This window comes from Mesorhizobium sp. M3A.F.Ca.ET.080.04.2.1 (genome assembly GCF_003952525.1).
In the GTDB taxonomy this organism is placed as follows: Bacteria; Pseudomonadota; Alphaproteobacteria; order Rhizobiales; family Rhizobiaceae; genus Mesorhizobium.
The window spans coordinates 1,796,753-1,909,285 of record NZ_CP034451.1 but is presented as its reverse complement, the minus strand read 5'-3'; the positions used below and the strand labels follow the sequence as shown (position 1 = coordinate 1,909,285).

At 64.5% G+C, this 112,533-nt stretch carries 111 protein-coding genes, 1 pseudogene and 1 riboswitch (2 of these 113 only partly in view); of the genes and pseudogenes, 76 read left to right on the top strand and 36 right to left on the bottom strand.

Annotated elements, in window-relative coordinates:
- Positions 1-1,112: the 5' portion of a fumarylacetoacetate hydrolase family protein gene (locus EJ074_RS09350; protein ID WP_129553115.1), read on the bottom strand. 46 nt of this gene lie to the left of the window's left edge; only the first 1,112 of its 1,158 coding nucleotides appear in the window; its start codon is at positions 1,110-1,112; the stop codon falls past the left edge of the window.
- Positions 1,113-1,309: 197 nt separating this feature from the next.
- Between EJ074_RS09350 and EJ074_RS09345 the strand changes: the two genes are divergently transcribed.
- The 7 genes from EJ074_RS09345 to ggt all read left to right on the top strand — a co-directional run bounded on the left by EJ074_RS09345 (position 1,310) and on the right by ggt (position 9,257).
- Positions 1,310-2,593 carry an FAD-dependent oxidoreductase gene (locus EJ074_RS09345; RefSeq protein WP_129553114.1) on the top strand — a complete coding sequence of 428 codons (1,284 nt, stop codon included), beginning with the start codon at positions 1,310-1,312 and terminating at the stop codon, positions 2,591-2,593.
- A 97-nt stretch (positions 2,594-2,690) separates the two neighbouring features.
- Positions 2,691-3,578: an ABC transporter permease gene (locus tag EJ074_RS09340; RefSeq protein WP_129553113.1), complete on the top strand. Its 888-nt coding sequence runs from the start codon at positions 2,691-2,693 to the stop codon at positions 3,576-3,578.
- A complete protein-coding gene (locus EJ074_RS09335; RefSeq protein WP_129553112.1) occupies positions 3,575-4,396 on the top strand; it encodes an ABC transporter permease in 822 nt (273 codons plus the stop codon). The genes EJ074_RS09340 and EJ074_RS09335 overlap by 4 nt, the downstream gene beginning before the upstream one ends.
- 28 nt (positions 4,397-4,424) lie before the next feature.
- Entirely contained in the window at positions 4,425-5,495 is a 1,071-nt protein-coding gene (locus EJ074_RS09330) for an ABC transporter substrate-binding protein (protein ID WP_129553111.1), read from the top strand.
- 265 nt (positions 5,496-5,760) lie between these two features.
- A complete protein-coding gene (locus EJ074_RS09325) occupies positions 5,761-6,369 on the top strand; it encodes a cupin domain-containing protein (protein WP_129553110.1) in 609 nt (202 codons plus the stop codon).
- 61 nt (positions 6,370-6,430) lie between these two features.
- Positions 6,431-7,501 (top strand): ABC transporter ATP-binding protein, encoded by a 1,071-nt coding sequence (locus tag EJ074_RS09320; protein WP_348627022.1) that lies wholly within the window; start codon positions 6,431-6,433, stop codon positions 7,499-7,501.
- 169 nt (positions 7,502-7,670) lie between these two features.
- On the top strand, positions 7,671-9,257 hold the full coding sequence (gene ggt, locus EJ074_RS09315) for a gamma-glutamyltransferase (protein ID WP_129553108.1): 1,587 nt from the start codon (positions 7,671-7,673) through the stop codon (positions 9,255-9,257).
- Positions 9,258-9,323: 66 nt separating this feature from the next.
- Here ggt and EJ074_RS09310 read toward each other — a convergent pair whose 3' ends face one another.
- Positions 9,324-10,016: an FCD domain-containing protein gene (locus EJ074_RS09310; protein WP_095805789.1), complete on the bottom strand. Its 693-nt coding sequence runs from the start codon at positions 10,014-10,016 to the stop codon at positions 9,324-9,326.
- Positions 10,017-10,202: 186 nt separating this feature from the next.
- Between EJ074_RS09310 and EJ074_RS09305 the strand changes: the two genes are divergently transcribed.
- The 8 genes from EJ074_RS09305 to EJ074_RS09270 all read left to right on the top strand — a co-directional run bounded on the left by EJ074_RS09305 (position 10,203) and on the right by EJ074_RS09270 (position 17,247).
- Positions 10,203-11,195: an ABC transporter substrate-binding protein gene (locus EJ074_RS09305; protein WP_129553107.1), complete on the top strand. Its 993-nt coding sequence runs from the start codon at positions 10,203-10,205 to the stop codon at positions 11,193-11,195.
- Positions 11,196-11,204: 9 nt separating this feature from the next.
- Positions 11,205-12,032: an ABC transporter permease gene (locus EJ074_RS09300; RefSeq protein WP_129553106.1), complete on the top strand. Its 828-nt coding sequence runs from the start codon at positions 11,205-11,207 to the stop codon at positions 12,030-12,032.
- A 37-nt stretch (positions 12,033-12,069) separates the two neighbouring features.
- Positions 12,070-12,837, top strand: a complete 768-nt coding sequence (locus EJ074_RS09295; protein ID WP_129553105.1) for an ABC transporter ATP-binding protein — start codon at positions 12,070-12,072, stop codon at positions 12,835-12,837.
- A gap of 9 nt (positions 12,838-12,846) precedes the next feature.
- A complete protein-coding gene (locus EJ074_RS09290) occupies positions 12,847-13,599 on the top strand; it encodes an ABC transporter permease subunit (RefSeq protein WP_129553104.1) in 753 nt (250 codons plus the stop codon).
- Positions 13,599-14,297, top strand: coding sequence for a fumarylacetoacetate hydrolase family protein (locus EJ074_RS09285; protein WP_095805503.1), 699 nt, complete (start codon positions 13,599-13,601; stop codon positions 14,295-14,297). Before EJ074_RS09290 ends, EJ074_RS09285 begins: the two co-directional genes overlap by 1 nt.
- Positions 14,298-14,307: 10 nt before the next feature.
- Positions 14,308-15,810 carry an acyl--CoA ligase gene (locus EJ074_RS09280; protein ID WP_165350063.1) on the top strand — a complete coding sequence of 501 codons (1,503 nt, stop codon included), beginning with the start codon at positions 14,308-14,310 and terminating at the stop codon, positions 15,808-15,810.
- Entirely contained in the window at positions 15,810-16,799 is a 990-nt protein-coding gene (locus EJ074_RS09275) for a 2-dehydropantoate 2-reductase (protein ID WP_129553102.1), read from the top strand. The genes EJ074_RS09280 and EJ074_RS09275 overlap by 1 nt, the downstream gene beginning before the upstream one ends.
- Before the next feature lie 112 nt (positions 16,800-16,911).
- Positions 16,912-17,247 carry an ArsC family reductase gene (locus EJ074_RS09270; protein ID WP_165350062.1) on the top strand — a complete coding sequence of 112 codons (336 nt, stop codon included), beginning with the start codon at positions 16,912-16,914 and terminating at the stop codon, positions 17,245-17,247.
- A gap of 230 nt (positions 17,248-17,477) precedes the next feature.
- Here the strand turns inward: EJ074_RS09270 and EJ074_RS09265 are convergent, their stop codons facing one another.
- The 3 genes from EJ074_RS09265 to EJ074_RS09255 form a co-directional block, all read right to left on the bottom strand.
- On the bottom strand, positions 17,478-17,831 hold the full coding sequence (locus EJ074_RS09265; RefSeq protein WP_095805506.1) for a DUF488 domain-containing protein: 354 nt from the start codon (positions 17,829-17,831) through the stop codon (positions 17,478-17,480).
- A 56-nt stretch (positions 17,832-17,887) separates the two neighbouring features.
- Positions 17,888-19,144 carry an aminopeptidase gene (locus EJ074_RS09260; protein ID WP_129553101.1) on the bottom strand — a complete coding sequence of 419 codons (1,257 nt, stop codon included), beginning with the start codon at positions 19,142-19,144 and terminating at the stop codon, positions 17,888-17,890.
- Between the two features lie 77 nt (positions 19,145-19,221).
- Positions 19,222-20,136 carry a LysR substrate-binding domain-containing protein gene (locus tag EJ074_RS09255; RefSeq protein WP_129553100.1) on the bottom strand — a complete coding sequence of 305 codons (915 nt, stop codon included), beginning with the start codon at positions 20,134-20,136 and terminating at the stop codon, positions 19,222-19,224.
- Positions 20,137-20,235: 99 nt separating this feature from the next.
- Between EJ074_RS09255 and EJ074_RS09250 the strand changes: the two genes are divergently transcribed.
- The 3 genes from EJ074_RS09250 to sbmA all read left to right on the top strand — a co-directional run bounded on the left by EJ074_RS09250 (position 20,236) and on the right by sbmA (position 23,064).
- A complete protein-coding gene (locus EJ074_RS09250) occupies positions 20,236-20,433 on the top strand; it encodes a hypothetical protein (protein WP_129553099.1) in 198 nt (65 codons plus the stop codon).
- An 88-nt stretch (positions 20,434-20,521) separates the two neighbouring features.
- On the top strand, positions 20,522-21,682 hold the full coding sequence (locus tag EJ074_RS09245; RefSeq protein ID WP_129553098.1) for a YbfB/YjiJ family MFS transporter: 1,161 nt from the start codon (positions 20,522-20,524) through the stop codon (positions 21,680-21,682).
- Positions 21,683-21,804: 122 nt separating this feature from the next.
- Positions 21,805-23,064 carry a peptide antibiotic transporter SbmA gene (sbmA, locus tag EJ074_RS09240; RefSeq protein ID WP_129553097.1) on the top strand — a complete coding sequence of 420 codons (1,260 nt, stop codon included), beginning with the start codon at positions 21,805-21,807 and terminating at the stop codon, positions 23,062-23,064.
- Positions 23,065-23,085: 21 nt separating this feature from the next.
- Here sbmA and EJ074_RS09235 read toward each other — a convergent pair whose 3' ends face one another.
- Positions 23,086-24,102 (bottom strand): polysaccharide deacetylase family protein, encoded by a 1,017-nt coding sequence (locus tag EJ074_RS09235; RefSeq protein ID WP_129553096.1) that lies wholly within the window; start codon positions 24,100-24,102, stop codon positions 23,086-23,088.
- Between EJ074_RS09235 and EJ074_RS09230 the strand changes: the two genes are divergently transcribed.
- From EJ074_RS09230 to EJ074_RS09190, 9 genes are all read left to right on the top strand, one after another.
- A complete protein-coding gene (locus EJ074_RS09230) occupies positions 24,101-24,316 on the top strand; it encodes a hypothetical protein (protein ID WP_129553095.1) in 216 nt (71 codons plus the stop codon). The genes EJ074_RS09235 and EJ074_RS09230 overlap by 2 nt on opposite strands.
- Complete coding sequence (locus EJ074_RS09225; protein WP_095805512.1) at positions 24,316-24,981, top strand: tetratricopeptide repeat protein; 666 nt, start codon at positions 24,316-24,318, stop codon at positions 24,979-24,981. Before EJ074_RS09230 ends, EJ074_RS09225 begins: the two co-directional genes overlap by 1 nt.
- A 67-nt stretch (positions 24,982-25,048) precedes the next feature.
- Positions 25,049-26,476, top strand: coding sequence for a ribosome biogenesis GTPase Der (gene der, locus EJ074_RS09220; RefSeq protein WP_129553094.1), 1,428 nt, complete (start codon positions 25,049-25,051; stop codon positions 26,474-26,476).
- 126 nt (positions 26,477-26,602) lie between these two features.
- Entirely contained in the window at positions 26,603-27,787 is a 1,185-nt protein-coding gene (locus EJ074_RS09215) for a cell wall hydrolase (RefSeq protein ID WP_129553093.1), read from the top strand.
- 265 nt (positions 27,788-28,052) lie between these two features.
- The gene (locus EJ074_RS09210; protein WP_095805515.1) at positions 28,053-28,445 is read left to right on the top strand and encodes an AtpZ/AtpI family protein; all 393 of its coding nucleotides are present in this window, start codon (positions 28,053-28,055) and stop codon (positions 28,443-28,445) included.
- A 65-nt stretch (positions 28,446-28,510) separates the two neighbouring features.
- The gene (locus tag EJ074_RS09205; RefSeq protein WP_095805516.1) at positions 28,511-29,269 is read left to right on the top strand and encodes a F0F1 ATP synthase subunit A; all 759 of its coding nucleotides are present in this window, start codon (positions 28,511-28,513) and stop codon (positions 29,267-29,269) included.
- A gap of 79 nt (positions 29,270-29,348) precedes the next feature.
- Positions 29,349-29,573 (top strand): F0F1 ATP synthase subunit C, encoded by a 225-nt coding sequence (locus EJ074_RS09200; RefSeq protein WP_040971820.1) that lies wholly within the window; start codon positions 29,349-29,351, stop codon positions 29,571-29,573.
- A 61-nt stretch (positions 29,574-29,634) separates the two neighbouring features.
- On the top strand, positions 29,635-30,216 hold the full coding sequence (locus EJ074_RS09195) for a F0F1 ATP synthase subunit B (RefSeq protein WP_129553092.1): 582 nt from the start codon (positions 29,635-29,637) through the stop codon (positions 30,214-30,216).
- Between the two features lie 10 nt (positions 30,217-30,226).
- On the top strand, positions 30,227-30,718 hold the full coding sequence (locus tag EJ074_RS09190; RefSeq protein WP_095805518.1) for a F0F1 ATP synthase subunit B: 492 nt from the start codon (positions 30,227-30,229) through the stop codon (positions 30,716-30,718).
- Positions 30,719-30,963: 245 nt separating this feature from the next.
- Here the strand turns inward: EJ074_RS09190 and EJ074_RS09185 are convergent, their stop codons facing one another.
- Both EJ074_RS09185 and EJ074_RS09180 read right to left on the bottom strand, forming a co-directional pair.
- The gene (locus tag EJ074_RS09185; RefSeq protein ID WP_095805519.1) at positions 30,964-31,662 is read right to left on the bottom strand and encodes a ribonuclease HII; all 699 of its coding nucleotides are present in this window, start codon (positions 31,660-31,662) and stop codon (positions 30,964-30,966) included.
- Between the two features lie 249 nt (positions 31,663-31,911).
- The gene (locus tag EJ074_RS09180) at positions 31,912-33,066 is read right to left on the bottom strand and encodes a PA0069 family radical SAM protein (RefSeq protein ID WP_129553091.1); all 1,155 of its coding nucleotides are present in this window, start codon (positions 33,064-33,066) and stop codon (positions 31,912-31,914) included.
- 149 nt (positions 33,067-33,215) lie between these two features.
- Here EJ074_RS09180 and EJ074_RS09175 point away from each other — a divergent pair, with 149 nt between their 5' ends.
- Together EJ074_RS09175 and EJ074_RS09170 are read left to right on the top strand one after the other, a co-directional pair.
- Positions 33,216-33,719, top strand: coding sequence for a glycosyltransferase (locus EJ074_RS09175; protein ID WP_129553090.1), 504 nt, complete (start codon positions 33,216-33,218; stop codon positions 33,717-33,719).
- A 169-nt stretch (positions 33,720-33,888) separates the two neighbouring features.
- On the top strand, positions 33,889-34,863 hold the full coding sequence (locus EJ074_RS09170) for a hypothetical protein (protein WP_129553089.1): 975 nt from the start codon (positions 33,889-33,891) through the stop codon (positions 34,861-34,863).
- Positions 34,864-34,876: 13 nt separating this feature from the next.
- Here EJ074_RS09170 and moaB read toward each other — a convergent pair whose 3' ends face one another.
- The 6 genes from moaB to EJ074_RS09140 form a co-directional block, all read right to left on the bottom strand.
- Complete coding sequence (moaB, locus tag EJ074_RS09165) at positions 34,877-35,431, bottom strand: molybdenum cofactor biosynthesis protein B (protein ID WP_129553088.1); 555 nt, start codon at positions 35,429-35,431, stop codon at positions 34,877-34,879.
- Entirely contained in the window at positions 35,431-36,312 is an 882-nt protein-coding gene (locus tag EJ074_RS09160; RefSeq protein WP_129553087.1) for a 4-(cytidine 5'-diphospho)-2-C-methyl-D-erythritol kinase, read from the bottom strand. The genes moaB and EJ074_RS09160 overlap by 1 nt, the downstream gene beginning before the upstream one ends.
- 26 nt (positions 36,313-36,338) lie before the next feature.
- Positions 36,339-36,524 (bottom strand): hypothetical protein, encoded by a 186-nt coding sequence (locus EJ074_RS09155; RefSeq protein WP_095805525.1) that lies wholly within the window; start codon positions 36,522-36,524, stop codon positions 36,339-36,341.
- Positions 36,525-36,607: 83 nt separating this feature from the next.
- Positions 36,608-37,465: a S49 family peptidase gene (locus EJ074_RS09150; RefSeq protein ID WP_129553086.1), complete on the bottom strand. Its 858-nt coding sequence runs from the start codon at positions 37,463-37,465 to the stop codon at positions 36,608-36,610.
- 108 nt (positions 37,466-37,573) lie between these two features.
- Positions 37,574-38,368, bottom strand: coding sequence for a methyltransferase (locus EJ074_RS09145; RefSeq protein WP_095805527.1), 795 nt, complete (start codon positions 38,366-38,368; stop codon positions 37,574-37,576).
- Positions 38,368-38,592 (bottom strand): DUF2007 domain-containing protein, encoded by a 225-nt coding sequence (locus tag EJ074_RS09140; RefSeq protein ID WP_095805792.1) that lies wholly within the window; start codon positions 38,590-38,592, stop codon positions 38,368-38,370. The genes EJ074_RS09145 and EJ074_RS09140 overlap by 1 nt, the downstream gene beginning before the upstream one ends.
- 259 nt (positions 38,593-38,851) lie before the next feature.
- Here EJ074_RS09140 and EJ074_RS09135 point away from each other — a divergent pair, with 259 nt between their 5' ends.
- Positions 38,852-39,865: a polyprenyl synthetase family protein gene (locus tag EJ074_RS09135; RefSeq protein ID WP_095805793.1), complete on the top strand. Its 1,014-nt coding sequence runs from the start codon at positions 38,852-38,854 to the stop codon at positions 39,863-39,865.
- A 143-nt stretch (positions 39,866-40,008) separates the two neighbouring features.
- Positions 40,009-41,784, top strand: coding sequence for a tetratricopeptide repeat protein (locus tag EJ074_RS09130; protein WP_129553085.1), 1,776 nt, complete (start codon positions 40,009-40,011; stop codon positions 41,782-41,784).
- Between the two features lie 63 nt (positions 41,785-41,847).
- On the opposite strand, the gene EJ074_RS09125 is transcribed toward EJ074_RS09130, so the two are convergent.
- Complete coding sequence (locus tag EJ074_RS09125; RefSeq protein ID WP_129553084.1) at positions 41,848-42,309, bottom strand: GNAT family N-acetyltransferase; 462 nt, start codon at positions 42,307-42,309, stop codon at positions 41,848-41,850.
- A gap of 169 nt (positions 42,310-42,478) precedes the next feature.
- Between EJ074_RS09125 and EJ074_RS09120 the strand changes: the two genes are divergently transcribed.
- The 3 genes from EJ074_RS09120 to glyS all read left to right on the top strand — a co-directional run bounded on the left by EJ074_RS09120 (position 42,479) and on the right by glyS (position 46,371).
- Positions 42,479-43,552 (top strand): glycine--tRNA ligase subunit alpha, encoded by a 1,074-nt coding sequence (locus EJ074_RS09120; protein WP_245454812.1) that lies wholly within the window; start codon positions 42,479-42,481, stop codon positions 43,550-43,552.
- A 59-nt stretch (positions 43,553-43,611) separates the two neighbouring features.
- Positions 43,612-43,884, top strand: a complete 273-nt coding sequence (locus EJ074_RS29655; RefSeq protein WP_165349898.1) for a hypothetical protein — start codon at positions 43,612-43,614, stop codon at positions 43,882-43,884.
- A 129-nt stretch (positions 43,885-44,013) separates the two neighbouring features.
- Positions 44,014-46,371, top strand: coding sequence for a glycine--tRNA ligase subunit beta (gene glyS / locus EJ074_RS09110; RefSeq protein ID WP_129553081.1), 2,358 nt, complete (start codon positions 44,014-44,016; stop codon positions 46,369-46,371).
- Positions 46,372-46,440: 69 nt separating this feature from the next.
- Here glyS and EJ074_RS09105 read toward each other — a convergent pair whose 3' ends face one another.
- Complete coding sequence (locus EJ074_RS09105) at positions 46,441-46,959, bottom strand: hypothetical protein (RefSeq protein ID WP_129553080.1); 519 nt, start codon at positions 46,957-46,959, stop codon at positions 46,441-46,443.
- Between the two features lie 185 nt (positions 46,960-47,144).
- On the opposite strand from EJ074_RS09105, the gene EJ074_RS09100 reads away from it, so the two are divergent.
- The 3 genes from EJ074_RS09100 (at position 47,145) to EJ074_RS09090 (ending at position 50,369) form a co-directional block, all read left to right on the top strand.
- Positions 47,145-48,107 (top strand): L-threonylcarbamoyladenylate synthase, encoded by a 963-nt coding sequence (locus EJ074_RS09100; protein WP_165349897.1) that lies wholly within the window; start codon positions 47,145-47,147, stop codon positions 48,105-48,107.
- A 79-nt stretch (positions 48,108-48,186) separates the two neighbouring features.
- Entirely contained in the window at positions 48,187-49,617 is a 1,431-nt protein-coding gene (locus EJ074_RS09095; RefSeq protein WP_129553078.1) for an FAD-binding oxidoreductase, read from the top strand.
- A 185-nt stretch (positions 49,618-49,802) separates the two neighbouring features.
- Complete coding sequence (locus EJ074_RS09090; protein WP_095805534.1) at positions 49,803-50,369, top strand: DUF6101 family protein; 567 nt, start codon at positions 49,803-49,805, stop codon at positions 50,367-50,369.
- Between the two features lie 164 nt (positions 50,370-50,533).
- Here the strand turns inward: EJ074_RS09090 and ubiA are convergent, their stop codons facing one another.
- Positions 50,534-51,517: a 4-hydroxybenzoate octaprenyltransferase gene (ubiA, locus tag EJ074_RS09085; protein WP_129553077.1), complete on the bottom strand. Its 984-nt coding sequence runs from the start codon at positions 51,515-51,517 to the stop codon at positions 50,534-50,536.
- 214 nt (positions 51,518-51,731) lie between these two features.
- Between ubiA and purD the strand changes: the two genes are divergently transcribed.
- A complete protein-coding gene (purD, locus tag EJ074_RS09080; RefSeq protein ID WP_129553076.1) occupies positions 51,732-53,012 on the top strand; it encodes a phosphoribosylamine--glycine ligase in 1,281 nt (426 codons plus the stop codon).
- A 19-nt stretch (positions 53,013-53,031) separates the two neighbouring features.
- Here the strand turns inward: purD and EJ074_RS09075 are convergent, their stop codons facing one another.
- Both EJ074_RS09075 and EJ074_RS09070 read right to left on the bottom strand, forming a co-directional pair.
- Positions 53,032-54,408, bottom strand: a complete 1,377-nt coding sequence (locus EJ074_RS09075) for an alpha-glucosidase/alpha-galactosidase (protein ID WP_129553075.1) — start codon at positions 54,406-54,408, stop codon at positions 53,032-53,034.
- 34 nt (positions 54,409-54,442) lie between these two features.
- Positions 54,443-55,552: a glycoside hydrolase family 25 protein gene (locus tag EJ074_RS09070; RefSeq protein ID WP_129554017.1), complete on the bottom strand. Its 1,110-nt coding sequence runs from the start codon at positions 55,550-55,552 to the stop codon at positions 54,443-54,445.
- A 528-nt stretch (positions 55,553-56,080) separates the two neighbouring features.
- Here EJ074_RS09070 and EJ074_RS09065 point away from each other — a divergent pair.
- Together EJ074_RS09065 and EJ074_RS09060 are read left to right on the top strand one after the other, a co-directional pair.
- The gene (locus tag EJ074_RS09065; protein ID WP_129553074.1) at positions 56,081-57,850 is read left to right on the top strand and encodes an acyl-CoA dehydrogenase family protein; all 1,770 of its coding nucleotides are present in this window, start codon (positions 56,081-56,083) and stop codon (positions 57,848-57,850) included.
- 27 nt (positions 57,851-57,877) lie between these two features.
- The gene (locus EJ074_RS09060; RefSeq protein WP_129553073.1) at positions 57,878-58,630 is read left to right on the top strand and encodes a crotonase/enoyl-CoA hydratase family protein; all 753 of its coding nucleotides are present in this window, start codon (positions 57,878-57,880) and stop codon (positions 58,628-58,630) included.
- Positions 58,631-58,650: 20 nt separating this feature from the next.
- Here EJ074_RS09060 and pdxH read toward each other — a convergent pair whose 3' ends face one another.
- Positions 58,651-59,268, bottom strand: coding sequence for a pyridoxamine 5'-phosphate oxidase (pdxH, locus tag EJ074_RS09055; protein ID WP_129553072.1), 618 nt, complete (start codon positions 59,266-59,268; stop codon positions 58,651-58,653).
- A 40-nt stretch (positions 59,269-59,308) separates the two neighbouring features.
- On the opposite strand from pdxH, the gene EJ074_RS09050 reads away from it, so the two are divergent.
- The 4 genes and pseudogenes from EJ074_RS09050 (at position 59,309) to EJ074_RS09035 (ending at position 62,362) form a co-directional block, all read left to right on the top strand.
- On the top strand, positions 59,309-59,773 hold the full coding sequence (locus EJ074_RS09050) for an RT0821/Lpp0805 family surface protein (RefSeq protein ID WP_129553071.1): 465 nt from the start codon (positions 59,309-59,311) through the stop codon (positions 59,771-59,773).
- A gap of 116 nt (positions 59,774-59,889) precedes the next feature.
- Positions 59,890-60,810, top strand: a complete 921-nt coding sequence (locus EJ074_RS09045) for a J domain-containing protein (protein WP_129553070.1) — start codon at positions 59,890-59,892, stop codon at positions 60,808-60,810.
- 108 nt (positions 60,811-60,918) lie between these two features.
- Entirely contained in the window at positions 60,919-61,737 is an 819-nt protein-coding gene (gene fabI, locus EJ074_RS09040) for an enoyl-ACP reductase FabI (RefSeq protein WP_129553069.1), read from the top strand.
- A 38-nt stretch (positions 61,738-61,775) separates the two neighbouring features.
- Positions 61,776-62,362, top strand: a pseudogene (locus EJ074_RS09035) (histidine phosphatase family protein).
- A 284-nt stretch (positions 62,363-62,646) separates the two neighbouring features.
- Here EJ074_RS09035 and EJ074_RS09030 read toward each other — a convergent pair.
- Together EJ074_RS09030 and EJ074_RS29650 are read right to left on the bottom strand one after the other, a co-directional pair.
- Entirely contained in the window at positions 62,647-62,907 is a 261-nt protein-coding gene (locus tag EJ074_RS09030; protein WP_129553068.1) for a DUF1344 domain-containing protein, read from the bottom strand.
- A 105-nt stretch (positions 62,908-63,012) separates the two neighbouring features.
- Complete coding sequence (locus tag EJ074_RS29650; RefSeq protein WP_165349896.1) at positions 63,013-63,162, bottom strand: hypothetical protein; 150 nt, start codon at positions 63,160-63,162, stop codon at positions 63,013-63,015.
- Here EJ074_RS29650 and aroC point away from each other — a divergent pair.
- The 3 genes from aroC (at position 63,161) to EJ074_RS09015 (ending at position 66,632) form a co-directional block, all read left to right on the top strand.
- Entirely contained in the window at positions 63,161-64,276 is a 1,116-nt protein-coding gene (aroC, locus tag EJ074_RS09025) for a chorismate synthase (RefSeq protein ID WP_129553067.1), read from the top strand. The two genes, EJ074_RS29650 and aroC, sit on opposite strands and share 2 nt — an antisense overlap.
- A gap of 76 nt (positions 64,277-64,352) precedes the next feature.
- Entirely contained in the window at positions 64,353-65,453 is a 1,101-nt protein-coding gene (ribB, locus tag EJ074_RS09020) for a 3,4-dihydroxy-2-butanone-4-phosphate synthase (RefSeq protein ID WP_129553066.1), read from the top strand.
- A 198-nt stretch (positions 65,454-65,651) separates the two neighbouring features.
- Positions 65,652-66,632, top strand: coding sequence for a hypothetical protein (locus EJ074_RS09015; protein WP_095805549.1), 981 nt, complete (start codon positions 65,652-65,654; stop codon positions 66,630-66,632).
- A gap of 14 nt (positions 66,633-66,646) precedes the next feature.
- On the opposite strand, the gene bluB is transcribed toward EJ074_RS09015, so the two are convergent.
- Complete coding sequence (gene bluB, locus EJ074_RS09010) at positions 66,647-67,384, bottom strand: 5,6-dimethylbenzimidazole synthase (RefSeq protein ID WP_129553065.1); 738 nt, start codon at positions 67,382-67,384, stop codon at positions 66,647-66,649.
- A gap of 41 nt (positions 67,385-67,425) precedes the next feature.
- Positions 67,426-67,606, bottom strand: a riboswitch (cobalamin riboswitch).
- A gap of 116 nt (positions 67,607-67,722) precedes the next feature.
- Between bluB and EJ074_RS09005 the strand changes: the two genes are divergently transcribed.
- From EJ074_RS09005 to EJ074_RS08970, 8 genes are all read left to right on the top strand, one after another.
- Positions 67,723-68,649, top strand: coding sequence for a histone deacetylase family protein (locus tag EJ074_RS09005; protein WP_129553064.1), 927 nt, complete (start codon positions 67,723-67,725; stop codon positions 68,647-68,649).
- A gap of 3 nt (positions 68,650-68,652) precedes the next feature.
- Complete coding sequence (locus EJ074_RS09000) at positions 68,653-68,904, top strand: exodeoxyribonuclease VII small subunit (protein WP_059186707.1); 252 nt, start codon at positions 68,653-68,655, stop codon at positions 68,902-68,904.
- A gap of 25 nt (positions 68,905-68,929) precedes the next feature.
- Complete coding sequence (locus EJ074_RS08995) at positions 68,930-69,196, top strand: DUF2277 domain-containing protein (protein WP_129553063.1); 267 nt, start codon at positions 68,930-68,932, stop codon at positions 69,194-69,196.
- 8 nt (positions 69,197-69,204) lie between these two features.
- Positions 69,205-70,125 carry a pirin family protein gene (locus EJ074_RS08990; RefSeq protein ID WP_129553062.1) on the top strand — a complete coding sequence of 307 codons (921 nt, stop codon included), beginning with the start codon at positions 69,205-69,207 and terminating at the stop codon, positions 70,123-70,125.
- 262 nt (positions 70,126-70,387) lie between these two features.
- Entirely contained in the window at positions 70,388-72,301 is a 1,914-nt protein-coding gene (dxs, locus tag EJ074_RS08985; RefSeq protein ID WP_129553061.1) for a 1-deoxy-D-xylulose-5-phosphate synthase, read from the top strand.
- A 199-nt stretch (positions 72,302-72,500) separates the two neighbouring features.
- Entirely contained in the window at positions 72,501-73,274 is a 774-nt protein-coding gene (locus tag EJ074_RS08980) for a TlyA family RNA methyltransferase (protein ID WP_095805555.1), read from the top strand.
- Entirely contained in the window at positions 73,271-74,512 is a 1,242-nt protein-coding gene (locus EJ074_RS08975; RefSeq protein WP_129553060.1) for a class I SAM-dependent RNA methyltransferase, read from the top strand. The genes EJ074_RS08980 and EJ074_RS08975 overlap by 4 nt, the downstream gene beginning before the upstream one ends.
- A gap of 237 nt (positions 74,513-74,749) precedes the next feature.
- Positions 74,750-77,233 carry a caspase domain-containing protein gene (locus EJ074_RS08970; RefSeq protein ID WP_129553059.1) on the top strand — a complete coding sequence of 828 codons (2,484 nt, stop codon included), beginning with the start codon at positions 74,750-74,752 and terminating at the stop codon, positions 77,231-77,233.
- Between the two features lie 177 nt (positions 77,234-77,410).
- Here the strand turns inward: EJ074_RS08970 and tldD are convergent, their stop codons facing one another.
- Together tldD and EJ074_RS08960 are read right to left on the bottom strand one after the other, a co-directional pair.
- Complete coding sequence (gene tldD / locus EJ074_RS08965) at positions 77,411-78,823, bottom strand: metalloprotease TldD (RefSeq protein ID WP_129553058.1); 1,413 nt, start codon at positions 78,821-78,823, stop codon at positions 77,411-77,413.
- 132 nt (positions 78,824-78,955) lie between these two features.
- Positions 78,956-79,501, bottom strand: coding sequence for an invasion associated locus B family protein (locus EJ074_RS08960; RefSeq protein ID WP_095805559.1), 546 nt, complete (start codon positions 79,499-79,501; stop codon positions 78,956-78,958).
- Positions 79,502-79,829: 328 nt separating this feature from the next.
- Between EJ074_RS08960 and coxB the strand changes: the two genes are divergently transcribed.
- From coxB to rnhA, 12 genes are all read left to right on the top strand, one after another.
- Positions 79,830-80,714 (top strand): cytochrome c oxidase subunit II, encoded by an 885-nt coding sequence (gene coxB / locus EJ074_RS08955; RefSeq protein ID WP_129553057.1) that lies wholly within the window; start codon positions 79,830-79,832, stop codon positions 80,712-80,714.
- A 38-nt stretch (positions 80,715-80,752) separates the two neighbouring features.
- Positions 80,753-82,402, top strand: coding sequence for a cytochrome c oxidase subunit I (gene ctaD, locus EJ074_RS08950; protein ID WP_129553056.1), 1,650 nt, complete (start codon positions 80,753-80,755; stop codon positions 82,400-82,402).
- A 76-nt stretch (positions 82,403-82,478) separates the two neighbouring features.
- Entirely contained in the window at positions 82,479-83,423 is a 945-nt protein-coding gene (locus EJ074_RS08945) for a heme o synthase (protein WP_129553055.1), read from the top strand.
- Positions 83,420-83,602, top strand: a complete 183-nt coding sequence (locus EJ074_RS08940; RefSeq protein WP_095805563.1) for a hypothetical protein — start codon at positions 83,420-83,422, stop codon at positions 83,600-83,602. Before EJ074_RS08945 ends, EJ074_RS08940 begins: the two co-directional genes overlap by 4 nt.
- A gap of 8 nt (positions 83,603-83,610) precedes the next feature.
- Complete coding sequence (locus EJ074_RS08935; protein ID WP_095805564.1) at positions 83,611-84,237, top strand: cytochrome c oxidase assembly protein; 627 nt, start codon at positions 83,611-83,613, stop codon at positions 84,235-84,237.
- Positions 84,170-85,120, top strand: coding sequence for a cytochrome c oxidase subunit 3 (locus tag EJ074_RS08930; protein ID WP_176478348.1), 951 nt, complete (start codon positions 84,170-84,172; stop codon positions 85,118-85,120). The genes EJ074_RS08935 and EJ074_RS08930 overlap by 68 nt, the downstream gene beginning before the upstream one ends.
- Positions 85,121-85,209: 89 nt before the next feature.
- Complete coding sequence (locus EJ074_RS08925; RefSeq protein WP_129554016.1) at positions 85,210-85,704, top strand: L,D-transpeptidase family protein; 495 nt, start codon at positions 85,210-85,212, stop codon at positions 85,702-85,704.
- Between the two features lie 14 nt (positions 85,705-85,718).
- Positions 85,719-86,105: a DUF983 domain-containing protein gene (locus EJ074_RS08920; RefSeq protein WP_095805567.1), complete on the top strand. Its 387-nt coding sequence runs from the start codon at positions 85,719-85,721 to the stop codon at positions 86,103-86,105.
- Positions 86,102-86,857, top strand: coding sequence for an SURF1 family protein (locus tag EJ074_RS08915; protein ID WP_165349893.1), 756 nt, complete (start codon positions 86,102-86,104; stop codon positions 86,855-86,857). The genes EJ074_RS08920 and EJ074_RS08915 overlap by 4 nt, the downstream gene beginning before the upstream one ends.
- A 77-nt stretch (positions 86,858-86,934) precedes the next feature.
- The gene (gene ispH, locus EJ074_RS08910) at positions 86,935-87,939 is read left to right on the top strand and encodes a 4-hydroxy-3-methylbut-2-enyl diphosphate reductase (RefSeq protein WP_129553054.1); all 1,005 of its coding nucleotides are present in this window, start codon (positions 86,935-86,937) and stop codon (positions 87,937-87,939) included.
- A 5-nt stretch (positions 87,940-87,944) separates the two neighbouring features.
- Positions 87,945-88,907 carry a homoserine kinase gene (locus EJ074_RS08905; RefSeq protein ID WP_129553053.1) on the top strand — a complete coding sequence of 321 codons (963 nt, stop codon included), beginning with the start codon at positions 87,945-87,947 and terminating at the stop codon, positions 88,905-88,907.
- Positions 88,904-89,437, top strand: a complete 534-nt coding sequence (rnhA, locus tag EJ074_RS08900) for a ribonuclease HI (RefSeq protein WP_129553052.1) — start codon at positions 88,904-88,906, stop codon at positions 89,435-89,437. The genes EJ074_RS08905 and rnhA overlap by 4 nt, the downstream gene beginning before the upstream one ends.
- A gap of 16 nt (positions 89,438-89,453) precedes the next feature.
- On the opposite strand, the gene EJ074_RS08895 is transcribed toward rnhA, so the two are convergent.
- The 3 genes from EJ074_RS08895 to EJ074_RS08885 all read right to left on the bottom strand — a co-directional run bounded on the left by EJ074_RS08895 (position 89,454) and on the right by EJ074_RS08885 (position 91,303).
- Complete coding sequence (locus EJ074_RS08895; RefSeq protein WP_129553051.1) at positions 89,454-89,930, bottom strand: DUF2938 domain-containing protein; 477 nt, start codon at positions 89,928-89,930, stop codon at positions 89,454-89,456.
- On the bottom strand, positions 89,930-90,412 hold the full coding sequence (locus EJ074_RS08890) for a peroxiredoxin (RefSeq protein ID WP_095805572.1): 483 nt from the start codon (positions 90,410-90,412) through the stop codon (positions 89,930-89,932). Before EJ074_RS08890 ends, EJ074_RS08895 begins: the two co-directional genes overlap by 1 nt.
- An 84-nt stretch (positions 90,413-90,496) precedes the next feature.
- Complete coding sequence (locus EJ074_RS08885; protein ID WP_129553050.1) at positions 90,497-91,303, bottom strand: protein-disulfide reductase DsbD domain-containing protein; 807 nt, start codon at positions 91,301-91,303, stop codon at positions 90,497-90,499.
- 126 nt (positions 91,304-91,429) lie between these two features.
- On the opposite strand from EJ074_RS08885, the gene EJ074_RS08880 reads away from it, so the two are divergent.
- Positions 91,430-92,038, top strand: coding sequence for a YqgE/AlgH family protein (locus EJ074_RS08880; RefSeq protein WP_095805798.1), 609 nt, complete (start codon positions 91,430-91,432; stop codon positions 92,036-92,038).
- Positions 92,039-92,119: 81 nt separating this feature from the next.
- Here EJ074_RS08880 and EJ074_RS08875 read toward each other — a convergent pair whose 3' ends face one another.
- From EJ074_RS08875 to thrC, 4 genes are read right to left on the bottom strand one after another with little or no spacing between them, the layout of a single operon-like run.
- Positions 92,120-95,008 carry an EAL domain-containing protein gene (locus EJ074_RS08875; RefSeq protein WP_095805574.1) on the bottom strand — a complete coding sequence of 963 codons (2,889 nt, stop codon included), beginning with the start codon at positions 95,006-95,008 and terminating at the stop codon, positions 92,120-92,122.
- Positions 95,009-95,011: 3 nt separating this feature from the next.
- Positions 95,012-95,608, bottom strand: a complete 597-nt coding sequence (locus EJ074_RS08870; RefSeq protein WP_095805575.1) for a GNAT family protein — start codon at positions 95,606-95,608, stop codon at positions 95,012-95,014.
- Positions 95,609-95,622: 14 nt separating this feature from the next.
- Positions 95,623-96,915 (bottom strand): pitrilysin family protein, encoded by a 1,293-nt coding sequence (locus EJ074_RS08865; protein WP_095805576.1) that lies wholly within the window; start codon positions 96,913-96,915, stop codon positions 95,623-95,625.
- A gap of 14 nt (positions 96,916-96,929) precedes the next feature.
- Positions 96,930-98,327, bottom strand: a complete 1,398-nt coding sequence (gene thrC / locus EJ074_RS08860) for a threonine synthase (protein ID WP_129553049.1) — start codon at positions 98,325-98,327, stop codon at positions 96,930-96,932.
- A 128-nt stretch (positions 98,328-98,455) separates the two neighbouring features.
- Between thrC and EJ074_RS08855 the strand changes: the two genes are divergently transcribed.
- Positions 98,456-99,187: a hypothetical protein gene (locus EJ074_RS08855; RefSeq protein ID WP_129553048.1), complete on the top strand. Its 732-nt coding sequence runs from the start codon at positions 98,456-98,458 to the stop codon at positions 99,185-99,187.
- A 98-nt stretch (positions 99,188-99,285) separates the two neighbouring features.
- On the opposite strand, the gene EJ074_RS08850 is transcribed toward EJ074_RS08855, so the two are convergent.
- The gene (locus tag EJ074_RS08850; RefSeq protein WP_129553047.1) at positions 99,286-99,975 is read right to left on the bottom strand and encodes an HAD family phosphatase; all 690 of its coding nucleotides are present in this window, start codon (positions 99,973-99,975) and stop codon (positions 99,286-99,288) included.
- 169 nt (positions 99,976-100,144) lie between these two features.
- Here EJ074_RS08850 and EJ074_RS08845 point away from each other — a divergent pair, with 169 nt between their 5' ends.
- On the top strand, positions 100,145-101,278 hold the full coding sequence (locus EJ074_RS08845; RefSeq protein WP_129553046.1) for a site-specific DNA-methyltransferase: 1,134 nt from the start codon (positions 100,145-100,147) through the stop codon (positions 101,276-101,278).
- A 151-nt stretch (positions 101,279-101,429) separates the two neighbouring features.
- Here EJ074_RS08845 and EJ074_RS08840 read toward each other — a convergent pair whose 3' ends face one another.
- Together EJ074_RS08840 and mutY are read right to left on the bottom strand one after the other, a co-directional pair.
- Entirely contained in the window at positions 101,430-102,041 is a 612-nt protein-coding gene (locus EJ074_RS08840; RefSeq protein WP_095805581.1) for an HAD family phosphatase, read from the bottom strand.
- Between the two features lie 10 nt (positions 102,042-102,051).
- A complete protein-coding gene (mutY, locus tag EJ074_RS08835) occupies positions 102,052-103,173 on the bottom strand; it encodes an A/G-specific adenine glycosylase (RefSeq protein WP_129553045.1) in 1,122 nt (373 codons plus the stop codon).
- A gap of 32 nt (positions 103,174-103,205) precedes the next feature.
- Here mutY and EJ074_RS08830 point away from each other — a divergent pair, with 32 nt between their 5' ends.
- The 3 genes from EJ074_RS08830 (at position 103,206) to smc (ending at position 108,224) form a co-directional block, all read left to right on the top strand.
- Entirely contained in the window at positions 103,206-103,706 is a 501-nt protein-coding gene (locus tag EJ074_RS08830; RefSeq protein ID WP_129553044.1) for a DUF721 domain-containing protein, read from the top strand.
- Between the two features lie 198 nt (positions 103,707-103,904).
- A complete protein-coding gene (locus EJ074_RS08825; RefSeq protein ID WP_129553043.1) occupies positions 103,905-104,648 on the top strand; it encodes a DsbA family protein in 744 nt (247 codons plus the stop codon).
- Between the two features lie 117 nt (positions 104,649-104,765).
- A complete protein-coding gene (gene smc, locus EJ074_RS08820; RefSeq protein WP_129553042.1) occupies positions 104,766-108,224 on the top strand; it encodes a chromosome segregation protein SMC in 3,459 nt (1,152 codons plus the stop codon).
- Between the two features lie 137 nt (positions 108,225-108,361).
- On the opposite strand, the gene EJ074_RS08815 is transcribed toward smc, so the two are convergent.
- Positions 108,362-108,664 (bottom strand): hypothetical protein, encoded by a 303-nt coding sequence (locus EJ074_RS08815; RefSeq protein ID WP_129553041.1) that lies wholly within the window; start codon positions 108,662-108,664, stop codon positions 108,362-108,364.
- A gap of 227 nt (positions 108,665-108,891) precedes the next feature.
- On the opposite strand from EJ074_RS08815, the gene EJ074_RS08810 reads away from it, so the two are divergent.
- From EJ074_RS08810 to EJ074_RS08800, 3 genes are all read left to right on the top strand, one after another.
- Entirely contained in the window at positions 108,892-110,034 is a 1,143-nt protein-coding gene (locus EJ074_RS08810) for a helix-turn-helix domain-containing protein (protein WP_129553040.1), read from the top strand.
- Positions 110,035-110,519: 485 nt separating this feature from the next.
- Positions 110,520-111,134 carry an RNA ligase family protein gene (locus tag EJ074_RS08805; RefSeq protein WP_129553039.1) on the top strand — a complete coding sequence of 205 codons (615 nt, stop codon included), beginning with the start codon at positions 110,520-110,522 and terminating at the stop codon, positions 111,132-111,134.
- 371 nt (positions 111,135-111,505) lie between these two features.
- Positions 111,506-112,533, top strand: the 5' portion of a protein-coding gene (locus EJ074_RS08800; RefSeq protein WP_245454811.1) for an EAL domain-containing protein. 622 nt of this gene lie beyond the right edge of the window; only the first 1,028 of its 1,650 coding nucleotides appear in the window; it begins with the start codon at positions 111,506-111,508; its stop codon lies beyond the right edge, outside the window.

Sequence of the window (112,533 nt, the reverse complement as noted above, 5' to 3'; positions counted from 1 at the left end):
CCGTAGGTCCAGTGCGGGCAGTCCGGCGACAGCCGCACACGATTGACCAGCGCGCCGAGCTTCTCGGACGAGATGGTGACGATGTCGCCGACCTTGTGGGTGAAACCCTTGCCGTTCTCGCCGCGATCCTTCGAGGGCACGAACATGGTGCCGAGATAGAGCGCCAGCCCGTCCGGATACTGGTGATGCGAGCCAATCGCGGCCTTGACCAGTTCTTCAGGCGAGCGGCTGATCTCGGCCATCGAGCTTTGGCCCTCTAGCGAGAACCCGTCCTCGCCCTCGACGCTGAGGCGCACCGTGGCACGCTCCACATCGGCAAGGGAGAATGTCTCGTCGAACAGCCGGATGAATGGCCCGAGCGCGGCCGAGGCATTGTTGTCCTTGGCCTTGCCGAGCAGCAGCGCCGAGCGCCCTTCGACGTCGCGCAGATTGACGTCGTTGCCGAGCGTGGCGCCGACAATGCGGCCGCTGCTATCGGCGATCATGGCGATCTCCGGTTCCGGATTGTTCCAGGTCGAGACGGGGTGCAGCCCGACATCGGCGCCGAAGCCGACCGAGGCCATCGGCTGGCACTTGGTGAAGATCTCCGCATCGGAGCCGATGCCCACTTCCAGATATTGCGACCAGGCGCCGCGCTCGATGAGCTTGGCCTTGATCTCCATCGCCTCGGGCGAACCAGGTTTCAACTTCGACAGATCGTGGCCGATCAGTCCGGCGATGTCGGCACGGATGGCATCGGCCTTTTCCGCCGAGCCGCGCGCCTGCTCCTCGATAACGCGCTCGAGCAGGCTGACGACGAAGGTAACGCCTGAAGCCTTTACCGCTTGCAGATCGATGGGCGACAGCAGGACTGGCTTCTTCGGGTCGCGTCTCGCCTCGAAGCTGTTCGCCGCGATCGCGCCGAGCGAGCCGATCGCCTTGCCCTCGGCTGAGCGCAGATGGCCCGCCGGATCCTTCATCTCGCAGACGTCCCGCACCGTGGGTGCCGCGCTCGACGTGATGTCGACGACCTCGCCATCCCGCACCGTGACGACCAGGGGATGGGGCGCTTCGGCACTCCTTGCCCGGCCCACGAACAGGCCGTCGGCGGGCAGGCGGGTCGGATCGGTCATGATTTTCTCGTCCTCTCGATTGTCGGCCGGCACTTTCCCCGGATTTTGCCCGAACGTCTATCCTGTTGCTCAGATGGTTTGTAGACCACGGCGCGCTGTTCCACAGCCGCGGGCAGGCTGGCCCATTCGAATTGCCCTTTCAAGATCGTGAAATCGACAATAGGATTTTCAGGAAGTTCCCAGCGCTTAGGTGATTTTTGCGCACCTCCTTTTCCGACCCGGTCTGGCAGAAACCCAAAGCGGCCCCGGCATTCCAATCCGCGCTTTCAGCCGCAGTCACGCTCGATGCGGTCATCGTCGGCGGCGGCATCATGGGCCTGTCGACCGCCCTGCATGCGGCCCGGGCAGGTCTCTCGGTGCAGGTGCTGGATGCCGGCGCGATCGGGCAGGGCGCCTCCGGCCTCAACGGCGGCCAGGTCATTCCGGGCCTCAAATACGATCCCGAATGGCTGATCGGACATTTCGGCAATCAGCGCGGAGCGGCGCTGGTCGATTTTGCTGCCTCGACGGCCGACGTGGTGTTCGATCTCATCCGCGACGAGAAGCTTGCCGTTCCTTTCATGCGTAGCGGGTGGATCCAGGCAGCGCATACTGAAACGGCCTTGAAGGCGGCGGCCAGCCGCGACCGGCAATGGCGGTCACGCGGCGCCGACGTCAAGCTGCTCGACCAGGCCGAGATCGCGGCGATGACCGGCGCCAGGGGCTATCTCGGCGGCTGGCTTGACCGCCGCGCTGGGGTCATCGATCCGCTTTCCTACACAATGGAATTGGCGCGGGTTGCCGCGGCTGCAGGAGCCAAGGTCGCCGAACGCCAGAAAGTGGTGAAACTCGGCAGGGAAGCCGGCCTATGGCGGGTTTCGACGCAAGGCGGATCCGAACTGCGCGCGAAATCGGTCGTGCTGGCGACCAACGCCTATACCGACAGCCTGTTGCCTGGCCTTGCCCGCACCATCGTGCCGCTGCATTCCTTCCAGATCGCCACTGCGCCGTTGCCGGCCGATCTTGCCGCCTCAATCCTGCCGGGCGGCCAGGCGGTGTCGGATTCGCGCCGCATTCTCATCTATTACCGCAAGAGCGCCGATGGCCGCCTGGTGCTCGGCGGGCGCGGCCGCATGGCGCTGCCGTCCAGCCCTGCCGACTGGGCGCATCTCGAGCGCGCGCTGGTTCGGATCTATCCGGCGCTTGCCGGCATTCCGATCGAAAAGCGCTGGTTCGGGCGTGTGGCGATGACGCCCGATCACTTGCCCCATCTCCATCAGCCGGAACAGGGCCTGCTCGCCGTGGTTGGCTGCCAGGGCAGGGGCGTCGGCCTGATGAGCGCGATGGGCAAGCGCATGGCCGGCTATCTGGCGGGTGGCGATGGCGAACAATTGCCATTCCCGCTTTCACCCATCAGGCCGATCCCGTTCCACGCCTTCCGCCAGGTCGGCGTTGCCGCGGCGATCACCTGGTACCGGATGCTCGACGCACTGGAGCGCTGATGCCGAACGCGCGCGGCGCACAAGCGGATTCAGCTTGACAGTTTCATGAATATGAAAAAAGCATTAGCCGATTTCAAGAATCCGATGGGCAAGCACAATGTCTACCATCGTTGCAGCGCGGCCCCTGCCGGAGTCCCGCCTCTCGCCGGGCTTCCGTTTCGCCATGCTGCTGCCGGGCGGGCTGGTCACCTTCTTCCTGATCTTGTTCGCGCTTGGCCTGGTGATCTTCCTCGCCTTCAGGAGCAATGACGGCTCGCTGCTCGGCGCCGGCCTGACCTTCGCGAATTTCGTCACCGTGGCCACCGACCCGCTCTACTGGACGGTGACGCTGCGCTCGCTGGTCATTGCCGGCCTGGTCACGCTGGCGACCGTCGTCACCGCCTATCCGGTCGCCTACTACCTCGCCTTCCATGCCGGGCGACGGCGCAACCTGCTGCTCTTCCTGGTCACGCTGCCCTTCTGGACCAGCTACCTTTTGCGCGTCTTCGCCTGGAAGATCGTGCTTGCCTATAACGGCGTGCTGAACTCGGCTTTCATCGAAAGCGGCCTGTGGTCGGAGCCGACACTCGCGTTGCTCAACACGCCGGCCGCGGTGGTGGTGACACTGGCGCATGCCTACGCGCCCTTCGCCATCCTGCCGATCTATGTGGCGCTGGATACGATCCCGAAGTCGCTGCTCGAGGCCGCCTCCGATCTCGGTGCGCGACCCTTCACCAGCTTCCGCCGCGTCGTGCTGCCGAATTCGATGCCGGGCGTCCTGGCAGCCGCTCTCGTGGTCTTCGTGCCGACCGTCGGCGACTATGTCACGCCGGCCATGGTCGGCGGTCCGGCCAGCACCATGATCGGCACGCTGATCCAGTCACAGTTCGGCAAAGCCAATGATTGGCCGTTTGGCGCGGCGCTCTCGGTCTGCGTCATGCTGGTCATCTTCTGCGTGGTGCTTGTCGCACGCGGCGCCGACCGCAGATTTGGCAGCCGCACGTGAGCGCCGCCCGCACGAACGCCGACGCAGGCAGCCGCTGGCTCGGCCTTTATGTGCTCGCCTATCTCGTCTTCCTCTATCTGCCGGTGCTGCTCATTCCGCTGTTTTCCTTCAACAACTCCATCCAGGCGGCGTTTCCGCTGCAGGGCTTCACGCTGGAATGGTATCGGACGCTCTACGGCAATCCGGCGCTCTCGGGCGCGCTTGCCAACAGCCTCCTCATCGGTGTGATCGCCGCGTCCGGCGCGACGCTCTGCGGCATCACCGTCTCCTATATGGACCTCTACGGCCGCTCGCCGCTCGCCGCCACGATCAGCGCCGTCGCCCGCCTGCCGATCCTGATCCCCGGCGTCATCGTCGGCATTTCGCTCCTCATCCTGATCAACCTCATCGGCCTCGGTCCGTCGCGTGTTTCTATCGTGCTCGGCCATATCCTGGTGGCACTGCCGACGACGGTGGTGGTTATGCGCAGCCGTTTCGCCGCGATTCCAAAAACCGTCCGCGAGGCCGCGCTCGACCTCGGCGCCTCGGATTGGACGACGTTCCGGCGCGTCATGCTGCCGCTGAGTGCGCCGGCTGTGCTGTCGGCCTTCATGCTCGCCTTTCTCACTTCCTTCGACGAGTTCATCGTCGTCTTCTTTCTGGCCGGCACCGAGCCGACGCTGCCGCTCTACATCTGGAGCCAGCTGCGCTTCCCGCGCTCGCTGCCGACCGTCATGGCGCTCGGGACGATGATCCTCTCCGTGTCCTTCGTCATCGCCGGCTTCGCCGAAATCCTGCGCCACCGCGGCCTTGGCGCGGCGCGCCGCAATCCAGCCTGAAACGACAACAACGAAGAGGAGAACGAAAATGACATTGCACCTGAAATCGATCACCGGACACAAGGCGCGGGCCGGTCTTGCCGCACTGGCATTGGCGCTGTCGTCGACGGTCGCTTTTGCCGCCGACAAGCTGCAATATTTCACCTGGTCGGGTTACGAACTGCCCGACTTCAACAAGAGCTTCCTGGCCGCGCATCCCGACGCCGTCGAGGCGACCATCTTCGGCGATGACGACGATGCTTTTACCAAGGTCAAGGCCGGATTCCGGCCGGACATCGCGCATCCCTGCTATGACAAGGTCGCGCGCTGGAACAAGGAAGGCCTGCTGCAGCCGATCGACACGAAGCGCATCAAGAACTGGGATTCGATCTTCCCGGTGTTCAAGAACCTGCCCGACCTGCAGGCCGGCGACGGCAAGGTCTGGATGGTGCCGTGGGACTGGGGCAACACCTCGATCCTCTACCGCACCGACCTGGTGAAGAACCCCGAGGCGAGCTGGAATCTTCTGTGGGACAAGCAATATGCCGGCCGCATGGCGACCATCGACGCCGTCCATGATACCCCGATCGTCGCGGCGCTTCTGGCCGGCGTAAATCCGTTCGATATGACGCCGGAGCAGATGGACAAGGTGGCGGAAAAGCTACGCGAGCAGCGGCCGCTGCTTTCCAGCTACACAACCGACATGACCTCGGTCGAGCAGGCGCTGGCGAGCGGCCAGCTGGTCGCCGCCATGACTTGGAATGCCTCCGCCACCTCGCTGAAGAAGCAGGGCGTTCCGGTCGAGTTCATGAAGCCGAAGGAGGGGATGCTCACCTGGGCCTGCGGCTTCGTCATGCTGAAGGACGCCAAGAACGTCGATCTCGCCTATGACTTCATCAACAGCCGGCTCGACGCCGACTCGGGCAAGTATCTGATCCAGTCCTACGGCTATGGCAGCTCGCTCTCGACCGCCTTCGCCGGCGTGTCGAAGGAGGAACTGGACAAGCTGCAGCTGCCTGCGGATCCCGACGTGATGCTGAAGACCACCATCTTCACCGGACCGATGAAGCAGAATGACGATGTCGCCAAGATGTTCGAGAAGGTGAAGGCCGGCGGCTGAGCGTCGGGTTGAAGCAAGAAGCTGGCGCTGCCCCTCATCGCCCTGCCGGGCACTTCTCCCCGTATAGTGACGGGGAGAAGGGGCTGGCCGAAATGCCGGCGCCAGTCCTGCGGCGCCGGCAATTGGCGAAACCGCCGCTGACAGCTTCCCTCTCCCCGTCACTATACGGGGAGAGGATGCTGGCAGGCAGGTGAGGAGCGGTGCCGACGCCAGTTAGTGAGCGCTGAAGGTAGCCGCTGGCCGAAGTACTGCAACGAGGATTACGATGGACATAGCGGAAGAAGCCGCCGAAAGGCCGAAGGACGATGCCGATGTGCGCGTTGGCCGCCGGGTGCGGGCGCTGAGGCTGGAGCGCCGGTTGTCGCTTGCAGAACTCGCCGCCAAAGCCGGCATTTCGATCGGCGCGCTCAGCCAGATCGAGCGCGGCATGTCCTCGCTGCGCGTCAAGGTGATCTGGCCACTGGCGGCAGCCCTCGACATCGAGGCTTCGGCGCTGATTGCCGACGGCAATGACGCGGTCAACGACCTCTATTGCGTGCGGGCGGAAAAGCGGCGCTCGATTCCGGTCAAATCGGAAGGCGTCGCCAAGGCGCTGCTCTCGCCGCCCGCAGCCGCGCTCACCGGTATGCTGGTGACGGTCGAGGCCGGCGGTGGCACCGCGGAAGCCTATGCCCATGCCGGCCACGAATTCGGCTTCGTGATGGCGGGCGAGGTCGAACTCGTGGTCGATGCGACCACTTATGTGCTCAAGGCCGGCGACAGTTTTGCCTTCAAGAGCACCTTGCTGCATGCCTTCCGCAACCTCGGTTCCGAGCGTTGCCAGATCCTTTGGGTCAACACCACCAAGCCGTCCGAGGTGCGCGATGGCGCCTGATGCCACCGAGCAATCCCCGGAAAAGGGTGAGAGGGTTTTCCGCCCGGAATTGCGGGACGCCTTGGTGCGTTTGGACGGAGTCTCGAAAGTCTTTCCAGGCGGCATCGTCGGTCTCGACGCCGTCGATCTCGAAATTGCTCAGGGTGAGTTCCTGACGCTGCTCGGCCCCTCCGGCTGTGGCAAGACCACCAGCCTGCGCGTCATCGCCGGCTTCGAGAGCCCGACCAGCGGCAATGTGCTGCTCGAAGGCCGCGACATCACCGGCCTGAGGCCTTTCGACCGGCCGGTCAACACCGTCTTCCAGGATTATGCGCTGTTTCCGCACATGGACGTCGCGGCCAATGTCGGCTTCGGCCTGTCGGTGCGCAAACTGTCCGGAACCGAGCAGGCCAAGCGCGTTGGCGAAGCGCTCGAAATGGTCGGGCTTGCCGACAAGCTTCGCGCCCGCGTCTCCGAACTCTCCGGCGGCCAGCGCCAGCGCGTCGCGCTCGCCCGTGCCATCGTGTGCGAGCCGCGCGTGCTGCTGCTCGACGAGCCGTTGTCGGCGCTCGATGCACATCTGCGCGAGCAGATGCAGGTGGAGTTGAAGCGACTGCAGTCGCGTCTCGGCACCACCTTCGTCATGGTCACCCACGACCAGACCGAGGCGCTGTCGATCTCCGATCGCATCGTGGTCATGAACAAGGGCCGCATCGAGCAGATCGCGCCGCCCGCGACCCTCTATGATCGTCCGGCGACGAGGTTCGTCGCTTCCTTCATCGGCACGATGAACCTTCTGCAGTCGCGCTTTGTCGCCCGCGACGGCGAGCGTTTGCGCTTCGCCGCCGGCGAGCTGCCGTTGGAGGCGGTCTCGGACAGTGGCGAAACCCCGGCGGCGGGTGACACCCGTATCATCGGCGTGCGCCCGGAGGATCTGCTCGCAGCCACCGAGGCGGCCGCCGGCACCGCGCCCGCGCGCGTGAGTGGCATTGTCTTTCACGGCCGCACCCTGCGCCTTCACGCCGAGCTTGGGCGGGGGACCTCCATCGTCATCGATGCTCCGCGCCGCGCCGACGGCTTTCAATTCGGCGTCGGCGACATCGCGCATGTCAGCCTGCGGCGGGGTGCCAATTGCCCCATGCTGGCGAGCTGATCTCCCCCGGGTTCAACGAGCATCTTCGGCCGCCGGCTTCATCAATCCCGGCGTGGCGGTCCATGGACCAGTGCTGGTCCATTGCCGTCGTGCTCGCTTCCGCTATCGTGCTCTGCCGCGCGGCCTCGCGCCGTGGCCATCGCAATCCATCGAGGTCAGCCAAAACAACATGCGTGATTTCCATTTCCCAGGCCGCTCGCCGGTCCGCGCCACCGAAGCAATGGCCGCGACTTCGCATCCGCTGGCCACACTTGCCGCCATCGACATGCTGCGCTCCGGCGGCAATGCCATGGATGCGGCCGTCTGCGCCGCCGCAGTGCAGGCGGTGGTCGAGCCGCAATCGACCGGCATTGGCGGCGACTGCTTCGTGCTCTACTGCCCGAAGGGCGAGGGCGATGTGATTGCCTTCAACGGTTCGGGACGCGCTCCGAACGCCGCGACGGTCGACTGGTATCTGGAGAAAGGTTTTGGCGAACTGCCGAAGCAGGGCCCGCACGCGGTCACCATTCCCGGTGCCGTGGACGCCTGGTGCCGGCTGCTCGAAGACCACGGCCGCAAGGGCATGGCCGAGGCGCTCGCTCCGGCCATCCACTATGCCGAAAACGGCTATGTCGTGCATGACCGAGTCGCCTTCGATTGGGAGGATCCCGAAACCGATCTGTCGGCCGACGAAGTGGCGGCGCGCATCTTCTTACCCCGCGGCAAGGCCCCAAAGGCGGGTGACGTGCATCGCCAGCCGGAGCTCGCCGAAACGCTGCGCATAATCGCAAGAAAGGGTCGCGCCGGCTTCTATGAAGGCGAAGTCGCGGAGGATCTGGTCGGACGGCTTCGCGCGCTCGGCGGCTTGCACACCTTGGACGACTTCGCAGTGACGCGGGGCGAGTACAAGACCGCGATCAGCATCTCCTATAATGGCTACGACATCCATCAGATGCCGCCGAACAACCAGGGCCTGACGGCGCTCTTGATGCTGAACGTGCTCTCGGGCTTCGACCTTGGCGCGCTCGATCCCAACGGCGCCGAACGGCTGCATCTGGAGATCGAGGCCGGTCGTTTGGCCTACCGCGATCGCGACGACTTGCTTGCCGATCACGATCATGTCGCGGTGCCCGTAAAGGCGCTTCTCTCCAGCGCCTATGCCGGCCGGCTGCGGGCCGCGATCGATCCCGAGCGCGCCATGACCGGTCTGCCGCGCCTTGAGCTCCCGGGCAGCGACACGGTCTACATCACCGTCGTCGATCGCGACTTGAATGCGGTGAGCTTCATCAACTCGACCTACTATTCCTTCGGCAGCGGCGTCGTCGGCCCGAAGACCGGCATCGTGCTGCAGAACCGCGGCACCAGTTTTCGGCTCGATCCCAGACATCCGAATGCGATAGCACCCGGCAAGCGGCCGATGCACACGATCATGCCCGGCATGATGACCAAGGATGGCCGCGCCGTGATGCCCTTCGGCGTCATGGGCGGCGGCTACCAGCCCTTCGGCCACGTGCATCTTTTGACCAACATGATCGACTTCGGCATGGACCCGCAGCAGGCGCTGGATACGCCGCGTGTCTTCTACAATCACGATATGGTGGAGGCCGAGCGCAGCGTGCGCGCCGATGCCGTCGAGGGCCTGCGGCGCAGAGGCCATCAGGTGGTGGAGGCCGACCATCCACTTGGCGGCGGGCAGGCCGTGCTGATCGACTGGGAAAAGGGCACGCTGACCGGCGCCTCCGATCCACGCAAGGACGGGTTGGCGCTCGGCTATTGAGGGGCACGCTCGCTCAGGCGGGAAGCTCCGCTAGTGCGTTGCAGGCCGGCAGCTGCATGCGTCGGGCTATTCAGCCGCCTCATGGGCTGGAATCAGACGTCGGCCGACCTGCAGCAGGTGCTGGCGCATGGCGGTTGCAGCGCCTGCAAGATCGCGCTCGGCGATGGCTTCCACGATCTTCTCGTGATCGGCAAAACTATGATGGTCGGCAGGGGGGCGCGCGCCATCGGCACGCAGGCGGCCCCACACCACGGTTCGCCGAACCGCGTTGAGCACGTCGAACAGGCCGAGCAGCACGTTGTTTCTGCTCGCCTGCGCAATCTGCCGGTGAAGTGCATTGTCGATGTTCTCATACTGCCGCCACGTCGCCGCCTCGCGCGTCTGGGCGAGCGATTTCCGCATCGCGGCTATGTCGTCAAGCGTCGCGTGCAGTGCTGCCTCGCGCGCGATTTCCGGCTCGATGATTAGGCGCGCGCGCATCACATCGGCGGGGTTGGTGCGCCCGGCGATTTCGGAAATGCCGATCGTCTCTTCGATCGGGCCGCTTCCGACGAAGGTGCCTTTGCCGACATGGCGCCAGATTCGGCCGTCCTTTTCGAGCACCGCCAGAGCCTTGCGCAAGTCGCCACGCGAAACACCCAGGCTTTCGCAAAGCTCTCGCTCGGCCGGCAGTCGCGTCTCGCCGGACAGGTCCATCTGCGCGAGATAGGCCTGAAGTTGCACCAGCGCAGCGTGGCCGCCGTCTCCGATAACATCCATTGGTTTAACCAATTCGCCGATTGATGATTCCGCTTGGTGATAAATCGGCAGCGCGAAGCCGTCAATATCCGAATTGCTGGCTGGAAATCCCGCCGACTCCAGCTGAAAGCGAATTATCGCTTGACCAATCTGAGCAAAAACCATAACCATTTGCAAAATTGGTTATAAAAAATGGGAGGATGCAACATGACCAACTTGTCCAGGCGAGCCGTCCTCGCAACGGCCCTCGCCGCGGCCATCGGCGCAATGTCGGTCGACGCTGCCAGCGCAGGCGATATGCGCATCGCGTTCGGGGATTTGCCGGGAATTGAATCCATCCAGACACTCACCGCCATCGAGCGCGCGAAGGAGCGCGGAGTAAACGTCGAACTGATCATTCTCAATGATGAAGACCTGGCGGCGCAAGCCATCGTCGGCAACCAGGCGGACGTGGGCGTCGGCGCGCCCTATACCCTGATCCAGAAAGCGGGCGTGCCTATTCGTCTGTTTGCGCAGATATCGACGCTGCGCTTCTTTCCGGTCGTCAACAGCGAATTCTACAAGGAGTGGAAGGATCTGGACGGCCAGGACGTCGCGGTGCAGGCGCGGGGCTCCGGCACGGAGGCCGTCATGCTGCTGATGGCCAAGACCCACGGCATCAAACTCGGCACCATCAGCTATGTCCCAGGTTCCGAGGTCCGGCGCAACGCGCTTATCCAGGGTACGCTGAAAGCCTCGATCGTCGACGCGGCCAATCGGCGCGCTCTCGAGGCGGAGGCGCCCGGCAAGTTCATCGTGCTGCCTGTCGATGATCTCAGCGCCACCGATGAAGGATTGTTCGCAACCGCCGACTACCTGAAGAACAATGCCGCCGATGTCGATATCCTGGTCGAGGAACTGATGAAGACGGCGCGCGAGATCACCGAGAACCCTGCCGTTGCGGTAGAGTTTCGCAACAAATACAAGCTGCTGCCCGACCTCGGCGGGGAGGCCGATGCGGAGATCGCGGACTATTACAAAGAAACGGCGGGCGCCGGCAGTCTGGTATTGAACGGCGGCGGGGCGGAGGCGGCAGCGGACGATTTTGCGTTCTTCAGTCTCGCCGGTCAGATCGAAGGCGATCCGGCCTCCCTCAAGGTCGAGGATTTCTGGGATGTCGCGGCTATCGACCGCGCCGTCGCCAAGCTCGGCAAGAAATAGGTCAGGCGAATGGCGACTGGCATCAAGACGGAGAGCGAGGCCGTCGGCCTTGCTAGCCCGTCGGCGCGCAGCGAGGTGGGCGGATGGCAGGACCAGCCAGTTCTCTTGAGGCTGGTTTCGATCGCCCTCTTTGCGGGCATATGGGAAATCACCGGCCGCATACCGGTTAGCTTTGCATTTCCGACTTTCTCTGCCACGTTCACCGCCTTCATCGGCCTGATCGCCGACGGCAGTCTGCCGATGGCCTACGTCTCGACGCTGCAACCCTTGCTGCTCGGAATCGTGCTGTCGGCTTTCCTTGGCGTCGGCCTCGGAACGCTGTGCGGGCTGTGGCGCACCGGTGAATGGTTTGTCATCCCGGTGTTCATCGTGTTGCAGGCCGCGCCCGTCGCGGCGTTCATCCCGATGGTGACTTTTGTCTACGGCATCGGCATCACCGCCAAGACGCTAGCCGTGATGATACTGGCTTTGCCGGTCATCGTGCTCAACACCTACAAGGCGGTGCGGAACGTCAACGAGTCGCTCATCGTCATGTGCCGCTCGTTCCTCGGAACTCGCTGGCAAGTGGTCACGCGGATTATTCTTCCTGACGCCAGCCCGGTCATTTTCGCGGGGCTGCGGCTGGGTGTGGCGGCAGGCTTCGTCGGCGTCGTGCTGGCCGAATTGCTGATCACGCCGACCGGGATCGGCGACTTGATCACCTTTCACCGTTCACGCGCTGACTATGCCGAGATGTATGCGACGATTGCCTCGATTATCGCGTTTTCGACCCTGACGCTGGTTGCCCTGCAATGGGTCGAGCTGCGCGTCTTCAGGCCCGAGGCAAGGAGAACCTGAGATGCGCGCTGCCATGCTGAGGAAGGAACCCTTTTCGATGTCCGCTCCAGTCGATCCGATCGTCGAGGTGAGGGGAATCTCCAAGAGCTACGGCAGCACCGAGGCACTGCGCGGCATAGATCTCGACTTTCCACGCGGCAAATTGACCAGCCTGCTCGGCCCGAGCGGGTGCGGAAAGACGACGCTTCTCAAGATCATCGCTGGGCTGATCAAGGCCAATGCCGGCACAATCGCGGTCGACGGCAAGGTGGTCAGCGGGCCAGGCCCCGAACGCGCGTTCGTGTTCCAGGATTTTGCGTTGATGCCGTGGGCAACAGCGATCCGCAACGTGGCTTTCGGGCTCGAACTGCGCGGCAAGCCAAAAGCCGAACGTGAGAACATCGCACGCCACTACATAGCCGAGGTTGGACTCGCCGGGTTCGAGAACAAATATCCGCATGAGCTTTCGGGCGGCATGCGCCAGCGCGTCGGTCTGGCGCGCGCCCTGGCGGTTGATGCCGACGTGCTGCTTCTCGACGAACCGTTCTCGGCCGTTGACGAGCAGAACCGGCGAAAATTTCAGGAGGACCTGATCAGGTTGCGCAGCAATCAGAGCAAGACCTTCATCTTCGTCACGCACTCGATCGAGGAGGCGGTCTATATATCGGACCGCATCGTGCTCCTGTCGCCCCGTCCAGGCAGGGTTTCGCAGATCATAGAGCCTGAGATCGACCGCTCCGGCGACCCGGACCTCATCCACCGCGACGAGCACTATCTCGATACCGTCCAGGAAATCTGGCAGGGGTTGAAGCAATATGCCGAATGAGGCCCTGAGATGATCCTGTTCGGCTACCGTGCACCGATGATGGCGTCGCTGCTTGTCTGGTGCGCAATGTGGGAGATCGTCGGCAGGCTCGGCCTGGTTTTCCTGCTGCCTCCACTCAGCGAGGTGCTGAGCGCAGCTGTCGGTCTGGTGCAGACGCCCTCCTGGCAGAGCGCGACGGTCACGACGTTGCGTGCCTTTTTCACCGGTACAGCGCTATCGGTCGTGATCGGCGTGCCGCTCGGCATTCTTATGGGCCGCGTCAAGATCGCAGACGATTTGCTCGGTATGTGGGTCAACATTTTTTCCAGTGCCCCGCTCTCGGCGCTGGTGCCCGTGCTGATGATCCTGTTCGGCTTCGGCGAAAGGACAATCGTCGCGGCGGTGTTCCTGTTTGCGATCTGGATCATCGTGCTCGATACCCGCGCCGGCGTCCGGCACATCTCGCCGTCGCTTATCGAGATGGCGCGCTGCTATGGCGCCACGCGGCGGGCGTTGTACCTGAAAATCATTCTCTGGGCGGCGCTGCCGGAAATCCTCGCCGGCATAAGGCTTGGCCTCATCCGCGGCGTCAAGGGCGTGGTGATCGGCCAACTGCTCGTCGCCATCGTCGGCTATGGGGCCCTCTTCGAGACGTTTTCGCGCAATTTCCGCATGGCCGATTTCTGGGCCCTCACCATCATCCTTTTCGCCTTCGCTCTCCTGGTCGCCGAACTGATCGAGCGGGCCGAAGCCAAAGTCGAATATTATGCAGGAGCAAGATAATGAACGTTCACGGCGCAGACTACGCAATCGAGCCGACCCCGATCCCGGCCATCCCGGTCGCTCGGTCCGACAAGCTGTTTCCGGTGCATCGGGTCTATTGTGTCGGCCGCAACTACGCCGCGCACGCCGTGGAGATGGGGCATGACCCGAACAAAGAGCCGCCATTTTTCTTCCAGAAGAACCCCGACAACGTCAACACATCCGGCGAGTTTCCCTATCCGCCGGCGTCCAGCGACGTCCACTATGAGATCGAATTGGTGGTGGCGTTGAAAAGCGGCGGCAAGGACATCCCGGTCGATAGAGCTCTCGACTGCGTCTTCGGCTACGGCGTCGGCCTCGACATGACACGGCGCGACCTGCAGGCCGTGGCCAAGGATCTCGGCCGGCCCTGGGAAGTCGGCAAGGCGTTCGAGGCGTCCGCGCCATGCACCCCTCTGATTCCCGCAAGCTTGATCGGCCATCCCGTTCAAGGCGCGATCTGGCTGGACCTGAACGGCCAGCGGAAGCAGACCGGCGATCTCAATCAGATGATCTGGAAGGTTCCCGAAATGATCAGCTATCTTTCGGGCCTGTTTACGCTCAGGCCCGGAGATCTTATCCTGTCGGGGACGCCGTCCGGCGTCGGCGCGGTTCAGCGCGGCGACATTCTCACCGGCCATATCGACAGCGTCGGCGACATTGAGGTCAAGGTTGTCTGAAACGAAATCGATGATCGCGCGGATCGTCGCAGCCGCAGATGGCGCGCCGGCGATTTCCGCACCCGGCCGGACAACCCTCTCGCATGGCGGATTGCGCCGGTTGATCCAGGAGACGACGACCCGGCTCAACGCGCTTGGCATCGGCCGCGGTGACCGGGTCGCGATCGTGATGCCCAACGGACCGGAGATGGCGACCGCCTTCATCGCGGTGGCTGCGGCTGCCTCGACGGCGCCGCTCAATCCGGCCTATCGGGCCGACGAGTTCGATTTCTATCTCAGCGATATCGGCGTCAAGGCGATCCTGGTCGATAGGGACGAGCAGGGGCCAGCGGTCGAGGTCGCCGCGCGCCTCGGCATCCCTGTGCTGCGTCTGCTCGTGCCGGAGGGTGCTCCGGCGGGCGTCTTCACGATCGATGGCGATCCGGTCGGGCCGGCGGTCGCATCCGGACTGGCCGAGGAGGGCGACACGGCGCTTCTTTTGCATACGTCAGGCACCACGTCGCGCCCCAAGCTGGTGCCGCTCAGCCATGCCAACCTTGCCGCTTCGGCCGCGCATATCGGCGCGACGCTCGGCCTGGCCCCGGACGACCGCTGCCTCAACATCATGCCGCTCTTCCACATCCACGGTTTGGTCGCGGCGGTGCTGTCCTCGCTGGCCGCCGGCGGCAGCGTCTTCTGCACCCCCGGCTTCAACGCGCTGCGCTTCTTCCAGTGGCTCTCCGAGGCCAAGCCGAGCTGGTACACGGCCGTGCCGACCATGCACCAGGCGATCCTGCCGCGCGCCGCGCGCAATCCCGAGCAATTGGCCGAGGCAAGCTTGCGTTTCATTCGCTCCTCGTCCGCCTCCCTGCCGGCCCAGGTGATGGCCGAGCTGGAGGCGACCTTCGGTTGCCCGGTAATCGAATCCTACGGCATGACCGAGGCCGCGCATCAGATGGCCTCCAACCGCCTGCCGCCCGGCCGGCGCAAGCCGGGCAGCGTCGGCGCAGCCGCCGGACCGGAAGTCGCCGTCATGGCGCCGGACGGTCGGCTGCTCAAAGCCGGCGAGATCGGCGAGATCGTCATCCGCGGCCCGAACGTCACCGCCGGCTACGAGAAAAATCCTGACGCCAATGCCAGTGCCTTTGCCCATGGCTGGTTCCACACCGGCGACCAGGGCGTGCTCGACGAGGACAATTACTTGCGCGTCACCGGCCGGCTGAAGGAAATCATCAACCGCGGCGGCGAGAAGATCTCGCCGCTCGAGGTCGACGGCGTGCTGATGGATCACCCGGCGGTGGCGCAGGTCGTCACCTTCGCCATGCCGCATGACAAACTCGGCGAGGAGGTCGCCGCGGCGGTCGTGCTGCGCGAGGGCCAGAGCGCCAGCGAGGCAGAGATTCGCGGCTTCGCCGCGACGCGGCTTGCCGATTTCAAGGTGCCGCGCAAGGTGGTGATCCTGGATGAGATCCCCAAGGGAGCGACCGGCAAGCTGCAGCGCATCGGCCTTGCCGCCAAGCTCGGCCTCGGCTGATGCGCGTCACTGTCTTCGGCGCCGGCGCGATCGGCGGCTACCTCGCCGCCAAGCTGGCGATTGCGGGCCGCGTCGATCTGTCGATCGTGGCCCGCGGTGCGCATCTCGAAGCAATCAAGGCAAATGGGCTTTGCCTGATCGAAGATGGCAAGGAAACTGTCGCGCGGGTAAAGGCGACTGCAAGGGCCGAGGAACTCGGCGCGCAGGACTATGTCGTGCTGGCGCTGAAGGCGCATTCGCTGGCGCCGGCGCTGGGCGAGATCGCGCCGCTGCTGGGCGAGGGAACGGCCGTCGTCACCATGCAGAACGGCGTGCCTTGGTGGTACTTCTACAAGGCCGGAGACGCGCTCGAAGGCACGCGCCTCGATGCGGTCGATCCCGGCGGAACGATCTGGGAGCGTATCGGGCCGCAGCGCGTCATCGGCTCCGTCGTCTATCCGGCTGTGGAAGTCGACGCGCCCGGCCTGATCCGCCATGTCGAGGGCACGCGCTTTTCGCTCGGCGAGCCCTCGGGCCGCAAGAGCGAGCGTGTCGCAGCGCTCGCGCGCGAAATGATCAAGGCCGGGCTGCAGGCGCCGGTCCGCGAGGACATCCGCTCGGAGATCTGGGTTAAGCTCTGGGGCAATCTCTCCTTCAACCCGATCTCGGCGCTGACCGGCAGCACGCTTGCGTCGATCGTCGCCGACGACAGCGTGCGCGCTGTCGCTCGCGCCATGATGCTGGAAGCGCAGGCGATCGGCGACAGCCTCGGCGTGCGCTTTCCCATTCCCGTCGATCGGCGCATCAAGGGCGCCGGCGATGTCGGTCAGCACAAGACGTCGATGCTGCAGGACCTCGAGCGTGGCCGCCCGATGGAGATCGATGCGCTGGTGAGCGCCGTGCAGGAACTCGGCCGCCTGACCGGCAGGCCGACGCCGACCATCGACACCGTGCTGGCGCTGGTGCGGCGCCTCGCCATCGAACGCGGGTGCTATCCGGCTTCGAAATAGACCTGCATCCACTGGAAGTCCAAAATTCATCCGAGCCGCTGGCAATGGGCAAAGGCCGGTCTTAGGGTGCCGGCGAATGCAATACGCCGAGGAGTTCCTGTTGACGATCACCATGTACGGCATCACCACCTGCGACACGATCAAGAAGGCGCGTGTCTGGCTGGAGAGCCACGACATCCCCTACCGCTTCCATGATTATCGCGCCGAAGGGATCGAAGCGGAGAGGCTGAACGGCTGGGTCGGCAAGGTCGGCTGGGAAAAGCTGCTCAACAAGGGCAGCACGACCTTTCGCGAGTTGCCGGAGGGGGACAAGGAATCGCTCGACGAGAACAAGGCCAAGGCACTGATGCTGGCCAAGCCGACCATGATCAAGCGCCCCGTGCTGGAGGTTGGTGAGCGGCTGCTGGTTGGGTTCAAAGCGGAGGTATATGGGGAGGCGGTGAAGTAGGGGCAGGACGGCGAAGCTGCCAATCTCCCCCCTTGCGGGGGAGATGGCCGGCAGGTCAGAGGGGGGTGTGAAGGAACGCGACGTTGGTTGAACGTGTTCCAGTTCGAATCGACAATGAACGCTTGAGAGGTCGGCGGGCCAGCACCCCCCTCTGCCCTGCCGGGCATCTCCCCCGCAAGGGGGGAGATCGGCCGTCGCGTCGGCCTTCGCCAGTCGCTAACGCTGTCAGCTCACGCACCTCGCAAATACTCAGCCAGCGCCACCGCATTATTATGCGCCTCGTCATGCGCGCCGTAGAGCAGCGTCACTTTGCCGTTCCGAAGCAGGCCGCGCAGCTCAGCCACCGCCTCCTCGTTGCGGTCAAGCTCCACGCGGTACCGCTTCTGAAACTCCGCCCAGCGCTCCGGATCATGCCCGAACCACTTGCGCAATGCGTCGCTCGGCGCGACCTCCTTCAGCCACAGCGCCAGCGCGGCGTCCTTCTTGGCAACGCCACGCGGCCAGATGCGGTCGACCAGCACCCGCTGGCCATCGGCTTTATCCGGCGCCTCGTAAATGCGCTTAACGGCAATGTCGAAGGCCACGACGCCTCCTTGTATAGCGGTTTTCTGTCCGGAATTGCGCAAGCACCGAGTCCGCTTTAGGCCCATTCGCCCTCGCGCATGACCGGCACGCGGCTGCCGTCCCTGGTGACGCCGTCAATGTCGATCTTGTCCGAGCCGATCATCCAGTCGATGTGGATGAAACTCTTGTTGCCGCCGCGCTCGGCGATCTCCTCCGGAGTAAGCGAGGCGCCGTTGACGAAGCACTTCGAATAGCACTGCCCGAGCGCGATGTGGCAGGCTGCGTTCTCGTCGAACAGCGTGTTGAAGAACAACAGCCCGCTCTTCGAGATCGGCGAGGAATGCGGCACCAGCGCCACCTCGCCGAGCCGGCGCGCGCCCTCGTCGGTGTCCAGGACCTTCTTCAAGACATCCTCGCCCTTGGCGGCCTTGGCCTCGACGATCCGCCCACCTTCGAAGCGCACCGATATCTCATCGATCAGCGTGCCCTGGTAGGAGAGCGGCTTGGTCGAGCAGACGTGGCCCTCGACCCGCCTTGCATGCGGTGTGGTGAAAACTTCCTCGGTCGGGATGTTCGGGTTGCAGGTGATGCCGTTCTTGGCGGTCGAGGCGCCGCCCATCCATTCATGGCCCTCCGCCAGCCCGACCGTCAGGTCGGTGCCCGGCCCGGTGAAATGCAGTGCGTGAAAATTGTGCTCGTTCAGCCATTTGGTGCGCTCGGCCAGCGCCGCGTTGTGGGCCCGCCAGTTGCCGATCGGATCTTCGACGTCCACACGCGAAGCCGAGAAGATGGCTTCGGCGAGCTTCGCCACGGCGACGTCGTCGGCCTCGCCCGGAAACACTTGGCGCGCCCAGGCAAGGTCGGGATAGGCGACGATGTTCCAGTTGATGTCGAAGCCGGTGATCTTCTCCAGCGCCGGCCGATAGGCCATCGAGTTCGCCTTGTTGGCGCGCGCCACTTTGGCCGGGTCCTGCGCTGACAGCAGCGACGGGTCCTCGCCGCGCACCGCGAGCCGCGCCGCGTTGTTGGCGAAGGCTTTCGCCATGCCTTCGTAGAGCCAGTCGGCGGCGCGATCGAAGCCGGCATCGGTACCGTGGCGGAAGCGGGCCAGCGTGATCTCGTCGTCGTTGAAGATCGGCGTCACCAGCCCGGCGCCGGCCTTGTAGGCATGCTCGACGATGCGCCGTGTCAGCGGCAGTGCCGCGATCGACGACGTCAGCACCAGATCCTGTCCCGGCTGCAGCTGCAGCCCGACCTTGACGGCGACCTCGGCCAGCCTGTCGAGCTTTACCGGGTCGATGGTTGCCGAGACGCCGCGCGAATGTGTGGTCATGATCCTGCCTGCCGTGATTGTGGGACTGATCCTTACATAGACCGGTGCGGCTGGCCTTTCCACCGCGATCGACTGGGTCAGACGGCGCTGTCCAACGCCCGGAACTGCGCCATCGTCGCTTCGATCTCTTCGCGGATCCAGACTTTGAAATCGCGCACCTTGCGGCTTTCGCTTTTTGTAGCCGAGGTTACCAGCCAGTAACCCAGCCCGCTCTCGGCACGCACGCCGAAGGGCGCGACCAGTCGCCCATCGGCAAGTGCATCGGCGGTCAGCAATTGCCAGGCAAGCATCACGCCATGGCCGGCGATGGCCGATTCCAGGCAAAGCATCGGGTCGGTGAAACGCGCGCCTTTCTGGAAGGTGACCGGCTTTGCGCCTGCCGCCTCGAACCAACTGTCCCAGCTGATCATCGAGCGCTCGTCGGTGATGGCGCAGGTCGTGGCGAGATCCTCGATCGATTTCAGCCTGGCTGCAATCGCGGGAGCGCAGACCGGGAAGATCTCTTGCGCAAGCAAAAGCTCCGCACGCACCTCCGGCCATTTGCCGTCGCCCATCCGGATCGCGACGTCGATGTCGGAACGGTCGAGATCGGCGATCCTCCCCGAGGCGTCGATGCGCAAGAGCACGCTGGGGTGGCGGGCGAAATGTCGCGACAGCCGGGGCAGCAGCCATTTCGAGGCGAAGGCCGGCGCCACCGATACCACCAGCGTACATTGGCTCGTCTCGTCGGCCAGCGCCACCGCTTGCGCGAGCTCGCGAAAGCCGGCGCTCAGCCGGGCCGTGAAGACGGTGCCGAACTCCGTCGGCACCAGCCCGCCCGGCGTTCGTTCGAACAGCGCCTGACCGAGCTGGTCTTCCGTGCGCTTGATCTGCTGGCTGACGGCGCTGACCGAGACGTTGAGCTCGGCCGCCGCGGCGGCAAGCGATCCAAGCCGAGCGGCGGTTTCGACGGCGCGCAGGCCGTTGAGATGGACACGGTTCAACATTGCCATTCAGTTTTTCTAAACCGCTTGGGGCGAAATCTCAATTGAAACGGGGCGAGGGGAGGCCGATTTTGTTGAGGTCTAGGGACCAACATTGGAGGTGTTCGGATGAAGATTTTATCTTTTCTGAAGACGCTCTCGGTGCCCGGACCGCGACGAGGCCGGCGTGATGAGAGCGAGATCGCTGGCTGGGTCGTCGATCCACTGTCGCATCCGGTACTCGACACGATGTCGGAACGCGAGCTTGGCGACATGCCGTTCCGGCTGACGGCCGGTCGCACGGCCTACGAGACGGCCTGCCGCTGACTGCGGCCTCGAGCGGGGCGAAGGGCGGCAGTACTGGCCCAACGCAAGCGCATTGTTTCGCCTGCGCACACACTTATTGTGCGCTGCAATGAACTTGGCCTCGCCCACTCCCTTGCGCCTCGCCCTTGCAGGCATGGTTGCGCTTGCCGTCGCCATGGGCATCGGCCGTTTCGTCTACACGCCGATCCTGCCCGGCATGATGGATGAGTTGCATCTGACGCCGGCCGACGCCGGCTGGATCGCCTCAGCCAACTATCTCGGCTATTTGATCGGCGCGCTCGCCGCGGCCGGCGGCTGGGCGCACGGGCGAGAGCGCACGCTGATGTTTGCGAGCCTCGCCGCCAGCGCCATTCTTGCGGGCCTCATGGGATTGACCGGGACGATGGTGGCCTTTCTCGTCATCCGTTTTCTCGCCGGCCTCGCCAGCGCCTTCGTCATGGTGTTCATGGCGTCGATCGTCTTCAGCCATCTTGCCGCTGCCGGCCGGAGCGATTTGCAGGCGCTGCACTTCGGCGGCGTCGGTCTGGGCATAGCCGCGTCCTCGGCGCTGCTGGCCGTCCTCGTCACCGAACATGCCGTCTGGTCCGCTGGCTGGCTGTGGTCGGGAGCAATCTCTGCCGTCGGCCTGCTCCTCGTCGCGCTGCTTGCAGGGTCCGCCACGCCGGCCAACGGCGTGGACGGGCCCGAGCCGGCGCTGCCCAAGGACAGGTCGCTGGGTAAGATGATCCTCGCCTACGGGTTGTTCGGTTTCGGCTATGTGGTGACCGCGACCTTCCTCGTCGCCATCGTACGCCAGGGCGGCGGCGGTCGCGTCTTCGAGGCCGCGGTCTGGATGGTCGCCGGCTTGGCCGGTTTTCCCTCTGTCTGGTTCTGGCAGAAGCTCGCCGGCAGGATCGGGCTCTACGCCGCTTACGTCGCGAGCTGCCTGGTCGAGGTGGTCGGCGTCGCCGCGAGTGTCGTCGTCAAAGGCTCCGCTGGACCGCTGATTGCCGGCGTCCTCGTCGGCGGCACCTTCATCGCCATCACCGCGCTCGGCCTGCAGGCGGCTAGGCAGCTCGCGCCTCAGGCGCCGCGCCGCATCTTTGCGGTCATGACCGCCGCCTTCGGCGTCGGCCAGATCATCGGCCCGATCGCCGCCGGCCTGCTTGCCCAAGCCGCTGGCGATTACGTGCTTGCCTCCTTGATGGCGGCGGTGGCTTTGCTGGTGTCCGGCGTCATCGCCTGGTCGGCTGCGCCAAAATCGCCATGATTTGCAGCCTTGCTCGGCGCCGGGCATGGGGCACGGGCATTTGCTTTCCCACTAATGTGTGACCTTATGCCCGCCGACAGCAACCTCGCTGATTTGCGATTCGACCCGAGGAACCCGCCACAGTGTTCGTATCCTTCTTCCCGCAGCCGAAGCTCTTCTTCACCTCGGCCGCCGCCTGGAGCCTCGCGGCGATCTTGTTCTGGTTCTTCGGCGGCGAGCAACTGGGCGCTATGATCGGGCTGCCTCCGGCAGCGGCAGGAGTTCCGCCGATCATCGGCATTGCGGTCCTGTGGTCAAAACCGTTTCTGTGGTTCTACATCTACTTTGCGGCCTGCGTAGCCATCTTCTACGCCTTCTGGGCCTGGTATGCCCCGCACCCGTGGCAGAACTGGTCGATCCTGATGACCGCTGTCGTCCTCTTCTTCATCTATTTCAACGTGCAGGTCAGCGTCGCGGTCAACAACTGGTACGGCCCCTTCTTCGACTACGTGCAGGGGCTTATGTCGGGAACGACCGCGTCGACCGACACGGAGTTCTACAAGGGGTTGGCCGACTTCTCCTGGCTGGCGCTGGTCGGCATGAATGTGCAGGTGGTCAATGCCTTCATCGTCAGCCATTGGATCTTCCGCTGGCGCACCGCGATGAACAACTATTTCATGGCGAACTGGACTCGGCTGCGTCACATCGAGGGCGCCTCGCAGCGCATCCAGGAAGACACAATGCGCTTCTCGCAGATCATGGAGGACCTGGGCTCGACATTCGTCCAATCAATCATGACCCTGATCGCCTTCCTGCCGGTGATGATCCAGCTTCAGGCGCACATCACCGAACTGCCGATCGTCGGTGCGGTACCGCAGCCTCTGGTCGTTGCGGCTCTGGCCTGGTGCGTCTTCGGCACGGCCTCGGTGATGCTCGCCGGCCTCAAGTTGCCGGGCCTGCAGTTCCGCAACCAGCGCGTCGAGGCAGCCTACCGCAAGGAACTCGTCTATGGCGAAGACCACCCCGACCGGGCTCAGCCGGCGACAACGACGGAGCTGTTCGCCAATGTCCGCCGCAACTACTTCAGGCTCTATTTCCACTACATCTATTTCAACGTCGTCAGGTACACCTACCTGCAGGCCGACAACATCTTCTCGCTGCTGATCCTCGGACCGTCGCTGGTGGCGCACAAGATCACCTTCGGTGCTCTCAACCAGATATCGAATGCCTTCGGCAAGGTGACGAACTCGCTGCAGTTCCTGCTGAATTCCTGGTCGACGATCGTCGAGCTGCAATCCGTTCACAAGCGCCTGCGTGCCTTCGAGGCGACCCTCCAGGGTGAGCCGCTGCCGGATATCGACCAGCGCTATCTGGCACGGCAGGGCGCCGAGGATCCGGCCTGAACTGGACCTGATGGTGGGCGCTCAGCCGCCCGCCGCGACCCTTTGCGCGGCGCCGCCGCGCTGCCGCGCGACATAGTCGCGGAAGCTGATGCACTCGACCTGCTGCATGACACAAACCTCACCGGCAAAACGCTCCAGCGCGTTCCAGTAGGCGCCGTCATTCATCTGGGTGAAGTGAAAGCCCAGTTCCAGCGGCATGCGCTTGCCATTGTACTGGGCGTCGAAGGCGGCGCGGAACGCGTCGTAGGCGCGGCCGGCGAACACGTTCGCCATGGACGGCCTGTCGAAGCCGCCCGAATGCCGGACATAGAGATTGTAGTCCATCGCGACCACCGGCCTCGCTTCCGGCCCTTCCGGAACCAGCGGCAGCGCGAATCGCGTGATGCCGTTCTTGCTCGGCGGCGAGGCGGGGGCTTTCGATACACCGCTCGCGTCGTACTGGAAGCCGGCTTCGGGCAAGGCTTCATAAAGCGCCTTGTCGGTCGACAGATACGGGGCGCGGAAACCGGTCACGGCATGGCGCGCGAAACCGCGCCAGTCGTCCGGTTCGGGTGAAATGCCGTTCATGGCGTAGGCATTCTCGAAGATGTGCCGAAATTCTGCGAACTCTGCCAGCCAGTCGGCTTTGCTCCAATCCTTGCCGTCGAAATGGCCGCACGCATGGCTGCCGATGTCGTGGCCCTCGGCGGCAGCGAGCCGGATCTGCTCCAGCCTGTCAGCCACTTCCTGCTTGGAGGCCGCGAAGCCGATGTTGGATTTGCCGGCGCCCTTGCCGGGCGCGGTGTATTCCTGTCGTGTTTGCGGCGAGAGCAGAAAGACGCACGACAGAAAGTAGGTGAAGTGCGCGCCGGTGCGCTTTGCCAATGCGCGGCTGCGCTCCCATTGCGAGATCTCGCGCGCGCTGTCGAAAGAAATGAGGACGACCTGCTTGGGTTTGGTCGGCGTCGGCGCCGGCGGTCTGGGCGGATCAGCAAGCGCCATGCCAGAGAAGGCTACCCATGCGAGACCGAAGACGAGGACGCGAAACGATTGTGGCATGGGCAGGCTTTCGGCGCTTTCAGCTTGTTCGAAAGCCGGCTATTGCCCAAATGTGGCATCGATGCGTTCCACATCGGCTCTCAGGCCGCGCTGGATTGTCCAGCCGATTTTCCGAGCGGACCCCTTCCATGGCGACAAAATTTCGCTAAAACGCGGGCTCAAGAAGCGCCCGGCAAAGGGCGATAGTCGCGGCCTGCAATGGTTTTTGATTTGATGTCGGACGACAGTTTTATCCGCGAGGTCAACGAAGAGATTCGTCGCGAGCAGGCACAGGCGCTGTGGGATCGTTTTGGTCCGGCCCTGCTCGGCCTCGCGATCCTGGTCGTGCTGGCGACGGCCGGCGTCGTTGGCTACCGCTATTGGGACGAGACCCGCGCCAACCGCTCGGGCGATGCCTTCTCCCAGGCCCTCAAGCTTGCCAATGACGGCAAGAACGACGAGGCGATCGCCGCGCTCGATCAGCTGGAAAAGGACGGCTACGGCGCCTATCCGCTGCTTGCCCGCATGCGCGCCGCTACCGTCAAGGCCGAAAAGGGCGACGTCGATGGAGCCGTCAAGGACTTCGACGAGGTTGCCGCCGACACCGCCATTCCCGCTGGCATCCGCGACATGGCGCGGCTGAGGGCCGCCCTGCTGCTCGTCGACCACGGCTCCTTCGCCGATGTTTCCAGCCGCGTCGAGGCGCTGACCGCCGACACCAACCCGCTGCGCAGTTCGGCGCGCGAGGCGCTCGGCCTCGCCGCCTGGAAGGAAGGCAAGTCGGCGGACGCGCTGAAACTGTTCGACCAGATCTCCTCGGATGACGGCGCCCCGCGCAATGTGCGCCAGCGGGCCCAGCTGATGGCCGAGTTGATCCGCGGGTCGGGCAGCGCTTCGTAGCGCATGTCGCCCAAAAGTGCGCAGCGGTTTTGGGGACAACGACATGCAGAACAAATGGTAAAGCCGGATGGGCTTCAAAGTCGCCATCATCGGTCGGCCTAACGTCGGCAAATCGACTCTTTTCAATCGGCTGGTCGGAAAGAAGCTGGCGCTTGTCGACGACACGCCGGGCGTGACGCGCGACCGCCGTGTCCATCCAGCGAAGCTCTACGATCTCCATTTCGACGTCATCGACACCGCCGGTTTCGAGGACGCCGCAGCCTCGACGCTGCCCGGCCGCATGCGCCAGCAGACCGAGATCGCGATCCGCGAGGCCGACCTGATCTTCTTCACCGTCGACGCCAAGTCCGGCCTGATGCCCGACGACCGCACTTTCGCCGACGTGGTGCGCAAGTCGGGCAAGCCGGTCGTGCTGGTCGCCAACAAGGCGGAAGCCCGCGGCGCGCAGGGCGGCATGCTGGAGGCCTGGGAACTCGGCCTCGGCGAGCCGATCCCGGTCTCGGCCGAGCATGGCCAGGGCATGCCCGACCTGCGCGATGCGGTGATTGCGGCGCTCGGCGAGGAACGCGCCTTCGGCGAGGACGAGGAGCCGAGCGACGAGATCGCCGTGAGCGAGGTGCTGATCGGCGAGGATATTGCCGATCCGGACGCCGAGCCCGCCTATGACGACACCAAGCCGCTGCGCATCGCCGTCGTCGGCCGCCCGAACGCCGGCAAGTCGACCCTGATCAACGCGCTGATTGGCGAGGAGCGGCTGCTGACAGGTCCTGAAGCCGGCATCACCCGCGATTCCATCTCGGTCGACTGGGACTGGCGCGGCCGCCGCATCAAACTGTTCGACACCGCCGGCATGCGGCGCAAGTCGAAGGTGCAGGAAAAGCTCGAGAAGCTTTCGGTGCAGGACGGATTGCGCGCCATCCGCTTCGCCGAGATCGTCATCATCGTGCTGGACGCCACCATCCCCTTCGAAAAGCAGGATCTGCAGATTGCCGACCTGATCATCCGCGAGGGCCGCGCCCCGGTGATCGCCTTCAACAAATGGGACCTGATCGACAATCCCCAAGAACTGCTGGCCGAGCTGCGCGAGAAGACCGAGCGGCTGCTGCCGCAAGTGCGCGGCATCCAGGCGGTGACGGTCTCGGCCGAGACCGGGCGTGGCCTCGACCGGCTGATGGACGCCGTCATCAAGACGCACAAGGTCTGGAACGGCCGGGTCTCGACCGGAAAACTCAACCGCTGGCTGGAAGGCATCCTTGCCCACCATCCGCCGCCCGCCGTCGCCGGCCGCCGGCTGAAGATCAAATATGTCACGCAGGCCAAGACCCGCCCGCCGGGCTTCGTCGTCTCCTGCTCGCGGCCGGACGCCATGCCGCAATCCTATATGCGCTATCTGTCGAACAGCCTGCGGGAGGCCTTCGACATGCCGGGCGTGCCGATCCGGATGGCGCTGCGCACCTCTGACAATCCTTTCGCGGGTCGCGCGAAGAAGCGGTGATCGTCAGCCGGCAACGCCCCTTTTTGCCCTTAACATAAAAACAACACGATCGATCTCGTTAACCCACCATCAAGGTTAATGCTTCATTTTGGCTCTCCAGGAGTCAGTGGCGTTCTGGAGAGTTCCGTGCATCGACGCGTTGTAAAGCGGCTTGTCGCCGCCGCCGGTGAGAGCAAGCGTTCCTTCCTGCCTCCTTTGCTTCTCGGGCTCGGCATCTGGGTCGGTTTCCCGTCCGTCGTTGCCTATCAGGACATGGCGAGCCTTGTTTCCGGGCTGGAGGCGCCAAGCGCCCGCTGGAACGCCTATGTCGAAAAATCCGCCGCCGGTTCGGTGCATGCCGCCGAGATGCCGTTCGTCGATTCCGTTTCCACCGGCTCGATCTCCGGCTCCGGCGTGCAGTTGCCGGGCGTGGGCACCGTTGCGTTTCGCGGCAAGGGCAATGTCGCCGGCACCACGCCCGATGAAGACCGCGTCGTGCGCGCCGACAAGAAGGGCCGCATCGTCCAGGTCTCGCCGGTCGCACCGCCGAAGAATTTCAGCGCCGGCTCGATCTTCCAGCGCACATCTTCACTGCTTCGTCCCAGCATGGACAGCGGCCTGAAGCTGACCTTCGCCAAGCCCGGCATCAAGGGCAAGGAGGTGCAGATTGCCCAGGCTTTCCACCTTCGCCTCGACAAGAAGCCGGATCCCGGTGTGCCCGCCGCGCTCGTCGCGCTCGTCAACAACGACAAGCCGGACATCCTTGCCACTGCCTACGCCCAGGCGGCGCCCGACTACGCCAAGGCCTCGCCATTCGAGGCGCTGCTGCAGGACGAGCAGCCCAATGATGGCCGCTTCATTCCGCCGATGGGCCAGGGCGACCATGCCTGGATGCAGAACCCGTTGCCGGCGAGCGTCTTTTCCCAGCCGGAGCAGGCCTGTCTGGCCAAAGGCATCTATTTCGAGGCACGCAGCGAACCCGTCCGCGGCCAAGCCGCGGTGGCGCAGGTGATCCTCAACCGCGTCCGCAATCCGGCCTATCCGAAGACCATCTGCGGCGTCGTTTACCAGAACGACAACTGGTTCAACCGCTGCCAGTTCTCCTTCGCCTGCGACGGCAGGAAGAAGCGCATCAACGATCCGGTCGCCTACAAGACCGCCCAGGACGTTGCCATGGCTGTTACGGCCGGCAAGATCTTCATTCCCGAGGTCGGCTCCTCGACGCATTACTATGCCAACTACGTCCATCCGGGCTGGGCGCGCGCCATGAAGCGGATGACCAAGATCGGCCTGCATATCTTCTATCGCACCTATGGCGGCGGCTGGAGCTGAGCCGTCCTACCGGGCCCCAGGCAGCACTCTTCGCGGCTGGACTGGCGTGTTGATTGGCGCGCCCTGCCGCCCGGATTCGCGCCGAGTCCTCGAGCGGGCGTGACGGGCACGATGTCGCACCTGAGTAAGCTATTGATTTTCAACGGGAAAATACATCGCACTGAAGTTCGGCCCGTGGCTTGACGGGCGCGGACCCTCTAACTATGTTGCCGGCGACTTTAGAAGCGGACGGACGGTGATAGTCTGCCCGGGCAGGGGGGTTGCGATGGCCGACAAAAACGGGCCAGACGGAACCGGAGAAACCGGCCGCGGCAAACAGCATGAAGCCGCTATCCGCGACGACGAACTTGAGCGCCGCCGGCGCGAGCTTGAAGCATCGCTTGCGACAAGACGCACGGACCGGCTCGAGGGGAAAGACGAAGCGAGCGCTGCGACCGGTTACGGTCAGGCACTGAAACTGTCCAGCGAGTTCATCGCCGGGGTGGTGGTTGGTGTCGGCTTGGGCTGGTTCATCGACCGTCTGGCGGGGATCGCGCCCTGGGGGCTGATCGTCGGGCTGTTGCTCGGCTTCGGCGCCGGCATACTGAACGTCCTGCGTTCGGCAGGGCTTGCACCGCAATTCGGCCAGGGCGACAAGCCGCGCGAGCCGAAAAAATGAATGAAGCGCCGCAAGGCGCAAATGTGAACTTTAGAAGCCGGTTGTGGCTTTGACGGGGATTAAAAGTGGCTGCTGACAAGGTCGATCCGATCCACCAGTTCCAGATCCATCCGATCATCCCGCTGCATATCGGCGGCTACGACGTTTCCTTCACCAACTCCGCTCTGTTCATGGTCGTGACGGTCCTCGTCGCTTCCGCTTTCCTCTACATGAGCACCGCCAGCCGCAGCCTCATTCCGGGCCGTCTTCAGTCGGTTTCGGAAATGGCCTACGAGTTCGTCGGCAACATGCTGCGCGACGCGGCCGGCAAGCAGGGCATGCAGTTCTTCCCGCTGGTGTTCTCGCTGTTCATGTTCGTGCTGGTCGCCAATCTCATCGGCCTGTTCCCCTACTTTTTCACCGTTACCAGCCATATCATCGTCACCTTCACTCTGGCCGCGCTGGTCATCGGCACCGTCATTGTCTACGGCTTCGCCAAGCACGGCCTGGGCTTCCTCAAGCTGTTCGTCCCGCATGGCGTGCCTGGCTACCTTCTGCCGCTGGTCGTGGCGATCGAGGTTATTTCCTTCGTCTCGCGCCCCGTCAGCCTCTCGGTTCGTCTCTTCGCCAACATGCTGGCAGGCCACATCACGCTCAAGGTGTTTTCGGGCTTCGTCGTCAGCCTCAGCGCGCTCGGCGCCGTCGGCATTGCCGGCTCGGTTCTGCCGCTCGCCATGGCGGTCGCGCTGACGGCGCTGGAACTGCTGGTCGCCTTCTTGCAGGCCTACGTCTTCGCGGTGCTGACCTGCATGTACCTGAACGACGCTCTGCACCCGAGCCACTGATCGATTTCTCCGGCGCCGCGGCGCCAGCATACCCAACGTACCAACCGCAACGACTACGAAAAACCACAGGAGTTTTGAAATGGACGCAACTGCAGCAGCTGCTATCGGCGCTGGTATCGCCTGCATCGGCATGGGCGGCGCGGGCATCGGCCTCGGCAACATCTTCGGCAATTATCTGTCGGGCGCCCTGCGTAACCCGTCGGCAGCTGACGGCCAGTTCGGCCGCCTGATCTTCGGCTTCGCCGTGACCGAAGCTCTGGGCATCTTCTCGCTCCTGATCGCTCTGCTGCTGGTCTTCAAGTAAGAGCCAGAGCTGACGCAAGGGGCCGCATGGTGCGGCCCCGCTCTATGGACAGGGGAATGAGATGTTCGTGACATCTGCCTTTGCGCAAGAATCCGCGCCGGCCGCGGCCGAAGGCGAGACGCATGCAGGCACTGGCGTGCCTGCCGAGGAGCATGGCACGTTCCCGCCGTTCAATGCCGCGACCTTCCCGTCGCAGATCTTCTGGCTCGTCATCACCTTCGCGCTCTTCTATCTGTTCCTGAAGCGGATTGTGATGCCGCGCGTCGGAGGTATAATCGACGTCCGCAACGACCGCATCACCCAGGATCTCGACCATGCCGCAAGGCTGAAGGGCGAGGCCGATGCCGCGGTTGCTGCCTATGAGCAGGAACTGGCCGAGGCCAAGTCTCGCGCCAACGCGATTGGGCAGCAGGCGAGCGAAGCCGCCAAGGCGGAAGCCGAAGGCACGCGCAAGAAGCTCGAAGCGGAACTTGAGAAGAAGCTTGGCGAGGCCGAGGCGAGCATCGCCTCGATCAAGGCCAAGGCCATGAAGGAAGTCGGCACGATCGCCGAGGACACCACCTCGGCCATCGTCGAGGCGCTTGTCGGCGGCAAAGCCGACAAGGCCGAGATCGCGGCCGCGGTCAAATCCGCGAGCCGGTGAGGAGCGCATCATGGACGCCACATCACTCGCCACGCTCTGGGCAACGATCGCCCTGGTCATCTTTCTCGGAGCCGTCATCTATTTGAAGGTGCCGGGCATGCTGGCCAAGTCGCTCGATGCCCGTGCGGCCAAGATCAGCAGCGAGCTCGAAGAAGCGCGCCGGCTCCGCGAGGAGGCTCAGCAGCTTCTTGGCCAGTACCAGAAGAAGCGCAAGGAAGCCGAGCAGGAGGCCGCCGACATCGTCGCCGCCGCCAAGCGCGAGGCCGATCTGCTTGCCTCCGAGGCGCACAAGAAGACCGAGGACTACGTCGCCCGGCGCACCGCACTCGCCGAGCAGAAGATCAGCCAGGCCGAGCGGGAGGCGATCGGCGAGGTCCGCGCCAGCGCTGTCGACATCGCCGTCGAAGCGGCCCGCGTGCTGCTTGCCGCCAAGGTCGATGCCAAGGCTGGAGCCGACCTCTTCAAGTCCGCATTGCAGGACGTGAAGGCCAAGCTGAACTGAGCTGTCGGCAGTTTCGGAATCGAAAGCCGCCTGGGCAACCCGGCGGCTTTTTTACTGGGGCGTGGACAGTCTCCCCCCTCGACGGGGACATGTCGCCAAGGGCGACAGAGGGGGTCGGTTCGACCGGGCGCGACGCTCTACTGATGCAAATGCCGTGCTGAAAGGAAAAAAGGACGTCGGCGCTTCACGCGCGACGACCCCTCCTGCCTGCCGGCCATCTTCCTCTCGATGGCCTATCGAGGGGATTATTCCAACCCTGCGAAGCTCTCTTCTTCCTCCGCCACCTCGACACCGCCCAACCGGAACGGCGCAAAGGATGCCCGGTGCAGTCTTGCCACCGGGCCATGCGCCTCGATGGCGGTGCGGTGGCGGACCGTCGCATAGCCCATATGGACTTCGAAGCCGTAGCGTTCGTGATGACCGCCGCAGCCGCACATCATGCGGTCGCGCATCACCTTGGCGACGATCGAGGCAGCGGCGATGGACTGGGAGCGCTGGTCGCCTTTGATCAGCGCGCGGCCTTCGCAGGGCAGCCCGGGAGGCACGTCGCGGCCGTCGGCCAAAGCCAGCTTCGGCTGCAGCGACAGGCCCGCCGCGGCACGTCGCATCGCCTCCAGGCTGGCCTTCAGGATGTTGCTGTTGTCGATGCCTTCCGCGCTGATCGACGCCATCGAGACGCTGAGCGCCGAGCCCAGGATTCTCAGGAATAACGCCTCGCGTTGCAGGTGGGTGAGACGCTTGGAATCATCGAGGCCTTCAGGGATGTTGGCGGGGTCGAGCACGACGGCTGCCGCGACTACCGGACCGGCGAGCGGGCCGCGGCCGGCCTCATCCATGCCCGCCACAGGCCAGAGGCCCTGGGCCATAGCTTTGGTCTCGACAGAGAAGTCGGGCTTCTCGACCATTTCGAAGAGAGGCGGAGAATCGGAACGCGCGCGAGCCATGGTGCGGCGAGGTTCGCATCGGCTCCGATCCTCCGCAAGTCCCTCCGGGTCGATGGGGCGTCGGACCCGGAGGGCACCGTCTCACGGCCGGGGACAGGGGCCGGACGGGATACTTGAGCAATTCCAGGAAAACTGCGCGGCGGTTCTCCGTCCGGAATTGCGGGAAAACAAATACTTAGCAGGTTGCAATCCAGCAAAACCGGGCCTTCCGAATTGCTTAACGCCGGCCTTGTGTGGCCGGCGCCTTCTTCAAAGCAGCATCAGCTGCTCGCCGGCACTGGAACCTGCGACGAAATGGTCCGTCCTGAGCGACCGCCGTTCGACATTCAGCCCGAGCCGCTTGGCGGCGATCTCGAAGCGCCGGCCGATCTGCCAGGCGTAAGGACCCGCGCCTTTCATGCGCTTGCCCCATTCCGAATCGTAGTCCTTGCCGTCGCGCATCGAGCGGATCAGCGACATCACATGCCGGTAGCGGTCGGGATAATGGCGCAGCAGCCAGTCCTTGAAGATCGGCGCCACTTCAAGCGGCAGCCGCAGCACGACATAACCCGCCTCACGGGCGCCTGCAGCGCGGGCCGAATCGAGGATGCGCTCCAGTTCCGGATCGGTCAGGCCAGGGATGATCGGTGCGACCATGACCGAGGCCGGGATGCCGGCGTCGGACAGCTGCCTTATCGCCTCCAGCCGCTTGGTCGGCGTCGAGGCGCGCGGTTCCATCGTGCGCGCCAGCATGCGGTCGAGCGTCGTTACCGACAGCGCCACCTTGGCCAGCCCGCGTTCGGCCATCCGCGACAGGATGTCGGTGTCGCGCGTCACCAGAGCCGACTTAGTGACGATGCCGACCGGATGGCCGCGTGCCTCCAGCACCTCCAGGATCTCGCGCATGATCCGGTAATTCTTCTCGATCGGCTGGTAGGGATCGGTGTTGGTGCCGATGGCGATGGTGCGTGGCTGGTAGCCCGGCTTCGACAATTCCTTGTCCAGCATGCGCGCCGCGTCCGGTTTGGCGAAGAGCTTGGATTCGAAATCCAGCCCAGGCGACAGGCCCATGAAGGCATGGGTCGGCCGGGCGAAGCAATAGACGCAGCCATGTTCGCAGCCGCGATAGGGATTTATCGAGCGATCGAAGGAAATGTCCGGCGATTCGTTGCGCGTGATGATGGTGCGCGGCTTCTCGACCTGAACCTCGGTCTTGAACGGCGGCAGTTCCTCCAGCGAGTTCCAGCCGTCGTCGAATACATGCCGGCTGACCGGCTCGAAACGGCCGGACGGGTTGATGCCGGCTGAACGCCCGCGATTGCGCTCGGGGCGCACGCGCATGCCGCTCTGTTCGATCATCGCATTCGCCATTTCGGCCCTGCCTGCTCCGAAGGCAGCAATGTCGGCACGCACGATCTGTTCCATTTTCGCCCTCTCCCAAGGACTGTCGGCAGGCTGTCGAATCGCTCTGTTCATGAAACTATTCCTATTTCGCCAACGAGAACAAAGCAAGAACTTTCTGCCGTGTAAGGCCGATCTGGCGCGGCCTGCGGCTTTCCGCTATTCGGCTAGGAATGCTCAGCGTTCTCATCGAAACCAGGAACGACGAAGAGGGACTGGCCCGCACGCTGGCCTCGCTGGTCGGCGGCGCGGTCGAAGGCATGGTGCGTGATGTCATCGTCTGCGATGCCGGTTCGACCGACCAGACCCATCGCGTCGCCGAACATGCCGGCTGTCACTATGTTGCCGGTGGCATTGCCGCCGGCATCGGCCATGCCAAGGGTGACTGGCTGCTGATCCTGGAGCCTGGTGCGCGGCTGGCCGAAGGCTGGATCGAGGAGGTCGCCCGCCACACGGCAAAGCAGACGATGCCGGCGCGTTTTTCGCGCGCACGCGGCAATCGGGCGCCGTTCCTGGCGCGCGTCTTTTCTACAAGGCGGGCGCTGGCCGAAGGCCTCGTCATCAGCAGGCGCCAGGCCGCAGCCCTCGCAAAGACCGCGCGCAGCGCCGAGGCGCTGGCACGCGGCCTCGCCACAAGGAGGCTGGACGCGGAGATCTGGGTGGCGCCGCCGAAATGAAGCCCAGAAAAGAAAGCAGGGCGGTAATTTCAGCCATCGCTTTATTGTGCGTTGCACAAATTAGAAGGTGAGGCTAGCATCTCCTTCATGCGGGACAATCGGGTTTGGGCAAATGCCGAAAAGGCAGGCGGCTGACGCCTCCGTCGGACGCCATCCATAAGAGGACCCGATGACACTTGCTACCCCAGACGATTCCGGCGCGGACAGCCTGGAGGCCATTGCCCGCAACGGCAGCTTGTTCAGGCGCATCGCTGTGCGCATCCCGACCTATCTGACTGATCTTCGCGAGAACCCGGCCTGGCTGCCGATGTTCGTGCTGGCCCGCACCATGCCGGGACGCCGCATGCACTGGCTGGGCGCCAAGCGGGCTCGTCCCCTGCAAACCGCAGGCGAGACGATGTTCACCGGCACCGAGCGCGAGGCCGTCGTCGAGGCGTTGCGGTCCGATGGCCTGTTTTCGGGTCTCATGCTGCCGCAGGCGATTCATCAGGAGATCGCCGCTTTCGCGCAGCGCACGCCTTGCTTCGGGAATTTTGACCGTCGTCTCGAATTCATGCCGGGCGAGCATGCCGAGGCGGAAAGGCGGTTTGGCCGCTCGCTGCTCAGCGGCCATTATTTCGAGCGCATTCTGGATTGTCCGGCGGCTTTGGCGATCCAGAAGGACGCGCTGCTTCTCGACGTCGCCCAGCATTACCTCGGCGCTCAGGCGAAATTGATCACCACGCGCGTCTGGTGGAGCTTCCCGACCGGCAAGGCTTCAGACGCCGACAAGAACCTCGCCTCGCTGGGCAAATACCATTTCGATCTCGACGACTGGCGGATGCTGAAATTCTTCTTTTATCTTAAGCCTGTCGATGACGGCACCGGGCCACATGTCTATGTCCGAGGCAGCCATAAGCGCCGGGCGATCAAGCATCAGCTGACGCTTCTGGTCGGCCATCCGGCGGAGGAGGTGCTGGACGTCTACGGGACGGACAGTCCGGTCACGCTGACCGGCGGGGCAGGGCTTGGGTTTGTCGAGGATCCGTTCGGCTTCCACATGGGCACGGTGCCGGCGCATACGCCTCGGCTGATGATGGAGATCGGCTTCGGCGTGTCGAGGCCGTCGCGCCGCCGCTTTCATGGCGAGCCTGTGATCCGCTGACGGCGGCAGCCGCCTATCCGGCCTTGCCGCCCCGCCGCAGATGCTCGTCCAGCCGCGGCATGATCTCGACGAAGTTGCAGGGCATGTGCCGGTAGTCGAACTGCGGCTTCAGGATGCCGTCCCAGGCGTCCTTGCAGGCGCCGGGAGAGCCCGGCAGCACGAACACGAAGGTGGCGTTGACGACGCCGCCTGTCGCCCGGCTCTGGATCGTCGAGGTGCCGATCTTGTCGTAGGAAATGCGATGGAAGACTTCCGAAAAACCATCCATGCGTTTTTCGAAGATCGGCTCCAGCGCTTCCGGCGTGACGTCACGGCCGGTGAAGCCTGTGCCACCGGTGGTGATGACGACATCCACCGCCTCGTCTTTCGACCAGGCGAGCACCTTTTCGCGGATTTTTTCGCGCTCGTCGGTGACGATGTCACGGGCCGCCAATATGTGGCCTGCCTCCGCGATGCGGTCGGCCAGCGTCTGGCCGGATTTGTCGTCGGCAAGGCTGCGCGTGTCGGACACCGTCAGCACCGCGATGCGCACCGGGATGAACGGCCGGCTTTCGTCGGTGCTGGCCATCAGTCAGCCTCCATGCTGCGTGTCGCGGCGACGAACCAGTCGGGGTGGCGGCCGCGGATCTCGATCGCCGCCCGTTTGGCCATGTTGCCGGTCTCGAAAAGACCGAAGCAAGTGGCGCCCGATCCGGACATGCGGGTGAAGGCCGCTCCGGCTTTGTCCAGCGCCTTGAGGGTCTCGCCGACGGCGGGTTGGATCGAGCGGGCGGCCGGGTCGAGATCGTTGCGGGTGACTTCCAGCCAATTGCGGATGGAGTGGAAATCAAGACGATGTGGCAGCGGCGGCAGCGCCTCATTGTCGCGCTTGGCGAGCGCTTTGAATATGTCGGGCGTAGAGACCGCGGCGCCAGGATTGACCAGCACCAGCGCCAACGCAGGAAACGTCGCGACCGGCGACAGCTCATCGCCAATCCCGCGCGCGATCAGGGGCCTGGCAGCCAGGCACATCGGCAGGTCGGCGCCGAGCGTCAGGCCGGTCCGCGCCAGCCCGGTATCGTCGATATCAAGGTTCCATAGCCGTGCAAGTCCGTTGAGAACGGCTGCCGCGTCACTGGAGCCGCCGCCGACGCCGGAAGCGATCGGCAGGTTCTTCTCCAGCCGGATGGCGACGGACGGCGTCCGCCGCGGACCGGCTTCCCGCCGCAACGCCTCGCGCGCCTTCAGCACCAGATTGTCGCCGTCGAGCGGCACGCCGGAGGCGTAGCGTCCGGATACCGAGAATTCATCGCGCTCCGCCGGCTCGATCTCCAGCCGGTCGCCGAAGCGGGTGAAGACGACCAGGCTGTCGAGCAGATGGTAGCCGTCGGCGCGCCGTCCGGTCACATGCAGCGCAAGATTGACCTTGGCGGGCGCAAGCCATGTCCTGGCCTGTGTCCCCGGCTCCAGAATGTCGGCTGCTGGCGAGATGGTGTTCAGTCCTTGGCCAGGCGGTATTCGCCGGTCTTCGGATCCTTGACCAGCGTCCCCATCGTGCCGTTCGCCGCCTGTTTCTCGGTGCGCCGGATCTTCGCCGTCACGCGCTCGGCCTCGCGGATGAAGGCGCGGTAGCCGAAATAGGCGGCGGCGCCGACAACGGCAAAGAAGATGATCTGCGGCATCTCGAAACTCCTCCCGCGATTGCGCGGCAAGGCCGGCCGGACGGGTCGGTCAAGCGGCCATGCTAGACGGTTTCACCGCCTTTTCAAAGCCCGAAGCGCGCCCACAGCGCGCGCTCTTCCGCCGCATCGATGATGCCGGTGGCCGCGGCCGCGGCGATGTCGGGCGCTGAAAAACGCGAGCCGAACAGGCCGAAACGGCCGAAAAGCCCGCGCGGCGCGGTGATCAGCTTGAGCTGGGTCTTGTCGCCGAAGCGGGTCTTCAGCACGCCACGCATATCGCCAAGCGCATCGACGAGGCCGAGCTCCAGGCCCCGCTTGGCGGTCCAGAACAGGCCGGTGAACAGCTCGGGGTCGTCCTTGAGTTTGATACCGCGCCGCTCTTTAACGAGGTCGATGAAGGTCTCGTGCACTTCGAGCTGCAGTGCCTTCAGCCGCTCGACGTCTTCCTTCTTCTCCGGCTTGAACGGATCGAGCACGGCCTTGTTCTGGCCGGCAGTGTGCACGCGCCGCTCGACGCCGATCTTTTTCATCAGTTCTGGGAAACCGAAGGATGCCGAAACGACGCCGATCGAGCCGACGATCGAGGACGGGTCGGCGAAGATCTCGTCGCCGGCGATCGCGATCATGTAACCGCCGGAGGCCGCCACGTCCTCGACGAAGACCAGCACCTTCTTGTTCTTCTCGGCTGCCAAGTCACGAATGCGCTTGAAGATCAGCCGCGACTGCACCGGCGAGCCGCCGGGTGAGTTGATCGAAATGGCGACCGCCGGGGCGTCGAAGGCGAAGGCCTTCTCGATGAGGCCGGCCGTCGAGGCGAGCGACAGGCTCGGCCGCAATTGGCTGCCGCCGGGCATGATGGTGCCGTGCAGCCGGATGACGGGAATGGTGACGACTGTCGAGCGCCAGGATTTCGGCAGCAGGCGGTTGAAGAGGCGTTTCACGAAAGCTTGTCTCCGGAAGAGGTGCAAAGAGCAAGGTGAGACCTCATCCTTGCTCCCGGCATGTAGGAATTCGCGGCTGAACGGCAATGCCGCAACGCCGGCCTCTGATCAATCGCCAAACAGCGATGCCAGTCCATTGTTGATCATCTCGGTCCGCTCGGTCGGCTCGTTGCCCGACATGCCGTGCAGGATCAACGGCGGTTGGATCGAGAGCTTGCCGCGCGCGCCGAGCACCGCTCTGATGACGATGCGGATCGCCGCCCCCTCGGGTCGCGGATGAACGCAAAGCATTTCGGCGTCGCCGAAGCGGCCTTCCATGGCATCGAGGATGGCGACGAGTTGCTCGGGCCGGGCGATCACGGCCAGTCCGCCGCGCGGCTTGACGACGGCTGCAGCGCTCCTGATCCAGCGCTCGAACAGCCCGTCCTCCATGACATGCGCCTCTTTGCGCATCGTATCGGGCGTGGCGCGATCCTCCGCGCCGTTGAAGGGCGGGTTCATGATGGCGAAGTCGAAGCTGTTGTCGGCAAGCCCGGCTTGCGCCCGCGCCCGGCCGGCGAGCGTGACGTCGGCTGTGAGCACCGAGGCGCGGTCGCCGAGATGCGCATTGCCGGGATGCGCAAGCGTGGCGGCGGCAAACGAAGCCATCTTGGCCGAGCGCTCGACCAGCACCGCACGCGCTTGCGGGCAGCGCGACAGGACGGCCAGCGCGGCAGCACCGGCGCCGGCGCCGAAATCGGCGAGCCGTCCGGAAAAGCCGGAAGGCACCGCCGCCGCCAGCATCATGGCGTCCATGCCGGCGCGATGGCCCTGCCTCGGCTGCACCAGCCAGAAGCGCCCGCGATGGAAGGCGTCGACGGTATGGGCCGGCGTGTCCGGGGAAAGGGCGCTCGATGCTGCCATTACTTCTGGCGGATTTCGTTCTCGATGCCGGCATCCTTCAGGATGCGCCGCGCTGCGTCGGCCCTCTCGGCGTCGACCATGATGCGCCGCGGCAGGATTCCGATCGAGCCGTCGAGCACGCTCATGTTCTGGTCGGCGACGAAGCAGGCGATGCCGGCGTCCCGCATCAGCGATTCGATGAAGGAGATGAGGACGGCATCGTTGGTGCGGACAAGTTCAATCATCGAATGAAAATCGCAGGTTGCGGCGTCCATGTAAACGTGCGGGCAGACCAGTGCCACAGCAATTCGAGGAAAAGCGGGCAACGATTCTCCGTCGGCAATTGTGCGAAATCAAACAGTTGGAGCAGTTCGCCTGTCTATCAACCGCTGCACTGCTCCGGCCAGCCGCGCCAATTCGCCTCTTGCCGTATCCGTGGCTGCCGCCCTAGAGTCACAATGGGACAAGTGGCGACGTGCGCGTGAATTGCCGGGAGTGATCGTGGTGGGTGTCGTTCTCAACATCGAAGGCAAGCGGGAACCCGCTTCCATCAAGGATCTCATCGATCTCACGGCAGCCGACATGGGGCGCGTCAACGAGCTGATCCTGTCGAAGGCCGGCTCCGACGTCGAGATGATCCCGGAAGTCGCCAACCACCTGATTTCTTCCGGAGGCAAGCGGCTGCGGCCGATGCTGACGCTCGCGGCTGCCCAGATGTTCGGTTATTCCGGCGAGGGCCACGTCAAGCTCGCCACCTCGGTCGAGTTCATGCACACCGCGACGCTGCTCCACGACGACGTCGTCGACGAGAGCGCGCTGCGTCGCGGCAAGAAGACGGCGCGCATGATCTGGGGCAACCAGGCGAGCGTGCTGGTCGGCGATTTCCTGCTCGGCCAGGCCTTCCGCATGATGGTCGAGGTCGGCTCGCTCGAAGCCCTCGACATTTTGTCGAGCGCGGCCTCCATCATCGCCGAAGGCGAGGTGATGCAGCTGGCCGCCGCCAAGAACCTGGAAACCACCGAGGACGAGCACTTCGCCGTCATCAAGGCCAAGACCGCCGCCCTGTTCTCGGCGGCTGCCGAGGTGGGCCCGGTGATCGCGCTGGCCTCCCGCAACGACCGCGCAGCGCTGCGCTCCTACGGGATGAATCTCGGCCTCGCCTTCCAGCTCATCGACGATGCGCTGGACTATGGCGGCTCCAGCAAGGAGCTCGGCAAGAATGTCGGCGACGACTTCCGCGAGGGCAAGGTGACGCTGCCGGTGATCCTTGCCTATCGGCGCGGCACCAAGGCCGAGCGCACCTTCTGGAAGCGCGCCATCGAGGACAATGTCACCGACGATGCCGGGCTCGAAAAGGCGATCGGCCTGATGACCCGACACGGCGCCATCGCCGACACGATCGGCCGCGCCCGCCACTTCGGCGAGATCGCCCGCGACGCGCTGGCGCCGCTGGAGGCAACGCCGCAGAAGGCGGCACTCATCGACGTTATCGATTTCTGCATCAGCCGGGTCAATTGAGCCTCCATTAAAGCGCTGAACCGACTGTGAAATTGCGCCGGCATTGAAGCCCGACCGCAAAAAGGCCATGCTTTGTCCGGAAAAACTCGAGTCTGTCGGCGGTCCGCCAAGGGGCAGGACTGCGTGTGGCTGAAAGGGATACGATGCGGCAAGGACGTGCGGGCTGGCTGACGAGGCTGGCATTTTTGACGGGTGTGGCGCTTTCGGTGGTGCCGGCCCAGGCCAAGCAGACCGCCCAGCCGGTCCAGATCACGTCTTTCTCAGGCGCGTATCTCGCCGCCCACATCGCCGAAAGCGACAACGATCTCGACAATGCCATCGCCTATTACAAGCAGGCGCTGGCTTTTGCTCCCAGTGACACGGAACTGCAGCAGAGCCTGATGCTGGCGCTGATCGCGCAAGGCCGCTTCGAGGAATCCCTGGTCTATGCCGACAAGCTCAAGGAGGTGCCCGATGTCGAGCGCTTCTCGCGCATGGCACTCGCGGTCGATTCCTTTCACAAGAAGGATTTTGCCAAGGCCCAATACTGGCTGAAGCTGGCGGTCGAATCCGACCTCGACCGGCTGCTCTCCGGCGTCATGGACGGCTGGGCCAAGCAAGGTGCGGGCGACGCCTCGGAGGCGATGGCATCCATCGACAAGCTCAAGGGGCCGGACTGGTTCGGCCTGTTCAAGTCCTTCCATCGCGCCCTGATCGCCGACATTTCGGGCCAATCCGCGAAGGCCGACGAGATCTATGCCGCGACCCTGGCCGACACCGCCGCCGGCGGTTCCGCGCCCGAAACCTGGATGCGCAATGCCCAGGCCTATGCCTCCTTCCTCGCCCGCAAGGGCGACAAGGCAAAGGCGCTTTCGGTGCTCGACCAGGCCGAAGCCTTTGCACCCGGCAAGCTTGAGATCACGGTGCTGCGCGACCGGATCAAGAAGGGCGACAAGATCGAGCCGCTGGTCGCCGGTCCGTCGGATGGCGCATCGGAGATCCTGCTTGACCTCGCAACCGCGCTGAACCGGGGCGGCGGCGAGCCTTTCGTGCGGCTCTACCTGCAATTCGCGCTGGCGCTCAAGCCCGACAGTGATGCCGCCCTGGTGCAGCTCGCCGCCGTCGCCGAGCAGCTGAAGGACGGCGAGAGTGCAATCGCGCTCTACAGCCGCATTCCCGCGTCCTCTCCGCTTAAGGAAGTGTCGGACCTGCAACTCGGCCTCAACCTCGCCGATCTCGACCGGCATGAAGAGGCGATCGCCCATCTCAAGGCGTTCCTCGACAAGCATCCGCAGGACATGCGCGCCTATCTGGCGCTCGGCGGCGTCTATGCCTCGAAGGAGGATTACCGCTCGGCCGCCAATCTCTATGACAAGGCCGCCGAGGCACTGAAGACGCCGACCGCCGCCAATTGGAACATCTTCTACCAGCGCGGCATCGCCTATGAGCGGCTGAAGGAATGGCCGAAGGCGGAGCCGAATTTCCGCAAAGCGCTGGAACTGCAGCCCGACCAGCCCCAGGTGCTGAACTATCTCGGCTATTCCTGGGTCGACATGAACATGAACCTCAAGGAAGGGCTGGCGATGATCCAGAAGGCCGCGGATCTGCGGCCGAGTGACGGCTACATCGTCGATTCGCTGGGTTGGGCTTATTTCCGCCTCGGCCGCTTCGACGATGCCGTGCGCGAGATGGAACGGGCCGTGTCGCTGAAGCCGGAAGATCCCGTCCTCAACGACCATCTCGGCGATGCCTACTGGCGTGTCGGCCGCAAGCTGGAGGCCACCTATCAGTGGGCCCAGGCGCGCGATCTCAAGCCCGATCCGGATGTGCTCGCGACTTTGCAGCAGAAGCTGCTCAACGGCCTGCCGCCGATCGAGTCCAACACCGCGCAGGAAACCCCGAAGGTCAAGCCGGTGCCGCCTCCGGCGCCGAAAGGCTGAGGCCTTTTCAATCATCAAGTTTTTGCGGGGCCTTCGGGCCCCGTAATTTCTTCAGCGGCTCCTTCAGAACAGCTTTCGGTAGACGATGAAGCCCGAGCGTTCCCCGATCCTGTCATAGAGTTGCATCGCGGTCTGGTTGGTTTCGTGCGTCTGCCAGTACACGCGGTTTGCGCCAGCGGCTCGGGCGCGCTGGTACACGCTTTCGATCAGTGCCCTGCCGACGCCTTGGCCCCGCGCCGTCTGCGATGTGAAAAGATCCTGCAGGTAGCAGCTCGGCGCGATCGCAGTGGTCGAGCGGTGGTAGAGATAGTGGACGAGGCCGAGAAGCACGCCATCGCACTCGGTCACCAGCGCGTGGACGGGCTCATAGGCATCGAAGAAGCGTGACCAGGTCATTTGCGTGATCTCGCCGGCAAGCGCCGTCTCGCCCGTGCGGCCGTAGAAGGCGTTGTAGCCATTCCATGGCGGCAGCCACTGTTCATAGTCCTGCCGGACAACGGGGCGGACGGTAAGTTGGCTGGACATGGCGAAACCTCTATCGTGCGGCTCGCGCGAGCAAACGGCCAGCGTGGGCGCCCGGCGATGGGCCAGCCGCCGGCAAAGCGTTCTCCGCGATGCGACGCAGGGCGCTGCCTTGACGCTCGCCGGCCCGGCAACTAGGGAAAGGCCCAATCCTGCGCTTTCCGAGGCCGCCGTGACCGTCGACATTCCAGCCCACATGCATCCCAGCCGCTCCTTCCAGGGGCTGATCCTGACCTTGCACAATTACTGGGCGGCCTATGGCTGCGTCATCCTGCAGCCTTACGACATGGAAGTCGGCGCCGGCACCTTCCACCCGGCTACCACCTTGCGCGCGCTCGGTCCGCGACGCTGGAACGCGGCCTATGTGCAGCCCTCGCGCCGGCCGAAGGACGGCCGCTATGGCGAGAACCCGAACCGCCTCCAGCACTATTATCAATATCAGGTTATCCTGAAACCGAATCCGCCCAACCTGCAGGAACTCTATCTCGGCTCGCTCGCGGCGATCGGCGTCGATCCGCTGCTGCACGACATCCGCTTCGTCGAGGACGACTGGGAGAGCCCCACGCTGGGTGCCTGGGGGCTTGGGTGGGAGTGCTGGTGCGACGGCATGGAAGTCTCGCAGTTCACCTATTTCCAGCAGGTCTGCGGCATCGAATGCGCGCCGGTCGCGGGGGAACTCACCTACGGGCTCGAGCGGCTCGCCATGTATGTGCAGGGCGTAGACAATGTCTACGACTTGAACTTCAACGGCCGCGAGGGCGATGAGAAGGTCACCTATGGCGATGTCTTCCTGCAGGCCGAACAGGAATATTCGCGCCACAATTTCGAATTCGCCAACACGGCGATGCTGCTTCGGCATTTCGAAGATGCCGAGGCCGAGTGCAAGGCGCTGCTTGCCGCCGGCGCGCCAATCTCCCCCTCAGAGGGGGAGATGTCGGCGAAGCCGACAGAGGGGGGCCTCGCAGAAGCCACTGCCGGCAGGGCGTCGAGCACGGCGCGGGTGACCCCTCCTGGCCAGACTTCGTCCGGCCATCCTCCCCTCAGGGGAGAAGGGCATCGGATGGTCTTTCCCGCCTACGACCAGTGCATCAAGGCAAGCCATGTCTTCAACCTGCTCGACGCGCGTGGCGTGATCTCCGTCACCGAGCGCCAGAGCTACATCCTGCGCGTTCGCAACCTGGCCAAGGCCTGCGGTGAGGCGTTCCTGAAGACGCAGGCTGGCGGCTTGACGGCTTGGAGCGGTTGAGCTTCTAACGGAATCGCTGATCCGACCTAAGTGTCGACACCGCTCTTGCGATTTCAACGGTGGTCGCGATTGCGCTTTGGCTGACCGCGCCGTCCATCGTCCGCATGGCTTGCCTGATCCCCGGCATCGTGATTGCGCCATGCATCTGCGCGGCAAAGCAGGCGCTGAGCGCCAGGATCTGCAGGGTTCTCGATGCCTTCGTCATCGTCGTTCAGCCAATAGGTCTCCGCCTGAGCGTTGGTCGCTTCAGCGCCGCGTTCGGTTCATGGGATTTCTGCTTCTTAGGACGGGTGGGTCGGCTCGGTCCCGACAAAGACCTGATAATTTCCTGAAATAGCTCCGACTTGCGATCGGCAGGCAGGGTGACAGCGGCCAGCCGAGTTGCTATTTCCCGCGCATTCACGATCCACCGGCGCCGCGCGCCGACCCTCCCCATCGAGGGGAGGGTAGGGAGCCAACCAATGCCCGACTTGCTTCTCGAACTTCGCTCCGAGGAAATACCCGCCCGCATGCAGCGCAAGGCGGCTGGCGATCTTCGCAAGCTGCTGACCGACGGGCTGGTCGAGGCCGGTCTGACCTATGAGGCGGCGCGCGAATACTGGACGCCACGGCGCCTGGCGCTCGACATCCGCGGACTGACCGCGCGCTCGAAAGACATCCGCGAGGAGATCAAGGGCCCCTCGACGACGGCGCCGGAGCAGGCGGTGCAAGGCTTCCTGCGCAAGGCCGGCCTTGCCTCGCTCGCCGAGGCGCACGTCCACTCCGATCCCAAGAAGGGCGATTTCTACGTCGCCCACATCTCGAAACCGGGCAGGGCGGCCGATGAAATCATCGCCGAGCTGGTGCCGGGCATCATCCGTGGCTTTCCCTGGCCGAAATCGATGCGCTGGGGACCGGCCTCGGCCAAGCCCGGCTCGCTGCGCTGGGTGCGGCCGCTGCAGTCGATCGTCTGCACCTTCGGCCCGGAGACCGAGGAGCCGGTGGTGGTCGATTTCGAGATCGACGGCATTCGCGCCGGCAACGTCACCTACGGCCACCGCTTCCATGCGCCCGGCGCCATCACCGTGCGCCGTTTCGACGACTATGTGATGAAGCTGGAGGCGGCCAAGGTCGTGCTCGATGCCGATCGCCGCAAGGAGATCATTCTGGCCGACGCCCGCAACATCGCCTTCGCCAATGGCCTCGACCTCGTCGAGGACGAAGGCCTGCTGGAGGAAGTCTCAGGCCTGGTCGAATGGCCGGTCGTGCTGATGGGCGAGTTCGAACAGGATTTTCTCACCATTCCGGCCGAGGTCATCCGCCTCACCATCCGCGCCAACCAGAAATGTTTCGTCACCCGACCGCAAGGCGCGGCCGAAGACCTTTCCAGCCGCTTCATCCTGACCGCCAACATCGAAGCGACGGATGGCGGCAGGGAGATCGCGCATGGCAACGGCAAGGTGGTGCGGGCGCGCCTCTCCGACGCGCTTTATTTCTGGAAGACCGACCAGGGCGACCTGCCGGATCTCGCTGGGCTCGAGCCTTCCGCGAAGAAGTTCGGTCTGGATTTGAACAAGCCGCTCGACCAGCGCATGGCGCGCCTCGATCATCTCAACGTGACCTTCCACGCCAAGCTTGGCACGCAAGGGGAGCGCGTTGAGCGGATCAAGCGGTTGGCGGAAGAACTGGCGCCGATCGTGGCGAAGTCGATCTCCCCCCTCGAGGGGGAGATGGCCGGCAGGCCAGAGGGGGTCGCTTCGGCTGGCGCGACCTATTCTGGCCCCTTGAAGGACGAGGACGTTGGCGCTTCACGCGAGGCGACCCCCTCTGTCGCCTTCGGCGACATCTCCCCCTCAAGGGGAGAGATTACGGCGCTCGTAGCCCGCGCCGCGGTGCTGGCCAAGGCCGACCTGCAGACCGAGGTGGTCGGCGAATTTCCGGAACTGCAGGGCGCCATGGGTCGCAAATATGCACTGCTGCAGGGGGAGCATCCGTCCGTCGCCGCAGCCGCCGAGGAGCACTACAAGCCGCAAGGCCCGTCCGACCGCGTGCCGACCGATCCAGTGTCGGTTGCCGTCGCGCTGGCCGACAAGCTCGACACGTTGACTGGCTTCTGGGCCATCGACGAGAAGCCGACCGGCAGCAAGGATCCGTTCGCCTTGCGCAGAGCGGCGCTTGGTGTGGTCAGGATTCTCATCGAGAACCGCATTCGCGTATCTCTGACTTCCATCTTCGGGAGGGCTTTCGCAAACTTCCCCGCCGGCGACGGGCAAGTTTCGGACCTGCTCGCCTTCTTCCATGACCGCCTGAAAGTCTATCTCCGCGACCAGGGTGCACGATATGATCTGATTGATGCGGTGTTGTCGGCGGGCTCGCGCCCAATCTCCCCCGTAGGAGGGGAGATTAGCCAATCGGCGAATGACGACCTCCTGCAGATCGTGCGCCGCGTCGAGGCGCTCGGCTCCTTTCTCGACACCGAGGACGGCAGGAACCTGCTCGCCGGCACCAAGCGCGCGGCCAACATCCTGGCCGCCGAGGAGAGGAAGAAAACGCTGGTCGCCGAGGCTGTTGAGCCGGCTCTGTTCCGGGAAGACGCCGAAAAATCCCTGTTTGCAGCGGTGAATCAAGCCGAGAAGGAAGCCGGCCAAGCGATTCAAAACGAAGATTTTTCCGCCGCCATGCTGGCGCTTAGCGCGCTGCGTGAGCCCGTTGATTCATTCTTTGAACGCGTTCTCGTGAATGATGAGGATCAGGCCGTGCGCGCCAACCGCCTGGCGCTGCTCGCCCGCATCCGCGCCGCCACCGACCAGGTCGCCGACTTCTCGAAAATCGTCGGCTGACGCTGCTCGCAGAGTAACAAGCGCCGGTTCGATCGACGTCTGGCCGTTGGCCCGGCGTCGCCGGACAGCCTACATCGCCTTGCCGTTGGCCGGCAGTTTCGGAGCTTTCTGCGGTGTCGCCTGCGGCTGCTGCTGCGCGCCGTCGCTCGCGGTCTTGTCGGCCGCCGTCGCCCTGCTGTCGCTGTTGGGTGCCGCGGCCGCAGTTCCGTTGGAAGGCGTTGCCGGCGTGCTGCCGTCGGCAGGTTCGGTTGCGGGCGCATCGGTTTTTGCCGACGTGGCGGGCGCGGGCGTGGCAAAGGCGCCGCCGACGACGCCGCCGCGAATGATCATCGGGGCCTGCGTGCCGTGCCTCGGCTTTGCGGGGATGGCCGCGACCTTCTCGTTGCTCACCGCCGGCGCGGCATCGCCGAGCGCCACGACGGACGGCGTCACCGCGGACGATAGCTTGCCCGGCTCGAGCGCCTCCAGCCGAATGATGGAGGGCGTCGAAGTCGAGGCTTCGAGCCGGATGATGGACGAGGCTTGCGCCCCGCCCATCATGGCCACCAGGCCGGCACCAACCACCCCCAGGATACGCGCTGACACCATGACCAACCCAGCCCGCAACGACGGAAACCCAATCCAACAACAGCAAACCAACTGTAACGCCGGTGCGTTGATGCCGGCTTGCACGGAAAGATAGCATTTTAGGAATTGATAATTCGCCAACGCCTGACCTTGCCCCATATTCCTCGCCGTATTACGGGACCGGCATGTTCACGATTGGTGGCGAATTGGCTGAGATAGTTGACGTTGGCCAGGCGATGGAGCAGGCGCTGGCGCTGCTGGAAGGCGGCGACGTCGTCGCCATCCCGACCGAGACCGTCTATGGGCTGGCGGGCGACGCTACCAGTGGCGTTGGCGTGGCGCGCATTTTCGAAGCCAAGGGCCGTCCGCGCTTCAATCCGCTGATCGCCCATGTCGCCGATCTCGCCATGGCAACCCGCATCGCGGTCCTCGACCCGCTGTCGACGAGGCTGGCTGAGGCATTCTGGCCCGGACCGCTGACGCTGGTGCTGCCGCAACGCTCGGAAAACGGCATCCATCCGCTAGCCACGGCTGGGCTGGACACGATTGCCCTGCGCATGCCGAGGGGCTTCGGCGGCGAGCTGATCGCGAGGCTCGGCCGGCCGCTCGCTGCCCCCAGCGCCAATTCCTCCGGCAGGATCAGCGCCACCACGGCGCAAGCCGTCGCTGCCGATCTGGGCGAGAAGATCAAGCTGGTGGTCGATGGCGGCGCCACGCCGGTGGGGCTGGAATCGACGATCGTCAAAGTGGAGGACGGCACGGTGCGGCTGTTGCGGCCCGGCGGCATTGCCGCCGAGGAGATCGAAGCCATTGCCGGCGCGAAACTGCTACGCGGCGCCGCCGGCATCGAGGCGCCGGGCATGCTCGCCTCGCACTACGCGCCGGGCGCATCGGTGCGGCTCAACGTGCGGCAGATCGCCGGCGGCGAAGCGCTGCTCGCCTTCGGCGCCACCCGCGCCGAAGGCTGGCAGCACGCCGTGGCGGTGCGCAATCTTTCCGAGACTGGCGACCTGCGCGAGGCGGCCACCAATCTGTTCGCCCATATGCAGGCGCTCGACCGCAGCGGCGCCGCGGCCATCGCCGTCGAGCCGATCCCGTTCGACGGCCTCGGTGAGGCGATCAACGACCGGTTGTCGCGCGCCGCCGCCCCGCGTGACAAGACAGGCTGAGCCTATCTCATTGATTTGACGCAATTCCGGACGGAAACTGCTTCACACTTTTCCTGGAATTGCTCTAGGTTCATGCCTCATGAACGATCAGTCTTCCGATCTCGACCCCAGCCTTGTCGCTCGCTTCGCCGCCATTGTCGGCGACCAATACGCGTTGCGCGACCAGGCCGACATCGCGCCCTTCATCACGGAACGCCGCGGTCTCTGGCATGGCAGGACGTCGCTGGTGCTGAGGCCCGGCAGCGTCGATGAAGTGAGCCGCATCATGCGCCTGGCGAGCGAGAGCGGAACGCCGGTCGTGCCGCAGAGCGGCAACACCGGGCTGGTGGGCGCCCAGGTGCCGGACAAGTCCGGCCGCGAGATCGTCCTGTCGCTGTCGAGGCTGAACCGTATCCGCGAGATCGATGTTCTGTCGAACACCATCACCGCCGAGGCCGGCGTCATCCTGCAGACGCTGCAGGAGGCGGCCGACGCCGCCGGGCGGCTGTTTCCGCTCTCGCTTGCCGCGCAGGGCTCCTGCCAGGTCGGCGGTAATCTTTCTTCCAATGCCGGCGGCACCGGCGTGCTTGCCTATGGCAATGCGCGCGAGCTCTGCCTCGGCGTCGAGGTGGTGCTGCCGACCGGCGAGGTGTTCGACGATCTGCGCAAGCTGAAGAAGGACAACACCGGCTATGATTTGAAGAACCTGTTCGTGGGCGCTGAAGGCACGCTCGGCGTCATCACCGCCGCGGTGCTGAAACTCTTCCCCAAGCCGAAGGGCAGGGAGGTGGCCTTTGCCGGTCTGTCGTCGGCCCGGGCGGCGCTCTCGCTCTTTACCCTGGCGTCGGATCGTGCGGGCGCCTCGCTCACCGCCTTCGAACTGATCGGCAAGCGGCCCTACGATTACACGCTGCGGCACGCGCCGGGCGTGACCCGTCTGCTGGCCGATGACTGGCCATGGTATGTGCTGATGCAGGTCTCTTCAGGCCGCTCGGAAGAGGATGGCAGGGCGCTGATCGAGGAGGTGCTGTCGGCTGGCCTGGAGCAGGGTATCGTCGGCGACGCGGTGATCGCGGCAAGCCTCGCCCAGGGCGATGCCTTGTGGAATTTCCGCGAGGTGCTGCCCGAGTGCCAGAAGCCGGAAGGCGCCTCGATCAAGCATGATATTTCGGTTCCGATCGCCTCGATTCCCGACTTCATCGAAAAGGCGGCGGGCGCCGTCGCCTCGGTCAGTCCCGATGCGCGCGTCGTCTGCTTCGGTCACATGGGGGACGGCAATCTTCATTATAACATCTCTCGTCCCGAGGGCGGCGATGATGAAGCCTTCCTCGGCCTCTACCACACCATGAACCAGGCGGTGCATGACGTGGTGCGCTCCTTGCACGGCTCGATCTCGGCCGAGCATGGCATCGGCCAGCTGAAGCGTGACGAACTGATCGCCACGGCCCCGGCGATGGCGATCGACCTGATGCGCCGGGTGAAGGCGGCCTTCGATCCGGCCGGCATCATGAATCCCGGTAAGGTTATCTGATCCTTCCAACAGCTGGTGGTTGGTCGCATTCCGATAACCATCCCTTAGATCAGCAAAATTTAACCGACTTTCTTAAGCGCGCCGGTAAGGAGCCAGCGCTAATGTTTCTTCTCAGAACGAAGGCCGGAAAAACCGGCCCGGAGAGAACCGGAAAACGGCCCTCAGGAGAGACAGGAAGGCATTCGATGAACACCGGGCTGAAGCCAGTCTGGGCCGGGCGCAACATGCGTCTCGACCCGTTTCGCCTGCCGCAGATGGTGAGCTATGCCACGCGCGACGACTATGGCGATGTTACCTTCACCATCGACCAGCGTGGCGCCATCATCCGCCGTACGCTGGAGATGAGCGGCGTGCCGGCGATCATCGCGCTGCCCGCCAAGGCGTTCCGCGGCGTCGCCGCCCGCGCCATGGAAGATCCGGACGGCAACGTCACCGTGACGCTGGAACTCCTACACAACGATCCGATGCTGTCGGTGCCGCTGCTGGTCGCCGACGATCTCGATGACGTCGCCGCCGACTGGCGCGCCTGGGCCGAGGCCTATCGTCTGCCGATGCTCCTGATCGAGGCCGACGGCATTGCCCGCACACTGGAAGAATCGCTTGGCGCCGCCATCAAGACGCTGCCCCCGCAGGAACGCCGCAAGGGCCGCATCTCCACCACGCGCCGCCCGCGTTTCCTGGCCCGCCGCAAGGCCGGCAGTCTCGGCCTGAGGCTTGTCGTCGATGGCCAGGAGATCATCGCGCGCCAGTAGTGCGATTCCTCTTTCTCCCCTTGTTTGTGGGAGAAGGTGTCGCCGAAAGCGACGGATGAGAGGTGATCAGCTTGGCAAGGACGGCGATCCGTCCAACACCTCTCAATCGTCTCCGCGCTGCGCGCCGATCCACCTTCTCCCACAAAGGGAGAAGGAAAGTCCCGCTACACCAGCGGCTTCAGCGCCACCCACAGCGCCCCGCCGATCAGGCCCAGAAAGATCAGCCAGCCGACCTGGTTGTTCGACTTGAACAGCCTGAGGCACTGATCCGGATTGTTGATGTCGAGCCGGATGATCTGGCGCGCCATATGCGCGCCGGCGGCGATCAGCCCGGCCAGTGCCGGCATCGGCACCTGCGCCGAAGCGAAGGCAATGGCGAAGCAGGCGAGCGCGCCGCCATAGAGCGCGACCAGCCAGGTCTTGGTGTTGTCGCCGAACAGGCGGGCCGTCGAGCGCACGCCGACGATGGCGTCGTCCTCCTTGTCCTGATGCGCGTAGATCGTGTCGTAGCCGATCACCCACAGGATCGACCCGATATAGAGCATGATGGCGGGGCCATCGAGATCGCCGAACTCGACCGCCCAGCCCATCAGCGCGCCCCACGAGAAGGCCAGCCCGAGCACGAATTGCGGCCAGTTGGTGATGCGCTTCATGAATGGATAGACGGCGACGATGGCGAGCGAGGCGATGCCGAGCGGGATGGCGAAGCTGTTGAACTGCAGCAGCACCACGAGCCCGACCAGCGCCTGGACGACCAGGAAGATCCACGCCTGGCGGCGCGTCACCTTGCCGGCCGGCAGCGGCCGCGAGCGGGTGCGCTCCACCTGGTTGTCGATGTCCTCGTCGGCCAGGTCGTTATAGGTGCAGCCGGCGCCGCGCATGGCGATCGCGCCGACCAGGAACAGCAGCAGGTACCAGGGCGCCGGCAGCAGCGTCAGCAGCGGATCGGACGGGCGCGGATAGGCGCTTGCCGCAAGCGCTGCCGACCACCAGCAGGGCCACAACAGCAGCTGCCAGCCGATCGGCCTGTCCCAGCGCGCGAGCTGCGCATAGGGCCAGAGCCGGCGCGGCAGCGCCCGGTACACCCAATGGCCGCTCGGAGCATCAGCAACGCGGCCCTGGGATGCTTTGGACTGGATGGTTTCCATCGTGCTGGAGTGGCAGCAGTGCCGAACGCCGTCAAGCAGGCGCGTTGTCGCTCGCGCGGTGAAAACATCGTGAGGCGGCGAAGCCTGCGCTGTCTGAACGCCAGCCGGCGCGCTATTGTTGTCGTGTGCAACCGCCGCCAAATTGCCAACACGCCTTGACCCGTCGCGCTTGGACCAATAGCGGGTTCAGCAAGACGATCAGCAAGAGGTGGCCATGAACGTTCTTCTTCTCGGCTCCGGCGGCCGCGAACACGCGCTTGCCTGGAAGATCGCCGCCTCGCCGCTCTTGACTAGGCTCTATGCCTCGCCGGGCAACCCCGGCATCGCCCGCCTTGCCGAACTCGTGAAGCTCGACGTCGCCGACCATTCCGCTGTCGCCGCCTTCTGCCGGGAGAAGCAGATCGACCTCGTCGTGGTCGGTCCGGAAGGCCCGCTGGTGGCCGGCATCGCCGATGACCTGCGCGCCTGGGGCATCCGCGTCTTCGGACCGTCCAAGGCCGCGGCGCGGCTCGAAGGCTCGAAGGGCTTCACCAAGGACCTTTGCGCGAAGTTCAACATTCCCACCGCCGCCTATGGTCGCTTCGGCGACCTGACCTCGGCCAAGGCCTATGTGGAGAATACGGGCGCACCGATCGTCATCAAGGCCGACGGCCTCGCCGCCGGCAAGGGCGTCACGGTGGCCATGACGCTGCCCGAAGCGATTGCTGCGCTCGAGGCCTGTTTCGACGGCTCGTTTGGCGCCGCCGGGGCCGAGGTCGTGGTCGAGGAATATCTGCGCGGCGAGGAGGCGAGCTTCTTCTGCCTGTGTGACGGCGCCACCGCGCTGCCCTTCGGCACCGCGCAGGATCACAAGCGCGTCGGCGACGGCGATGTCGGCCCGAACACCGGCGGCATGGGCGCCTATTCCCCGGCGCCGGTGATGACGCCCGAAATGACCGAGCGCACCATGCGCGAGATCATCGAGCCGACCATGCGCGGCATGGCCAATCTCGGCTCGCCTTTCGCCGGCATCCTGTTTGCCGGGCTGATGATCACCGACCGGGGGCCGAAGCTGATTGAATACAACACGCGCTTCGGCGATCCCGAATGCCAGGTGCTGATGATGCGGCTGAAGGACGACCTGCTGGTGCTGCTCAACGCCGCCGTCGACGGCCAGCTCTCGCATATGTCGGTCCGCTGGAGCGACGACGCGGCCCTGACCGTGGTGATGGCGGCGAGGGGCTATCCCGGCACGCCGGAAAAGGGCTCGGTCATCCGCGGTCTCGACGAGGCCGCCAGCGACGGCACCGAGATCTTCCATGCCGGCACCGCCATCAATGGCGGCGCGCTGGTCGCCAATGGCGGCCGCGTGCTCAACGTCACCGCGACCGGCGCGACGGTTGGCGAGGCGCAGGCCAAGGCGTACGCGGCGGTTGATCTTATCGACTGGCCGCAGGGCTTCTGCCGCCGCGACATCGGCTGGCGCGCCGTCGAGCGCGAACAGGCTGGCGCCTGATCCTGCCAACCCGTTCCGGTCAAGCGGCCCGGGTCTTGCGACTGTCGCCTTTGCGCACCCACTCCGGCAGCCAGTCGCCATGAGCGACGATGAGGTCGTCGATCAGTGACCAGATCTGGTCGAGGTCGAGCTCGGCCGCCGTGTGCGGATCCATCATCGCCGCGTGGTAGATGTGTTCGCGGTTCTCGCTCGTCAGCGCCCGCACCGTAAGCTCCTGCACGTTGATGTTGGTGCGGATCAGCGCGGTGAGCTGCGGCGGCAGGTCGCCGATATGGGTCGGCTGGATGCCCGAGGCATCGACCAGGCAGGGGACTTCCGCGGCGCAGTCGAAGGGCAGCGAGGTGATGCAGCCATTGTTGCGGACATTGCCGTAGATCACCGACGGCTCGCCGGTCCACACCGAGTTCATGATCGAGGAGGCATATTCCTTCGACTGCGTCACCGCGATCCGGTCGGCCGAACGATAGGCTTCCGCCTGGCCTTTCCAGCGCTCGATCTGCTCGACGCAGCGTTTCGGATATTCGTCGAGCGGGATGCCATATTTCTCGATCAGGTCGGGGCGCCCGTCCTTGATGAAATAGGGCGTATATTCGGCGAAATGCTCCGAACTCTCGGTGACGAAATAGCCGAGCCGGGTCAGCATCTCGTAGCGCACCTTGTTCGGGCAGCGCGGGTTCCAGCCGGGCTTCGGCGCGCGGCCTTCGCGATAGGCGCGGACCAGATCGGGATAGAGGTCGCGGTAGGAGCCATCGGGCTGGCGATGCTCGAACTCGAGATAGAAGGCCATGTGGTTGATGCCGGCCGAGCGATAGCGGATTTCCTCGTAGGGCAGGTCCAGGTCGTGCGCCAGTTCCATTGCAGTGCCCTGCACGGAATGGCAGAGGCCGACCTGCTTGATCTGCGGGTATTTCTCGGCGATCGCCCAGGTGTTGATCGCCATCGGGTTGACATATTGCAGCATGATCGCGCCGGGGCAGACGGCGGCCATGTCCTCGCAGATCTTCCACAGATGCGGCACTGTCCTTAAGCCGCGCATGATGCCGCCGACGCCGAGCGTGTCGGCGATCGTCTGCCGCAGTCCGTATTTCTTCGGCACCTCGAAGTCGGTCACGGTGCACGGCTCGTAGCCGCCGATCTGGAAGGCGACGACGACGAAGTCGGCGCCGGCCAGCGCCTTGCGCTGATCGCAATAGGTCTCGGCCTTCGCCTCCACCCCGAGCGTCGCGATCAGCTTGCTGACGACGGTGGCGCTCTCTTCCAGCCGCTGCGGATTGATGTCCATCAAAGCGATGGTCGCGCCTGACAGCGCTGGCCGCTGCAGCACGTCGCCGACGATGTTCTTCATGAACACCGTCGAGCCGGCGCCGATGAAAGTGATCCTGGGATTTCTTGCCACGCTAGCCTCCGGCACATGCCAATAGAGCTTGCCCTCAGCGCTTGGCGCTGTCGAGCGCCGTCGAAGCGGTGCTCACTGGATCGGCTGCGGCAAAGGCGGCATCGAGTTGTTCGGGGGAACGCTGCTCGGTTCGCTTCCAGGCGACATACTGAGGAATTCCGAAGTAGCTGCGCTGCGGCACGGTCTTGACCACCGGCATGCGGAAGCCGTCGCGGAATTTGTCCCATCGCGCGCCGAGCACCGCGACCATCTCTTCGAAGGTCGGCGGCGTCGCAACATCGGCATAGGTGATGGTGACCTTGCCGGCGAGCGCCGCCGCGCGCGAGATCGGCACCGGGATCGAGGCGAGGTAGTCGGACGGAACGTCGATCAGCCCGCCGAAGGCCCATTGCTGGCGCAGCTGCTCGGCGCTCATCGGCGCGACGTTGACGTCGATATCGTTGGGCGTGCCCGGCACGCGATAGGGGCAGTGGAGGCGGCCGCAATTGGCCTGGGCCGAGAACTGCCAGAGCGCATAGCCCTGCCAGTTGCCCATCGGGAAATGCACGTCGATATCCGGCTTGTAGCGCGCATACCAGAGCGGCAGTCGCGACAGCAGCCGATAGGTATAGCGATTGTCTGCGATATACCGCGCAGTCTTGCCGTTGGTGTAGAGCACCGGGAAACGTCCCACGCGCCTGTGCACCTGCCGCACGAATTCCTCCGCGTCCTCAAGCGACATCCACTGCGATGGATCGTTGCCTTCGAGGTCGAGGGCGATCAGGTCCTCCGGTGCGGGCTCGGCGAAGTCGACGAAGTTGTTGGCCTGCTCGACCGGGTTGCCGGGGCGGGCGAGATGATAGGCGCCCCATTTGAGGCCAAGCGCCTTGGCCACCACCTTGCGCGTCTGGAAGAGTTCGCGCGTCACCGCATGGCGCTTCCACAGCGCCTTGCAGAGCTTGAATTCAGTCTCATCGCCCGAACAGAAATACGGCGGAGGCAGCCCGTCGGAGGCCTTGTTGATGAAACCGACGATACGCTTGTCGGTGGCAAGCTGCGCCCAGTCGATGGAATTGTACTCGTAGGCGTCGATGACCAGCGCGCGCTCGTCATTCTTCCATGGCTCGGAGAAATCCGAGGCCCTTGCCGCCGTGCCCAGCACCATCGCAGCAGCGAAAAGCGCCAGGCGGCGAAGATGACGCGCCGGCTTTTTCAATCAGGGTTGTCCCCACTGACCAGAGGGTATCCTGAACCGCTATGGTTAAGGAAGTGCTTTTAGGATCCGAAGAGCTTCAGCGCCGGAGCCGCCTAGCAGCTACCGAGATTCAACGATAAGCCAGTTGTAGAATTTGGCGGCTTTGGCCGAGGCCTTCGCGTTCGTCATCCACGGGCGGAGCAAGGAGCGCAGCGACGCAGCGCAGACCGAGGATCCCTGCCGGAACTTCAAAGCGACTCTAGGGTTCAGGCTTCTGCTCCGCTGGAGCCCTCCGCGCGAGGTCACGGAATGGATGCTCGGGTCTACGCGTCCGCTTCGCTACCGCTCCGCCCGTGGATGACGAAGTCCGCTCCTGCAAAATCGCGTGACAAAGTTTGACGTTTACGTAAAAAGAAGGAGCGGACGACCCCACAGGCGGATGGTTTCGCTGCGGCTTAGGTTCTACGATCGCCGGCCGGACGAGGAGGAGCAGCAGACATGTATCGCGCGCCGGTCGAAGACATCGCCTTCACGCTGAAGCACGTGGCGGGGCTGAAGCCTGCATTGGAGGCCGGCACCTTCGGCGATCTCGGCGAGGACCTGGTCGACGCGATCCTGGCTGAGGCCGGGCGTTTCGCAAGCGAGGAGGTGGCGCCGCTCTACAAGATTGGCGACGAGCATGGCGCGGTGCTGAAGGATGCCGCCGTCACCATGCCGCCCGGCTGGAAGGAACTCTACCGGCGCTGGATCGACGGCGGCTGGAATGCACTGTCGGGTCCGGAGGAATTCGGCGGGCAGGGCCTGCCGACCATGCTTGGCGTCGCAGCACTGGAGATGTGGAACTCGGCCGCAATGGCTTTCGGCATCGGCCCGACGCTGACCATGGGCGCCGTCGAGGCGCTCGACAAGCACGCTTCCGAAGCGCTGAAGCAGAAATACCTCGCCAAGCTCGTCTCCGGCGAGTGGATGGGCACCATGAACCTGACCGAGCCGCAGGCCGGTTCAGATCTCGCCGCTCTGCGCAGCCGCGCCGAGCCGGCCGGCGACGGCACCTACCGCATTTTCGGCCAGAAGATCTTCATCACCTATGGCGAGCACGACTTCACCGACAACATCGTGCATATGGTGCTGGCGAGGCTGCCCGATGCACCGGCCGGCACGCGCGGCATCTCGCTGTTTTTGGTGCCGAAATTCCTGGTCAATGACGACGGCTCGCTCGGTGCCCGCAACGACGTCTTCTGTTCCGGCCTCGAACACAAGCTCGGCATCCATGCCTCGCCGACCTGCACCATGATTTATGGCGACGGCTTTCAGGGCATGACGCCCGGCGCCATCGGCTGGCTCGTCGGCGAGGAGAACAACGGTCTCGCCTGCATGTTCACGATGATGAACAACGCCCGCCTTGCGGTCGGCATGCAGGGCGTGGCGGTGGCCGAGACGGCGACCCAGAAGGCGATCGCCTATGCCAACGAGCGGCGCCAGGGCAAGGCATCGGACTATGCCGGTGCGGGCATGGCGCCGATCGTCCATCACCCGGACGTCCAGCGCAATCTTCTGACCATGCGGGCCCTGACCCAGATTGCGCGCGCCATCAGCTACTCCTGCGCGCACGCCATCGACCGCGCACGCGTCGGCGAGGGCGAGGCCGCCGCCAACTGGCGCGACCGCGCCAACCTGCTGACGCCCCTGGCCAAGGCTTTTTCGACCGATGTCGGCGTCGAGGTCGCCTCGCTAGGCGTCCAGGTGCATGGCGGCATGGGCTTCATCGAGGAGACGGGCGCGGCGGCGCTCTATCGGGACGCCCGCATCGCGCCGATCTATGAAGGCACCAACGGCATCCAGGCGATCGATCTGGTGTCGCGCAAGCTGCCGCTCGGCGGCGGCGAGCACGTGCACCGCTACATCGGCGAATTGAAAGCGGTAGCCGATGGCGTGCGCACGTCCAACATCGAGGGTTTTGGCCGCACCGCCGACAATCTCGACCGGGCGCTCGCCGATCTCGACGAGGCGACGCGCTTCCTGCAGAAGCTGTTGGCCGACGGCAACGCCGACGCCGCGATGGCTGGCGCCACGCCCTATCTGCGCCTGATTTCGCTGACCGCCGGCGGCGCCTATCTGGCGCAGGGCGGTCTCGCCGATCGCAGCCGCGTCGCGCTCTGCCGCTTCTTCGCCGAAAACCTGCTTGGCGAGACCCGGGCCCTGAGGGAGCGCGTCGTCGATGGTGCCGACAGCCTCGCCGCCGCCGGCATGGCGCTGATCTTGGCCTGAACGCCCCGAACTGCGAAGGAACCGACCGTGACCGATCATATCCTCATCGAGCGCCGGGGCGCCGTGCAGATCATCCGCATGAATCGGCCGGACAAGAAGAACGCCTTGACCCGCGCCATGTACGCGAAAATGTCGGCCGCCCTTCTCGAAGGCGACGCCGATCCGGCGGTGCGCGTCCATGTCTTCCTCGGCGTGCCCGGCGCCTTTTCTTCCGGCAACGACCTTGCCGACTTCCTGGTGATCGCCACCGGCGGCGAGGGCGGCACGGAAGTCTGGGACTTCCTGGTGGCGCTGGCCAGGGCGGAGAAGCCCATGGTGTCGGGTGTCGACGGCATCGCCGTCGGCATCGGCACCACGCTTAATTTGCATTGCGACCTGACCTTCGCCACGCCGCGCACGATCTTTCGCACGCCCTTCGTCGACCTCGGCCTGGTGCCGGAAGCCGGCTCCAGCCTGCTCGCGCCGCAAATCCTCGGTCGTCAGGGCGCCTTTGCGCTGCTCGGTCTCGGCGAGGGCTTTTCCGCCGAGCGCGCCAAGGCCGCCGGTCTGATCTATGAGGTGGTCGGGGAAGAGGCGCTGGAAAGCTCGGTGCTGGCGGCCGCGAACGAGATCGCGGCCAAGCCGCCGCAGGCGCTGAAGATCGCCCGCGACCTTATGCGTGGCTCCCGCGAGGAACTCCTCGCCCGCATCAAGGTGGAGAGCGAGCACTTCCGCCAACGGCTGAAATCCGACGAGGCGCGTGCCGCGCTCACCGCTTTCATGACGCGTAAGAAAGGTTGAACCCCCGCCTTGGGCCATCCTCAGGGATAGAGCCGCGTCTTGTCCCAGCCGCCAGCGGCGTTGCGTGAAAATACGAGCCGATCATGCAGCCGGAACGGACGGTCGTGCCAGAATTCGATCGTGGTCGGCACGATGCGGAAGCCTGACCAGTGCTTAGGCCGCGGGATGTCACCGATCGGATAGCGCGCCGTGTACTCCGCCACCGCCTTCTCTAATGCGAAGCGGCTTTCCAGCGGCCGCGACTGTTTCGACGCCCAGGCGCCGATGCGGCTGCCGCGCGGCCGTGTCGCGTAATAGGCGTCGGCCTCGGCGTCGGTGACGATCTCCACCGGTCCGCGCACGCGCACCTGGCGGCGCAGCGACTTCCAGTGGAAGCACATCGCCGCCTTCATCGTGTCAAGAATCTCGCGGCCCTTGGCACTCTTGAAATTCGTGTAGAAGACGAATCCGCTTTCGTCGAACCCCTTGAGCAGCACCATCCGCACATCCGGCATACCATCGGCATCGACAGTGGCCAGCGCCACGCCATTGGGGTCGTTGATCTCGCTTTTTGTGGCGTCGTCGAGCCATTCGGCGAAGAGCCGAAACGGCTCTGCGGCCTCGGTGAAGTCACTGCTTGTTAACTCAGTTTCGTTCATAGTTTTCCGAATTTTTTACTGTTGCGGAGGAGTGGGCCGATTGTCGCGTATCGCGCAAGCTTTTGACAACTGGCAATGGAGCGCTATCGCTTCGGCCAGCGCCAAGGCTGCGTTGCTGACGCTGGCGTTTCCGCTTGCCGCTTGCGGCGCCGGCGGCTTCAGCCTGGAAAAGGCCGAGGTCGACCGCTCGATCATCACCTCCAGCGCGTCTCCCTCGCCTGCCGCGCCGGCTACCGGCGATAACGACTCCGACCAGACCACCATCGGCAACGCGGTCTCCTCGGCCGACATCCGCGAGCTCGGCGGCCAGGCGGTGCCATGGGCCAATGCCGGCACCGGCTCGCGCGGCTCCATCACCGAATTGGTGGAGCTGAAGGATGGCGGGCTGACCTGCCGCAGCTTCGCCGCCACGCGGGAGAGCTTCGACGGCGTCGTCATGTACAAAGGCCAGTTGTGCATGGCCGGCACTGGCGGCTGGCGCATGCAGCAATTCAAAGCGCTCTGACTTCGGGGCGCCCGGATTTTCGCTTGTCGGTTTCCTCTTGCGCCACTGGAATTTCTTCCTATCCAAGCGCATATAGGGGGCGACTGTGACTCAATTCTCTCTTGCAGGCAGGAAACATGCGCGACCCCTATGAGGTGCTGGGCGTTGCCAAAAACGCATCGGCCAAGGACATAAAATCGGCCTACCGCAAGCTCGCCAAGAAGCATCATCCGGACCAGAATCCGAATGATCCCAAGGCGAAGGACCGTTTTGCCGCCGCCAATCAGGCCTACGAGATCGTCGGTGACGAGAAGACCCGCGCCGCCTACGACCGCGGCGAGATCGACGCCGACGGCAAGCCGAAATTCCAGGGCTTCGAGGGCGCGGCCGGTGGCGATCCGTTCGCCGGGTTCCGTCGCCAGCAAGGTCCTGGCGGCGCGCATTTCGAATTTCGCACCGGACGCCCGGGCGGCGACCCGTTCGACGGCAACAGCGACATTTTCAGCCAGATCTTCGGCGATGCCTTCTCCCGCGGTGCAGGCCGGGGCGAGCGCCGCCAGTCTGTGCAGGCCGCTGATTTGAACGTCACGCTGGACATCAGCGTCGAAGAGGCGGCCACCGCCGAGAAAGTCACCGCGATGTTCCCGGATGGCCGCAAGATGGCGGTCAAGCTGCCGGCCTATGTCGAGGAGGGCCAGACCATTCGGCTCAAGGGACAGGGCGAGCAGGGGCCTGGCCAGCCCGGCGACGCGCTGGTCAAGATCCATATCCGCCGCCATCCGCGCTACCGCATCGAGGGCCGCGACCTGCATGTCGACCTGCCCGTCGACCTGGCAGACGCGGTGCTCGGCGCCAAGGTGGCGGTCGAGACGCCCACCGGCAAGCTCGCCGTCAATGTTCCGGCATGGTCGAGTTCGGACAAGGTTCTGCGCCTCAAGGGCAGGGGACTGCCGGAAAAAGCTGGCGGTCATGGCGATCTTTACGCACATGTGCGGCTGATGCTGCCGGAAGGCGGCGATGCCGAGCTCGAAGCCCTGATGCGCCGCGCAAAAGGGTGACCGGCGCAGTTCTGTCGCCTCCACAGCCGGTTTTCGGCGCTTGAAGGGGCCTTGTGCCTGTGCGATAGGGCTCTCCACGAAGCAGATATTCTTGCGGAGAGCTTTCACATGGCGGGTGCAAAAGGCCTGATGGCCGGTAAGCGGGGCCTGATCCTCGGCGTCGCGAACAATCGGTCGATCGCTTTCGGCATCGCCAAGGCCTGCGCCGATCACGGCGCCGAAATCGCGCTCACCTATCAGGGCGAAGCCTTCAAGAAGCGCGTCGAGCCGCTGGCGGCGGAGCTCAACGCGCATGTCGCCGGCCATTGCGACGTGACCGATCCGGCAAGCCTCGACGCGGTGTTCGACGATATCGCCAGGCACTGGGGCAAGCTCGACTTCCTCGTCCACGCCATCGCCTTTTCCGACAAGGACGAGCTGACTGGCCGCTATGTCGAGACGACGCGCGACAATTTCCTGCGCACCATGGACATTTCGGTATTTTCCTTCACCACCATCGCCAAGCGCGCCGAGCCGTTGATGGCCGAAGGCGGCTCGCTGCTGACGCTGACCTATTACGGCGCCGAAAAGGTCATGCCGCATTACAACGTCATGGGCGTCGCCAAGGCGGCGCTCGAAGCCAGCGTGCGTTATCTCGCGGTCGACCTCGGTGCCAAGAAGATCCGCGTCAACGCCATCTCGGCCGGCCCGATCAAGACGCTTGCCGCCTCCGGCATCGGCGATTTCCGCTATATTTTGAAGTGGAACGAATACAACGCGCCGCTGAAGCAGACGGTGACGCAGGAAGAGGTTGGCGATTCCGGCGTCTATTTCCTGTCGGATCTGTCGCGCGGTGTGACCGGCGAGGTCCATCACGTCGATTCCGGCTATCACGTCGTCGGCATGAAGGCGGTCGACGCGCCGGACATCTCGACCATCAAGGACTGATCCTCCGTCCCGGCCCTGGTCCGAGCTCCGGAAGACTGATGTATCCGCTCGTCTACATCGCGCGCCACGGCCAGACTGAGTGGAATGTCGAGGGTCGGCTGCAGGGACAGGCGGATACAGACATCAACGCGCTCGGCCGCGCGCAGGCGACCCGCAACGGTCGCCGCCTGGCCGAGTTCGTCGACAAGCCCACCGATTTCGACTTCGTCGCCAGCCCGATGCGCCGCACGCGCGAGACGATGGAGCTGATGCGCGCGGCGATGGGACTCGATCCGCTCGCCTACCGCACCGATCCGCGCCTTGTGGAGTTGAGTTTCGGCGATTGGCAGGGTTTCACCTTTGGCGAGCTCGAGGCCAGGCTTCCGGGTTCGACCGCCGGGCGCCGGCACGCCAAATGGGATTTCCAGCCGCCAGGCGAGGGCGCCGAAAGCTACGAGATGCTGCTCGAGCGCATCAAGCCGTGGTTGGATACACTCGACCGGCAGACGGTCTGCGTCACCCACGGGGGGTCATGCGCTGCTTGTTCCGCCTTGTCGACGGAATGTCGAAGAAGCAAGCGGCCAACCTCGATATCCCGCAGGATCGCCTGCTGCGGCTGCAGGGCCGCAGCCTGGAGTGGCTGTGAGGCAGACGCCTCAACCTCGTCATCCTAGGGCGAAGCAGGAGCGAAGCTCCGTCGCGGAGACCCTAGGATCCATGTCGTGACCTAGCCGAATGGCAAAAGCGGCGCAGAATAGAAAACGTTCTGCACTGCTGCAAAGCTCCGACGCAACGGCATGGATTCTAGGTCTGCGCGCGTCGCTCCGCTCCTTGCTTCGCCCTAGAATGACGAAGCTTTCGGCGTCCGGCTAATTTCGAAAGTGGTCCTCTACCGGCGCACCGCGTTGGCCAAGACCTCGCAGCGAGGAACTAATTCTGGTCGCTGTCCGGCAGCTGCATATCGGTAACGACGTTCTCGCCATTGGTCACGTCGAAAGCGATGACGATGTCCATGCCGGGTTTCAGTGCGTCCAGATCGGTCTCGGCGTTGAGCTTGTAGGATTTGCCGTCGTCCAGCGTCAGCATCAGCGTGTCCTTGTCGACCTTCTTGATCAGTCCTTCGGTCTGGCCGGCGAAGGCGGCGGTGGAAATCAAGAGCATGGCGCCAACAGCGCCAATCAGGGTACGCATCGTCGTCCTCTTTGGTCATTGCGCCGGCTGGTCAGCGGCGGATCCTCAACGGCGGATGGAAGAGAGCAGAAACCAACCGAATGTGTCAAAACTAAATCCGCCCGATCACAGATTGATGCGCCGGAACACCGTTTGACCGCTGTGGAAAACGCCAATAGAAGGCAGCGTGCAGCGCTGCGCGTCCTTCTGGATGCGTGAGGAACGCTGAACCACTTTTAAGTTTGCCGGCTCCGCCGCCGGGCAGGGCGCTTCCATGTCTCACAACACCTTCGGCCATCTTTTCCGCGTCACCACCTGGGGTGAAAGCCATGGCGCTGCGCTCGGCTGCGTTGTGGACGGCTGCCCGCCCGGCATCCGCTTCAAGCGGGAGGATATCCAGGCCGAACTGGACAGGCGCCGCCCAGGCCAGTCGCGCTTCGTCACCCAGCGCCGCGAGCCGGATGAGGTGAAAATCCTCTCGGGCTTCATCCTCGACGAGGACGGCGAGACGATGATCACCACCGGCACGCCGGTGTCGATGCTGATCGAGAATGTCGACCAGCGCTCCAAGGACTATGGCGAGATCGCCCGCCAGTATCGGCCCGGCCATGCCGATTACACCTATGAGGTCAAATACGGCCTGCGGGATCATCGCGGCGGCGGCCGCTCCTCGGCGCGCGAAACCGCGGCGCGGGTGGCTGCCGGCGCGTTGGCGCGCAAGGTGGTGCCGGGCATGATCGTGCGCGGCGCGCTGGTTTCGATGGGCGAGAAACGAATAGATCGCGCCAACTGGAACTGGAATTTCGTCGGCGATGCCGAAAACCCGTTCTTCACTCCCGATCCAGCCTCCGTTCCGGTCTTCGCTGCCTATCTCGACGGCATCCGCAAGGCGGGCTCATCGGTCGGCGCGGTGATCGAGATCGTGGCCGAAGGCGTGCCGGCGGGCCTCGGCGCGCCGATCTATGCCAAGCTCGACCAGGACATCGCCTCCGGCCTGATGTCGATCAACGCCGTCAAGGGCGTCGAGATCGGCAACGGCTTCGAGGCCGCCCGCATCACCGGCGAAGAGAACGCCGACGAGATGCGCATCGGCAATGACGGCAAGCCGGTGTTCCTGTCCAATCACGCCGGCGGCATCCTGGGCGGTATCTCGACCGGGCAGGCGATCGTCGCCCGTTTCGCCGTCAAGCCGACCTCCTCGATCCTGACGCCGCGGAAGTCGATCGACAAGGACGGCAAGGACGTCGATGTCATGACCAAGGGACGCCACGATCCATGCGTCGGCATCCGCGCCGTGCCGATCGGCGAAGCCATGGTTGCCTGCGCGATCGCGGATCATTATCTGCGGCACAGAGGACAGACAGGTAAGGGAATAGGCAGTAGGGAATAGGCAGTAGGCCGCCCGAACAGCCTTTTTCTTTCCCTACTGCCTACTGCCTATTTCCTGCGAGCGAAGCGAGCACCTTATGCCCTACGACCAGAAGAAGATCGTCGAAGCGATCCGCGCCTTCGAGCGCGGCGAGATCGTCGTCGTCATGGACGATGACGGGCGCGAGAACGAGGGCGACCTGATCGTTGCCGCCGTCCACTGCACGCCGGAAAAGATGGCCTTCATTGTCCGCAACACCTCCGGCATCGTCTGCACGCCGATGCCGCGCGAAGAGGCGCGGCGGCTGAACCTGGCGCCGATGGTGGCCGACAATGATTCCGCCCACACAACCGCCTTCACCGTCAGCGTCGATTTCAAGCACGGCACGACCACCGGCATCTCCGCCGACGACCGCACCCTCACGGTGCGCAACCTTGCCAACGGCAATGTCGGCGCCTCCGATTTCGTCCGTCCCGGTCACATCTTCCCGCTGATCGCGCGCGAGGGCGGTGTCTTGATGCGTTCGGGCCATACCGAAGCGGCGGTCGATCTGTGCAAGCTCGCCGGCCTGCCGCCGATCGGGGTCATCTCCGAACTGGTCAATGACGACGGCACCGTCAAGCGCGGCCCCGAGGTGCAGGCTTTCGCCGAGGAGCACGGCCTGAAGCAGATCTCGGTCGCCGATCTCATCGCCTATCGCCAGCGCAAGGAAACGCTGGTCGAGCGCGTCGCCTGTTCCGACATCGACACGCCCGGCGGCAAGGCGCAGGTCTTCACCTACACGCTTCCCTGGGATTCCATGCACCACGTCGCGGTTGTCTTCGGCGACATCCGCGATGGCGAGGACGTTCCGGTGCGCCTGCATTCGGAAGATGTCGTCACCGATGTCTTCGGCACCAGCCACCGGCTGGACGGCATCATGAAGGCGATGGGCGAGCGCAAGCGCGGCGTCATCGTCTATCTGCGCGAAGGCTCGGTCGGCGTCGCTCACCAGGAGCGCAAGCGGCCGGCGAGCGGCGAACGCGAGGACCACGAGGAGGCGCGCCGCCGCGAGAACGAGTGGCGCGAGATCGGCCTCGGTGCGCAGATCCTCAAGGATCTCGGCATTTCGTCGATCAACCTGATCGCCTCGCGCGAGCGCCACTATGTCGGTCTCGAGGGCTTTGGGATTCACATCGCCAAGACCGAAATCCTGTAGGTGCGATTCAGGGTGACGCTTGCGGCTCCCGAGCGGTAGCTCGAAGCCTGCTCAAGCGGGCCCTGGTCACACCACTGGCTAACCATACCGTCGAGTTTGTGCACCGGTTTTGGCAGCCGCGAGCCGCAGCCACAATTGACAAACGTGCGGGTGAGAGCATCCTCCTCGGCCATTCTCTGAGGCGGGAGAGTCGGGGTCATGTGGGACTTCAGCGTCGGCAGGTCGGTGTCCATCATGATGAGGACCTGGCCGTTCATTGCCTTTCGAATGATCGTCTATTTCGGCATCACGGTGGCCTACATCATGGCGACCGGAACCGGCGCCAGCGTCGGCTACGGGGTCGGCCACATCTCCACCGATCCCGACGGACCGATGTCGTTTGCCCTATGGGGCGGGGTTGTCGGCTTCGGCGTCGTTTCGATCGCGGTCTACTGGATCCGCGAATACATCCTCTACGTCCTCAAGGCCGGCCACATCGCCGTGATCGTCCACCTGATCGACGGCCACGACGTGCCCGACGGCCAAGGCCAGATCGCCTATGCGCGTGAGGTGGTGACCAAGCGCTTTGCCGAAGCCAACATCCTTTTCGTCGTCGACCAACTGGTGAAAGGCGCGATCCGCGCCATTTCCGGCCTGGTCGGCGGCATCGCCGCCTTCCTGCCCATTCCGGGACTCAGTGGCGTGGTCAGCTTCATCAACACCGTCATCCGCCTGTCGCTGACCTATGTCGACGAGATCATCCTCGGCTACAATATCCGCATCAATTCGAACACGCCTTTCGAGACCGCCAGGCAAGGGGTCGTGCTCTACGCGCAGAACGGCAAGCACATGGTCAAGAACGCCGTCTGGCTGGCGGTGATCATGTGGGGCGTGTCCTTCGTCATCTTCCTTTTGATGCTGGCGCCGGCCGGTGCCATCCTGTGGGTCATGCCCGGTCAGCTTGCCGGTTGGGCCTTCGTGCTGGCCATCGTCTTTGCTTGGGCTTTCAAGGCGGCCTTCATCGAGCCCTTCGCCATCGCCTCGCTGATGCAGGTCTATTTCGCCGCCATCGAGGGCCAGGCTCCCAATCCCGAATGGGACCGGCGCCTGGCCGACACCTCGTCGAAATTCAGGGAGCTTCGCGACAAGGCGCTCAATTCCTTCGGCGGCTCGCGCTGGGATGCGCCCCGGGCGGCTTGATAGCAGCCGCCTGATCAGGGCTTCGGCCGGTCGCCGACACCGAGGCTGGCGATCGCCGATTTGAGCGGTGCCTCGCCGGCGCCGCAAAACGTCTCGCTCATCACCAGTTCGGGCAAGGGCAGGCGCTTGCCCCAGCCATGTGCTTCCAGATCCGGCTTCGGCGCGAATGCCGAGACGCGGCCGACGCACAGATAGGCGATCGGCGTGACATGGTCGGGGATCGACAGCAGCCGCTTCAGCGCTTCGGTCTCGATAATGCTGACCCAGCCGACGCCGACGCCTTCGGCGCGCGCCGCCAGCCAGAAGTTCTGCACCGCGCAGACGGTGCTGTAGAGATCCATCTCCGGATTGTGCCAGCGCCCGAGCGGCGAGTTCTGCGAGCGCTGCCGGTCGCAGGTGATGCAGAGATTGAGCGCGCTTTCGCAGATGCCTTCGAGCTTCAGCTTGCGGTAGAGCGCCTGCCGCTCCGCCTCGATGGCCGGCAATTCCTGCTCGCGCGCCGCCAAAAACAGGTCGCGCACCTGGCGGCGCCGTTCGGCATCGCGGATGACGATGAAGTTCCACGGCTGCATGTAGCCGACCGACGGCGCGTGATGGGCGGCCGTCAGCAGCCGCGCCAGCACGCTGTCGTCGAGATCGTCGGCGACGAAATGGCTTCGCACGTCGCGCCGGGTGAACATCGCCCGGTAGACCGCCTCGCGCGCCAATTGGTCAAAGTCATCGCCGCCGCCGGCGGCCGCTCCTGCCTGCATCGCTTTTCCCCTTGCGACAGCAGTCCTGCGCCTGACCAAGCGCAAGACCATGTCTGCCAGGCCGGTCTTCTGGCTCGGGATCGTCCCGCGTCCGGCGCCTTCCCGTCATCGACAGTGGCTTTTGCCGGCGCGGTCCCCCTCACAGCGTTGGGCACGCCACGGAGTTCAACCGTGTTCCCGATTCTCCCGCGCGTTGCGGGCACCAGGCAGCGGCACGACCTTACCGTGAGGCGGGCGCCGCGCCAATGCCGTCAGCGACACTATCGGGCGCGAATTTTCCCCAGCCATTCGGCGCTGAAACATGGTCATCCGGGCTGCGGGTGCCTAGATTAGGCGCCATGACAACCCGTCTCTACACCCATCCGGTATTTCTGGAACACCTTACGCCACCCGGTCACCCCGAGCGGCCCGACCGTTTGCGCGCCATCGAGCGTGTGCTGGATGATGAGTCATTTTCGGCTCTGGATCGCGTCAAGGCGCCGGAAGCCGATGAGGCGACCCTTCTCTATGCCCACCCGGAGGATTTCGTTGCCCGCGTCCGCGCCGCCATTCCCGAGAGCGGCATCGTCTCGATCGACGCCGACACCAGCGCCAGCCCGAAGAGCTGGCAGGCCGCGGTGACGGCGATCGGCGCCGCCAATGCGGCCGTCGACGACGTCTTCGACGGCCGCGCCAGCAATGTCTTCGTTGCTGCGCGGCCGCCCGGCCATCATGCCGAGAAGACCACCGCGATGGGCTTTTGCCTGTTCAACACCGCGGCGATCGCGGCCCGCTACGCGCAGAAGAAGCACCAGGCCGAGCGCGTCGCCATCGTCGACTGGGACGTGCACCATGGCAACGGCACGCAGGACATTTTCTGGGACGATCCGTCGGTGCTCTATTGTTCGACCCACCAGATGCCGCTTTATCCGGGCACTGGCGCAAAGAGCGAGACCGGCGCCGGCAACATCGTCAATGCGCCGCTGGCGCCCCGCACCGGCAGCGAACTGTTCCGCGACGCCTTCCTGTCGCGCGTGCTGCCGTCGATCGACGCCTTCGCGCCCGACCTGATCATCATTTCCGCCGGTTTCGATGCGCACCATCGCGATCCGCTGGCCGAGATCAACCTGACCGAGGATGATTTCGACTGGGCGACCGGGCAACTGATGGAGCGCGCCGGGCGCCACAGCGGCAATCGGCTCGTCAGCCTGCTGGAGGGCGGCTACGATCTTCAGGGATTGGCATTTTCGGTCGCCGCCCATGTCGGGCGGCTGATGAAGGGATAGGATATGGCTGGCGAAGGCAATGAGGACGTCAAGGCGATGAGCTTCGAACAGGCGCTCGACGCACTGGAGAAGATCGTCGATGATCTGGAGCGCGGCGACGTCCCGCTCGACCAGTCGATCCGCATCTACGAGCGCGGCGAGGCGTTGAAGGCGCATTGCGATCGTCTGCTGAAGGCGGCCGAGGACAAGGTCGAGAAGATCAGGCTGTCACGCGACGGCAAGCCAGTCGGAACGGAGCCGCTGGACGCCGAGTAGGTAAAAACGGGCAAGGAGTTCACGCATGTGCCGCAACATCAAGACCCTGTTCAACTTCGAGCCGCCGGCGACCGACGACGAAGTCCATGACGCGGCGTTGCAGTTCGTGCGCAAGCTGAGCGGTTCGACCAAACCGTCAAAGCGAAACGAGCATGCCTTCAACCATGCCGTCGAAGCGATTGCCGCAGCGGCGCGTGAATTGCTCGATTCCATGGAGACCACCCAGCATCCGCGCAATCGCGAGGAAGAGGCTGCCAAGGCGAAGGCCAGGTCAGCACTCCGCTTCGCCTGAGCCATCGCATGAGCTTCTTCCCGGCCAACGATCCTGAACCCGGCGATGCCTTCGCCTGCGATCGTATCGAGTTGATGGTCGTCCCCAACGCCAAGGACATCGGCGGCTTCGAGGTTCGCCGCGCCCTGCCGACGGCAAAGCGCCGGCTGGTCGGGCCGTTCATCTTCTTCGACCGCATGGGACCGGCAATCCTGAGGGCAGGGCAGGCGCTCGACGTGCGCCCGCACCCGCATATCGGGCTGTCAACCGTCACCTATCTGTTCGATGGCAGGATCAGGCATCGCGACTCGCTCGGCACTGAAATGGTGATCGCGCCCGGCGACGTGAACCTGATGACCGCCGGGCGCGGCATCGTCCATTCCGAGCGCACCCCGGAGGAACTGCGCGGCGCGCCGATGTCGATCTCCGGCCTGCAGACCTGGCTGGCGCTTCCCGATGGCAAGGAGGAGGTCGCTCCGATCTTCGAGAACACGGCGGTGATCCGCCTGCCGAAGATCGATGCCGAAGGGATCAGCGGCCGTGTCGTCATCGGCGAATTGTCCGGGCTGCGATCGCCCGTCACGACCGCCTCCGACACGCTCTATGCCGATCTGCGGCTGGCGCCGGGCGCCAGCGTGAAAATTCCCCCCGACGCCGAGGAACGTGCCATCTACACGCTGGAAGGCGAGGTCGCGATTTCCCGCGACCGCTTCCCCGCGGAACGGCTGCTGGTCTTCAAACCGGGCGACGAGATCGTCGTTTCGTCCGAGCGGGGGGCGCATTTCATGCTGTTCGGCGGAGCCTCGCTCGGCTCCAGGCGTTATATCTGGTGGAACTTCGTTTCGTCTTCGAAAGAACGCATCGAGCAGGCAAAAGAAGAATGGAAGACAGGCCGCTTCGATATCGTTCCCGGCGATGAGGAAGAGTTCATTCCGCTGCCGGAAAGCTGAACCGCGTCACTGACACGCATTTACATTCGTCTGCCGGCGGCATATTTCGCGCATGATCAAGGCGCATATTTGTGAAGGTTGAGCAATTCCAGGAAAAGTGCGAAACGGTTTTCCGTCCGGAATTGCGTGGAAGAAAGAGCAATTCCAGGAAAAGTGTGAAACGGTTTTGCGTCCGGAATTGCGTGGAACAAAGACACAGAGCGGTCCCGTGAAACGGTTAACCTCTCTGACGCAAGGTTAAGATCTTACAGGCCGCTCCGCAGTGAACCAGAAACCCGAAACCCCGCTTCTCGACCAAGTCCGCATCCCGGCGGATTTGCGGGCGCTTGACGAAAGCGCGCTGCCGCAGCTGGCGACGGAACTGCGCGCCGAGCTGATTGATGCCGTTTCGCATACCGGCGGCCATCTTGGCGCCGGCCTCGGCGTGGTCGAGCTGACGGTCGCCCTGCATTATGTCTTCAACACGCCGCAAGACCGGCTGATCTGGGACGTCGGCCACCAGGCTTATCCGCACAAGATCCTGACCGGCCGCCGCGACCGCATCCGCACGCTGCGCCAGGAGGGCGGGCTCTCCGGCTTCACCCGGCGAGCAGAGAGCGAATACGACCCGTTTGGTGCCGCGCATTCCTCGACCTCGATTTCTGCCGGTCTCGGCATGGCGATGGGCCGCGATTTGTCGGGCGGCCGTAACAATGTCATCGCCGTCATCGGCGACGGCGCGATGTCGGCCGGCATGGCCTATGAGGCTCTGAACAATGCCGGCGCGCTCGACGCCCGCCTGATCGTCATCCTCAACGACAACGACATGTCGATCGCCCCGCCGACCGGTGCGATGAGCGCTTATCTGGCCAGGCTCGCCTCGGGCAAGGCCTATCTCGGCCTGCGCGATTTCGGCAAGAAATTGTCGTCCTATCTCGGTAAGCGCGCAGATCGCGCCATCACGCGCGCCGTCGAGCATGCGCGCGGCTACGTCACCGGCGGCACGCTGTTCGAGGAGATGGGCTTCTACCACATCGGTCCGATCGACGGGCACAATCTCGAGCACCTGATCCCGGTGCTGAAGAACGTGCGCGACAATGCCGATGGTCCGGTGCTGATCCATGTCGTGACGCAGAAGGGCAAGGGCTACGCGCCGGCCGAAGCCGCCGCCGACAAGTACCACGGCGTCAACAAGTTCGACGTCATCACCGGCGCGCAGGCCAAGGCGCCGGCCAACGCGCCAAGCTACACCAAGGTGTTCGCCGAGAGCCTGATCCAGGAGGCGCGCGAGGACGACCGCATCGTGGCGATTACCGCCGCCATGCCGAGCGGCACCGGCCTCGACCTCTTTGGCGAGGTGTTCCCGGCCAGGACCTTCGATGTCGGCATCGCCGAGCAGCATGCGGTGACCTTCGCCGCCGGTCTCGCCACCGAGGGCTACAAGCCCTTCGCCGCCATCTATTCGACCTTCCTGCAGCGCGCCTACGACCAGGTCGTGCATGACGTGGCGATCCAGAAATTGCCGGTGCGCTTCCCGATCGACCGCGCCGGCTTCGTCGGCGCCGACGGCGCCACCCATTGCGGCGCCTTCGACACGACCTTCCTGGCCTCGCTGCCCGGCTTCGTCGTCATGGCCGCCGCCGACGAGGCGGAATTGCGCCACATGGTGCGCACCGCCGCTTCCTACGACGAAGGCCCGATCGCCTTCCGCTATCCGCGCGGCAATGGCGTCGGCGTCGACATGCCGGAGCGCGGCTCGGTGCTCGAGATCGGCAAGGGGCGCATCCTGAAGGAGGGCACCAAGGTGGCGCTTCTCTCCTTCGGCACGCGGCTGCAGGATTGTATGCTCGCCGCCGAGGAACTCGGCGCGGCGGGTCTTTCGACCACGGTCGCCGATGCCCGTTTCGCCAAGCCTCTGGACGAGGATCTCATCCGCCGTCTCGCGCGCTCGCATGAGGTTCTGGTGACGGTGGAGGAGGGTGCGATCGGCGGCTTCGCCAGCCAGGTGCTGCATTTCCTCGCCCATGAAGGGCTGCTGGAAAACGGCCTCAAGGTGCGCCCGCTGATCTTGCCGGACGAGTTCACGGACCACGCCAAGCCCGAGAAGATGTATGCCGACGCGGGCCTCGATGCGGCCGGCATCGTGCGCACGGTTTTCGCCGCGCTGGGCCACGGCGTGCAGGCGCAGCGCGCCTGAATCGAAGCTTCAACTTTCTGAATCGGTTTGCCGGCTTAAAGCTGTAACTTGTTGTTAGCGCTGCCGTATCGTCGCCGGCGAGATGACGTGACATACGAGCAGGTTCCTCAGCTGCTGACGCCGGCGTCGAGCGTCGTGTGTCGCGGACGGTCTGCTGATGCCCATTGCCTTCGCGGCCGGGTTTCGCCAATGAAGGCCGATGAATTCTCCCTTGCCAGCCAGCACGCGCCTGAGGCTCGACGAACTGCTCGTCGAGCGCGGCCTGTTCGGCAGCCGCTCGCGCGCCCGCGACGCGGTCGATCGCGGCACGGTCAGCGTTGACGGCGCGGTCGCCCGCAAGCCTGGCCAGTTCGTCACGCCGGACTGCCTCGTTGCCGTAGACGACCCGGCACAGGCCTATGTCTCGCGCGCGGCGTTGAAGCTCATTGCCGGCCTCGACCTTTTCGGGCTCGATCCCGCAGGCAGCGAAGCGCTCGATATCGGCGCCTCGACCGGCGGCTTCACCCAGGTGCTGCTCGAACGAGGCGCCGCCCACGTCACGGCGATCGATGTCGGTCATGGCCAGATGCATCCTGGGATCGCCGGCAATTCGAAGGTGAGGGCCATCGAGGGGCTGAACGCCCGCGACCTATCCGCCGCCGATCTGGACGGCAGCATTCCCAATTTCTTGGTTTGCGACGTCAGCTTCATTTCGCTGAAGCTCGCCTTGCCTCCGGCGCTTGCCTTGGCCGCCGAAGGCGCCAGGGCGCTGCTTCTCGTCAAGCCGCAATTCGAGGCCGGCCGCGAAGCGATCGGCAAGGGCGGGCTGCTCAAGGACCCGACCGACGCCGAACGCATCGCCGCCGGTTTGCGCGACTGGCTTGCCGGCATTGCCGGATGGCGCGTGCTGGGACTCCATCCGTCGCCGATCGAAGGCGGCGACGGCAATCGCGAATTCCTGCTCGCTGCGGTCAAGGACGCGGTTTCGCGATGAGCGCGCGCTTTACCATCGCCAGGCTTGGCGGGCAGGGCGACGGCATCGCCAGCGCCGATGGCGACGAAGTCTTCATCCCATTCACGCTGCCGGGCGAGATCGTCACCGCGGTCCGCCAGAAAGACCGCGCCGCGTTGATGTCGGTGCTTGAGACCTCGCCGCGCAGGATCGATCCTGCCTGCCGCCATTTCACCGAATGTGGCGGCTGTGCCTTGCAGCATTTCGAGGCCAAGGCCTATCAGCAGTGGAAGCGCGAAAAGGTCGTGCAGGCATTGAAGGCCAAGGGCATCGTTTGCGAGGTCGATGCGCTGGTGCCTTGCGCGCCTCACACGCGCCGCCGTGTGGTCTTCAGCGCCCGCCGTACCGACGCCGGCATGCTGCTCGGCTTCGTGCGCGCGCTTTCTTCCGAGATCATCCCGATCGAGGAGTGCCCGATTTCGCTGCCGGCGATCGTATCGGCGCTGGATCGGCTACGTGCCCTGGCCGGACTGGTCTGCGCCACGCCGAAGGCCTTCCACATGACCGTGACCGTGACGGCTTCGGGCCTCGACGTCGCCGTCCAGGACGCCGGCAGGCTTGGCGAGAACCAGCGGCGGGTCGCATCCAACTTCGTCATGGCCGAAGGCTTGGCGAGGCTTTCCGTCGATGGCGAGGTGATCATCGAGCCGAAGAAGCCGGTGGTGCAATTCGGGTCGATCGCCGTCGCCATGCCGCCGGGCGCGTTCCTGCAGGCGACCGAGGCCGCCGAGCAGACGATGGCGAGCCTCGTCGGCCGGCATCTTTCGCGCGCCAAGAAGGTGACCGACCTCTTCGCCGGCTGCGGCAGCTTCGCGCTCAGGCTCGCATCGAAGTCGGAGGTGCATGCGGTGGAGGGTGACGCGCCGGCGCTTGCGGCGCTCGACCGGGCCTTCCGCTTCGCCAGCGGCCTGAAGCGGGTGACCAACGAGCGCCGCGATCTCTTCCGGCGACCGCTGACGTTCAAGGAGCTGAACGGCTTCGACGGCCTCGTCTTCGACCCGCCGCGTGCCGGCGCCGAAGACCAGTCGAAGCAGATCGCGCGCTCCGACGTGCCGCTGGTCGCGGCCGTGTCCTGCAACCCGGTGACGCTGGCGAGGGACCTGCGTATCCTCATCGATGGCGGCTACGCGCTGAAGAACGTGACCCCGATCGACCAGTTCCTGTGGTCGCCGCATGTCGAAGCTGTCGCGCTGCTGGAGAAGCCGAGACGGCGCCGATAATGTGTGCGGCGGTTCTGCGGCAAGGACAACGCAATCGCCTCGCCTGAATCCGATAGCGGGGCGCGCTGTAGTCCGCAGCCGATGGTTCAGAAGAAATTGTGAAGCCTCTGTTCCCTCGGCGAAATTGTGCCCTAAAGCTGCCTTGTTGCAGGGTCTTAATTGCGTTGTCTGGGAAATATTCCGGCCGCTTCCGCGTTACTGATCTGAACGGACGGCGGATAACGGACGGCGGTTGCAATGCGGACGCTTCAGAAGTTCATCGGCCTCGTCGTAGCTCTCATCGTGCTAGCCGTCGCGCCGGCGACGACCGCGCTCGGGCAGGAGCAAAAACGCCTCGCTTTCGTCATCGGCAACGCGGCCTACTCTCCAGGCGAACTGGTGACGCCGGCGAATGACGCCGGGTTGATCGCACAGACCTTGCAGGCGGCCGGCTTCGATGTGGTCGGCGCGCGCGACGTGGACCAGGAATCCCTGCGCGGCGCCTTCCGCGATTTCCTGACCAAGGTTTCGGAAGCCGGTCCCGACGCAGTCGTCTTCATCTTCCTTGCCGGCCGCGGCGTGCAGTTCGAGGGCGAGAACTATTTCCTGCCGGTCGACGCCAAGATCGCGAATCCGGCCGATGTGCCGATCCAGGCGGTGCGGATCTCCGATCTCACGCGGCCGCTCGCGGCGCTGCCGACCAAGGTCAACATCGTGGTGCTCGACGCCGCGCGGCCCAACGCCCTCCCGCGGACCAACCAGCCGCTGGCCGGCGGCCTCGCGCTTGTCGATCCCGACCCGAACATGCTGATCGCCTTCAATGCCGCTCCGGGAACGGTCGCGCCGGAGGGCAAGGGGCCGTATGGCGCCTATGCCCAGGCTCTGGCTGAGATGATGCGCGAAGGCGGTCTGCCGCTCGACGAGTTGTTCGATCGCGTGCGCCTGCGCGTCAACGAAGTCACCCAGGGCGCGCAAGTGCCGTGGAATGCCTCGAAGATCAGCGCACCCTTCGTCTTCTTCGACCGCGCGCCCGATGCTCCCGCGCCGAAGGTTTCGGAGGCCGAAGACCAGGCGAACCGGACGAGAGAGATCCGCGACTTCGATGCCGACGACGCCTATGTGGCGGCTCTCGATCGCGACACGCTGAGCGGCTACGAGGAGTTCCTCGTCGCCTATCCGCACGATCCGATGGCCAAGCGCGTGCGGGCAATCTGCGCGGCACGGCGCGAGGCGATCACTTGGCGCCAGACTTGGATGCGAGACACGCCGGAGGCCTACTGGTCCTACCTGGACCGTTATCCGCATGGCCCGCACGCGTGGGACGCGCGTCGCCGGCTGGAGCATTTCGACGCCGAGCTTGAGCCACCCCCGAGCTTCACAGTCATCATCTATGACGTGCCGCCGCCGCCGGAGGAGGAATTCATCTATGTCGACCGGCCGGTGCTCTATTTCGACGATCCTGATTTCGATTTCGAGCCGCCGCCCCCCGTTGCGATAATCTTCCTGCCGCCGCCGCCGCCAGATTTCATCGTGCTGCGGCCGCCGCGGCGGCCGGTCGACGTCTTCGTGCTGCCTGTCCCGGTCTTCGTGCCCGTGCCCGTGTGGGTCAGGCCGCCGCGCTATATCGTGCCGCCGCCCAACGACATCATCTTCAACAACATCCACAACACGACCGTTATCAACACCATCAACAACACGACGATCACCAACGAGGCCAGCGAGGCCAGGCAGCCAGACGGCACTGAAGAGGGCGGCCTCACCGCCGGCCGGAAGGTGACCGCCGGCGGCACCGCCGCGATGGCGGCCAGGGTCGCGTTGCCGCCGCTGTTGAAGAAGCGAGCCGCGATCCAGCAACGCAAGCAGCCCGGCGTCGTCATGCCGCTGTCCAAGAATGAATCCGCGGGCAAGCTTGGAACCGATCACACCCTGCCGGGAGGCCGCGGCAAGACGCTGCCGCTCGTCAATGGCAGGCCGGTGCCCAACGGCCTGAATTTGCCCGGCAACGCGTCCAGGAAGCTGCTCGGCAAGCAAGGCACCGTGGACGCCGACCGCGAGGCGACCGGAAACGCAGCTGCTGCCGGCAAGAAGGGGCCGGTCAGCATCCAGGGCAACGACCGCAAGTTCCGCAAGCTGCCGACCGTCAATGGCAGGCCGGCCGAGCAAGGTTTGAGCGTCCGGGAAAAGACCAGGAAGTACAATCCGAATGTATTGTCCGATCGGAACGACGGCAAACCGAGGAAGCTGAGGCGCAAGGATTTGTCCGCCGGCCAGTCGTTCGTCGAACCGAATGATCGGGCTCCGGCCAAGGATAGGGGCAGAAACTTCCGCAAGCTGCCGACGGTCAACGGTGCGCCGGCCGACAGCCGCTCGAGCGTGCAGAAGAGACTGAGAAAGAACAATCCGAATGTGTTCTCCGACCAGGTTCAAGGCCCGGCTGGCGGCGGCAGGAAATTCCGCAGGCTGCAGAACGATCAAGAGGGTTCAGCCGGCGCGGAGATCAACGTCCAACGCAATTTCAAGGTCAACCGGCCGAACGAGAATGCGCAGCGCCAATTCAAGCTGCAGCAAAACCGCAACGTCGAGGTGTTCTCCAAGCCGCAGAGGCCGGAGTTCCGGGCGCAGCCGAGACCTCAGGGTCAGCCGCAGGAGCGTCGTCTGCAGCAGCAGCCCCAGCGACAACCGCAGCAGGGAAACAAGAGACCTGTCTGCGGGCATCCGGGCGAGCCGCCCTGCAGGCAGTAGGTCGGCCGGCAACTCGGCGGCTCCGGTCCGTGAAGTTACAAGACGGGGGATGTCTTTGTTCCGCGCAAAGAAGCAGGAAACCGCTCCGGTCCCGGCAGGCCGTTCGGCCGTCGCGCTTGGCTATGTTCGTGAAGGCTGCCGCCCAGGTTGACTAATTGATGGCACAGGCCCGGGGCTTCAAACCCTGGTGCCGCCCACCGTCATCTGGTTCATTCTCAGATGTGGCTGGCCGACGCCGACAGGCACGCCCTGGCCGGCCTTGCCGCACATGCCGATGCCGTTGTCGAGCTTCATGTCGTTGCCGACCATGGTGACGCGGTGCATGGCGTCGGGCCCGTTGCCGATAAGCATCGCGCCCTTGATCGGCTGCGTCACCTTGCCGTTCTCGATCATGTAGGCCTCGGTGCAGCCGAACACGAACTTGCCCGAGGTGATGTCGACCTGGCCGCCGCCGAAGGAGACGGCATAGATGCCGTTCTTGACCGAGGCGATGATCTCCTCCGGCGGCATGTCGCCCGAGGTCATGTAGGTGTTGGTCATGCGCGGCATCGGCTGGTGCGCATAGCCCTCCCGCCGTCCGTTGCCGGTGGCCTTCATGCCCATCAGCCGGGCGTTCTGGCGATCCTGCATGTAGCCGACCAGTCTTCCGTCCTCGATCAGCACGTTGCGCGCCGAGGGCGTGCCTTCATCGTCGACGGTGATCGAGCCGCGCCGCTCGGCGATCGTGCCGTCATCGACCACGGTGACGCCCTTCGCCGCCACTTGGCTGCCCATCAGCCCGGCGAAGGCGGACGTCTTCTTGCGGTTGAAGTCGCCCTCCAGTCCGTGGCCGACCGCCTCATGCAGCATCACGCCCGGCCAGCCGCTGGACAGCACGATGTCGAACGTGCCCGCCGGCGCTGGAACCGCCTCGAGATTGACCAGCGCCTGCCTGAGTGCCTCGCCGGCTGCGAATTTCCAGCTCTCTTCGGTGAGGAAGTCGCCAAAGCTCTTGCGGCCGCCCATGCCGTAGGAGCCGCTTTCCTGCCGGTCGCCGTCGCCGACCACCACGGCGACATTGATCCTGACCAGCGGCCGGATGTCGCGCACCACTTGGCCGTCGCCGCGCACGATCTCGACATGCTGCCAGGAGGCCGCGAGCGAGGCCGTCACTTGCCGCACTCGCGGATCGGCAGCACGCAGCCAGGTGTCGATCTCCTGCAGAAGCTTGGCCTTGGCCTCGAAGCTGGGCGAGGGGATGGGGTTCTCGTCGCCGTAGAGGTGGCGGTTGGTGCGGGCGGGCGCGGCGGCGAGCGTGCCGGTATAGCCGCCCTTGACCGCCGATACGGCATCGGCGGCCCGCAGCAGCGAAGCTTCCGAAAGATCGCTGGAGTGGGCATAGCCGCTGGCCTCGCCGGCCACGGCACGCAGCCCGAAACCCTGGTCGGTGTTGAAATTGGCCGTCTTCAGCCGGCCATTGTCGAACATCAGCGCTTCGCTCTCGCTGTATTCGAGGAACAGCTCGCCGTCGTCGGCGCCCTTGATGGTGTCGGCGACGATCTCTTTGATGCGATCGTCGGAAATGTCGAATTGGCCGATCAGGCTGTTCATGGCAGGGCTGTCCGCTGGCGGTTTCGTCTTACCCCCGATGTAGGGGCCAAGACCGGCCAAGGCAATCGGCGACGTGCACACGGGGTTGTCAGCGCCGCAAACGACCCGTCGGCCTCATTGCCGCCGCTGCGCTCAGGGCAGGGCGGCGAAGCCTTCTGCGAATCCCTTGAGGTCGACGGGAATGCCGATGCCTTCCTCGGGCGTCTGGAAAACGATGAAGGTGGCGGAGGTGCCGCTCTTCAGCGTGTCGAGCAGCGGTTTTTCGAGGATCACTTCGGCATAGCAGCCGTCCTGGAAGCAGCGCACGAAGTAGGCGCGGCCAATGTCCTTGCCGTCGACGTTGAGGCCAAGCCCGTTGGGCAGCAGCACGCCGAGTGGCGCGAGCACGCGCAGGATTTCGGCCTTGTTGTCGGCGGTGCGCAGGACCACTACCGAAAGTCCCATCTCGGGACGGTCCTCGGCCACGACGTTCTGCATCATCACGCATTGCTCGGAGGTCGCGCCGGCAGGCGTGTCGCAGATGATCGACCATGCCCCGTGCGTCGACTTGACCGTGCCGCTGGGCGGCGCGGCGGTCTGAGGCGGCGCGGCGCTGGCTCCGCCGGCCAAGCTGGCGCCAAGCAGTGCGGCGAGGAAAAGAACCACCTTCGCCGAGGGTCTCGAAAGCCAGGAAGTCATGACGGCTCCATTGCGAATCACGGCACTTTAAGCCGCGCCAAGGCCAAGTAAAGGACGAGACCGTCGCCGGCCCGCCCGGATCCCGGCAATTACGCGCTTTTCCAGAGCAATTTCGCCCGAATTGCGACCGCCCGGCGCGCAGCGTCGCGACGGTCGAGGACCTCCTCTGGGTTGCGCGCAAAAATGCCGCACGGTTTCCTCCGCTCCTTCCTTGCGGAGGGCAGTAGAGTATGGTTTGAACCAGCCTAGGGAAAGACCGGGATTCCCAATCCCGGCACTGTCCGTTATTGGTGCGATCCGATCGCAGGAAGTGGGAGACGTGAGGGCGATGAGAAAATTCCTGGCAAGCGCCAAGTATCTGGCAGGTGCTGCAGCCGCGGGCGCGCTCCTCTCCAGTGCATCCGCTTATGCGGATCAGCCGCGGGCTTGGGAGACCGGATTCCAGGCGCCTGCGACCGACATGATGCGGCAGATCGAGTGGTTCGGAAACTACACCTTCGTCTTCATCGTGGTGATCACGCTTCTGGTGCTGATCCTGCTCGCCTATTGCATCCTCAGGTTCCGCGCGAGCGCCAACCCGGTGCCTTCCAGGACCAGCCACAACACTTTGATCGAGGTCATCTGGACAGTGGGCCCGGTCGTCGTGCTGCTGCTCATCGCCATCCCCTCCTTCCAGCTGCTCACCGCTCAGTATACGCCGCCGGAAGAAGCCAAGCTCACCGTCAAGGCGACCGGCAACCAGTGGAACTGGGACTATGAATATCAGGTCGACAAGACCTTCTCCTTCAACTCGGCGATCCTGCAGGACGCCGATCGTGCCAAGGCCGGCAAGGAAGACCGCAATCTTTATCCGCGCCTGCTCGCCGTCGACAACGAGCTGGTGGTGCCGGTCAACACCATGACCCGCGTGCTGATCACGGCCACCGACGTCATCCATTCCTTCGCCGTGCCGTCCTTCGGCATCAAGATGGACGCCGTACCCGGGCGCACCAACGAGACCTGGTTCAAGGCGGACAAGGAAGGCCTCTACTATGGCCAGTGCTCGCAGCTCTGCGGCAAGGATCATGCCTTCATGCCGATCGCGGTTCGGGTCGTGTCCGACGCGCAGTACAAGACCTGGCTGGAGACGGCCAAGACCGACGTGCCGGCCGCCAACAAGGCGCTGATGGCCGAGATCGACGGCACCAACAAGGTAGCGGCCGCCGGCAATTGATGCCGCGGGCAAGCAGGAATTAGGGAACGGAGCGGAACATGGCAGAGGCTGCAGCTCACGAGCACCACGACCACCGGCCGCATGGCTGGGTCCGCTGGGTGTACTCCACCAACCATAAGGACATCGGCACGCTCTACCTGATCTTCGCGATCATGGCAGGCATCGTCGGTGCCGCGCTTTCGGTGGCCATCCGCATGGAGTTGCAGGAGCCCGGCATCCAGATCTTCAGCGGTCTGGCGCAGATGGTCTACGGCATGCAAGGCGACGCCGCCATCGACGGCGGCAAGAGCATGTACAATGCCTTCGGCGCCGCGCACGGCCTGATCATGATCTTCTTCATGGTGATGCCGGCGCTCATCGGCGGCTTCGCCAACTGGATGGTGCCGATCATGATCGGCGCGCCGGACATGGCCTTCCCGCGCATGAACAACATCTCCTTCTGGCTGCTGCCGCCGGCTTTCATCCTGCTGCTCAGCTCGATGTTCGTGCCGAGCGCTCCGGGCGCCTTCGGCGTCGGCGGCGGCTGGACGATCTATCCGCCGCTGTCGACCTCCGGTCAGCCCGGCCCCGCGATGGACCTCGCGATTCTTTCGATCCACATCGCCGGCGCTTCGTCGATTCTCGGTGCGATCAACTTCATCACCACTATCTTCAACATGCGCGCTCCCGGCATGACGCTGCACAAGATGCCGCTGTTTGCCTGGGCCGTGCTGATCACGGCCTTCCTGCTGCTGCTCTCGCTGCCGGTTCTGGCGGGCGCCATCACCATGCTGCTCACCGACCGCAACTTCGGCACAGCCTTCTTCGTGCCGGATCAGGGCGGCGACCCGCTGCTCTTCCAGCATCTGTTCTGGTTCTTCGGCCATCCCGAGGTGTACATCCTGATCCTGCCGGGCTTCGGCATCATCAGCCATATCGTCTCGACCTTCTCGAAGAAGCCGGTCTTCGGCTATCTCGGCATGGCCTACGCCATGGTCGCGATCGGCGCCGTCGGCTTCATCGTCTGGGCGCACCACATGTACACCACCGGCCTGTCGCTCGACACGCAGCGCTATTTCGTGTTCGCCACCATGGTCATCGCGGTGCCGACCGGCGTGAAGATCTTCTCCTGGATCGCCACCATGTGGGGCGGCTCGATCTCCTTCAAGGCGCCGATGCTGTGGGCGCTGGGCTTCATCTTCCTGTTCACGATCGGTGGCGTCACCGGCGTTCAGTTGGCCAATGCCGGCCTCGACCGCTCGCTGCACGACACCTATTTCGTGATCGCCCACTTCCACTATGTGCTGTCGCTGGGCGCCGTGTTCGCCATCTTTGCCGGCTGGTACTACTGGTTCCCGAAGATGACCGGCTACATGTACTCGCCGGTGATCGCCAACACCCACTTCTGGGTCACCTTCGTCGGCGTCAACCTGATCTTCTTCCCGCAGCACTTCCTCGGCCTTGCCGGCATGCCGCGCCGCACCGTCGACTATCCGGATGCGTTCGCAGGATGGAACATGGTCTCATCCTACGGCTCCTACATCGCCGCCGTCGGTGTCGCGATCTTCCTTTACGGCGTCTTCGAGGCTTTCCAGAAGAAGCGGGTCGCCGGCGCCAATCCGTGGGGCGAGGGTGCCACCACGCTCGAATGGCAGCTGCCTTCGCCGCCGCCGTTCCACCAGTGGGAACAGCTGCCCAAGATCAAGTAAGGCAGCTTCCCCACGCATGCGAGGCCGCCAGCAAGCCGGCGGTCTTGGCCAACGGAATGATGGACTTTAAGTACGCATGGCCCTTGCCGACGACAGATTGATGGAGGAAGCGGGCTTTCGCATGTCGGAAGCGACCGCGGGCGATTTCTTCGCCCTCCTGAAGCCGCGCGTTATGTCGCTGGTCGTCTTCACGGCTTTTGTCGGCCTGGTCTCCGCACCGGTCGCCATCAATCCGCTGCTGGCGGTGATCGCCATCCTGGCGATCGCGATCGGTGCCGGTGCGTCCGGCGCGCTGAACATGTGGTACGACGCCGATATCGACGCTGTGATGACCAGGACGGCCGGCCGTCCCGTGCCGGCCGGCCGTGTCACGCCTGGCGAGGCGCTGAGCTTCGGCCTCGTGCTCTCGGTGCTGTCGGTGATGACGCTGGGCGTGCTGGTCAACTGGCTGTCGGCGGCGCTGCTCGCCTTCACCATCTTCTTCTATGCCGTCATCTACACGATGTGGCTGAAGCGCTGGACGCCGCAGAACATCGTCATCGGCGGGGCCGCGGGTGCATTTCCGCCGGTGATCGGCTGGGCGGCGGTGACCGGCTCGGTCAGCCTCGAAAGCCTGATCCTGTTCCTGATCATCTTCCTCTGGACGCCGCCGCATTTCTGGGCGCTGGCGCTGTTCAAGTCGGATGACTATGCCCGTGCGGGCATCCCGATGATGCCGAACGTCGCTGGACAGGCTTCGACCCGCCGCCAGATCTTTGCCTACGCGCTGATCCTGGCGCCGGTCGGCGTGCTGCCTTGGATGCTGGGCTTTACCAGCGCCGGCTACGGCGTCGTCTCGGTCGCGCTCGGAGTGGGCTTCGTCTGGTATGCCTGGAAGGTGTTCGGCATGAGCGACGGCGACCGCGCCATGAAGCCGGCCAAGGCGCTGTTCGGCTATTCGCTGCTCTATCTTTTCGCCATCTTCGCTGCCTATCTCGTCGACAGCGTGGTCGGGCGCGCCCTCGTCATGGGGGGAGCATGATCGTGGCCGACAAGAACCTCGAACTGGTCACCTTGACCGAACGCCAGCGCAAGGCGCGGCGCAACCGTTCCATCGCCATCGGTGTGGCGCTCGCCGCGCTTGTCATCATCTTCTACGTCGCCACCATCGTGCGCTTTGGCCATCACGGCGCAGGCCTTACATCTTCGGGTTTGATGTGAGGCGTTCCATGAGTGGCGAGATCAGCAGACCTCTCGGCAAGAACGGCAACCGCATCGTCGTCGCGGTCTGCCTTGCCTTCTTCACCGGCATGGTCGGCATGGCCTACGCTGCGGTGCCCCTCTACAAGATGTTCTGCCAGGTCACGGGATATGGCGGCACGACGCAGCGCGCAGAAAAGCAATATGCCGGCCGCGTGCTCGACCGTGACATCACAATTCGATTCGATGCCAACACCAACGGCATTCCGTGGCAGTTCGAGCCCGCCACCCGCTCGGTGACGATCAAGATCGGCGAGACCACGCAGGCCCATTACAGCGCGACCAACAGGTTCAGCCGCCCCATCACCGGCCGCGCCTCGTTCAACGTGCAGCCGGAAATGGCAGGCGCCTATTTCAACAAGGTGGAGTGCTTCTGCTTCACCGACACGACGCTCAAGCCCGGTGAGACGCTGGACATGCCGGTCGTGTTCTACGTCGATCCGGACATCGTCAACGTGCCGGAACTGAAGGACTTGAAGACCATCACCCTGTCCTACACCATGTTCCCGGTCGAAAAGAACAAGCCCGTTGCGTCATCGGCTCCAGCCGCCGGCAGCAACAAAGTTTCCAATTCCGAAGCAAGCCTCGGGGGTTGATATGGCAGACGCGCACGCAAAACCGAACCACGACTACCATCTCGTTAACCCCAGCCCATGGCCGTTCCTGGGGTCGATCGGCTCGCTGGTCACGGCTATCGGCGGCGTCTGCCTGATGCAGTATCTCAAGGCCGGCAACTTCCCGATCTTCGGGCACAACATCGCCAACCCGTGGCTGTTCTTCATCGGCCTGATCATCGTGCTGTACACGATGTTCGCCTGGTGGTCGGACACCATCAAGGAAGCGCATGAAGGCCACCACACGCGCGTCGTGTCGCTGCACCTGCGCTACGGCATGATCATGTTCATCGCCTCCGAGGTGATGTTCTTCGTCGCCTGGTTCTGGGCTTTCTTCGACGCCAGCCTGTTTCCGGGCGAGGCCGCGCAATATGCCCGCACCACCTTCACCGGCGGTGTCTGGCCGCCGAAAGGCCTGGAGGTTCTCGACCCCTTCCACCTGCCGCTTTACAACACCATCATCCTGCTCCTGTCGGGCACGACGGTGACCTGGGCCCACCACGCACTGCTGCATGGCGACCGCAAGGGCCTGATCAACGGCCTGGTGCTGACGGTCGGCCTCGGCATGCTCTTCACCATGGTGCAGGCCTACGAGTACATGCACGCTCCGTTCGGCTTCAAGGATTCCATCTACGGCGCCACCTTCTTCATGGCGACCGGCTTCCACGGCTTCCACGTCATCATCGGCACGATCTTCCTGCTGGTCTGCCTGGTGCGCGCCATGCGCGGCGACTTCACGCCCAAGCAGCATTTCGGTTTCGAGGCCGCCGCCTGGTATTGGCATTTCGTCGACGTGGTCTGGCTGTTTCTGTTCAGCTGCGTTTATGTCTGGGCCTCGAGCGGCGCGGTGATCGAAGCCCACTGACCCGGGCGATCTTGGGATTTTTTGAGCAGGCGGCCGTGGCGAGCGGCCGCCTTCTTCTTTTCGACGCAAAGTCGCGGATCGATGGCCCGATGAGGGCTGGAATTCATTTTGCCATCTGCGCAAGTCTGATCGCGGCATCTCCCGCGCTCGCCGGCGAGAAAGTGGATCTCGTCTTGGTGGAGAAATCCAAGCGGCAACTGAGGCTGATGGGCGATGGAGGACAAGCCCTGCGCAGCTACCGCATCGCGCTGGGCGGCGACCCCATTGGCCACAAGCAGCAGGAAGGCGACGAGCGGACACCGGAGGGGCGTTATGTCCTCGACTGGCGCAACGCAAACAGCGCGGCCTATAAGTCGATCCATATCTCCTATCCGAACGCGAACGACGAGGCGGCGGCAAGGGCGCGCGCTGTCGATCCCGGCGGCTCGATCATGATCCACGGCCAGCCGAACGGTTTGAGTTGGCTCGGCTGGCTGCTTCAATTGGTCGACTGGACTGACGGCTGCATCGCGGTTACCGACTCCGACATGGACGAAATCTGGGCAATGGTGGCCAACGGCACACCGATCGAGATCAGGCGATGAGCGAAGATCATTAGATGAGTGAAGATAAGGCGATCTGGCCACCCATCGATCCGGTTTCGGCGGGCCTGCACGGCCACTGTCCGCGCTGCGGCGAGGGCAAGCTGTTTTCCGGTTTCCTGACTGTCGGCAAGCGCTGCTACAATTGCGGTCTCGACTATTCCTTCGCCGATGCCGGCGACGGCCCGGCTGTGTTCGTCATTTTGATCATCGGCTTCATCGTCGTCGGGCTGGCGCTGTGGATGGAAGTGACGCTGAGCCCGCCGCTCTGGCTGCACTTCATCCTGTGGATACCGCTGGCGCTGGTGCTGAGCCTGACGGCGCTGCGCCTGATCAAGGGGGTGTTGATTACCCTGCAGTACAGCAAGAAGGCTGCGGAAGGCAGGCTGGACAGCGGCCAATGAGCGAAGCGACCGGTTCGACCGCTGGCTCTTCGCGGCCGCGCTCGGCATTGCTGCTTGGCCTCGGCCTCGTGATGTTCGCCATTCTTCTGGGACTCGGCACCTGGCAGGTTCAGCGCCTGTCATGGAAGGAGGGTCTGCTCGCGACCATCGACCGGCGCACCCACGCGCAGCCCCTGCCGCTGGCCGATGTCGAGAAGCAATTCGCCGCCACCCATGACGTCGATTACACGCCGGTAAGGGTGACGGGCACTTTCCGGCACCAGGGCGAGCGGCATTTCTTCTCCACCTGGGAAGGCGATACCGGCTTCAACGTCTATACGCCGCTGCAACTCGATGACGGCCGCTTCGTGCTGGTCAACCGCGGCTTCGTTCCTTACGACCTCAAGGACCCGGCCAAGCGGCAGCAGGGTGAGATCGCCGGCAAGATGACGGTGACTGGACTTGCCCGCAATCCGCTGCCGGGCAAGCCGTCGATGATGCTTCCCGACAACGATGTCGCGAAAAACATCTTCTACTGGAAGGATCGCGACGCGATGGCATCGACCGCCGGCCTCCCCGCCGGCGCCGTGCTGGTGCCGTTCTTCGTCGATGCCGACAAGACGCCGAATCCCGGCGGCCTGCCGGTCGGTGGCGTCACCATCATCGACCTGCCCAACAATCACCTGCAATATGCCGTCACTTGGTACGGCCTGGCCGCAGCCCTGGCGGCGGTGCTGATCCTCAGGCTTCGCCGCCCGGCGAAGGACGCTTGAGCGCTGCCGCTCTTGACAGGGAAGGGGTGCGCACCTCATTTCGCCTGCAGCCCTCCGATTGAACCGGCCAGTATTCGATGATTCAGACCAAGCCACCGCTGACGATCAGGCTCTGCCAGCCGCGCGGCTTCTGCGCCGGCGTCGACCGCGCCATTCAGATCGTCGTGCTGGCGTTGAAGAAATACGGGGCGCCGGTCTATGTGCGCCACGAAATCGTGCACAATCGCTATGTCGTCGAGGGGCTGCAGAGCCTGGGCGCCGTGTTCATCGAGGAACTGTCAGAGATTCCGCCAGAGCACCGGAAATCGCCGGTCGTCTTTTCCGCCCACGGGGTGCCGAAATCGGTGCCGGCCGACGCCGAGGCGCGCAATCTCTTTTATCTCGATGCCACTTGTCCGCTGGTGTCGAAGGTGCACAAGCAGGCGATGCGCCACCAGCGGCTCGGCCGCCATGTGCTGCTCATCGGTCACGCCGGCCACCCGGAGGTGATCGGCACGATGGGTCAGCTGCCGGACGGCGCGGTGACACTGATCGAGACCGAAGCCGACGCGGGCCGCTTCGTTCCCGCCGACCCCGCAGCACTTGGCTTCGTTACTCAGACGACGCTTTCGGTCGAGGACACGGCCGGCATCATCCGCGCGCTTCAGGAGCGGTTCCCTGAACTGCACGCGCCGGCCGCCGAATCGATCTGCTATGCCACCACCAATCGCCAGGAAGCGGTGAAGGAAACGGCCGTTGGCGCCGATCTTTTCCTCGTCGTCGGCGCGCCCAACTCCTCGAATTCCCGGCGCCTTGTCGAAGTGGCGGAGCGCGCCGGTGCCGCGATGTCGCTTCTCGTGCAGCGCGCCTCCGAAATTCCGTGGGATGAGATCGCCGATATTTCGACGCTCGGCCTGTCGGCCGGCGCCTCGGCGCCGGAAATCATCGTCGACGAGATCATCGACGCGTTCCGGCAGCGCTTCGACGTCACTATCGATCTGGCCATTACGGCGACCGAGACGGAGGACTTTCCGGTGATGCGGGTGTTGCGCGATGTCGAGCTGACGGCGGCCGACATGGCCTTCGTCAATGGAGCCGCGTAAGTCGGATGGCCGTCTATACCGACGTCAACGAGGGCGAGCTCGGCGCATTCCTGAAGGCCTATCCGGTCGGCGAGCTCCTTTCCTACAAAGGTATCGCCGAAGGCACCGAGAATTCGAATTTTCTCGTCCATGCCTCCACCGGCTCCTATATCCTGACGCTCTACGAGAAGCGCGTCGACAAGGACGATCTGCCCTTCTTCCTCGGCCTCATGAGCCATCTCGCCAGGAAGGGCATTTCCTGCCCGCTTCCCGTCACCGCGCATGACGGCACCGTCATCGGCACGCTTGCGGGCCGACCCGCCGTCATCATCACCTTCCTCGAAGGTCTCTCGCTCAGGCGCCCGACGGCAGCGCATTGCGGGGAGGTCGGCAAGGCCCTGGCCGGGCTGCACCTTGCCGGCCAGGACTTCTCGATGACGAGAAAGAACGCGCTCGGCATCGACGGCTGGCGCAAGCTGTGGGCGGCGTCACGGAATCGCGCCGACGAGGTCGAGCCCGGTCTGGCGGCCGAGGTCGACGCCGACTTCGCGGAGTTCGAGCGTGCCTGGCCGGCCGGCCTGCCGCAGGGCATCATTCATGCCGACCTGTTCCCCGACAATGTCTTCTTTCTTGGCGAGAAGCTGTCGGGGCTGATCGACTTCTATTTCGCCTGCGACGACCTCTACGCCTATGACGTCGCCACCTGTCTCAACGCCTGGTGCTTCGAGAAGGATTTTTCCTTCAACCTCACCAAGGGCGCGGCGCTGCTTGCCGGCTACCAGGCGGTGCGGCCGCTCGGTGCCGACGAGAAGGCGGCGCTGCCGATGCTGGCGCGCGGCTCGGCGCTGCGCTTCATGCTGACCAGGCTTTATGATTGGCTGACCATTCCCGATGGCGGGCTGGTGATGAAACGCGATCCGATGGAATATATTCGCCGCATGCGCTTTCACCGCGCGATCAAGTCTCCATCCGAATACGGACTGACATGAACAAGCGGGTCGAGATCTTCACCGACGGCGCCTGCTCGGGCAATCCCGGTCCGGGCGGCTGGGGCGCCGTGCTGCGCTACAACGGCGTCACCAAGGAACTTTCGGGCGGCGAGGCCGAGACCACCAACAACCGCATGGAGCTGCTTGCCGCCATCACGGCGCTGAACGCCCTGAAGCAGCCCTGCGCGGTCGACCTCTACACCGACAGCAAATATGTCATGGACGGCATCTCCAAATGGATCCATGGCTGGAAGAAGAACGGCTGGAAGACCGGCGAGAAGAAGCCGGTCAAGAACGGCGAACTCTGGCAGGCGCTCGACGAAGCCAACCGCCGTCACAAGGTGACGTGGTTCTGGGTGAAAGGCCATGCCGGCCATCCTGAGAACGAGCGCGCGGACGAACTGGCGAGGCAGGGTATGGCGCCGTTCAAGCCGAAGACGGCGCGACCGGCAGCGGTTGCAGCTGTGTCGAAGCCGGAAGGCGCTTCGCCCAAGAGACCCGCACCCCGGCGCTCGACGCAGAGCTACTGACCACGTCGACTTTTCGTCAGCGGATCGCCAGCGCCGTGGAGAACAGGCCGAGCGCGAACACAGTGTGCGACACGAGATTGAGTGCTCGCACCAGCATCGGATTGGGCCGTTTGGAAGCCGCCCAGCCGGCGCCCATACCGGGCGCCAACAGGAACCAGCCGGCGCCTACGGTCACGATGCCGAGGATGAACGCCGGCAGGAAGGTCGGCTCGCCAAGCCACCCTGCTCCCGCGAGCACGACCAGGATGACGCCGTAGGCGATGCCGACGAGATAATGGAAAGCCCAGCCCAGCGCCTTCTCATGCGCATAGGGCGTGGCCTTGCCGATGTCGTCGTGAAAGACGGTTTCGGGCAGGTGGCGGACCCAGCGACCCACCAGTCCCCAATCCGGTCTGGGCAGACTGAACATTCTGTCGAGGACGATCGCCCAGACATCCATGAAGATGGTGGCGCCGATACCGATCGCGACGGCGCGCCAGGCGATGTCGAACATCAGAGCTGCTCGAGGACTTTGGCGGCACCGCTTTCGGCAACACCCGGCTTGGTCTCGATATTGAGCGCCTTGACGGTGCCGTCGTCGACGATCATCGAAAAGCGTTTCGAGCGCAGCCCCATGCCGTTTGCGGAAAGATCATTGTCAAGACCGACTGTCTTGGCGAAGTCGCCGCTGCCGTCCGCGAGGTAGAGGATCTTGCCTTCGCCGCCGGTGAAGCGCGCCCAGGCGCCCATCACATGGACGTCGTTGACCGAGATGACAGCGATGGTGTCGACGCCGCGCGCGAGAATGGCGTCGTGGTTTTCGAGGTAGCCCGGCAGGTGGTTGTTGCTGCAGGTCGGCGTGAAGGCGCCGGGCACGCCGAACAGCACCACCTTCTTGCCGGAGAAGATTTCGGCCGAGGTGATCGGCTTGGGGCCATCCGCGGTCATTGTCTTGAAGGTCGCGTCGGGCAGTTTCTCGCCAACCGAAATCGTCATGGAATTCCTCGTTCGAAAATTTGGGAAGATTTTGTCTGCGATAGCGAAGTCGGGCGTCTCCCGCAACCGGCAGGCCAGCCTGGCTCAAGGGAAAGGCAACAAGCCGTCCACCGCGCCCTCGGCGCTGACCAGCGTGTAGTAGAGCCCGCCATCTGTGGGCGTCGCCGACGGCCGATCGAGGATCGGGACGGTGAATACCAGCTTGCCCTCCTTTTCGCTGCGCACCGGTGCGCCGAACATGTAGTCGCGCTCGCCTGCGATGAAGAAATCGACAGCATCCGGATCTCCCGGCGATTGCGCTTCGACGACGAGGGTCTCGTGGTCACCGGGCAGCACCCGGACCCCGAAATCGGGCCGCGCCGGGGAGGGCAGCGTTGCAAGTGCCGTCTTCACCAAGGCCGCGTCCGTCGCGTTGTCCGGATCGGAGGCGGGATCGACGCTAAGCCGCGTCTGCACCGGGATGCAGATGGTCTCGCATATGCCGAGGAAGACGTGGGCATCGATGGTCGCCGGCTGGTCGGGTGCCGATAACGTGAAGGTAACGGGCAGCGACACGGGGCGATCATAGCCGGCCCATTTGCCGTAGCCGTCGTCATGCCTGCGTGGTGGGGGGAACGACAGCTGCGCATCGGCAATGTTGGTGCTGCCCGAGATGTCGATCTGCGGCGGCACGCCGGAATCGCCGGGATCTCGCCAATAGGTTTTCCAGCCGGGCTTCAGCGCAATGTCGAGCACGCCATGGATCTTGCCTGACTCGTCGGGCCCGCCGCTGGTCACCAGCCGGACCTTGCCGCCCTCGCTGCTGTACCAGACCGAGGACGAAGCTCCCGCCGGAAGACCCGTTCCCAATGCGATGACGGCGGCAAGCACGAGTATGTTCAGGCTACGCATGGCGGTGATTTGATCGTCCGTTGATGGCCGTGCAATGATTTCGTGATCTTGCCGGTATCATATTTGCGTGACATCCGGCACCCGCAGCATCTTTTCGGCGCGCCGGAAACGGGTTACCTTCACGTCATGGACTTGTTGCGCCACAAAAAGAGAGCCACCGGCAGCGGCTTTCTCGACGATCAGTTCCTGATTGCCATGCCTGGCATGAAGGACGACCGTTTCACGCGCTCGGTCATCTATATCTGCGCCCACAGCGACGAGGGTGCGATGGGCCTGATCATCAACCAGACGCAGCAGATGCTGTTTCCGGATCTTCTGGTGCAGCTCGGCATCATGAACGAGCAGGAGGCGATCCGCCTGCCGGCCCATGCCCGCGATTTCGTCGTTCGCAATGGCGGGCCGGTCGACCGCAGCCGTGGCTTTGTGCTGCATTCGGGCGACTATCGCGTGGAATCCTCGCTCAATGTCTCGGACGACATCTGCCTGACCGCCACGGTCGACATTTTGCGCGCGATTTCGACGGGCCGTGGCCCGCGGCATGCGCTGATGGCGCTCGGCTATTCCGGCTGGGGCGCTGGCCAGCTCGAGAGCGAGATCGCCGAAAATGGCTGGCTGACCTGCCCGGCGACGCCGGAACTCTTGTTCGACGCCGATATCGAGCGCAAATACGACCGCATTCTGGCGTCGATCGGCATCGATCTCGCCCATCTCAGCGCTGCCGCCGGGCACGCTTAAGCCACGCCTGCGCTAACGTCGGAGACTAGCCGAAGCCGCCCTCGACTTCGTCATCCTAGGGTGCAGTGAACGCTCGACCCTTCAAGCCTGCGCGAGCGGATACTGTTCCCGCAGCGTCTTCAGCACCTGGTCGCCGGGCATCGGCGCGCCGAACATGAAGCTCTGCACATATTCGCAGCCCATCTGGCGCAGCTCCAGCGCGTCGCTCTCGTCCGAGATACCCTCGGCAACCACCGACAGGCCGAGCTCATGCGCCATGTTGACCATGGACTTGAGCAGCACCGCCCGCTTCGGCGTGGCGTCGTCGACGAAGCTCCTGTCGATCTTGATCGTGTCGAAAGGGAAGCGCGTCAGATAGGAGAGCGACGAATAGCCCGTGCCGAAATCGTCGAGCGACAGGCCGATGCCGAGCTGTTTCAGCTTGGTCAGCACATGCGCGGTCTGCTCGGGATTGTCCATCACCAGCGATTCGGTGAGCTCTAGCCGGAAGCAGCGCGGCTTGAGATTGGCGCGCGCGATTACCGAGCGCACGTCGCTCACCAGGTCGCGGCGGATAAGCTGGCGGCTGGACAGGTTGACCGAGATCGACAGCGGCGCATCGCCGATCTGCTTTTGCCATGTCGCCAGGTCCTCGGCGGCTTGCTGCATGGCGAATAGGCCGAGCTGCACGATCAACCCGCAATTCTCGGCCACCGGAATGAAATCCCCCGGCGGGATCATGCCGCGCCGCGGGTGGTCCCACCGGAGCAGGGCCTCGAAGCCGGCGACGCTGCCGTCCTCGAGCCGCACGATCGGCTGGTAGGCGAGCGTGAACTCACGTCGCTCGATGGCGCGGCGAAGATCGGATTCGAACTGCAGCCGGTCGGTGCCGACGGTGCGGAAGGCCGGCCGGAAGGGCTCGATCCTGTCGCCGCCGAAACGCTTCGCCTGGTGCATGGCAAGCTCGGCGTCCTTGACCATGTCCTCGGCCGAGGTCTGTGCCGTCGTCCAGGTTATCAGGCCGATCGAGGCGGTGAGCACGATCTCGCGCTTGGCGAAGGTGATCGGGTTGTTGATGGCATGCTTGACGGCGTCGGCCATGGCGGCGATGCGGGCCGGATCCTGCTCCGACAGCAGCATCAGCGCGAATTGGTCGCCGGCAAAGCGCGACAGCGAGTCCTTGGGTTTCAGCAGCCGGTGCAGCCGGCGCGCGATGGTCAGCAGGATGGTGTCGCCGGCCGAGATGCCGAGGCCGTCATTGACCTGCTTGAAGCGGTCGATGTCGATGACGAAGACGGTCGGGCGCACCTTGTCCTCGGTGCGGGCGATCGAGATGATCGCCTCCAGCCGGTTCATGAACAGCTCGCGGTTCGGCAGGCCGGTCAGGTTGTCATGCACGGCGTCGTGCAGCAGCCTTTCCTCGGATTTCTTCTGCTCCGTCACGTCGACCATCGTGCCGACGCAGCGGATCACCTCGCCATCCGATCCGATCACCGGCCGGGCACGCAGCGCGAACCAGTGGTAGTGGCCGTCGGCGCCGCGCAGGCGGAAGTTCTGCGCCACCTTGCCGCGCCGGTGCTCCAGCACCACGTCGAGCGTGGTGCGGAAGGTGTCGCGGTCATCGGCGTGCAGCACAGGCAGCCAGTTGCGGGCCGCGCCCGAAAGGCTGTTGGGGGCAAGGCCGAGCTGCAGGCTGATATCGGGCTTGGTCACGACGCGGTCGCGCAGGACGTCCCAGTCCCAGACGATGTCGCCCGAACCCGCAACGGCCAGCGCTTGCCGCTCGAGGTCGGAGAACAGGCCCTGATGCAGCGCGCCGCCGGCAAAGGCATGCTGCATGACAGTGAAGCCGATGAGCAGGATGATCAGGATCAGGCCGCCGCCCAACGCCGGCTGGGCGATGTCGTTGTCGAGCATGCCGGTGATCGCCATCCACGAGCCGCATAGCCACAGCAGCACCATCACCCAGCTCGGCACCAGCATGATCGCTCGGTCGTAACCGCGAATACCGAGAAAGATGATCAGGCCGAGCCCGGTCAGGGCGGTGGCGGCAAAGGAGATGCGGGCGATGCCGGCGGCCACCGCCGGGTCGACGATCGCCACGCCGGCGATCAGCAGCAGCCCGAGGATCCAGACCAGTGCGCCGTAGCTGAAATGGCCATGCCAGCGGTTGAGGTTGAGGTAGGCGAACAGGAACACCACGAAGGTGGCGGCCAAGGCCACTTCGGTGCCGGCCCGCCACATCTGCTCATTGCCGGGCGAAATCTCGATGACCTTGTTGAGAAAGCCGAAATCGACGCAGATATAGGCCAGAACAGCCCAGGCAAGCGCCGCGGTCGCCGGGAACATCGAGGTACCCTTGACCACGAACAGGATGGTCAGGAACAGCGCCAGGAGGCCGGCGATGCCGATGACGATGCCGCGGAACAGTGTGTAGGAATTGACCGAATCCTTGTAGGATTCCGGGTCCCACAGATAGACCTGCGGCAGCTTGGGCGAGGCAAGCTCGGCGATGAAGGTGACGACGGTGCCGGGGTTCAGCGTCACCCGGAACACGTCGGCGTCGGGGCTGGTCTGGCGGTCGAGCGCGAAGCCCTCGCTGGGCGTGATCGCCGCGATGCGGGTCGAGCCGAGATCCGGCCAGAAGATGCCCGAATTCACCAGCCGGAAATGCGGCGCGACGATCAGCCGGTCGAGCTGCTGGTCGGTGGTGTTGGCGAGCGCGAACACCGCCCAGTCGCCGGTCGAGCGCGCGTCATTGGCCTCGACCTCGATGCGGCGCACGATGCCGTCGGGGCCGGGAGCGGTCGAGACCTGGAAGTTCTCGCCCTGGTTGCGGAAGATCTCGACAGCTTGCGAAAGGTTGAGCGCCTTGTCGTCGCGGGCGATCTTGATCGGCTCGACGGCGAGCGCCGGCATCGCCGCCGAAAGCGTGAGGATGACCGCCAGGATGAGAGCGAACAGCGACGCGATTCGCGAAAAATTCGTCACAAATCAGCCCTTCGTTCCATCGCACGGCGGATCGTCCGCGATCCGCGCGTAGAGGTAATGATCCTGCCAGATCCCGTTGATCCTGAGATAGGATCGAAGAAGCCCTTCGCGCCGGAATCCGGCTTTTTCAAGCACGCGGATCGAACGGGCGTTGTCGGGAATACAGGCAGCCTCGATCCGGTGCAACCTCAGCGTATCGAAGGCAAAGCGCGACACCAGCTTGACCGCTTCCGTCATCAGTCCGCGCCCGCCATAGCGCTCGCCGATCCAGTAGCCGATGTGGCCGCTTTGCGCGACGCCGTGACGAATGTTGCCGAGCGTGATGCCGCCGGCGAGCTTGCCGCTCGACTTCTCGAAGATGAAGAAGGCGATGGCAGTGCCTTGCGCATAGTCCTCGCGGTAGCGGCTGATGCGCAGCCGCCATGCCGTCCGATCCAGCTCGTCCGGCTGCCACCGTGGCTCCCACGGTTCCAGAAAGGCGCGGCTTTCGCCGCGCACCGTCGACCATTCGCGATAATCGTTGGTCAGCGGCACGCGCAGCGTCACCTTGTCGCCCTTCAGTGCCGGCAGGTCGCGGCGAAAGAAAGGGAGCGCGAACACGGCTCTTTGCGGGGTTAGACGGCGAGCTTGCGGGCCGTGGTCTGCGGACCCGAAAGCGAATCGAGGATCGCCTCGTAGGGCGCCAGCGTGCCCACGGGGCCGACGGCGGTCAGCGTCGGCTTGGTCGAGAACAGCCGTGACGACAGATCGGTCAGCCGCTCGACGGTGAGCGCCGCCAAGCGCTCCATCAATTCCTCCTTGGCGATCGGCCGGCCGAACAGAAGCAACTGGCGTGCGATCTGCGAGGCACGGCTGGCCGGGCTTTCCGCCGACATGATCAGCCCGGCGCGGTATTGCGCGCGTGCCCGGTCGAGCTCTTCCTGCAGGATGTTTTCGCCGGCCTTCTGCAATTCGTCGATGATGACCGGCACCAGCTTGGCGACATCGCTCTGGCCGGTCGCGGCGTGGACGCCGAAGATGCCGGTATCCGAAAAACCCCAATGGAAGGCATAGACGGAGTAGCAGAGGCCGCGCTTCTCGCGCACCTCCTGGAACAGCCTCGAAGACATGCCGCCGCCGAGGATCATCGACAGCACCTGCGAGGCGTAGAAGTCGCGCACATGGTAGGCGCGGCCCTCGAAGCCGAGCACGATCTGCGCGTCCATCAGGTCGCGGTCCTCGCGGAAGTCGCCGCCGACATATTGGGCGTATTGCGGCATGGTGCTGTTGGCCTTGGCGCGGAAGCCGCCGAGCTGCTTTTCGACCTCGCGCACGAAATTGTCATGCTTGATGTCGCCAGCACCCACGATCACCATGCGCTCGGCGCCGTATTGCCGTTCGATGAAATCGTGCAACTGCTTGGAAGTGAAGGATTTTACCGTCTCCGGCGTACCGAGGATGGAGCGGCCGATCGTCTGGTGGCGGAAAGCGGTCTCGGTGAAACGGTCGAAGACGATGTCGTCCGGCGTGTCGTGCGCCGCGCCGATCTCCTGCAGGATCACATGCTGCTCGCGCTCCAGCTCTTCCGGATCGAACTCGGACTCCTGCAGGATATCGGCGAGGATATCCACGGCCAAAGGCACGTCGTCGGAGAGAACCCTGGCGTAATAGGAGGTGGTCTCGACGCTCGTCGCTGCGTTGATCTCGCCGCCGACATTCTCGATTTCCGAGGCGATCTGGAAGGCGCTGCGCCGCTTCGTTCCCTTGAACGCCATATGCTCGAGCAGGTGGGCCATGCCATGCTCGTCGTCGCGTTCATTGCGGGCGCCCGACTTCACCCAGGCGCCTAGGGCAACGGATTCGAGGCTTGGAAGGGTTTCGGTGGCGACTGTCAGGCCGTTCGACAGACGGCTTACCTCAACACCCATATGGCAACTACTCCCTAACGTGCCGCCCGCGTGTGGCGGCCCACGTAATCTTCCACCATTTTCAGGTCGGAGGGAAGTATCGTGTATTTTTCGTCGGCTGTCATCAAGCCGCCGAGCCATGCGGGGAGCGCAGGCATAATGCCGCTGGCGCCTTCGACCGCCGCCGGGAACTTTGCCGGATGGGCGGTGCCGAGCACCACCATCGGCACTGCGCCCGAGGGGTGGGCGGCGGCGACATGCACGGCCGCCGCCGTGTGCGGATCGAGCAGATAGCTGCTCGCTTCGAGCGTCGAACGGATCGTTGCGGCGACCTCGCCGACATCGGCCCGGCCGGCATCGAATTCGGCGCGGATCAAGGCCATTTCGCCGGCCTCGACGGTGAAGGCACCCGACTGCTTCAGTCCGTTCATGTAGCGCCTGACCGTCGCGGCGTCGCGGCCCGCGGCCTCGAACAGCAGGCGCTCGAAGTTCGACGACACCTGGATGTCCATCGACGGCGAAGTGGTGGCGAACACGCCCTTGGTGCGGTATTCGCCGGTAGCCAGCGTGCGCGCCAGAATGTCGTTGTCATTGGTGGCGATGATCAGCCTCTCGATCGGCAGCCCCATGCGCTTGGCAGCGAATCCGGCGAAAATGTCGCCGAAATTGCCGGTCGGCACAGTGAACGACACCGGCCGGTCCGGCGCACCGAGCGACAGCGCCGAAGAAAAATAATATACGATCTGGGCCATGATCCGGGCCCAGTTGATCGAATTCACGCCCGACAGCGAAACGCGGTCGCGAAAGCCATGGTCGTTGAACATGTCCTTCACCAGGCCCTGGCAATCGTCGAAATTGCCTTGGATCGACAGCGCATGCACGTTGGCGCCAGTCGACGTCGTCATCTGCCGCTGCTGAACTGGCGACACCTTGCCGTGCGGAAAGAGGATGAAGATGTCGGTGCGGTCCCGGCCGGCGAAGGCATCGATGGCCGCGCCCCCCGTATCGCCCGAGGTAGCTCCGACAATCGTCGCGCGCTGGCCGCGCTCGGCCAGCACATGGTCCATCAGCCGGGCAAGCAACTGCATAGCCACGTCCTTGAAGGCCAGCGTCGGGCCGTGGAACAGCTCCAGGATGAAGCTGTTGGCGCCGGTCTGGACCAGCGGGCAGACGGCATCGTGGCGGAAGGTGGCATAGGCTTCGCGCACCAGACGCTCGAACACAGGCGCCGCGATCTCGCCGCCGAGGAAGGGCGTCAGCACGCGGATGGCGAGGTCCGGGTAGGAAAGACCGCGCATGGCGCGGATATCGGCCGCCGAGAATTGCGGCCATTCACGCGGCACATAAAGTCCGCCGTCGCGCGCCAGACCGGCCAGCACCGCATCGGAAAATCCAAGGACGGGGGCCTCCCCGCGGGTACTCACATAATGCATCGCTACAAGTCCATTTCTGCCGGTGGCGTCATCCACGGCAAATTGGTTAATTTTTGGAGCAGCCTCAGTCGCATTTTCGCCGCGCGGTTGCTATACGTCACCGGCTTTTTGAGAGGGAAGTGCAGTTCATGGCGTTTTATTCGGTCAACCGTCGTTTTGTCGCGGGTCTGGCGCTTGCCGGCTTTATGCTTGCCGCCGCCGGCTGCCAATCGAGCGACAACGGTATCCTGAACTTCGGTTTCAGCAAGAAGGATCCCACCGCGCCGCCTCCGCCGCAGGATCCACAGGTGCTTGCCAGCCAGTTGCGCGCCTATTGTCCCAAGGTCACCTTGCGCGACGGCACCGCCTTCTTCAACACCTACGCCAAGGGCGGTGCGGTCAAGAAGAAGAAGACCGACCCGGCGCAGAACGCGGAAGCGGCAGCTGCAGCGGCTGCCCAGACCGGGCCGAACGGCGCGCCGATCGATCCCGCCCAGGACCCGGCGAAGATCGTCTACCAGTCTTCGATTTCCGACGTCACGCGGGACTGCACCCATGCTAACGGCCAGCTGTCGATGAAGATTGCCGTCGCCGGCAAGGTCGTGCCGGGTCCGATGTTCTCGCCCGGAACGATCACCATGCCGATCCGTATCGTGGTCACGCATGGCACCGAGGTGCTCTATTCGCAATTGCACCAATACCAGGTGCAGGTCACCGATCCGTCCGCTGCCACCCAGTTCGTCTTCACCGACGCCAATGTTGCAGTGCCGGAGCCGGCCGCGCAGGATTACCAGGCCTATGCCGGCTATGACGAGAACGCGCCGAAGGCGACGACGGCGAAAGCCAAGAGAAAGAAGAAGCCCGTAGCGGTGACGAACTGACGGGCCCAGGCGGAGCGGTTCAGCTTTTCACGGAGTGACTGAGCCGCTCTAAGTGCCTGTTCTTGCGAAGTTCCGAACGAAAAGCGCCTCGTTCTTGCCTAGGCGTGCTCCGACCATTCCGCCAGCGCGGCAATCGTGCTGCCGAGTTCCGCCCAGCGGCGGATGACCGTCTCGGCGCCGGCCTCGGTCAGCGCGTCGGCGTGGCCGGGATAGCTGTGGCTTGCGCCGGTGAAGCCGATGACCCGCATGCCCGCCGCCCTGGCGCCGGTGATGCCGTGCACGGAATCCTCGATCACGAAAGTGTTCTTCGGGTCCGCGCCGAGCTTTTCGGCGGCAAACAGGAACACGTCCGGCGCCGGTTTGGTCTTCTTGCTGGGGATGTCCAGCCCCGAGAAGATGCGGCCGGCGAAGAACGGCAGCAGCCGCACCTTCTCCAGCATGAATTCGATCCGCTCCGTGCGGCTATTCGAGCACACCGCGCGCGGCGCGGTCACGGTAGCCACCGCCTCCCGCGCGCCGTCGATGATGCGCACGTCGCTGCGCAGCTTGCGGTCGACCAGTTCCTCGGCGCGGTCGATCAGCGACGCCTGGAATGGGATGCGCGACTTCTCTTCGACCCGCATCAATATGTCCTTGAAGGTCAACCCCGCATAGGTCTCGGAAATCTCCTCCGCCGAGATTTCGTAGCCCGCCAAGGTCAGAAGTTCGGCCTCGACGCGCGCGGCGATGATTTCGGAATCGACGAGCACGCCGTCGCAATCGAAGATGACAAGGTCTGGCTGGGGCATGGCAATCCGATAGCGGGGGAACATGGCCTGACTGGCCCAAGCGGCGCGACATACACCATGGGACCGGTTTTCGCAAACCGCGACCGCGGGCCGGCGGCTTTCACCGAATGTTTACGCTGATCGGTAACCATAACGGGCAGTAACCAGTAACGCGTACCTTGGGTGTCAAATGTCTGCCGTGCGTCTTCTCGACGAGCTTTCCCATGCTCCCCAGCAGTCCGAATGGCTGGACACGATCCTGAAGGGCGACTGCGTCGCCGCGCTCGAGCGCCTGCCGGAAAAATCGGTCGACATCGTCTTCGCCGACCCCCCCTACAATCTGCAGCTCGACGGCGACCTGCACCGGCCCGACCAATCCAAGGTCGACGCGGTCGACGACGACTGGGACCGGTTTGAGAGTTTTGAAGCCTATGACGCTTTCACCCGCGCCTGGCTGCTCGCGGCGCGCCGCGTGCTGAAGCCCAACGGCACCATCTGGGTCATCGGCTCCTACCACAACATCTTCCGTGTCGGCGCCAGGATGCAGGATCTCGGCTTCTGGATCTTGAACGACGTCGTCTGGCGCAAGACCAACCCGATGCCGAACTTCCGCGGCCGCCGCTTCCAGAACGCGCATGAGACGATGATCTGGGCATCGCGCGACCAGAAGGCCAAGGGCTACACCTTCAATTACGAAGCGCTCAAGGCCTCGAATGACGACCTGCAGATGCGCTCCGATTGGCTGTTCCCGATCTGCACCGGTGGCGAGCGGCTGAAGGACGACAACGGCAACAAGCTGCACCCGACACAGAAACCGGAAGCGCTGCTTGCCCGCATAATGATGGCCTCGACCAAGCCGGGCGACGTGGTGCTCGATCCCTTCTTCGGCTCCGGCACCACGGGCGCCGTCGCCAAGCGGCTCGGCCGCCACTTCGTCGGCATCGAGCGCGAGCAGGCTTACATCGACGCCGCCAACCAGCGCATCGCGGCAGTGCGCCCGCTGGAGGGCGCCGACCTCACCGTGCTGTCCGGCAAGCGCGCCGAGCCGCGCGTCGCCTTCATCAGCCTGATCGATACCGGCCTGGTGGCGCCTGGCGCCACGCTCTACGACGCCAAGAAGCGCTGGGCGGCCAAGGTGCGCGCCGACGGCACTCTGGCCATCGGCGACAGCGCCGGCTCGATCCACAAGATCGGCGCAGAAGTGCAGGGTCTGGACGCCTGCAATGGCTGGACCTTCTGGCATTACGAGCGCAGCGGCGGCCTGACCCCGATCGACGAGTTGCGCCGCATCGCGCGCCTCGGCATGGAGCGGGCAGGGGGCTGATCCCGCCAATTCCGCACCTGAATCGATTTCCCAGCCGATCGCCCCAATGCATGTCGCTCAGAAGTGTGCGCGGTTCTGAGACAACGACATGCATAAAAAAAAAGGCGTCGCCTGAATTCGTTTCAGCGCGACGCGCTTTAAGCGATTCAACTCACGCCGCGATTCCCAGCCGCTTGAGGTCTTGCTTGAGCGTTTCGGCATCGGTGAACAGCACCGACTGCCAGCCGGCGGCCCTGGCGCCGTCGACATTCTTCTGGCTGTCGTCGATGAACAGCGTCGCCGACGGTTCGAGCCCGAACGCCGCGACATGATGATCGTAGATGCCGCGATCCGGCTTGATCAGGCCGATCTCGCCCGAGACGGTGACGCCGCGCGGTCGGTTGAGGAAATCGAAGCGCTGGCGTGCCTCGGCAAGCGTGTCGGCGGCGAAGTTGGTCAGCATGGTCACGTCGTGGCCGCTCTCGATCAGTCCGATCATGATGGCGACGCTGTCTTCATAGGCATGCGGCACCATCTCGTGCCAGTGGCGGCGGAAATTGCGGATGTTTTCAGCGTGGTCGGGATGCTCGGCAATTAGCAACGCTTCCGCATCTTCCCAGGTCCGGCCGCGATCCTGCTCGATGTTCCATGCGCTGGTGCAGACGTTGTCGAAGAACCATTTGCGCTCCTCGGCATCGGGGATCAGCCGGCTGAACGGCAGGTCCGGATCGTAATGGATCAGCACCTTGCCGATGTCGAACACGATGTGGCGGATTTCAGTCATTGCCTGCCTTTCAATGCGGGTGGTGCAGCCGTCGCTTTTTGGTCGCGCCCGGTATGGCCGCCTCGATGACCTTTTTCATGACGGTGGGCAGCGCTTCCCCGGAAATGTCATGGGCCAGCGACCAGAAATGTCCGTCCGGTGCGTCACCTTTGATGTGGGCATGGAAGACTTCGAGTTCGAGCGCGAAATGGGTGAAGACATGGGCGATGCGCCCGGCGCGCTGCCAGTCGGCCGGAAAGGGTGCTGCATCCGTGGTCGTGGCGCCGTCTGCGCGTGCCGTCCAGGCGGTCGTGGGCACCTCCGTCATGCCGCCGAGCAGGCCCTTCTCCGGCCGCTTGCGCAACAGGACGGCGCCGTCGCCGCGCTCGGCGACGAAGGCCGCACCGCGCCTGAACGGCCTGTCGTCCTTGGGCAGCCGGACCGGGAAGCGTTCCGGATCGCCTGAAAGAATGGCGCTGCAATCCTCGCGCAGCGGGCACAGCATGCAGCGCGGCCGGCGCGGTGTGCAGATCGTCGCGCCGAGATCCATCATCGCCTGGGCGAAGTCCCCTGGCCGGTTGTCTGGCACCAAGTCCTCGACGAGCGCGCGGATCTCCGGTTTGGCCTCGCTTAGCGGCGTCTCGACCGAATAAAGCCGCGAGATGACGCGCTCGACATTGCCGTCGACGACCGCTGCCGGCCGGTCGAAGGCGATCGCCGCGATCGCTGCCGCCGTATAGGTGCCGATGCCCGGCAATTCCTTCAGGCCGGTCTCGGTATCGGGAAAGCGGCCGCCCTGCCGAGCCAGCAGGTCGGCGCAGGCTTTCAGGTTGCGTGCCCGGGAATAGTAGCCGAGCCCGGCCCAGGCCTTCATGACGTCCTCGGCCGGCGCCGCTGCCAGCGCCTCGACGGTGGGCCATTTCTCCACGAAGGTGCGAAAATAGGCTTTTACCGCCTCGACCGTGGTCTGTTGCAGCATGACCTCGGACAGCCAGACGCGATAAGGGTCAGGCCTTGCTCCGCGCGCGAAGGCGCCGGGCGTCACGCGCCAGGGCAGGTCGCGGTGATGCGCGTCGTACCAGGCAAGCAGGCGCGCGGCGATGCCGGCATCTGCTGATTTTGTAGCCTTGCGGGTCTGGTCTTGCGGTGCCATTGATCGGATAAGTCAGGGACTGGAAAACGCACATGGCAGGGAAAAGGCCCTTCGGCAATCCCGTTCCGGTGAGCGATCTCGCCACCGAGATCCTCGATCCGGTGCTGAAGAAGCGCGCCGGCATCTCGATCGGGCTGGTGCAGTCCTGGGAAGAGATCGCCGGCCCCCGACTTGCCGCCCATTCGCGCCCGGAAAAAATCCAGTGGCCGCGCCGCCTGCATGAGGACGACCCCTTCGAGCCGGCGACGCTGATCATCGCCTGCGAAGGCATGGCCGCTCTCCATCTTCAGCATGAAGCCGGCGAGGTCATCAACCGCGTCAACGCCTTTCTGGGGTTCAATGCGATCGGCCGCATCAGGATTCTGCAGAAGCCGGTCCTGCCGCAAAAAGCCCGGCCGAAACCGGCGCCGCGCCCGCTCAGCGAGGCCGAGAAGGCGAAGCTGGCGCGCACCGTAGGCAAGATCGAGGACGATGGCTTGCGCGCTTCCCTGGAGCGGCTTGGAGCGACGATCATGGGCCAAAAAAGACCGTGAGCCTGTCTCCCGAAAATGGGCAGCGCTGTCGGGAAAAGACATGCGGCGGGCTGCAAAATTGTCTTCAATATCGCGTATTCGTGATCGCGCCCGAAAAATTTGGCGATTGGATTGGGGACGGCGATGCCTTAATTCGCGCCAACTCTCGCCTTTTCTAGCCCTTGCATTGCAAAATCCAACCGATATCAGGTGATTCGCATGAACAATGCCCCGTCTGGCAAAAGCTTGTCCCGCAGGAACCTTCTGACCACGCTGGCCGCCGTTCCGGCGGTGGCGCTGCTTGCCGCATGCAGCGACTCGGGCGAGGAGGCAAAGGCAGCCAATGCGAAGCCAGCCGATCCGTCGGCACCCGCCAAGCCGGCTACGCCGGCGGCTGCCAAGGTGCCGGAGGCGCAGGGCACGGTCGACATGGCGGAACTGCTCAAGCCCGGCGCGCTGCCCGACAAGCAGCTCGGCAAGGACGACGCCAAGGTCACCATCGTCGAATATGCGTCGATGACTTGCCCGCATTGCGCGCATTTCGCTGCGACCACCTTCCCCGAGTTGAAGACAAAGTACATCGACACCGGCAAGGCTCGTTACATCCTGCGCGAATTCCCGTTCGATCCGAGCGCCGAGGCCGGCTTCATGCTGGCACGCTGCGCCAAGGACAACTATTTCGCCATGGTCGATGTGCTGTTCAAGCAGCAACCCAGCTGGGTTGGCGTCAGCAACACCAAGGAAGCGCTGCTGCAGATTTCCAAGCTCGCCGGTTTTACACAGGAGTCCTTTGAGGCCTGCTTGACGGACCAGAAACTTCTGGACGATGTGAGAGCAGTCCAGAAACGCGGAGCGGACGAGTTCAAGGTCGACTCGACGCCGACCTTCTTCATCAATGGAAAGACCTACAAAGGGGCGATGTCGATTGAGGAAATGTCGGCCATCATCGACCCTCTGCTCTGACGTCCAGGCCGCGCCGAAGCGCTCGCGCCCCGGCGTTCTGGCCCATTTGTCTGGCCGCGGGATCTCGTCGCAGAACCGCGGAGCACTTTTGCGGAACACCCTCATGGGGTGGCGCGAATGAAGTTTTCGCGCCTTCGCCTCCTCGGTTTCAAGTCGTTCGTCGAGCCCGGCGAGTTCGTCATCGAACGCGGGCTGACCGGCATCGTCGGGCCGAACGGCTGCGGCAAGTCGAACCTTGTCGAGGCGCTGCGCTGGGTGATGGGCGAAAGCTCCTACAAGAACATGCGCGCGTCGGGCATGGACGACGTGATCTTTTCCGGCTCCGGAGCGCGGCCCGCGCGCAACACCGCCGAGGTCACGCTTTTCCTCGACAACACAGACCGCACGGCGCCCGCCGCCTTCAACGATGCCGATGAACTGCAGGTGTCGCGCCGCATCGAGCGCGAGGCTGGCTCGCTCTACCGCATCAACGGCAAGGAAGCGCGTGCCAAGGACGTGCAGCTTTTGTTCGCCGATCAGTCGACCGGCGCGCGCTCGCCCTCCATGGTCGGCCAGGGCCGCATCGGCGAGCTTATCCAGGCCAAGCCTCAGGCCCGCCGCGCGCTGCTCGAGGAGGCCGCCGGCATTTCCGGCCTGCACACGCGCCGGCACGAGGCCGAACTCAGGCTGAAGGCCGCCGAGCAGAACCTCGAGCGGCTGGACGACGTCGTCGGCGAGCTCGAAGGCCAGATCGACAGCTTGAAACGCCAGGCGCGCCAGGCGTCCCGCTTCAAGAACCTGTCTGCCGATATCCGCAAGGCCGAGGCTATACTGCTGCACCTGCGCTGGACGTTGGCCAAGACCCAGGAAGGCGAGGCGCGTTCCGCACTCGCCACGGCAACGACGCTGGTCGGTGACCGCGCCGCCGCGCAAATGGCAGCTGCCAGGGAGCAGGGCATCGCCGCGCACCGGTTGCCGGATCTGCGCGACGCCGAGGCCGCCGCTGCCGCCGCCTTCCAGCGCCTGTCGATCGCCAAGACGCAGATCGAGGAAGAAGCCGGCCGTATCCGCTCGCGCCAGGCGGAGTTGGAACGCCGGCTGCAGCAGCTCGACGCCGACATCGCCCGCGAGGAGCGGATGGTGCGCGACAATGCCGATATCCTGGAGCGCCTCCGCGCCGAGGAAGCCGAGCTCAATTCGGAGAACGCAGGCGCGGCCGAGCGCGAGGCCACCACGCGCGCCGCCTTCGAGCAGGCTAGCGCGACGCTTGCACAGAGCGAGGCCAGGCTTGCCGCGCTGACCGCCGAGCGCGCCGAGGCGGCTGCCTCGCGCCACCAGATCGAGCGCACGCTGCGCGAGACCGCCGAGCGCCGTGACCGTTTCGCGCGCCAGCTCGCCGAGGTCGATCGCGAGCTTTCCGACATCGTCGCGCGCATTTCCGGCCTGCCCGATCCGGCCGAGAAGCAGCTTCTGGTCGAGGATGCGCTCGCCCGGCTCGAAGAAAGCGAGGCCGGCGCCATCGCCGCCGAGCAAGCGGTCGCCGAGGCGCGCGCCGCCGAAACGGCCGCGCGTCCGCCGCTGCAGGATGCCAGGGCCGAGCTTGCGCGCATCGAAACGGAAGCGCGCACGCTGGCGAAGATACTCAATGCGGCGAGCGGTGATCTCTTCCCCTCGGTGCTGGAACAGATCAGCGTCGAGCGGGGCTACGAGACCGCTCTTGGCGCGGCGCTCGGCGAGGATCTCGACGTGCCGCTCGACCGCAGCGCCCCGGTCCACTGGGGCGAGAGCGCGGTTCAGCCCGGCGATGCGGCACTGCCCGAAGGCGTAAAGAGCCTGGCCAGTGTGGTGCGCGCGCCCGCGCAGCTTGCCCGCCGCCTGGCGCAGATCGGCATTGTCGAGGTGGCCGATGGTCGCCGCCTTCAGGCGCTGCTTGCACCTGGGCAGCGGCTGGTCAGCCGCGACGGCGCGCTTTGGCGCTGGGACGGTCTGACCGCGAGCGCCGATGCCCCGACCGCCGCCGCACAGCGGCTGGCGCAGAAGAACCGTCTTGCCGAGCTCGATGCCGAGGCCGTCCAGGCGACCCGCGTGCTGCGCGAGGCCGAGGAAGCGCTGGCCCGGGCCGAGCAGGCGATGCGCCAGGCGAGCGAGGCCGAGCGCAATGCGCGCCAGGCCGGCCGCGATGCCCAGCACGGGCTGGACGCCGCGCGCAATGCGCTGGCCGAAGCCGAGAAGGCCGGCGGCGAGCTGGCGAGCCGGCGCGCCGCGCTCGACGAGGCGCGCGCCCGCATCGTCGACAGCCATGAGGAAACGCAAGCCGCCTTCCTCGAAGCCGAGACGCTGCTCCAGGACGCGCCCGACCTTGGCGACCTGCAACTGCAGCTCGAACAGGCGTCCGCCAATGTCTCACGCGACCGTGCCACGCTTGCCGATGCGCGCGCTGTGCATGAAGGCCTGCGGCGCGAGGCAGAGGCGCGCATGCGCCGGCTCGACGCCATCGGCACCGAGCGCAAGAACTGGCTGGAGCGCGCCGAGAATGCCTCCACGCAGATAGCCGCCCTTGGCGAGCGCAAGGCGGAAGGCGAAGCCGAGCGCGAGAGGCTGGCCGACGCCCCTGACGAGATCGACGCCAAACGCCGCGCGCTGCTGTCGCAGCTGTCGGAGGCCGAAACGCTGCGCCAGGCGGCCGGCGACCGCCTGCAGGAGGCGGAGAACAAGCAGGCCGAGCTCGACAAGGCGGCGACCGCCGCCATCCAGTCGCTTGCCGAAGCGCGCGAAACGCGCGTCCGCGCCGAGGAGCGGTTGACCGCGGCAGACGAGCGGCGCGCCGAGGTCGAGGCCCGCATCCAGGAAGCGCTGAATACGCCGCCGCACCTGGTCATCAAGCACACCGGGCTGGAAGCCGACGATCCGATGCCGGACATGGCCGAGGTGGAGCGCCAGCTCGACCGGCTGAAGATCGAGCGCGAAAGGCTGGGCGCCGTCAATCTGCGTGCCGAGGAGGAGCAGAAGGAACTCTCCGACCGGCTGGAGACGATCGTCTCCGAGCGCGAGGACATCATCGAGGCGATCCGCAAGCTCCGGCAAGCGATCCAGAGCCTCAACCGCGAGGGCCGCGAACGCCTGCTGTCGGCCTTCGAGGTGGTCAACGGCCATTTCCAGCGGCTGTTCTCACATCTGTTCGGCGGCGGCACCGCCGAGCTTCAGCTGATCGAGTCCGAGGATCCTCTCGAGGCCGGCCTCGAAATCCTCGCCCGGCCGCCCGGCAAGAAGCCGCAGACGATGACGCTGCTCTCCGGCGGCGAGCAGGCGCTCACTGCCATGTCGCTGATCTTCGCCGTGTTCCTGACCAATCCGGCGCCGATCTGCGTGCTCGACGAGGTCGACGCGCCGCTCGACGATCACAATGTCGAGCGCTTCTGCAACCTGATGGATGAGATGGCCAAGACCACCGAGACGCGCTTCGTCATCATCACCCACAATCCGATCACCATGGCGCGCATGGACCGGCTGTTCGGCGTCACCATGGCCGAGCAGGGCGTCAGCCAGCTGGTCTCCGTCGACCTGCAGGCGGCCGAAGCGATGCGCGAGGCGAGCTGAGGCCGGCTGGCCCTCGGGTCAGAAGTGCCGATAATGTCGTGTGGTTAACTTACTTGTTGCCTGCTGGCCGATGCGCGAGGCGAGCTGAGGCCGGCTGGCCCTCGGGTCAGAAGTGCCGATAATGTCGTGTGGTTAACTTACTTGTTGCCTGCTGGCTTCACGGTCAAAAGACCAAGAATCTGCGCGCACTCTCGTGCTCTATACTGACCAGCGATCATCAGCTGGTAGTAATCTTGTCGCTTGTGTTCCGGTACATGGAAACCGCGCCGAAAAGCCGCCGCCTCCTTCGGTGTTCGCGTGCAACCGAGCTTGCTGGCACTAACCTTCAAACTGGCAAGTGAACATCCGAGCTTGGCCGCAATATCTTTCAAGGGTTCGTTATTAACGTATCCATCAAGAATTATCTTGCGACGAGCTTCTCCTGTAAGCTTCGCGTTCATGTTGTGGTCTCCTCGACTGCCCTTTCACGATGCATGAATCTATACGCGTCGGGTCAACAGTGTCGTTAGCGCCGCATCCAGAAACTTATCCCGGCATGCATTTCTTACTGTCATCCCGCGTGATCCCCGCCTCGGTCAGCTCCAGGTTTGAAGTCTTGCCAGACTACCCAGATACATCACATGATTGAGAGGGCAGGGGCATATCGATTCGGATATGGCACCACGCGATGGACGCTAAGAAGCAAGACGAGGCGCTTGCGAAGCAGGGGCCGGGTCGTGATCGACGTCGTTGGCCGCGCGAAGCGCAACCTCACAACGAGGCAGCCCCGTCAATCGCGCCGGCACTCGAGCCTCTGCATTTTTCAACACTCGAACTGACGCCGGAGGATCAATTCCCCGCCTGGCAGGCGCATATGGCGCCACTTGTCGAAATCAGGCTGCCGGATGGCAGATCGCCGGAGGCTGGCTTTCCTGCGGAGCACACGGCCTGGAACCTCGGCGGCATGCTGATCGTTCAGCAGCGCGCCCCCGCACACAGCTATGTCCGTTCTGCCGCGAAGCTTCGCTCCAGCTCGATCGATCATTGGTATGTCGCCTTGCCGCATGCTGGCCGGTCATGGACGGAGGTCGATCGCCGGGTCGCGGAAAGCCAGCCGGGCAAATTGGAAATCAGGTCGCTTGGCTACCCGTTTCGAGGCAGGACAACGGATTCCGAAGGTGTCTTCGTCTATTTGCCGCGCGATTTGTTCGCCGATGCAGCGGCAACCCTCGACGCCAAGAACAATTCGATTTTGTCCGGCAACCTTGCCAGCCTGCTGGCCGACTACATCAACAGCATCGAAGCCAGACTGCGCAGTCTCACGGCTGAAGATCTGCCCCGCATCGTACACGCAACGCGCAGCATGATCATTGCCTGCCTCGCGCCGCCCGCGGAGCATGCCGCGGCCGCCGAACAGTTGGCGAGTGTCGCGCTCATTGAGCGAGCGCGTCGATACGTCCATCAAAATCTGGATGCGGCACATCTCACTCCGGATTCGATGTGCCGGGCGCTCGGCGTCTCACGCTCCCGTCTCTATCAGTTGTTCGAACCGAGCGGTGGCGTCCTCCACTACATTCAAAGTCGCCGGCTTTTGGCAGCTCATGTCGCACTCAGCGATCCGGCGGACAGCCGGCGCATTGTCGCTATCGCCGAAGCCGTCGGGTTCAGTTCCGCTGCCAATTTCAGCCGGGCATTCAGCAAGGAATTTGGCTACAGCCCCCGCGAGGTCCGCAGCAGCGTGGTGCTGCCGCGCCCCGCCCAGCCTGTTTCGCTTGCTGAACAAAAGAAGGCCGCCTCGTTTGAAGGTTGGCTCAAGGCGCTCGGAAGCTGAGCCAGAGACCCGTGGTGATTGAGATCGCCTGGTGCTTATGCTCCATGAAATGCCGTGTGGAACGCCTGTGGCCGTGAGGCCGCAATCCCCCCATTGCGCGGGCCGGCTGCATCAGCCGGTGGGCAACCGCCTCGCCGATCGCGAGATATGTACGCCCGGATAAGTATTTGGATGCGCAGCTAACGACAACGCCGGCGTGTTCGTAGATGTTCCTCATGACTTAGCGGGGGCCGGCACAGGCGGCAGGTTTCCAAGTTGGGGGGAATATCGAGCCAGCCTGTGCCGATCGCGCCATCGCTATCCGTCAAAAGGGGTGGCGTATTGCGTAAGCGTGCCAAGGCTGGGGGGCGGCCGGCTGGAGTTCATTCCGTCGCAGAATAGGTTAGTGGGGGCACGGCACAGGCGGCAGATCTTCCAAGTTGGGGGAATATCGAGTCGCCTGTGCCGACCGCGCCAGCACCATTCCGTCAAAGGCGGTGGCGTAAGTGAATAGGCGTGCCAAGATGGCCGGCGTTCGGTTGGAATTCATTCCGCCGCAGATGCCAACTCTCGTCGAACAGCCTCCCGAGGATCAGGGATGGGTTCACGAGGCCAAACTCGACGGCTACCGCACGCAAATCATCATCGATAAAGGCGGCGTGCGTCTCTACAGCAAGAACGGCCGTGACTGGACGGCAAAATACTGGCCCATCGCGCTGGCGGTCGAATTGCCATGCCGCGCGGCCATTCTCGACGGCGAGATGGTTGTGTCGGGCGAGCAGGGTACGCCCGATTCTCCTGCGCTGGAAGCCGCGATCTGGAACGAGCCGAGCCGGCTGGTGTTCGTCGCCTTCGACATCCTCCATCTCGACGGTCGCGATCTTGTCTCCTCGCCCCTCCTGCAGCGCAAGCACGCGCTCCGGCAACTGGTCGAGCCTGGCGTCGGCACTATCCGATACAGCGAGCATTTTGAGGGTGACGCTCTGGCGATCTTTCGCGCCATCGAGAAGACAGGGCTGGGTGGCGTCATCTCGAAACGGGCCGACAGCCGCTACAGCAGCGGACCGTCGAAAACATGGCTGAAGGCCGAATATTCGCGAAACCGGGTTTCAAACTGCTGACTGCACGATCCAGGCGGGCAGCCAACGCCGCTCAGCCCATCGGTCGCAATATTTCGAATCACCTTGAGCACGACGCCAATTATCGGAAAATTTGCAATTTATTAACGAACAATGACTGTTCATCGTGTGGATAAGCTGACGCCAATCACTGCAAGGCTTTCCTCGCGACTATGCCGGGCCCGCGGCTTGTTAGCAATGCGAGTTGAAAGTTTGCCAAGCTAGATAGTTATGCTATTCCTAAACTGGGGGACGCACATTGGCACCGCCTACGGAGGTGGCACTTGCATCCAAAGGCATCAGGCGTTGGTACGGAGAGTGAAGGGCCTTCCTCGAGCGCTCCTCGTGCCGACGATGCGCTTCTGGCTGACCTCTTGGCGAACACCGCCGATCTCGTGTCGTTTTATGACCGCGATTTCCGCCTGACGCATTGTGCTGCCACGCTCAAAGGCGTGTACGGCAGCGTGGCGGCGGTGGGCGCCGCCATCTGGGAGATCTATCCGGCCTTCCTGCTTGCCAGGCATCGCGACGAATTTCTTCGAGTGTTCCAGGGCGGCCCTCCGGCCAACATCGACCTGTCGCGATCATCGGGCGAGGCGCCCCGCTCGGTCTTCGTCTTCAGCACCGCCAATGGTGTGGGAATCATCGAATCGAGGGAGCAGGGCGGGCGGAGCGCGGCCGAGGAACAAGAGCATGTGGTCCTGCTCCATCAGGCGACGCACGATGTGCTGACCGGCCTGCAGAATCGGCGGCGATTCGGCGAGCGGCTGCAGCAGGCGCTGTCGGCCATCGGCGGACCGAAGTCGAAGGCTGCGCTGCTGCAGATCGACCTCGACGATTTCAAGGCCGTCAACGATACGCTCGGCCATGGAGCGGGTGACACGCTGCTTCAGCTTGCGGCAGGTCGAATTCGCGACGCGCTGCAGGAAGGCGAATCCGCCTATCGCTATGCCGGCGACGAGTTCGCCGTCATCCAATTGGGAAAGGAGCAGCCCGCCGAAGCTGAGCGCCTCGCCGGATCGCTGATCGATGCCTTCAAGCAGCCCTTCGTCATCAACGGCATTCCCGTATTCGTTGGCTCCAGCATCGGAATTGCATTCGCGCCGGAGCATGGGACCGATGGCGAGCAGCTGATGAAGGCCGCCGACATCGCCCTCTACGCAGCCAAGACGGATGGGCGCGGCTGCGCTCGGACCTTCAACCGTTCGATGCTGCTCCTGCTCGAGCAGCGCGAGAATCTGAGGCGGAGCCTTCGAACCGCGCTGGAGCGCGGAGAGCTCTATTTGGAGTACCAGCCGCTCATTCGGCCCCCCTCGTCGGTGGTCGGTTTCGAGGCGCTGCTGCGCTGGCGGCACCCGGAGATCGGAATCATCCCTCCCAGCGTGTTCATACCGATCGCCGA

Excerpts from the sequence above, each read along its gene's own strand:
- EJ074_RS09340 (WP_129553113.1), top strand. The coding sequence starts at position 2,691 with ATGTCTACCATCGTTGCAGCGCGGCCCCTGCCGGAGTCCCGCCTCTCG.
- EJ074_RS09330 (WP_129553111.1), top strand. The coding sequence starts at position 4,425 with ATGACATTGCACCTGAAATCGATCACCGGACACAAGGCGCGGGCCGGT.
- EJ074_RS09325 (WP_129553110.1), top strand. The coding sequence starts at position 5,761 with ATGGACATAGCGGAAGAAGCCGCCGAAAGGCCGAAGGACGATGCCGAT.
- ggt (WP_129553108.1), top strand. The coding sequence starts at position 7,671 with ATGCGTGATTTCCATTTCCCAGGCCGCTCGCCGGTCCGCGCCACCGAA.
- EJ074_RS09310 (WP_095805789.1), bottom strand. The coding sequence starts at position 10,016 with ATGGATGTTATCGGAGACGGCGGCCACGCTGCGCTGGTGCAACTTCAG.
- EJ074_RS09305 (WP_129553107.1), top strand. The coding sequence starts at position 10,203 with ATGACCAACTTGTCCAGGCGAGCCGTCCTCGCAACGGCCCTCGCCGCG.
- EJ074_RS09300 (WP_129553106.1), top strand. The coding sequence starts at position 11,205 with ATGGCGACTGGCATCAAGACGGAGAGCGAGGCCGTCGGCCTTGCTAGC.
- EJ074_RS09295 (WP_129553105.1), top strand. The coding sequence starts at position 12,070 with ATGTCCGCTCCAGTCGATCCGATCGTCGAGGTGAGGGGAATCTCCAAG.
- EJ074_RS09290 (WP_129553104.1), top strand. The coding sequence starts at position 12,847 with ATGATCCTGTTCGGCTACCGTGCACCGATGATGGCGTCGCTGCTTGTC.
- EJ074_RS09285 (WP_095805503.1), top strand. The coding sequence starts at position 13,599 with ATGAACGTTCACGGCGCAGACTACGCAATCGAGCCGACCCCGATCCCG.
- EJ074_RS09280 (WP_165350063.1), top strand. The coding sequence starts at position 14,308 with ATGATCGCGCGGATCGTCGCAGCCGCAGATGGCGCGCCGGCGATTTCC.
- EJ074_RS09275 (WP_129553102.1), top strand. The coding sequence starts at position 15,810 with ATGCGCGTCACTGTCTTCGGCGCCGGCGCGATCGGCGGCTACCTCGCC.
- EJ074_RS09270 (WP_165350062.1), top strand. The coding sequence starts at position 16,912 with ATGTACGGCATCACCACCTGCGACACGATCAAGAAGGCGCGTGTCTGG.
- EJ074_RS09260 (WP_129553101.1), bottom strand. The coding sequence starts at position 19,144 with ATGACCACACATTCGCGCGGCGTCTCGGCAACCATCGACCCGGTAAAG.
- EJ074_RS09255 (WP_129553100.1), bottom strand. The coding sequence starts at position 20,136 with ATGGCAATGTTGAACCGTGTCCATCTCAACGGCCTGCGCGCCGTCGAA.
- EJ074_RS09250 (WP_129553099.1), top strand. The coding sequence starts at position 20,236 with ATGAAGATTTTATCTTTTCTGAAGACGCTCTCGGTGCCCGGACCGCGA.
- EJ074_RS09245 (WP_129553098.1), top strand. The coding sequence starts at position 20,522 with ATGAACTTGGCCTCGCCCACTCCCTTGCGCCTCGCCCTTGCAGGCATG.
- EJ074_RS09230 (WP_129553095.1), top strand. The coding sequence starts at position 24,101 with ATGGGCAGGCTTTCGGCGCTTTCAGCTTGTTCGAAAGCCGGCTATTGC.
- EJ074_RS09235 (WP_129553096.1), bottom strand. The coding sequence starts at position 24,102 with ATGCCACAATCGTTTCGCGTCCTCGTCTTCGGTCTCGCATGGGTAGCC.
- EJ074_RS09225 (WP_095805512.1), top strand. The coding sequence starts at position 24,316 with ATGTCGGACGACAGTTTTATCCGCGAGGTCAACGAAGAGATTCGTCGC.
- der (WP_129553094.1), top strand. The coding sequence starts at position 25,049 with ATGGGCTTCAAAGTCGCCATCATCGGTCGGCCTAACGTCGGCAAATCG.
- EJ074_RS09210 (WP_095805515.1), top strand. The coding sequence starts at position 28,053 with ATGGCCGACAAAAACGGGCCAGACGGAACCGGAGAAACCGGCCGCGGC.
- EJ074_RS09200 (WP_040971820.1), top strand. The coding sequence starts at position 29,349 with ATGGACGCAACTGCAGCAGCTGCTATCGGCGCTGGTATCGCCTGCATC.
- EJ074_RS09195 (WP_129553092.1), top strand. The coding sequence starts at position 29,635 with ATGTTCGTGACATCTGCCTTTGCGCAAGAATCCGCGCCGGCCGCGGCC.
- EJ074_RS09190 (WP_095805518.1), top strand. The coding sequence starts at position 30,227 with ATGGACGCCACATCACTCGCCACGCTCTGGGCAACGATCGCCCTGGTC.
- EJ074_RS09185 (WP_095805519.1), bottom strand. The coding sequence starts at position 31,662 with ATGGCTCGCGCGCGTTCCGATTCTCCGCCTCTCTTCGAAATGGTCGAG.
- EJ074_RS09180 (WP_129553091.1), bottom strand. The coding sequence starts at position 33,066 with ATGGAACAGATCGTGCGTGCCGACATTGCTGCCTTCGGAGCAGGCAGG.
- EJ074_RS09175 (WP_129553090.1), top strand. The coding sequence starts at position 33,216 with ATGCTCAGCGTTCTCATCGAAACCAGGAACGACGAAGAGGGACTGGCC.
- EJ074_RS09170 (WP_129553089.1), top strand. The coding sequence starts at position 33,889 with ATGACACTTGCTACCCCAGACGATTCCGGCGCGGACAGCCTGGAGGCC.
- moaB (WP_129553088.1), bottom strand. The coding sequence starts at position 35,431 with ATGGCCAGCACCGACGAAAGCCGGCCGTTCATCCCGGTGCGCATCGCG.
- EJ074_RS09155 (WP_095805525.1), bottom strand. The coding sequence starts at position 36,524 with ATGCCGCAGATCATCTTCTTTGCCGTTGTCGGCGCCGCCGCCTATTTC.
- EJ074_RS09145 (WP_095805527.1), bottom strand. The coding sequence starts at position 38,368 with ATGGCAGCATCGAGCGCCCTTTCCCCGGACACGCCGGCCCATACCGTC.
- EJ074_RS09140 (WP_095805792.1), bottom strand. The coding sequence starts at position 38,592 with ATGATTGAACTTGTCCGCACCAACGATGCCGTCCTCATCTCCTTCATC.
- EJ074_RS09130 (WP_129553085.1), top strand. The coding sequence starts at position 40,009 with ATGCGGCAAGGACGTGCGGGCTGGCTGACGAGGCTGGCATTTTTGACG.
- EJ074_RS09125 (WP_129553084.1), bottom strand. The coding sequence starts at position 42,309 with ATGTCCAGCCAACTTACCGTCCGCCCCGTTGTCCGGCAGGACTATGAA.
- glyS (WP_129553081.1), top strand. The coding sequence starts at position 44,014 with ATGCCCGACTTGCTTCTCGAACTTCGCTCCGAGGAAATACCCGCCCGC.
- EJ074_RS09105 (WP_129553080.1), bottom strand. The coding sequence starts at position 46,959 with ATGGTGTCAGCGCGTATCCTGGGGGTGGTTGGTGCCGGCCTGGTGGCC.
- EJ074_RS09095 (WP_129553078.1), top strand. The coding sequence starts at position 48,187 with ATGAACGATCAGTCTTCCGATCTCGACCCCAGCCTTGTCGCTCGCTTC.
- EJ074_RS09090 (WP_095805534.1), top strand. The coding sequence starts at position 49,803 with ATGAACACCGGGCTGAAGCCAGTCTGGGCCGGGCGCAACATGCGTCTC.
- ubiA (WP_129553077.1), bottom strand. The coding sequence starts at position 51,517 with ATGGAAACCATCCAGTCCAAAGCATCCCAGGGCCGCGTTGCTGATGCT.
- purD (WP_129553076.1), top strand. The coding sequence starts at position 51,732 with ATGAACGTTCTTCTTCTCGGCTCCGGCGGCCGCGAACACGCGCTTGCC.
- EJ074_RS09070 (WP_129554017.1), bottom strand. The coding sequence starts at position 55,552 with ATGGTGCTGGGCACGGCGGCAAGGGCCTCGGATTTCTCCGAGCCATGG.
- EJ074_RS09065 (WP_129553074.1), top strand. The coding sequence starts at position 56,081 with ATGTATCGCGCGCCGGTCGAAGACATCGCCTTCACGCTGAAGCACGTG.
- pdxH (WP_129553072.1), bottom strand. The coding sequence starts at position 59,268 with ATGAACGAAACTGAGTTAACAAGCAGTGACTTCACCGAGGCCGCAGAG.
- EJ074_RS09045 (WP_129553070.1), top strand. The coding sequence starts at position 59,890 with ATGCGCGACCCCTATGAGGTGCTGGGCGTTGCCAAAAACGCATCGGCC.
- fabI (WP_129553069.1), top strand. The coding sequence starts at position 60,919 with ATGGCGGGTGCAAAAGGCCTGATGGCCGGTAAGCGGGGCCTGATCCTC.
- EJ074_RS09030 (WP_129553068.1), bottom strand. The coding sequence starts at position 62,907 with ATGCGTACCCTGATTGGCGCTGTTGGCGCCATGCTCTTGATTTCCACC.
- aroC (WP_129553067.1), top strand. The coding sequence starts at position 63,161 with ATGTCTCACAACACCTTCGGCCATCTTTTCCGCGTCACCACCTGGGGT.
- EJ074_RS29650 (WP_165349896.1), bottom strand. The coding sequence starts at position 63,162 with ATGGAAGCGCCCTGCCCGGCGGCGGAGCCGGCAAACTTAAAAGTGGTT.
- ribB (WP_129553066.1), top strand. The coding sequence starts at position 64,353 with ATGCCCTACGACCAGAAGAAGATCGTCGAAGCGATCCGCGCCTTCGAG.
- EJ074_RS09015 (WP_095805549.1), top strand. The coding sequence starts at position 65,652 with ATGTGGGACTTCAGCGTCGGCAGGTCGGTGTCCATCATGATGAGGACC.
- bluB (WP_129553065.1), bottom strand. The coding sequence starts at position 67,384 with ATGCAGGCAGGAGCGGCCGCCGGCGGCGGCGATGACTTTGACCAATTG.
- EJ074_RS09005 (WP_129553064.1), top strand. The coding sequence starts at position 67,723 with ATGACAACCCGTCTCTACACCCATCCGGTATTTCTGGAACACCTTACG.
- EJ074_RS09000 (WP_059186707.1), top strand. The coding sequence starts at position 68,653 with ATGGCTGGCGAAGGCAATGAGGACGTCAAGGCGATGAGCTTCGAACAG.
- EJ074_RS08995 (WP_129553063.1), top strand. The coding sequence starts at position 68,930 with ATGTGCCGCAACATCAAGACCCTGTTCAACTTCGAGCCGCCGGCGACC.
- EJ074_RS08990 (WP_129553062.1), top strand. The coding sequence starts at position 69,205 with ATGAGCTTCTTCCCGGCCAACGATCCTGAACCCGGCGATGCCTTCGCC.
- EJ074_RS08980 (WP_095805555.1), top strand. The coding sequence starts at position 72,501 with ATGAATTCTCCCTTGCCAGCCAGCACGCGCCTGAGGCTCGACGAACTG.
- EJ074_RS08975 (WP_129553060.1), top strand. The coding sequence starts at position 73,271 with ATGAGCGCGCGCTTTACCATCGCCAGGCTTGGCGGGCAGGGCGACGGC.
- EJ074_RS08970 (WP_129553059.1), top strand. The coding sequence starts at position 74,750 with ATGCGGACGCTTCAGAAGTTCATCGGCCTCGTCGTAGCTCTCATCGTG.
- tldD (WP_129553058.1), bottom strand. The coding sequence starts at position 78,823 with ATGAACAGCCTGATCGGCCAATTCGACATTTCCGACGATCGCATCAAA.
- EJ074_RS08960 (WP_095805559.1), bottom strand. The coding sequence starts at position 79,501 with ATGACTTCCTGGCTTTCGAGACCCTCGGCGAAGGTGGTTCTTTTCCTC.
- coxB (WP_129553057.1), top strand. The coding sequence starts at position 79,830 with ATGAGAAAATTCCTGGCAAGCGCCAAGTATCTGGCAGGTGCTGCAGCC.
- ctaD (WP_129553056.1), top strand. The coding sequence starts at position 80,753 with ATGGCAGAGGCTGCAGCTCACGAGCACCACGACCACCGGCCGCATGGC.
- EJ074_RS08945 (WP_129553055.1), top strand. The coding sequence starts at position 82,479 with ATGGCCCTTGCCGACGACAGATTGATGGAGGAAGCGGGCTTTCGCATG.
- EJ074_RS08940 (WP_095805563.1), top strand. The coding sequence starts at position 83,420 with ATGATCGTGGCCGACAAGAACCTCGAACTGGTCACCTTGACCGAACGC.
- EJ074_RS08935 (WP_095805564.1), top strand. The coding sequence starts at position 83,611 with ATGAGTGGCGAGATCAGCAGACCTCTCGGCAAGAACGGCAACCGCATC.
- EJ074_RS08925 (WP_129554016.1), top strand. The coding sequence starts at position 85,210 with ATGAGGGCTGGAATTCATTTTGCCATCTGCGCAAGTCTGATCGCGGCA.
- EJ074_RS08920 (WP_095805567.1), top strand. The coding sequence starts at position 85,719 with ATGAGTGAAGATAAGGCGATCTGGCCACCCATCGATCCGGTTTCGGCG.
- EJ074_RS08915 (WP_165349893.1), top strand. The coding sequence starts at position 86,102 with ATGAGCGAAGCGACCGGTTCGACCGCTGGCTCTTCGCGGCCGCGCTCG.
- ispH (WP_129553054.1), top strand. The coding sequence starts at position 86,935 with ATGATTCAGACCAAGCCACCGCTGACGATCAGGCTCTGCCAGCCGCGC.
- EJ074_RS08905 (WP_129553053.1), top strand. The coding sequence starts at position 87,945 with ATGGCCGTCTATACCGACGTCAACGAGGGCGAGCTCGGCGCATTCCTG.
- rnhA (WP_129553052.1), top strand. The coding sequence starts at position 88,904 with ATGAACAAGCGGGTCGAGATCTTCACCGACGGCGCCTGCTCGGGCAAT.
- EJ074_RS08895 (WP_129553051.1), bottom strand. The coding sequence starts at position 89,930 with ATGTTCGACATCGCCTGGCGCGCCGTCGCGATCGGTATCGGCGCCACC.
- EJ074_RS08890 (WP_095805572.1), bottom strand. The coding sequence starts at position 90,412 with ATGACGATTTCGGTTGGCGAGAAACTGCCCGACGCGACCTTCAAGACA.
- EJ074_RS08885 (WP_129553050.1), bottom strand. The coding sequence starts at position 91,303 with ATGCGTAGCCTGAACATACTCGTGCTTGCCGCCGTCATCGCATTGGGA.
- EJ074_RS08880 (WP_095805798.1), top strand. The coding sequence starts at position 91,430 with ATGGACTTGTTGCGCCACAAAAAGAGAGCCACCGGCAGCGGCTTTCTC.
- EJ074_RS08865 (WP_095805576.1), bottom strand. The coding sequence starts at position 96,915 with ATGGGTGTTGAGGTAAGCCGTCTGTCGAACGGCCTGACAGTCGCCACC.
- thrC (WP_129553049.1), bottom strand. The coding sequence starts at position 98,327 with ATGCATTATGTGAGTACCCGCGGGGAGGCCCCCGTCCTTGGATTTTCC.
- EJ074_RS08855 (WP_129553048.1), top strand. The coding sequence starts at position 98,456 with ATGGCGTTTTATTCGGTCAACCGTCGTTTTGTCGCGGGTCTGGCGCTT.
- EJ074_RS08850 (WP_129553047.1), bottom strand. The coding sequence starts at position 99,975 with ATGCCCCAGCCAGACCTTGTCATCTTCGATTGCGACGGCGTGCTCGTC.
- EJ074_RS08845 (WP_129553046.1), top strand. The coding sequence starts at position 100,145 with ATGTCTGCCGTGCGTCTTCTCGACGAGCTTTCCCATGCTCCCCAGCAG.
- EJ074_RS08840 (WP_095805581.1), bottom strand. The coding sequence starts at position 102,041 with ATGACTGAAATCCGCCACATCGTGTTCGACATCGGCAAGGTGCTGATC.
- mutY (WP_129553045.1), bottom strand. The coding sequence starts at position 103,173 with ATGGCACCGCAAGACCAGACCCGCAAGGCTACAAAATCAGCAGATGCC.
- EJ074_RS08830 (WP_129553044.1), top strand. The coding sequence starts at position 103,206 with ATGGCAGGGAAAAGGCCCTTCGGCAATCCCGTTCCGGTGAGCGATCTC.
- EJ074_RS08825 (WP_129553043.1), top strand. The coding sequence starts at position 103,905 with ATGAACAATGCCCCGTCTGGCAAAAGCTTGTCCCGCAGGAACCTTCTG.
- smc (WP_129553042.1), top strand. The coding sequence starts at position 104,766 with ATGAAGTTTTCGCGCCTTCGCCTCCTCGGTTTCAAGTCGTTCGTCGAG.
- EJ074_RS08815 (WP_129553041.1), bottom strand. The coding sequence starts at position 108,664 with ATGAACGCGAAGCTTACAGGAGAAGCTCGTCGCAAGATAATTCTTGAT.
- EJ074_RS08810 (WP_129553040.1), top strand. The coding sequence starts at position 108,892 with ATGGACGCTAAGAAGCAAGACGAGGCGCTTGCGAAGCAGGGGCCGGGT.